This is a genomic window from Dietzia sp. UCD-THP (assembly GCF_000349585.1).
GTDB classification, from domain to species: Bacteria; Actinomycetota; Actinomycetes; order Mycobacteriales; family Mycobacteriaceae; genus Dietzia; species Dietzia natronolimnaea_A.
The window spans coordinates 69,648-172,314 of sequence record NZ_KB714632.1; the positions used below are offsets into that span (position 1 = coordinate 69,648).

General features: G+C 71.4%; 93 protein-coding genes and 1 tRNA gene. 42 read left to right on the top strand and 52 right to left on the bottom strand.

Annotation, left to right across the window (positions count from 1 at the left end; genetic code table 11):
• A partial coding sequence (locus tag H483_RS39890; protein ID WP_238556273.1) for an enoyl-CoA hydratase-related protein occupies window positions 1-549 on the top strand: 549 nt, incomplete at its 5' end.
• Here H483_RS39890 and H483_RS27890 read toward each other — a convergent pair.
• The 3 genes from H483_RS27890 to H483_RS27900 all read right to left on the bottom strand — a co-directional run bounded on the left by H483_RS27890 (window position 528) and on the right by H483_RS27900 (window position 4,875).
• A tRNA-Met gene (locus H483_RS27890) sits at window positions 528-604 on the bottom strand. The genes H483_RS39890 and H483_RS27890 overlap by 22 nt on opposite strands.
• 113 nt (window positions 605-717) lie before the next feature.
• Window positions 718-3,750, bottom strand: a complete 3,033-nt coding sequence (locus H483_RS27895; protein ID WP_017836591.1) for a UPF0182 family protein — start codon at window positions 3,748-3,750, stop codon at window positions 718-720.
• Between the two features lie 66 nt (window positions 3,751-3,816).
• The gene (locus tag H483_RS27900) at window positions 3,817-4,875 is read right to left on the bottom strand and encodes a PDZ domain-containing protein (RefSeq protein ID WP_017836592.1); all 1,059 of its coding nucleotides are present in this window, start codon (window positions 4,873-4,875) and stop codon (window positions 3,817-3,819) included.
• 79 nt (window positions 4,876-4,954) lie between these two features.
• On the opposite strand from H483_RS27900, the gene H483_RS27905 reads away from it, so the two are divergent.
• Entirely contained in the window at window positions 4,955-6,328 is a 1,374-nt protein-coding gene (locus H483_RS27905) for a zinc-dependent metalloprotease (RefSeq protein WP_017836593.1), read from the top strand.
• 36 nt (window positions 6,329-6,364) lie between these two features.
• On the opposite strand, the gene H483_RS27910 is transcribed toward H483_RS27905, so the two are convergent.
• On the bottom strand, window positions 6,365-7,009 hold the full coding sequence (locus tag H483_RS27910) for a M48 family metallopeptidase (RefSeq protein WP_238556274.1): 645 nt from the start codon (window positions 7,007-7,009) through the stop codon (window positions 6,365-6,367).
• Window positions 7,010-7,319: 310 nt separating this feature from the next.
• Here H483_RS27910 and H483_RS27915 point away from each other — a divergent pair, with 310 nt between their 5' ends.
• Complete coding sequence (locus H483_RS27915) at window positions 7,320-8,183, top strand: hypothetical protein (RefSeq protein WP_152427928.1); 864 nt, start codon at window positions 7,320-7,322, stop codon at window positions 8,181-8,183.
• Window positions 8,184-8,191: 8 nt separating this feature from the next.
• Window positions 8,192-9,508, top strand: a complete 1,317-nt coding sequence (locus H483_RS27920) for an AarF/ABC1/UbiB kinase family protein (RefSeq protein WP_031264814.1) — start codon at window positions 8,192-8,194, stop codon at window positions 9,506-9,508.
• A gap of 21 nt (window positions 9,509-9,529) precedes the next feature.
• Here the strand turns inward: H483_RS27920 and H483_RS27925 are convergent, their stop codons facing one another.
• Entirely contained in the window at window positions 9,530-11,650 is a 2,121-nt protein-coding gene (locus H483_RS27925) for an ATP-dependent DNA helicase UvrD2 (protein WP_017836597.1), read from the bottom strand.
• Window positions 11,651-11,736: 86 nt separating this feature from the next.
• On the opposite strand from H483_RS27925, the gene H483_RS27930 reads away from it, so the two are divergent.
• Window positions 11,737-12,030, top strand: coding sequence for a mycoredoxin (locus H483_RS27930; RefSeq protein WP_017836598.1), 294 nt, complete (start codon window positions 11,737-11,739; stop codon window positions 12,028-12,030).
• 13 nt (window positions 12,031-12,043) lie between these two features.
• Here the strand turns inward: H483_RS27930 and nudC are convergent, their stop codons facing one another.
• The 8 genes from nudC to H483_RS27970 form a co-directional block, all read right to left on the bottom strand.
• Window positions 12,044-12,961 carry an NAD(+) diphosphatase gene (nudC, locus tag H483_RS27935; protein ID WP_017836599.1) on the bottom strand — a complete coding sequence of 306 codons (918 nt, stop codon included), beginning with the start codon at window positions 12,959-12,961 and terminating at the stop codon, window positions 12,044-12,046.
• A gap of 98 nt (window positions 12,962-13,059) precedes the next feature.
• Window positions 13,060-14,139, bottom strand: coding sequence for a TrkA family potassium uptake protein (locus H483_RS27940; RefSeq protein ID WP_017836600.1), 1,080 nt, complete (start codon window positions 14,137-14,139; stop codon window positions 13,060-13,062).
• Between the two features lie 62 nt (window positions 14,140-14,201).
• Window positions 14,202-17,528, bottom strand: coding sequence for an ATP-dependent DNA helicase (locus tag H483_RS27945; protein ID WP_017836601.1), 3,327 nt, complete (start codon window positions 17,526-17,528; stop codon window positions 14,202-14,204).
• Entirely contained in the window at window positions 17,525-20,914 is a 3,390-nt protein-coding gene (locus H483_RS27950) for a PD-(D/E)XK nuclease family protein (RefSeq protein WP_017836602.1), read from the bottom strand. Before H483_RS27950 ends, H483_RS27945 begins: the two co-directional genes overlap by 4 nt.
• Window positions 20,915-20,982: 68 nt before the next feature.
• On the bottom strand, window positions 20,983-22,278 hold the full coding sequence (locus H483_RS27955) for an MFS transporter (RefSeq protein ID WP_017836603.1): 1,296 nt from the start codon (window positions 22,276-22,278) through the stop codon (window positions 20,983-20,985).
• Window positions 22,275-23,168 (bottom strand): TIGR02569 family protein, encoded by an 894-nt coding sequence (locus H483_RS27960; RefSeq protein WP_238556275.1) that lies wholly within the window; start codon window positions 23,166-23,168, stop codon window positions 22,275-22,277. Before H483_RS27960 ends, H483_RS27955 begins: the two co-directional genes overlap by 4 nt.
• A 25-nt stretch (window positions 23,169-23,193) precedes the next feature.
• On the bottom strand, window positions 23,194-24,420 hold the full coding sequence (locus H483_RS27965; RefSeq protein WP_031264816.1) for a ThiF family adenylyltransferase: 1,227 nt from the start codon (window positions 24,418-24,420) through the stop codon (window positions 23,194-23,196).
• Entirely contained in the window at window positions 24,417-25,460 is a 1,044-nt protein-coding gene (locus H483_RS27970) for a DUF3152 domain-containing protein (protein WP_031264817.1), read from the bottom strand. The genes H483_RS27965 and H483_RS27970 overlap by 4 nt, the downstream gene beginning before the upstream one ends.
• A gap of 167 nt (window positions 25,461-25,627) precedes the next feature.
• Between H483_RS27970 and H483_RS27975 the strand changes: the two genes are divergently transcribed.
• A complete protein-coding gene (locus H483_RS27975; RefSeq protein WP_017836607.1) occupies window positions 25,628-26,287 on the top strand; it encodes a TetR/AcrR family transcriptional regulator in 660 nt (219 codons plus the stop codon).
• On the opposite strand, the gene H483_RS27980 is transcribed toward H483_RS27975, so the two are convergent.
• Window positions 26,284-26,511, bottom strand: coding sequence for a DUF3107 domain-containing protein (locus H483_RS27980; RefSeq protein ID WP_017836608.1), 228 nt, complete (start codon window positions 26,509-26,511; stop codon window positions 26,284-26,286). The genes H483_RS27975 and H483_RS27980 overlap by 4 nt on opposite strands.
• Window positions 26,512-26,800: 289 nt before the next feature.
• Here H483_RS27980 and H483_RS27985 point away from each other — a divergent pair, with 289 nt between their 5' ends.
• Together H483_RS27985 and H483_RS27990 are read left to right on the top strand one after the other, a co-directional pair.
• On the top strand, window positions 26,801-28,369 hold the full coding sequence (locus H483_RS27985; protein WP_031264818.1) for a DEAD/DEAH box helicase: 1,569 nt from the start codon (window positions 26,801-26,803) through the stop codon (window positions 28,367-28,369).
• Between the two features lie 26 nt (window positions 28,370-28,395).
• Window positions 28,396-29,718 carry a hypothetical protein gene (locus tag H483_RS27990; protein WP_017836610.1) on the top strand — a complete coding sequence of 441 codons (1,323 nt, stop codon included), beginning with the start codon at window positions 28,396-28,398 and terminating at the stop codon, window positions 29,716-29,718.
• Window positions 29,719-29,755: 37 nt separating this feature from the next.
• Here H483_RS27990 and H483_RS27995 read toward each other — a convergent pair whose 3' ends face one another.
• Complete coding sequence (locus H483_RS27995; RefSeq protein ID WP_238556276.1) at window positions 29,756-30,187, bottom strand: hypothetical protein; 432 nt, start codon at window positions 30,185-30,187, stop codon at window positions 29,756-29,758.
• Window positions 30,188-30,580: 393 nt separating this feature from the next.
• Here H483_RS27995 and H483_RS28000 point away from each other — a divergent pair, with 393 nt between their 5' ends.
• Entirely contained in the window at window positions 30,581-30,829 is a 249-nt protein-coding gene (locus tag H483_RS28000) for a WhiB family transcriptional regulator (RefSeq protein WP_017836612.1), read from the top strand.
• Window positions 30,830-30,923: 94 nt separating this feature from the next.
• Here H483_RS28000 and H483_RS28005 read toward each other — a convergent pair whose 3' ends face one another.
• Window positions 30,924-31,139, bottom strand: a complete 216-nt coding sequence (locus H483_RS28005) for a biotin/lipoyl-binding carrier protein (protein ID WP_017836613.1) — start codon at window positions 31,137-31,139, stop codon at window positions 30,924-30,926.
• Window positions 31,140-31,243: 104 nt separating this feature from the next.
• Here H483_RS28005 and H483_RS40555 point away from each other — a divergent pair, with 104 nt between their 5' ends.
• Window positions 31,244-31,318 (top strand): 50S ribosomal protein bL37, encoded by a 75-nt coding sequence (locus H483_RS40555; protein ID WP_371204257.1) that lies wholly within the window; start codon window positions 31,244-31,246, stop codon window positions 31,316-31,318.
• A 73-nt stretch (window positions 31,319-31,391) separates the two neighbouring features.
• Here the strand turns inward: H483_RS40555 and H483_RS28010 are convergent, their stop codons facing one another.
• Together H483_RS28010 and H483_RS28015 are read right to left on the bottom strand one after the other, a co-directional pair.
• Window positions 31,392-31,736: a zf-HC2 domain-containing protein gene (locus tag H483_RS28010; RefSeq protein ID WP_017836614.1), complete on the bottom strand. Its 345-nt coding sequence runs from the start codon at window positions 31,734-31,736 to the stop codon at window positions 31,392-31,394.
• Window positions 31,736-32,413 carry a sigma-70 family RNA polymerase sigma factor gene (locus H483_RS28015; RefSeq protein WP_017836615.1) on the bottom strand — a complete coding sequence of 226 codons (678 nt, stop codon included), beginning with the start codon at window positions 32,411-32,413 and terminating at the stop codon, window positions 31,736-31,738. The genes H483_RS28010 and H483_RS28015 overlap by 1 nt, the downstream gene beginning before the upstream one ends.
• A 98-nt stretch (window positions 32,414-32,511) precedes the next feature.
• On the opposite strand from H483_RS28015, the gene H483_RS28020 reads away from it, so the two are divergent.
• Window positions 32,512-33,054 carry an aminoacyl-tRNA deacylase gene (locus H483_RS28020; RefSeq protein ID WP_017836616.1) on the top strand — a complete coding sequence of 181 codons (543 nt, stop codon included), beginning with the start codon at window positions 32,512-32,514 and terminating at the stop codon, window positions 33,052-33,054.
• Between the two features lie 32 nt (window positions 33,055-33,086).
• On the opposite strand, the gene H483_RS28025 is transcribed toward H483_RS28020, so the two are convergent.
• Window positions 33,087-33,881, bottom strand: a complete 795-nt coding sequence (locus tag H483_RS28025) for an SOS response-associated peptidase (RefSeq protein WP_017836617.1) — start codon at window positions 33,879-33,881, stop codon at window positions 33,087-33,089.
• Window positions 33,882-33,922: 41 nt separating this feature from the next.
• Here H483_RS28025 and aroA point away from each other — a divergent pair, with 41 nt between their 5' ends.
• Together aroA and rsgA are read left to right on the top strand one after the other, a co-directional pair.
• Window positions 33,923-35,245, top strand: a complete 1,323-nt coding sequence (gene aroA, locus H483_RS28030; RefSeq protein WP_017836618.1) for a 3-phosphoshikimate 1-carboxyvinyltransferase — start codon at window positions 33,923-33,925, stop codon at window positions 35,243-35,245.
• 4 nt (window positions 35,246-35,249) lie between these two features.
• Entirely contained in the window at window positions 35,250-36,299 is a 1,050-nt protein-coding gene (rsgA, locus tag H483_RS28035; RefSeq protein ID WP_017836619.1) for a ribosome small subunit-dependent GTPase A, read from the top strand.
• A 47-nt stretch (window positions 36,300-36,346) separates the two neighbouring features.
• On the opposite strand, the gene H483_RS28040 is transcribed toward rsgA, so the two are convergent.
• The 4 genes from H483_RS28040 to H483_RS28055 all read right to left on the bottom strand — a co-directional run bounded on the left by H483_RS28040 (window position 36,347) and on the right by H483_RS28055 (window position 39,995).
• Window positions 36,347-37,465, bottom strand: a complete 1,119-nt coding sequence (locus tag H483_RS28040; protein ID WP_017836620.1) for a ferredoxin reductase — start codon at window positions 37,463-37,465, stop codon at window positions 36,347-36,349.
• 147 nt (window positions 37,466-37,612) lie between these two features.
• Window positions 37,613-38,134 carry a hypothetical protein gene (locus tag H483_RS28045; RefSeq protein WP_017836621.1) on the bottom strand — a complete coding sequence of 174 codons (522 nt, stop codon included), beginning with the start codon at window positions 38,132-38,134 and terminating at the stop codon, window positions 37,613-37,615.
• Between the two features lie 31 nt (window positions 38,135-38,165).
• Window positions 38,166-39,581 carry a wax ester/triacylglycerol synthase family O-acyltransferase gene (locus H483_RS28050; protein WP_017836622.1) on the bottom strand — a complete coding sequence of 472 codons (1,416 nt, stop codon included), beginning with the start codon at window positions 39,579-39,581 and terminating at the stop codon, window positions 38,166-38,168.
• A gap of 3 nt (window positions 39,582-39,584) precedes the next feature.
• A complete protein-coding gene (locus H483_RS28055; RefSeq protein WP_017836623.1) occupies window positions 39,585-39,995 on the bottom strand; it encodes an HAD family hydrolase in 411 nt (136 codons plus the stop codon).
• 131 nt (window positions 39,996-40,126) lie between these two features.
• On the opposite strand from H483_RS28055, the gene H483_RS28060 reads away from it, so the two are divergent.
• Window positions 40,127-40,705 carry a hypothetical protein gene (locus tag H483_RS28060; RefSeq protein WP_193746861.1) on the top strand — a complete coding sequence of 193 codons (579 nt, stop codon included), beginning with the start codon at window positions 40,127-40,129 and terminating at the stop codon, window positions 40,703-40,705.
• A 6-nt stretch (window positions 40,706-40,711) separates the two neighbouring features.
• Here H483_RS28060 and secA read toward each other — a convergent pair whose 3' ends face one another.
• From secA to H483_RS28120, 12 genes are all read right to left on the bottom strand, one after another.
• Window positions 40,712-43,483 carry a preprotein translocase subunit SecA gene (secA, locus tag H483_RS28065; RefSeq protein WP_042329534.1) on the bottom strand — a complete coding sequence of 924 codons (2,772 nt, stop codon included), beginning with the start codon at window positions 43,481-43,483 and terminating at the stop codon, window positions 40,712-40,714.
• A gap of 170 nt (window positions 43,484-43,653) precedes the next feature.
• Entirely contained in the window at window positions 43,654-44,337 is a 684-nt protein-coding gene (gene hpf / locus H483_RS28070) for a ribosome hibernation-promoting factor, HPF/YfiA family (protein ID WP_017836627.1), read from the bottom strand.
• Between the two features lie 233 nt (window positions 44,338-44,570).
• On the bottom strand, window positions 44,571-45,176 hold the full coding sequence (locus tag H483_RS28075; protein ID WP_017836628.1) for a ComF family protein: 606 nt from the start codon (window positions 45,174-45,176) through the stop codon (window positions 44,571-44,573).
• Between the two features lie 165 nt (window positions 45,177-45,341).
• Window positions 45,342-47,081, bottom strand: coding sequence for an LpqB family beta-propeller domain-containing protein (locus H483_RS28080; protein WP_017836629.1), 1,740 nt, complete (start codon window positions 47,079-47,081; stop codon window positions 45,342-45,344).
• Entirely contained in the window at window positions 47,078-48,805 is a 1,728-nt protein-coding gene (mtrB, locus tag H483_RS28085) for an MtrAB system histidine kinase MtrB (protein WP_017836630.1), read from the bottom strand. The genes H483_RS28080 and mtrB overlap by 4 nt, the downstream gene beginning before the upstream one ends.
• A complete protein-coding gene (gene mtrA, locus H483_RS28090; RefSeq protein ID WP_017836631.1) occupies window positions 48,802-49,482 on the bottom strand; it encodes an MtrAB system response regulator MtrA in 681 nt (226 codons plus the stop codon). Before mtrA ends, mtrB begins: the two co-directional genes overlap by 4 nt.
• Window positions 49,483-49,592: 110 nt before the next feature.
• On the bottom strand, window positions 49,593-50,231 hold the full coding sequence (locus tag H483_RS28095; RefSeq protein WP_017836632.1) for a dTMP kinase: 639 nt from the start codon (window positions 50,229-50,231) through the stop codon (window positions 49,593-49,595).
• An 11-nt stretch (window positions 50,232-50,242) separates the two neighbouring features.
• Entirely contained in the window at window positions 50,243-51,709 is a 1,467-nt protein-coding gene (gene ahcY, locus H483_RS28100) for an adenosylhomocysteinase (protein ID WP_017836633.1), read from the bottom strand.
• 60 nt (window positions 51,710-51,769) lie between these two features.
• Window positions 51,770-53,011, bottom strand: a complete 1,242-nt coding sequence (gene manA / locus H483_RS28105; protein WP_017836634.1) for a mannose-6-phosphate isomerase, class I — start codon at window positions 53,009-53,011, stop codon at window positions 51,770-51,772.
• A gap of 4 nt (window positions 53,012-53,015) precedes the next feature.
• Window positions 53,016-54,110, bottom strand: coding sequence for a hypothetical protein (locus H483_RS28110; RefSeq protein WP_017836635.1), 1,095 nt, complete (start codon window positions 54,108-54,110; stop codon window positions 53,016-53,018).
• Window positions 54,103-55,479, bottom strand: a complete 1,377-nt coding sequence (locus tag H483_RS28115; RefSeq protein WP_031264822.1) for a phosphomannomutase/phosphoglucomutase — start codon at window positions 55,477-55,479, stop codon at window positions 54,103-54,105. Before H483_RS28115 ends, H483_RS28110 begins: the two co-directional genes overlap by 8 nt.
• Before the next feature lie 106 nt (window positions 55,480-55,585).
• Window positions 55,586-56,062 (bottom strand): DUF3499 domain-containing protein, encoded by a 477-nt coding sequence (locus H483_RS28120; protein ID WP_017836637.1) that lies wholly within the window; start codon window positions 56,060-56,062, stop codon window positions 55,586-55,588.
• Window positions 56,063-56,297: 235 nt separating this feature from the next.
• Here H483_RS28120 and H483_RS28125 point away from each other — a divergent pair, with 235 nt between their 5' ends.
• A complete protein-coding gene (locus tag H483_RS28125; RefSeq protein ID WP_031264823.1) occupies window positions 56,298-56,750 on the top strand; it encodes a metallopeptidase family protein in 453 nt (150 codons plus the stop codon).
• A gap of 112 nt (window positions 56,751-56,862) precedes the next feature.
• Here the strand turns inward: H483_RS28125 and H483_RS28130 are convergent, their stop codons facing one another.
• The gene (locus H483_RS28130; RefSeq protein WP_017836639.1) at window positions 56,863-57,174 is read right to left on the bottom strand and encodes a WhiB family transcriptional regulator; all 312 of its coding nucleotides are present in this window, start codon (window positions 57,172-57,174) and stop codon (window positions 56,863-56,865) included.
• Between the two features lie 260 nt (window positions 57,175-57,434).
• Here H483_RS28130 and cofD point away from each other — a divergent pair, with 260 nt between their 5' ends.
• Together cofD and H483_RS28140 are read left to right on the top strand one after the other, a co-directional pair.
• Entirely contained in the window at window positions 57,435-58,499 is a 1,065-nt protein-coding gene (gene cofD / locus H483_RS28135) for a 2-phospho-L-lactate transferase (protein WP_031264825.1), read from the top strand.
• Window positions 58,496-59,926 (top strand): coenzyme F420-0:L-glutamate ligase, encoded by a 1,431-nt coding sequence (locus H483_RS28140; RefSeq protein ID WP_017836641.1) that lies wholly within the window; start codon window positions 58,496-58,498, stop codon window positions 59,924-59,926. Before cofD ends, H483_RS28140 begins: the two co-directional genes overlap by 4 nt.
• A 5-nt stretch (window positions 59,927-59,931) precedes the next feature.
• On the opposite strand, the gene H483_RS28145 is transcribed toward H483_RS28140, so the two are convergent.
• On the bottom strand, window positions 59,932-61,044 hold the full coding sequence (locus tag H483_RS28145) for a sugar phosphate nucleotidyltransferase (protein ID WP_238556277.1): 1,113 nt from the start codon (window positions 61,042-61,044) through the stop codon (window positions 59,932-59,934).
• Between the two features lie 79 nt (window positions 61,045-61,123).
• The gene (locus H483_RS28150) at window positions 61,124-62,002 is read right to left on the bottom strand and encodes a glycosyltransferase family 2 protein (protein WP_017836643.1); all 879 of its coding nucleotides are present in this window, start codon (window positions 62,000-62,002) and stop codon (window positions 61,124-61,126) included.
• Between the two features lie 114 nt (window positions 62,003-62,116).
• Between H483_RS28150 and H483_RS28155 the strand changes: the two genes are divergently transcribed.
• Both H483_RS28155 and H483_RS28160 read left to right on the top strand, forming a co-directional pair.
• Window positions 62,117-63,676, top strand: coding sequence for an LCP family protein (locus H483_RS28155; RefSeq protein WP_031264828.1), 1,560 nt, complete (start codon window positions 62,117-62,119; stop codon window positions 63,674-63,676).
• 101 nt (window positions 63,677-63,777) lie between these two features.
• Window positions 63,778-64,464: a TIGR03089 family protein gene (locus tag H483_RS28160; RefSeq protein ID WP_017836645.1), complete on the top strand. Its 687-nt coding sequence runs from the start codon at window positions 63,778-63,780 to the stop codon at window positions 64,462-64,464.
• A 138-nt stretch (window positions 64,465-64,602) separates the two neighbouring features.
• On the opposite strand, the gene H483_RS28165 is transcribed toward H483_RS28160, so the two are convergent.
• From H483_RS28165 to H483_RS28185, 5 genes are all read right to left on the bottom strand, one after another.
• Window positions 64,603-65,772 (bottom strand): acyl-CoA dehydrogenase family protein, encoded by a 1,170-nt coding sequence (locus H483_RS28165; RefSeq protein WP_017836646.1) that lies wholly within the window; start codon window positions 65,770-65,772, stop codon window positions 64,603-64,605.
• 201 nt (window positions 65,773-65,973) lie between these two features.
• Window positions 65,974-66,486 (bottom strand): 5-(carboxyamino)imidazole ribonucleotide mutase, encoded by a 513-nt coding sequence (gene purE / locus H483_RS28170; protein ID WP_017836647.1) that lies wholly within the window; start codon window positions 66,484-66,486, stop codon window positions 65,974-65,976.
• 44 nt (window positions 66,487-66,530) lie between these two features.
• Window positions 66,531-67,817 carry a 5-(carboxyamino)imidazole ribonucleotide synthase gene (locus tag H483_RS28175; RefSeq protein WP_017836648.1) on the bottom strand — a complete coding sequence of 429 codons (1,287 nt, stop codon included), beginning with the start codon at window positions 67,815-67,817 and terminating at the stop codon, window positions 66,531-66,533.
• Window positions 67,818-67,839: 22 nt separating this feature from the next.
• Entirely contained in the window at window positions 67,840-68,403 is a 564-nt protein-coding gene (locus H483_RS28180; RefSeq protein ID WP_017836649.1) for a PH domain-containing protein, read from the bottom strand.
• 3 nt (window positions 68,404-68,406) lie between these two features.
• Window positions 68,407-69,285 carry a biotin--[acetyl-CoA-carboxylase] ligase gene (locus tag H483_RS28185; protein WP_017836650.1) on the bottom strand — a complete coding sequence of 293 codons (879 nt, stop codon included), beginning with the start codon at window positions 69,283-69,285 and terminating at the stop codon, window positions 68,407-68,409.
• 105 nt (window positions 69,286-69,390) lie between these two features.
• On the opposite strand from H483_RS28185, the gene H483_RS28190 reads away from it, so the two are divergent.
• From H483_RS28190 to H483_RS28210, 5 genes are all read left to right on the top strand, one after another.
• The gene (locus H483_RS28190; protein ID WP_031264830.1) at window positions 69,391-71,040 is read left to right on the top strand and encodes an acyl-CoA carboxylase subunit beta; all 1,650 of its coding nucleotides are present in this window, start codon (window positions 69,391-69,393) and stop codon (window positions 71,038-71,040) included.
• Window positions 71,037-71,303 carry an acyl-CoA carboxylase subunit epsilon gene (locus H483_RS28195; protein WP_017836652.1) on the top strand — a complete coding sequence of 89 codons (267 nt, stop codon included), beginning with the start codon at window positions 71,037-71,039 and terminating at the stop codon, window positions 71,301-71,303. Before H483_RS28190 ends, H483_RS28195 begins: the two co-directional genes overlap by 4 nt.
• Before the next feature lie 202 nt (window positions 71,304-71,505).
• Window positions 71,506-71,931, top strand: coding sequence for a cupin domain-containing protein (locus H483_RS28200; protein ID WP_017836653.1), 426 nt, complete (start codon window positions 71,506-71,508; stop codon window positions 71,929-71,931).
• Between the two features lie 21 nt (window positions 71,932-71,952).
• The gene (locus H483_RS28205) at window positions 71,953-72,633 is read left to right on the top strand and encodes a nucleoside triphosphate pyrophosphatase (RefSeq protein ID WP_017836654.1); all 681 of its coding nucleotides are present in this window, start codon (window positions 71,953-71,955) and stop codon (window positions 72,631-72,633) included.
• A 164-nt stretch (window positions 72,634-72,797) separates the two neighbouring features.
• On the top strand, window positions 72,798-74,585 hold the full coding sequence (locus H483_RS28210; RefSeq protein ID WP_017836655.1) for an acetyl/propionyl/methylcrotonyl-CoA carboxylase subunit alpha: 1,788 nt from the start codon (window positions 72,798-72,800) through the stop codon (window positions 74,583-74,585).
• A gap of 127 nt (window positions 74,586-74,712) precedes the next feature.
• On the opposite strand, the gene H483_RS28215 is transcribed toward H483_RS28210, so the two are convergent.
• On the bottom strand, window positions 74,713-76,488 hold the full coding sequence (locus H483_RS28215) for a glycerol-3-phosphate dehydrogenase/oxidase (protein ID WP_017836656.1): 1,776 nt from the start codon (window positions 76,486-76,488) through the stop codon (window positions 74,713-74,715).
• A 79-nt stretch (window positions 76,489-76,567) separates the two neighbouring features.
• Here H483_RS28215 and glpK point away from each other — a divergent pair, with 79 nt between their 5' ends.
• Window positions 76,568-78,127, top strand: a complete 1,560-nt coding sequence (glpK, locus tag H483_RS28220) for a glycerol kinase GlpK (protein WP_017836657.1) — start codon at window positions 76,568-76,570, stop codon at window positions 78,125-78,127.
• 16 nt (window positions 78,128-78,143) lie between these two features.
• Here the strand turns inward: glpK and H483_RS28225 are convergent, their stop codons facing one another.
• The 4 genes from H483_RS28225 to H483_RS28240 all read right to left on the bottom strand — a co-directional run bounded on the left by H483_RS28225 (window position 78,144) and on the right by H483_RS28240 (window position 83,403).
• Window positions 78,144-79,217, bottom strand: coding sequence for an ABC transporter ATP-binding protein (locus H483_RS28225; protein WP_031264831.1), 1,074 nt, complete (start codon window positions 79,215-79,217; stop codon window positions 78,144-78,146).
• Entirely contained in the window at window positions 79,214-80,803 is a 1,590-nt protein-coding gene (locus H483_RS28230) for an iron ABC transporter permease (RefSeq protein WP_238556278.1), read from the bottom strand. The genes H483_RS28225 and H483_RS28230 overlap by 4 nt, the downstream gene beginning before the upstream one ends.
• 55 nt (window positions 80,804-80,858) lie before the next feature.
• Window positions 80,859-81,896 carry an iron ABC transporter substrate-binding protein gene (locus H483_RS28235; protein WP_017836660.1) on the bottom strand — a complete coding sequence of 346 codons (1,038 nt, stop codon included), beginning with the start codon at window positions 81,894-81,896 and terminating at the stop codon, window positions 80,859-80,861.
• A gap of 100 nt (window positions 81,897-81,996) precedes the next feature.
• Window positions 81,997-83,403 (bottom strand): NAD(P)H-quinone dehydrogenase, encoded by a 1,407-nt coding sequence (locus tag H483_RS28240; protein ID WP_017836661.1) that lies wholly within the window; start codon window positions 83,401-83,403, stop codon window positions 81,997-81,999.
• A gap of 152 nt (window positions 83,404-83,555) precedes the next feature.
• Between H483_RS28240 and H483_RS28245 the strand changes: the two genes are divergently transcribed.
• The 3 genes from H483_RS28245 to H483_RS28255 are packed head-to-tail and all read left to right on the top strand — an operon-like array spanning window position 83,556 to window position 86,463.
• Window positions 83,556-84,092 carry a gamma-glutamylcyclotransferase family protein gene (locus H483_RS28245; RefSeq protein WP_017836662.1) on the top strand — a complete coding sequence of 179 codons (537 nt, stop codon included), beginning with the start codon at window positions 83,556-83,558 and terminating at the stop codon, window positions 84,090-84,092.
• Window positions 84,040-84,948, top strand: coding sequence for a purine-nucleoside phosphorylase (locus H483_RS28250; RefSeq protein ID WP_081615165.1), 909 nt, complete (start codon window positions 84,040-84,042; stop codon window positions 84,946-84,948). The genes H483_RS28245 and H483_RS28250 overlap by 53 nt, the downstream gene beginning before the upstream one ends.
• A gap of 24 nt (window positions 84,949-84,972) precedes the next feature.
• The gene (locus H483_RS28255) at window positions 84,973-86,463 is read left to right on the top strand and encodes a phospho-sugar mutase (RefSeq protein ID WP_017836664.1); all 1,491 of its coding nucleotides are present in this window, start codon (window positions 84,973-84,975) and stop codon (window positions 86,461-86,463) included.
• Window positions 86,464-86,511: 48 nt separating this feature from the next.
• On the opposite strand, the gene upp is transcribed toward H483_RS28255, so the two are convergent.
• The gene (gene upp / locus H483_RS28260) at window positions 86,512-87,135 is read right to left on the bottom strand and encodes a uracil phosphoribosyltransferase (RefSeq protein ID WP_017836665.1); all 624 of its coding nucleotides are present in this window, start codon (window positions 87,133-87,135) and stop codon (window positions 86,512-86,514) included.
• 93 nt (window positions 87,136-87,228) lie between these two features.
• On the opposite strand from upp, the gene H483_RS28265 reads away from it, so the two are divergent.
• Genes H483_RS28265 through H483_RS28285 form a run of 5 tightly spaced genes read left to right on the top strand, consistent with a single transcriptional unit; the run spans window position 87,229 to window position 90,654 of the window.
• A complete protein-coding gene (locus H483_RS28265) occupies window positions 87,229-87,591 on the top strand; it encodes a type VII secretion target (protein WP_238556279.1) in 363 nt (120 codons plus the stop codon).
• The gene (locus tag H483_RS28270) at window positions 87,588-88,745 is read left to right on the top strand and encodes a C40 family peptidase (protein ID WP_017836667.1); all 1,158 of its coding nucleotides are present in this window, start codon (window positions 87,588-87,590) and stop codon (window positions 88,743-88,745) included. The genes H483_RS28265 and H483_RS28270 overlap by 4 nt, the downstream gene beginning before the upstream one ends.
• Window positions 88,745-89,020 carry a hypothetical protein gene (locus H483_RS28275; protein ID WP_017836668.1) on the top strand — a complete coding sequence of 92 codons (276 nt, stop codon included), beginning with the start codon at window positions 88,745-88,747 and terminating at the stop codon, window positions 89,018-89,020. The genes H483_RS28270 and H483_RS28275 overlap by 1 nt, the downstream gene beginning before the upstream one ends.
• Entirely contained in the window at window positions 89,017-89,409 is a 393-nt protein-coding gene (locus H483_RS28280) for a hypothetical protein (RefSeq protein ID WP_017836669.1), read from the top strand. The genes H483_RS28275 and H483_RS28280 overlap by 4 nt, the downstream gene beginning before the upstream one ends.
• 24 nt (window positions 89,410-89,433) lie before the next feature.
• On the top strand, window positions 89,434-90,654 hold the full coding sequence (locus tag H483_RS28285) for a hypothetical protein (RefSeq protein WP_031264832.1): 1,221 nt from the start codon (window positions 89,434-89,436) through the stop codon (window positions 90,652-90,654).
• Window positions 90,655-90,811: 157 nt separating this feature from the next.
• Here the strand turns inward: H483_RS28285 and H483_RS28290 are convergent, their stop codons facing one another.
• Window positions 90,812-92,116, bottom strand: coding sequence for a thymidine phosphorylase (locus tag H483_RS28290; protein ID WP_017836671.1), 1,305 nt, complete (start codon window positions 92,114-92,116; stop codon window positions 90,812-90,814).
• Window positions 92,113-92,541, bottom strand: a complete 429-nt coding sequence (locus H483_RS28295) for a cytidine deaminase (RefSeq protein WP_152427930.1) — start codon at window positions 92,539-92,541, stop codon at window positions 92,113-92,115. The genes H483_RS28290 and H483_RS28295 overlap by 4 nt, the downstream gene beginning before the upstream one ends.
• Before the next feature lie 191 nt (window positions 92,542-92,732).
• Between H483_RS28295 and sdhC the strand changes: the two genes are divergently transcribed.
• The 5 genes from sdhC to H483_RS28320 all read left to right on the top strand — a co-directional run bounded on the left by sdhC (window position 92,733) and on the right by H483_RS28320 (window position 97,706).
• Entirely contained in the window at window positions 92,733-93,140 is a 408-nt protein-coding gene (sdhC, locus tag H483_RS28300) for a succinate dehydrogenase, cytochrome b556 subunit (protein ID WP_017836673.1), read from the top strand.
• 14 nt (window positions 93,141-93,154) lie between these two features.
• Window positions 93,155-93,586, top strand: coding sequence for a succinate dehydrogenase hydrophobic membrane anchor subunit (locus H483_RS28305; RefSeq protein WP_017836674.1), 432 nt, complete (start codon window positions 93,155-93,157; stop codon window positions 93,584-93,586).
• Between the two features lie 48 nt (window positions 93,587-93,634).
• Complete coding sequence (gene sdhA / locus H483_RS28310) at window positions 93,635-95,401, top strand: succinate dehydrogenase flavoprotein subunit (protein ID WP_017836675.1); 1,767 nt, start codon at window positions 93,635-93,637, stop codon at window positions 95,399-95,401.
• A complete protein-coding gene (locus H483_RS28315) occupies window positions 95,401-96,192 on the top strand; it encodes a succinate dehydrogenase iron-sulfur subunit (protein WP_017836676.1) in 792 nt (263 codons plus the stop codon). The genes sdhA and H483_RS28315 overlap by 1 nt, the downstream gene beginning before the upstream one ends.
• 110 nt (window positions 96,193-96,302) lie before the next feature.
• Entirely contained in the window at window positions 96,303-97,706 is a 1,404-nt protein-coding gene (locus H483_RS28320; protein WP_017836677.1) for a D-alanyl-D-alanine carboxypeptidase family protein, read from the top strand.
• 63 nt (window positions 97,707-97,769) lie between these two features.
• Here the strand turns inward: H483_RS28320 and H483_RS38170 are convergent, their stop codons facing one another.
• Complete coding sequence (locus H483_RS38170; RefSeq protein ID WP_017836678.1) at window positions 97,770-98,369, bottom strand: TetR family transcriptional regulator; 600 nt, start codon at window positions 98,367-98,369, stop codon at window positions 97,770-97,772.
• A gap of 209 nt (window positions 98,370-98,578) precedes the next feature.
• Here H483_RS38170 and H483_RS28330 point away from each other — a divergent pair, with 209 nt between their 5' ends.
• The 4 genes from H483_RS28330 (at window position 98,579) to H483_RS28345 (ending at window position 102,410) form a co-directional block, all read left to right on the top strand.
• On the top strand, window positions 98,579-99,769 hold the full coding sequence (locus H483_RS28330; RefSeq protein ID WP_017836679.1) for a flavin reductase family protein: 1,191 nt from the start codon (window positions 98,579-98,581) through the stop codon (window positions 99,767-99,769).
• A gap of 61 nt (window positions 99,770-99,830) precedes the next feature.
• On the top strand, window positions 99,831-101,015 hold the full coding sequence (locus H483_RS28335) for an acyl-CoA desaturase (RefSeq protein WP_017836680.1): 1,185 nt from the start codon (window positions 99,831-99,833) through the stop codon (window positions 101,013-101,015).
• Between the two features lie 45 nt (window positions 101,016-101,060).
• On the top strand, window positions 101,061-101,303 hold the full coding sequence (locus H483_RS28340) for a hypothetical protein (protein ID WP_017836681.1): 243 nt from the start codon (window positions 101,061-101,063) through the stop codon (window positions 101,301-101,303).
• Between the two features lie 69 nt (window positions 101,304-101,372).
• Window positions 101,373-102,410, top strand: a complete 1,038-nt coding sequence (locus H483_RS28345; RefSeq protein WP_017836682.1) for an RNase H family protein — start codon at window positions 101,373-101,375, stop codon at window positions 102,408-102,410.
• Window positions 102,411-102,667 lie beyond the last annotated feature (257 nt).

Below are 102,667 nucleotides of genomic sequence, written 5' to 3' on the forward strand. Positions count from 1 at the left end.
CGGTCGGCCACCCGCCTGCCGCGGCCGGTGGCCCTGGAACTCGCCCTGCTCGGCGACGCCCTCCCCGCCACGAGGTTGGCCGAACTGGGAATGGTGAACACCGTGGTTCCCGAGGGCAGGGCCCTGGAGACGGCGATGGAGACGGCCCGGCGCATCGCCGCCAACGCCCCCCTGTCGGTGAGGGTCGGCAAGAAGATCGTCGACGAGGCACCCACCTGGAGCCCCGAGGAGGCGTTCGGACGTCAGAGCGAGATGGCCAGCCCCGTGGTCCTGTCCGACGACGCCCGCGAGGGCGTGGCCGCGTTCGCCGAGAAGCGCGAACCCCGCTGGACNNATGCGAACAGACACCTGTCCACCATACGAGGACCGAACCGCTGCGTGGGCCGGAACACGAGGACAGGCGCGACGAGCGCTCCGGAGGCAGCTACGTTGTCCGCACTCCCGACCACGGCGTCGGCAAACTCGAACGAGACAACTCCAGAAATGACCTCAGGCCCGGCTCCCTCTCGGGAACCGGGCCTGGTGCGTGGTAGCGGGGACAGGATTTGAACCTGCGACCTCTGGGTTATGAGCCCAGCGAGCTACCGAGCTGCTCCACCCCGCGTCGTTTGCGTCTATGACACTACGTGCCACTCACCGCGGAAGGCAAATCGGTGAACGCAGAACGACCGGAACATGACTCAACTCACACTGCGCCTCCCATTCATGCAGGTCAACTCAGTTCCCGAGTGCCTGGTAGGCGTCGACGGCCTCCTGCAGATCCTCCAGGGCCCGACCCAGTGAGGACAGGTCCCCGCCCTGGGCCGAGCGGACCGCGTTCAGCGCCTGGTTGATGTTCCGCACGGCTGCAGCCCTCGCGGCGTCGTCCGTCCCCCCGGTGGCCGGGGCCGCCGGGCGCGGAGCGGTGGCAGCGGTGGGAGACGCGGCGTCCTCCGCCTCGGCTTCCGCCTCGCCGCTCTCGTCGATCCGCACGACATCCGGGTCTGCCTCGATGCCCACCTGGCGCAGCGCTTCGTACAGCGTCGGCGCATAGCCCACCGCACGGTCGTAGCTGACCATCACGCGGAGCAACCTGGGGAACGCCGAATCCTGGTCCTTGCGCTGCGTGTAGATGGGCTCCACGTACAGGACGGAGTCGTCCGCCAGCGGCAACGCGAGCAGGTTGCCCTCGGTGATCTCGGCCGTCTCGCCCCACAGTCGGCGGTCCTCGGCGATCGCCGGCGAGGCAATCATGATGTCCTGCGCCTGGTTGGGTCCCTGCGCCAGGGGTTCGGTGGGCCGCTGCACCCGGACCGTGATTTCGCCGTAGGTGTCCGGGTCCGAGCTCGCCGACATGTGCGCCGCGAGGAACTCGCGCTCGTACCCGCGGAACGCGGAGATGAGCTGGAAGGAGGGTTCGTCCGACTCGGGGTCTGTCGGATCGGAGACCACCACGTAGTACGGCGGCTGACTCGGCCCCTCCACCGGACCGGCGTTCGCCGCCTGGGCACCCGCTGGTCCACCGGCCGGTCCGCCCGGGGGCGGGGTCGGGTTCTGGATCGACGAGGTCACCGTGGGATCGGACGGCACCGACCAGAAGGCGTCGTTGGTGAAGAACTGCCCCGGGTCGTCGACCTGGTACCGGGCCAGCAGCTCACGCTGGACCTTGAACAGGTCCTCCGGGTACCGGAGATGCTGTTCGAGCTCCTCCGAGATGGCGTCCCTGGGCTGCACGATCCCGGGCAGGGCCTTCATCCAGGTCTGCAACACCGGGTCCGACTCGTCGAACGCGTAGAGGTCCACCGTGCCGTCGTACGCGTCGACCGTGGCCTTGACGGAGTTGCGGATGTACGAGACCTTCTCGTCCGGCAGGACCCGGCCGCCCGCCTCGTTGGTCGAGTCGGCCGTCATGGCCTCCAGGGAACTCAGTTCGGCGTACGGGTACGTCTTGAGAGTGGTGTAGCCGTCGACGATCCACTTGATCCGGCCGTCGATCACGGCCGGGTACGTGTTGGTATCGGTCGTCAGCCACGGCGCGACCTTCTGGACACGGTCCCGGGGATCGCGGTCGTAGATGATCTTGGAGTCCGAGCCGATCAGGCTGGACAGCAGGATGTTGCGCTCGGCGAACCTCAGGGCGTACGCCGTGCGGTTGAGCCAGTTGCCGATCGGGACGCCGCCCTCACCGGTGTAGGTGTACTGCTCGGTGTCCGTGTCGTACTCGCGGGGACCCTCACCGTTGTCGCCGACGATCGCGTAGTCGGGGTCGGCCTGGGCGATGAGCGGACCGAAGTAGGTCCGCGGCTGGGTCACCGGGATCACCATCTCCTGGCCGCTGTTGATGGCCTCGAGGTCCGAGATCTGGAAGTTCGGCAGGCCGCCGCGGTCCGAGCCCGCGTCATCGGCGATCTCGTTGACCCGGTTGGCGGGCGCGGAGACGAACCCGTTGCCGTGCGTGTAGACGGTGTGCCGGTTGATCCAGTCTCGCTGATTGGCCTGCAGGGACTCCGGGTTGAGCTCGCGCGCGGCCACGAGGTAGTCCCGCATCTCACCGTCGATGGTGTAGCGGTCGATACTCAGCGTCTCGGGGAAACCGTAGAAGTTGCGCAGCTGGTGAAGCTGGGTGAAGGTCGGCGAGAGCACGTTCGGGTCGAGCACACGGACGTTGGACAACGTCGTGACGTCCGACCCCGCCTCCCGTGGGTTCGGATCCGCCGAGCCCCAGCCCTCGATGTAGGTCACCCGGTCGTCACCGATGTCGTACGCGGCTCGCGTGGCCTCGATGTTGCGGGCGATGTACTCCCGTTCCTTCTCGGCGCGGTTGGGGTTGACCGAGAACTGCTCGACCGCCAGCGGCCAGACCGACCCCACCACGAGCGCGGAGAACAGCAGGAGCACCGTGGCGAGCGCCGGGATGCGCAGATCCCTGATCACGATCGCGGAGAAGAAGGCGATCGCACAGACGATGGCCACGGAGAACATGAAGATCTTGGCCGGGATCAGGGCGTTGACGTCGGTGTGTCCGGCACCGGTGAACGTCGCGTTCTCGCGGAAGAGCAGCTCGTACCGGTCGAGCCAGTACGCCGCCGCCTTGAGCAGGATGAACAGTCCCGCGAGACTGACCAGCTGGATCCGCGCGGCGCGGGTCAACGCCCCTTCGCGCGCACCGGGCCGGAGCCCACCGAACAGATACTGCGTGACGAGATTGGCGAGGAACGCCAGGACCACGGCGACCATGAGCCAGGTGACGAGCGACCGCCACAGGGGCAGCTCGAAGGCGTAAAAGGAGATGTCGATCCCGAACTGGGCATCGGTCTGCCCGAACGGGGTGGAATTGAAGAACGCGAGCACCTGCTGCCAGCCCGTCTGTGCCACGGAGCCGGCGAGCAGGCCGAGCGCGACGGGGACCCAGAGGACCGTCTTGCCCGGTGAGTCGCCGAGCGCGGCCCGGTATCTCGCCAGCGCGTCCGGCATCCCCGGTTGCGCCAGGAAGACCGGCCGGTACCGGTAGGCCAGCAGGATGCCCGCGACGACCGCGAGTCCCACGAGCAGGGCGACCACCACGAAGAGACCGATCCGCGTGAGCAGCTCCGTCCTCATGACGGTGGTGGCGTCGACCGAGGAGAACCACAGCCAGTTGGTGTACGTGGAGTTGATCCTCGGTAGCACCTGGATCAGGACGATGAGGATGACGATTGAGATGGCGACGGCTCGGCCGCGACGTGAGATCGCGATCGGCCGACCGGGATTACCGGGCGGGCGGACGGACACCGGGGAAGCTCCTGGACTGCTGGGGCGGACATGCTCGTGGAATCCACCTTACGGAAAAGCCCCGACTCACTCGCAGGTCGGTGGCTGCCCCCCGGAAACGGCCTCCTCCAGCGCCTCCATCGCGCCCCGGAGCGTGTCCACCTCGATCAGGCGGATCCCTCCCGGTGGGTCCTGCACGGCCTCCGCACAGTTTGCGGACGGGACGAGGAACTCCGTGGCCCCCGCCTCCCGGGCGGCCCGGATCTTGTGGGTGATCCCGCCGATCGGGCCGACGGTGCCGTCGGGCCGGATGGTGCCCGATCCCGCGACCTGCGCGCCGCCCGTCAGTTCTCCCGGTGACAGCTTGTCCACGATCGCGACCGCCAACACCAGCCCCGCCGAGGGCCCGCCCACGTTCGGGTCGATGTTGATGTCGACCTCGGTCCCGTCCGCCGGGGTGTCACCGACGAGGATGCCCAGGCGGCCCTGGTCAGGATCGCCGTCCGGACCGGCGGGCTGCAACGTCGTCGTCGTCGTCTCCTCACGCCCGTCCCTGGTGAACCCGATCGAGACCTCCTCGCCCGGCCGCCGGGCGCTGACCTGCTCGACCACCGCGGTGGCGTCGGAGACCCGCTCGCCGTCGATCGAGGTCAGGACGTCCCCCTCACGGAGGCGGTCGGCGGCCGCGCCCTCGGGGTCGACGGCCTCGACCCTGGGCTGCATCGGGATCCCCAGGTACCTGTAGGCGGCGGCCTCCGCCGAGTTCTCCGACCCCACCATCTCGGCGGCGTTGGTCTCCCTCACCTCGTCCCGGGACCGTTCCGGGGGGAAGACCTGGTCACGGGGGACCACCACCTGTACCGGGTCCAGCCAGAACCGCGTGGCCTCGAGGAGGGTGAGATTGTCCCGAACCGCGACCGTGGTCATCCGCAGCGCACCGGAGGTCTCGTCCGCCTCCCGGCCGCTGACCTCGATGATGGGGACCGTCTCCACCCCGTCCTCGCCCTCGACCCGGACCTCGCCGAACGTGTCATAGGTGGGCCCGGGGCCCATGGCCACGAGCGGAACCGTCGCGGAGGTGGCCAGGACGAGCAGCAGCACCGCCGGGACCAGAGCGGCGAGGAGGGTCAGCAGTCGGCGACTCACGGAGGCAAGGGTAGTCCGCGGGCCGATACCGTGACGTCGGGCCCGGACCTGCGCACCCGAGGGGCTGTACCGTTGTGGCATGAACCAGCCCTTCGGTTTCTCCGCTTCCGATGACGACGGTCGCGACGACGACCGGAGCCGCGACCCGGGCGGCCCCGGCGGTTTCGACCCCTCCCAGTTCGGCCAGTTCGGCCAGATGCTCTCCCAGTTCGGCCAGATGCTCGGCTCGATGGGATCGGCGATGAGCGGACCCGGCACCTCGGGTCCGGTCAACTACCAGCTCGCCCGCACCGTGGCCCTGCAGGCCCTCGGGCGCACCCCGGTCGTGACCGAGGCCTCCCGGACCGCCGCGCAGGAGTCGATCCGCCTCGCGGAGCTGTGGCTGGACGAGACCACCGTGTTCCCCTCCGGCGTCCACCGGACCGAGGTCTGGACGCCCCAGCAGTGGGTCGAACAGTCCCTCCCCACCTGGGAGAAGATCTGCACCCCGGTCGCCGAACAGATGAACTCGGCCACCAAGGGGGCGATGCCGGAGGAGGCGCGCCAGCTCGCCGGACCGCTGCTGGGAATGCTCGACCAGATGGGTGGCATGGGCTTCGGGATGCAGCTCGGTCAGGGACTGGGCAAGCTCGCCCCGGCCGTGCTCTTCTCCTCCGAGGTGGGTCTGCCCTTCGCGGACGACGGGGTGAGCGCCCTGTGTCCGACCGCGATCGACGCGTTCGCCGAGGAACTCGACCTCCCCCGCCAGGAGGTGCTGGTGTTCCTGGCCGCGCGGGAGGCCGCCCACATCCGGTTGTTCGCGGGTGCGCCCTGGCTCCGGGCGAGGGTCCTGGCCACCGTCGAGGAGTACGCCCGCGGGATCCGGGTCGACACCTCGGGCCTCGACGACCTCGCCTCCGGTCTCGACCCGTCCATCCTCCAGGACCCCGCCAAGCTCCAGGAGCTGCTGTCCGGCGGGGCCGGTGCCATCGGACCCAAGGTCACCAATGTCAACGAGGCGGCACTCGGCCGCCTCGAGACGCTGCTCGCCCTGGTCGAGGGCTGGGTCGACGCGGTCGTCACCACCGCGGTCGGCGATCGCCTGCCCAGCGCCGACAAGCTGCGCGAGATGTGGCTGCGCCGCCGCGCAACCGGTGGGGCGGCGGAGCAGGCCTTCGCCGGTCTCGTCGGTCTGGAACTGCGCCCGCGCAAGGCGCGCGAGGCCTCGGAGCTGTGGCGCCGGGTCTCCGAGGCGGTCGGCACGGACCGTCGGGACGGCCTGTGGAGCCATCCGGACCTGCTCCCCGTGGGCGAGGACCTCGAGAACCCGGCCGCGGTGATCGACCGGCTCCTCGACGAGACCACCGGGGATCAGTCCGGGGTCGACGAGATCGAGAAGTTCCTCCGCGAGTCCGGGGGCGAGGCCGGCGGCGGATCCGGCGGCGAGGCGGACGGACCCGCGCGGGACTCCTGACCCGCGGGGTCGCCTGAGGTCAGGGACCGTCTGAGGTCAGGGGCCGTCGTCCTGCACGAGGTCCCCCACTCCCTCGCCGCCATCGGCGGCTCCGCCGGGTCCCCGCCCGAGGGTCCTGGAGTGGGCCTCCAGGAAGCCCATGGCGCGCTCGGTCCGCGGATAGTGTCGCACCACCTCCCAGAAATCCTTGGTGTGGCCGCCGGGCACCACGAGGTGGGCGAGTTCATGGACGACGACGTAGTCCAGCACGTACGCGGGGACCTCCCGCAACGCCTCGCTGACCCTGATCTCCCCCGACGCGGGGGAGCACGAGGCCCACCGGGTGGTCATCGCGGGCACCCACCGGATCGACGCCGGTCGCGCGCGTCCCTCCATCCACCTGTCCGACAACGAGATCGCACGTCGCATCAGGTCCTCATCGGACGCCTTGACCCCCGACCGCCCGGCGGAACGACGCAGTCGCGACAGCATGTCGGCGACGAGCCGGCGTTCCTCGGCCCGGGGCAGCCCGGCCGGCATGAGCACGACCACGGCCCCGCCCTCCACTCGTGCGGAGACCGTCCTTGTGCGGCGACGCGACCGCCGCACCTCGATCCTGGGGTCATCGGGGCTGGTGGGTAGCCCGTCGGCGGGTACCGAACCCTGATCGACGTCGGCTTCCGGGTGGGGCGTGGGTGACACGCCGACCACGGTAGACGACCGGTGACCGTTCGGTTCTCCACAGGTCGCACCGGGTGCGCGGGGCCTGTGGACAACTCGCCGACGAGCGTCCCCGCGACGACCGCGCACGTGCCACGATGAGCCCGTGTCATCAGCGACCCGCTCCGGTGTGCGTCCACCCCACGCCGATGTTCTCCCATCCCCTTCCGGTGCGCCCACGTCCCCAGACACACCCACGTCCCCAGACACACCCGCGTCCCCACACGCGGCGATCGGACCCACCCAGCGGGATCCCGTCCGGGCCGTCCTACGGGCCGGGACCGTCGTGGTGGTGCGCGACCACGACTCGGTTCAGGTGGGCCTCGCGCCGGACCGCGCGGTCGTGGTGGCCGCCCCCGGGTCGTGCGGACCGCGGGGTCTGGCGGCACTGCTCCTCGAGCTCGAAGGCGAGTCCGACCTCGACGACGCCGCCGCCCGGGCCGGGGTCGACGCCACTGATCTCCCCGCCGTCGCGGGGATCCTCGTGCGCCTGGCCGAGCTCGGCCACGTCCGGCTCCTCGGCCCGCACGCGCCCACCCCCGACTCCGTGCCGGCCCCGCGGCCGCCCGCCATCCGGCAGGTCCACATCCTCGGCAGGGGGCAGGTGTCGGAGGTACTGCGCGGACCGCTGTCGGTCAACGGATGCCGGGTCACGACCAGCTCCGACCCCGGTCTGGCCTTCGACCCCGACCGGCCGCCCTGGCACCGGCGCGGTCCGGTACCGGACCTGGTGATCCTGACCGGTTCCGTCGCGGCGGATCCCGTGGTGGTCTCCGCACTCACCCGGTCCGGCCAGCCCCATCTCCACGTGCACACCCGCGACGGACGAGTGGTGGTGGGCCCCACCGTCATCCCCGGGCTCACCCCGTGCCTCCGCTGCGTCGACCTGTTCCGTGCCGCGCGTGACCCGCGGTGGCCGTACGTGGCGGCCCAGCTGGTGGGCCGGTGCCCCGCTGCCGGCGTGCCCGCGCTCACCGCGGCCGCGGCACTCGTCCTGGCCGAGGTCGCCGCCACTCGTGAGTCGGACCACCCCCTCCAGACCGTCGGCGCATCCATCGAGATCAACCCTGCCGAGGGGCTGTGGAGGAGACTCGAATGGCCCGCCTCCGGGCGCTGCACCTGCGGCGCGGCGACACAGGGCCATCCTCTGTCATGATTGGAAGCGTGTCCGAACTCCCCCGTACCTCATCCCGCCGAGCAGCTCGCCTCGCAGGCCTGCCCCTGGGAATCGCCGGACGAGCCGCGGGGTCCCTGGGCCGTCGTGCCCTGGGCAGAAGCGACGGTGTGTTGACCGAGGAGCTCGCCGACCAGGCGGCCGAACAGGTCTTCGCCGTTCTCGGAGAGCTCAAGGGCGGGGCCATGAAGGTGGGCCAGGCCCTCAGCGTGTTCGAGGCCGGGATGCCCGACAAGTACGCCGGCCCGTTCCGGGAAGCGCTCACCAAACTCCAGGCGGAGGCGCCACCCCTCCCCCCCGCCGAGGTGGAGAGGGTCCTCGACGCCCAGCTCGGACTGCGGTGGCGGGAGCGATTCGCGGAGTTCAACACCTCCGCGGCCGCCGCGGCCTCGATCGGCCAGGTCCACCGCGCGGTCTGGGCGGACGGCCGGGAGGTGGCGGTCAAGGTGCAGTACCCCGGGGCCGACGAGGCGCTGCGATCGGATCTGCGTCAACTCCGACGACTCGCCCCACTCCTGCGGCCGCTCACCCCCGGCACCGACGTAAAGGGGGTCATCGACGAGTTGTACGACAGCGCCGTGGCCGAACTGGACTACCGGGGCGAAGCGGACACCCAGCGGGTGTTCGCTTCGGCGTTCCGCGACGATCCGCAGATCCACGTGCCCGCCGTGCTGGCGTCGGCGCCCAAGGTCCTGGTGACCGAGTGGGCGGAGGGCCGCACGCTCGGCCGGATCGCCGCGGGCGGCACGCAGGACGAGCGGAACCGGGCCGGAGAGCTGTTGACGGAGTTCCAGTTCTGCTCCCCCACCCGCGCCCGGATGATGCACGGCGATCCGCACCCCGGTAACTTCCTGCTCGCCGACGACGGGCGGATGGTGGTGTTGGACTTCGGTGCGGCGCTGCCCCTGCCGGAGGGCATGCCCGCGGCGCTGACCTCGATGATGCGGCTCGCGTTGGCCGGGCAGGCCGAGGAACTGGTCGCCTTACTGGCACGGTCCGGGTACGTGGGCCGGGGCGGCGTGGACCCCGCCGACGCGATGTCCTTCCTCGACCCCTTCATCGAACCGATGCGCACTGACGAGTTCCACTTCGACCGCAAGTGGTTGCAGGGCATCATGGCCGCCTACGGGGACGTCTCCGGACGGGAGTTCCGGACGTCGCGCTCGTTCACACTGCCCCGCGACTACGTCCTGATCCACCGCGTGCTCTCGGCGTCGGTCGGCATGTTGTGCCAACTCGAGGCCACCGCGCCCTACCGGGAGATCGTCCACCGCTGGATGCCGGAGATCTTTCCCGACGAGGAGTGATCCGCACCGGATCGCGCCGGGTCAGCCCTCGCGCACCAGCCGCAGGACCTCGTCGCCGTACTCGCCGAGTTTGTGTGCCCCGATCCCGCCGATGCGCCCCAACGCTCTTGTGTCCGCGGGACGCTCGCGAGCGATCTGCACGAGCGTGTCGTTGGTGAACACCGTGTACGCCGGCTTTCCGATTCGTTCCGATGTCTCCCTCCTCCAGTCCCGAAGCCGCTCGAACAACCCGGTGTCGACCTCGACCGAGCAGTCCGGACACGATCCCAGCGCCCGGTGCATCGGCCCGGTGAGCCGCTCGCCGCAGCCACGACAGCGCCCCTTGTCCGCCGAGTCGGTCGTCTGACGGGCGGCGGCGGGCGCCGGGGACGGGCGCACCGGGTCCAGGAACCGGCTGGGGCGGCGGGTGGCGCGGCCACCGGCCCGGCGGCTGCGACTCCACGAGACGGACAGGTGCTCCCGCGCCCGCGTCACACCCACGTACAACAACCGCCTCTCCTCCTCGATGGCGTCCGGTCCGGCCTTGATGGCGTGACTGATGGGCAGGCTGCCCTCGTGCACCCCGAGGAGGAACACCGCATCCCACTCGAGCCCCTTGGCGGCGTGGAACGACGCCAGGGTGACCCCGCGCTCGTCCGGTGCGTGTCGCGCGGCCGCGCGGGCGCGGAGCCCCGCGACCACCGGCAGGAGCCCGGGGCGGTCCCCCGTGGTGGCGATCTCCTCCACCAGTCCCATCAACGCCGTGAGTGACTCCCACTTCTCCCTGGCCTGGGCTCCCGACGGCTCGGCTGCCGTGAGACCCAGCGGTTCCAGGGCCGCCCGGATCACCCGGACGACGTCGGTGGGATCGGTGAGTGTGGAGTGCTCCCCGGCCGCCGCCGCGTCCGAGCCGTCGACCAGTGTGTCGATCGTCGCCATCGCACGCCTGACCACCGTCCTGTCGAAGAAGCCCTCGCCTCCCTTGAGCCGGTAGCCGATCCCCACCTCGTCCAGCGCGGCCTCGATGCGCTCCGACTGCGCGTTGACCCGGTAGAGCACCGCGATCTCGGACGGGTCGAGCCCACCGTGGACCAGGTCGGCGATCGCGCCCGCCACGGCCTCCGCCTCCGCGTCCTCGTCCGCGTACTCGGTGAGCACGGGCTCGGGTCCGGCCGGTCGCATCCCACGGAGGGTGAGCCCGGCCGCCCGGAACCGATCGGCGCCGGACCCGATCACCGCGTTGGCGAGCTCGACGACCTGCGGTGTGGACCGGTAGTCCGACTCCAGGCGCACGACGGTCGCCTCCGGGTAGCGCTCTGCGAACCCGAGCAGGTAGTCCGGGTCGGCGCCCGCGAAGGAGTAGATGGTCTGGTTGACGTCGCCCACCACGGTGAGGTCGTCACGCCGGCCGAGCCAGGCCGACAGCAGGCGCTGCTGGGCGGGGGTGACGTCCTGGAACTCGTCCACCACGAAGCACCGGTAGCGGTCCCGGAACTCCTCGGCGATCGCCGGGACCTCCTCCACGAGGTCCGCCATGTGCCCCAGCAGGTCGTCGAAGTCGAGCATGCGGACCGGGCCCGACACCTTGAGGTCCTCGTAGGCGCGGAACGCCCGCGCCACCTCCGGGGCGGGGGCCGGGAGGTCACGCCCGAGCGCGATCGCACGCTCGGCGTAGGTGTCGGGGGTGAGCAGACTGGACTTGGCCCAGCCGATCTCGGTGAGGACGTCGCGGATCGTCTCCGTCGAGGGATCCAACCCCACCCGGCGGACGGCCTGGGCGACCGCCCGGAACTGCCCGTCGAGCAGCTGCCAGGGCTCCTCACCGTAGACCCGGGGCCAGAAGTAGGAGAGGTTGCGCAGGGCCGCCGAGTGGAAGGTCCGCGCCTGGACCGGGCCCGTCCCGGCCTCCGCGACCCCCAGTCCGGCGAGCCGCATGCGCAGTTCGCCCGCCGCCCGGGCGGTGAACGTGACGGCGAGGACCTGGTCCCCCCGGACGTGGCCGGTGGTCACCAGGTGGGCGATGCGCCGGGTGATCGTGCGCGTCTTTCCGGTGCCCGCGCCGGCGAGGATGCAGACGGGGCCACGCGGGGCCAGGACGGCCCGCCGCTGCTGGGGGTCCAGTCCGTCGAGGGCCGACTCCCGGACACGTCGCACGTCTTCCACGCCCCCATGGTGGCATCCTGCCCCGACACGGGTGCCCCGGGCCCGCCCCGGGAAGATTCCGCCATCGTGGGACGTTGGACCCGGGCATGAGCGAACTGAGGAACGACAGCGATCTCTCGACCGACGGCGTGGAGGCCCTGACCCTCTACACCACCTCCTGGTGCCCCTTCTGCACCCGGCTCAAGAAGCTGCTGGACGAGAAGGCGATCGGGTACGTCGAGATCGACGTCGACGCCGACGCCGAGGCCGCGGCGTTCGTGGAGAGCGTCAACGGGGGCAACCGCGTCGTCCCGACCGCCCTGTACTCGGACGGCACCACCGCCACCAATCCCCCGGCCTCGCAGGTCAGGGCCAAGCTCGCCGAGCTCGCGGACGCCTGACCCGCTGGACGTCTCACCCGCCGTCCACCGCCGCCACCCACGACCGGAGCATCACGTGGGCGATCGACACCGGCGGCGCCACCCGCAGCGCGCCCCGGCCGTCGAGCGCGGCGCGGACCTCGTCGACGTCGAACCAGGCGGCTTCACTGATCTCCTCGTCCTCGAGGACGATCGGCGCGTCCGGGTCGCCGATGGCGTGGAAACCCACCATCAGCGAGCGCGGGAACGGCCAGGGCTGACTGCCGAGGTAGCGGACGCGGTCCACGGCCACGCCGACCTCCTCCTGCACCTCGCGGACCACGCACCCCTCCAGCGACTCCCCCGCCTCCACGAATCCCGCGACGTGGGAGTACATCCCCGTCGGCCAGACCGGCTGGCGGGCGAGGAGTACCCGACGGCCCCCGTCGTGGACCAGGCAGATCACGGCCGGGTCCGTGCGGGGGTATTCGGGTCCGCCGTGGAAGGGGTCCTCGATCGCCCAGCCCGCGTCCACCCGGCGCGGATGGTGCTGCGGCTGCCGGCCCCGCACGGTGTCCCGGTGCCACCCGAGGAGCGCGAGGGCCTGCGATGCCAGCGCCCCGTCCCCGTCCACGAGGTCCGCTCCGGTCGACCGGAGGGTCGCCACCGACGGATCGTCGGGGAGCTCCTCCACCGGCATCGCCCAGAGGTGACGGCCCTCGTCCGTGAGCCCGAGGAACACCGCGGTCTCGGGCATCTGATCCGCGTGGTCCGTTGCGGACTCCACACGGAGGCGTCGACGGCCGCCCGCCACGGGATCGGTGGCGAATCGGTTGCGGCGGTCGATCCGCACCACCCGCGCGGTGGCCCACCCCCGCGCCAGGCCGTCGGCGTCCTGGCGCAGAGGCGCGGCCCGGTCGGGGGCGGCGACGGACAGGACGGGGTCGGAATCGAGGCTGAAGTCCATCGGCATTGTCGGGGTCCTTCTCGCGGATCGTGGGAGGCGGTCAGCGTATCCGGAGATCGCCCTGCCGACCCGGGCCGGCCGGGCCGACCGTCCCGGCGCAGGTATCAGCCCGCGACCATCCTGATGTAGAGCAGGCGGTCACCGGTCTCCAGGGCATCGGCCTGCGGTTCGTTGACCTTGATCAACTGGCCCTTGCGGACGACGCCCAGAACGAGCTCGGCGAGGTGCCGCGGCGACCCGCCGACCTCGGACTCCTCGACTCGTCGTTCGGCGATGGAGAAGCCCTCGTCGGGCGTCAGCAGGTCCTCCATCATCCCCACAACGGTCGGTGTGATGGTCGCCAGTCCGAGCAGCCGGCCCGCCGTCTCGGCGGAGACCACCACGGAGTCGGCACCGGACTGTTTCAGCAGATGCTTGTTGTCGGACTCGCGGACGGTGGCGACGATCTTCGCGTTGGGCGCGAGCTCCCGGGCGGTGAGCGTGACCAGCACCGCCGTGTCGTCGGAATTGGTCGCCACCACCACGGACGCGGCGCGCGTCACGCCCGCGAGCTTGAGGACGTCCGACCGGGTGGCCGAACCCTGGACGGTGACCAGGCCGCGCGCGGCCGCCGACTTGAGCGCCTGGGGGTCGGTGTCGACGACGACGATGTCGTCGGGAGCGGTGTCGTCGGCGAGCATCGCCGCGACGGCGGACCTGCCCTTGGTTCCGTAGCCTACGACGACGGTGTGGTTACGCACGAGGTTCCTCCAGCGCTGGATCCTGAGGGCTTGACGCGACTGCTCGGTGAGCACTGACAGGGTCGTACCGACGAGCAGGATCAGGAAGACCACCCGCAGCGGCGTGATGATGACCGCGTTGAGCAGCCGCGCCTGTTGCGTGATCGGGGCGATGTCCCCGTAGCCCGTGGTCGAGAGTGAGACCGTCGCGTAATAGATGGCGTCGACGGCGGTGATTCTGCCGTCGGGCCCGCCACCGCCCTCGTATCCCTCCTGGTCGAGGTACACCACGAGGGCCGCCAGTCCCAGCGCGAGGGCAGCCATCAGTACGCGCTTGCCGATCAGTCGCCACGGGCTCTCGGCGTTGGCGGGGATGCTCACCACGCCCACGAGGATGTGGTCGGGGCTCTCGTCCAGGGGGTCGCTGCTGCGGGAACGGGACGCGAGTGCGCGCTTCCTCACCATCGGCAGCTCCGTTCCGGGACGAGACCTCCGTCATTCGTCGGGGTCACCCGGACCATCGTGGCCTATCGGCCGGTGTCGGACAACAACCGCCCTCTCCCCGGGCCGGTGGAGAGCAGTCGCCGCAGATCCTCCGCGTCTGGCAGAGGGTCCGGTTCGACGGTCCTCCCGGCGCGGACGTAGTGGAAGGCGGCCCGGACCCTGTCGAGCCCGACCGGCCGACCGAGTCGGGCCGAGACGACCCTGGACCAGGCGTAGCGGTAGACCGCCAACTGGAGCGAGACGGCCGGCATCTCCCCCGGGCCCGGCACCCGCCCGGTTTTCCAGTCCACGACGATCCAGTCGTCCCCGTCGGTGAAGACCGCATCCATCCGGCCGCGCAACAGGTGCTCCCCCAGGCCCACCTCGAAGGGCACCTCCACCGCCTCGGGTGTCAGCCGCGCCCACCTCGACGCCTCGAACGCCTGCTTCAGCGCCGCGAGGTCCGCCTCCGACACGCCGTCGTCGGCCCCGTGGTCCCCTGCTCCGGGCAGGTCGTCGATGTCGAGCAGGTGGGTGGCCCCGAATCGGTGTTCCAGCCACTGGTGGAACCGCGTCCCACGTCGGGCGAAACGGTCGGGCCGGAACGGCACCGGTCTGCGCAGCCGGTCGGCGTACGCCTCCGGATCGGTGGCCATGGCCACGACCTCCCCCGCGGTCAACCGGCGCGGCAGGACCACGGCCTCGCGCTCGTCGGCGGCCCGGCGTGCCTCCGCGAGCAGCGGCGCCGCCGTGAGGTGCCAGAACCGGGCGGGCCCGTGGTCGGGAGCCGGATCGATCTCGGGATCCACGGGCGAGGCCTGCGACACCGCGTCCGCCGCCGCCCTGCGATCGTCCACCGAGGCACGCGGCCAGGTGGCCTCGACCACCGTCGCGGTGGCCGGGTTGGTGGCCGACGGTGTGACGACGAGGTGGTCGATTACCCCGAGGGGTTCGGGTCCCCGGCACGACTCGAGGACCTCGTCGAGGAACTCCGACGGGCCGCGGGGTGTGGAGCCACTTCCGTGCCAATGGGACGCCGAGAGCAGAAGGGAGTGTTCCGCCCGGGTGACGGCCACGTAGAACAGGCGTCGGTCCTCGTCGAGTGACCGAATCTTGACGCGGTCGATGTGGGCCTTGAGCGTGGCCTCCAGTCGTTTGCGGTCCGCGACCCCGTCGAGCCGGGGCACCGGCACGCCTCCGGGGTTGTCCTCGTCCTCGCGGTCCCCGCGGAGGTACTCGGGCAGGTGGGTGGCCGCCCGGACCGAGGTCTGGGGCGTGCGGTCGGAGGGGAAGATCCCGGCCGACAGGTGGGGCACGGCGACGATCTCCCATTCCAGCCCCTTGGCCGAGTGCACGGTGAGGATCTGCACCCGGCCCGGAACGGAGGCGACCTCACCTCGTGCGAGCCCGCCGTCCACAGTGCGCGCCAGATCGAGGTGTGCCAGGAAGGCGTCCAGGCCCGGACCCCGCTCGGCGCCGAATCCCGCGGCCACGTCCTGCAGCTCGTCGAGCTGCTCGCGTGCCTCTCCCCCGCCGGCCCGCTCCCGGAGGCGCACCTCGGCGTCCAGGCCCAGTGCCTGTTCCGCGGCGGCGACGAGTCTGGCAGGGGGCGCGGACGACCGCGCTCGGAGCCCGGCGATGATGCGCGAGAGCCCGGTGATGCGGGCGAGGCCGTCGGGGCTGTAGTCGCCCTCGGGGCCCGGGTCGGACAGCGCGTCCGCGAGTCCCGCGGCGTCGGTCTCCTCGCCGCGGGCGATGGCGTCCAGTGCGTCTTCGAGTTCCCGGACGGAGTACAGTGCTCCCCCGGCCTCGGCCGGGCGCCGGAGTGAGAGCGCGGACGCCCGCCTGGCCAGCGCGGCCAGGTCGGCGGCCCCGAGGGCGAACCGGGATCCGGTGAGCAGCCGCATCAGCGGCGCACCGGCGCCGGGACGGGCGACCACCGTGAGCAGACACACCACGTCCGCGACCTCGGGGACGTCCAGTAGTCCCCCCACCCCGACGACCTCCACCGGCAGCCCACGGGCCTCCAGGGCCTCGGCGATCGGCCCGGAGTCGCTGTTGCGTCGGACCAGCACGGCGGCGGTGGGGACACGACCGGCCGCCTCCGCCGCGCGGTACCGGTGGGACACCTCGTCGGCCAACCACTCCCGCTCGGCGTCCGCCGTGTCCAGCACCGCCACCCTGAGGTCGGCGGGTTCGGCGCCGGGGCGCGCTCGCAGCTGCGGGACCGGCACGGTTCCCGGGCCGTCCCGCAGCGGCTGGGTGACCCGGTTGGCCAGGGAGAGCACTTCCGGGGGGTTCCGCCACGAGGTGGTGAGCTCGAGCAGGTGGGACCGCTGACCTGCGGCCCGGGGGAAGTCGTCGCGGAACCGGTCGAGGTTGGAGGCCGACGCCCCTCTCCACCCGTAGATGGACTGCATCGGGTCCCCCACCGCCGTGACCGCGGGCACCGGACCGGCGCCGCCGCCGAACAGCGAGCGCAACAGGACCCGCTGGGAGTGGCCGGTGTCCTGGTACTCGTCGAGGAGCACCACGCGACACGCCCGACGCTCGGCCTCACCGACCTGCGGGTGGTCGCGGGCCACCGTGGCGGCGAGCGCCATCTGCGAGGCGTGGTCCATGGCGGACTCCGCCCGCATCCGCGCGGCGACCGCGTCGACGAGATCCGCCAACTCCTCCCGGTGACCCTGGACCGTGGCGGCCTCGTCGAGCCACTTGGTGGGGGTCTCGCGCTGGCCGGGCCCGCCGGGCAGCGTGGCGACGAGGGTCGTGATCAGATCGGGGTGGGTCCGGAGGTCGTCGGTCGTGACGAGGTGCTCGGACAGTTGACCCGCCAGTGTCAGCACGTCGCGGGTGACCTGCGCGGCGGAGGACCGCGTCGACAGCGGGGACTCCCAGCGCGAGACCACGTCGTGGGCGAGGTGGAACGCCGCGGTCGGTGTGAGCAGGTGCGAATCCGGTTCGACCGGCACGAGCAGGCCGTAGGACCCGAGGAGGGTCCCCGCGAACGCGTGATAGGTCGAGATCTGGGGATCCTCGGTGCGGATCGACTCCGCAATCCGGGGGTCCGCCCCCGGGCCCGTGCACAGCGGGCTCCCCGCCAGTGCCTCGAGCCGTCGCCGGATCCTCCTGGACAACTGCTGGGCTGCCTTGCGGGTGAAGGTGAGCCCCAGGATCTCCGACGGGCGCGCATGACCGTTGGCGACCAGCCACACCACGCGCGCGGCCATGGTCTCGGTCTTGCCCGCACCGGCGCCCGCCAGCACGAGGGTGGGTTCGGCGGGGCCGGCGATCACGGCCGCCTGCTCCGGGGTGGGCCGGTGGGCGCCGAGCGCGTCGGCGATGTCGTGGGGTCCCGTCGACGAGGTCACTGGATCACCTGCCGGCCCTCGGGCTGTGCGGGGCAACTGGACCGGACGCCACAGTGGTCACACCAGGGACCCACGCGGGCGGTGTAGGACGGCCCCACCGTCGCACGACCGGCGTCGACCACGCGGTCGGTCAACGCCTCTGCGGCCTCGCCGCCGAGCGGGTCCTGGACCCGTTCCGTGGGCATGCGGCCCTCCCGGCCCCCGAGGTACAGAAGGAGCCCTCCGCCCGGCTCGCGACCGGCGGCGGAGGCGACGGCGCCGCCGGCCACCGCCAGCTGGTACAGCGCGAGCTGGGGGTGCGCCGCCGCCGCGGCCTTGGAGACGGCTCCCGGTGAGGTCTTGATGTCCACGGCGACCACCTCACCGGCGCGAGTGCTTTCGAGCCTGTCGATACGCCCCCGTATCCGGACCCCGCCCCGGACGTCGAGGTCGAACGCCTCCTCCACCGCCGCGGTGGTGAACTCGTCACGGGTTCCCAGTCGCCACTGCCGGAACGACTCCGCCATCCCGACCATCGACTCCGCGCCCCGCTCGGCGAACCACCCGCGGGCTCGCGTGAGCGACCCGGCCCGCCCGGACACGGCCGCCCGGAGCGCGTCCTCGCCGATCCCCCCCTCGACCGCCTGGGTGAGCGCGTGCACCACCGACCCCCGGATCATGGCGGCCTCGGACCCCGGATCGGCGGACTCACCTCTGACCTTCTGCAGGAACCAGCGCAGTGGACACTCCTCGAGAGCACCGAATCCAGACGGGGAGAGCACGGCCAGCGGCTCCCCCTGTCCCGCCGGGAAAGCCGGGGCGGCGGTGGACGTGCCGTTCGAGCCGTACCAGGTCCCGGGGTCCGCCTCGGCGACCCCCGCGTCGCGCATCCCGGCCAGGAGCCCCGCGGCGTGGGCGGCGTCCGCCGGGTCCGTGGACGGATCGAGGAGTGCGGCCCGGAGGTCGACGGCGAGGTGCTGGACGGTGAACACCGTCGGGGCGTGGCTGCTCGCGGCCGCCGCAGCGCCACCCGGGCGTGGAGCCACGGCCCCACTCGGATCCGCCGGGGTCGTTACGAGGTCCGAGATCTCGTCGACGAAGCGTGACGGGGCGGCGTCACCCTGCTCGGGGGATTCGACCGCGGTGACGAGCAGGTGGCTCCGCGCACGCGAGCAGGCCACGTAGAACAGGCGTCTCTCCTCGGCCGACCGTGCCGACGCCGACGACGCGGCCCGTTCGGCCTCGGACGGCAGGGGCCCGTCGCCCGCCACCTCCGTGAGGTCGACGAGTTCGTCGACCCCGAGCAGTCCCGACCGACGACGGGGCGCGGGCCACACCCCGTCCTGGACCCCACACACCGCCACCGATCTCCACTGCCTCCCCACCGCGGCGTGGGCGGACAACAGGGTCACGGCCCCGCCACGAGCGCGGGTGTCCGCCCGCCGGGGGGCGGGGAGGTCCTCCCTCGACACCACATCGCAGAAGAGGGCGACGGAGCCCCCGGGGACGCGGTCGACGTAGTCCGCCGCGTGATCGAACAGCGAGACCACCGCGTCCAGGGACCGGTCCGCGGAGCGGGACCACGGATCGGCGGCGACGGCCTGCCGGACGAGCCGCCTCTCCATCCGCGAGGCGGACCACGCCTCCCAGAGCACCTCCTCGACCGTGCCCCCCGCCCGTAGCGACCCCACCACCGCGGTCCGGGCGTGCCGGATGCGGGCGACCGGCGCGAGTTCGACCGCGGTGAGCCCGGACGGCACCGGGTCACCCTCGGCCAGGACCAGGGCGCGGAGAGTCTCCGCGCTCGGTGCGGACCCACCGATCCCGGAGCGACGGATGCCGCGCCGCAGCCTGCGCATCGCCACGGCGTCCGCGCGCCCGATGGGTCCGGACAGCAGCGCGAGCGTCTGCTCGGCATCCGTCCCGTCAGCCCCCTGCAGCGCCGACCTCACCAGCAAGAGGAGTGCCGCCACCACGGGATCGTGGGCCGGGGGCAGCTCGGCGCCCGCGTCGACCACGGGGACACCGGCCGCGTCGAGTGCCGGGAGCAGGGTGTCGACGACCCGGGGAAGCGATCGGCTGACGACCGCCATCTCCCCGTAGTCGACGCCGTCCAGCACGTGCCGCCTGCGCAGGAAGTCCGCGACGACGGCGGCCTCCGCGGCGGCCGACCGGGCGACGGTGACCGTCACCGATCCCTCCAGAGCCGGTGCCGGTGACGGTGCCGCAGGATCGACCCCACCCGGCGCACCTACCGCACCCGGGCCTGCTCCGACCGGCCTCTCACGGGGTCGGTGTCGCGCGGCGCCGGGCAGGCGGGAACCGATCCGCGCCGCCACCGCCGCGACCGCGGGATCCATCCGGTGCCCCACTCGCAGATCGACCTCCCGGCCGCCCTGGTCCACGACAGCGCGGGCGAGACCGCCGTCCGCCCCGCGGAAACGGAACACCGACTGGTCCCCGTCCTCCACGACCACCATGACGTCCGCGCCCCCGCCGACCGCGGCCACGAACTCGGCGGCGAGCGGGTCGAGGTGGTGCGCGTCGTCCACCACCACCAGCCGACGAGACCGGAAGATCTCCCTGAGCTGCGGGTCCGCGGTCAGCGCGTCCAGCGCCGCCCCCACGAGTTCGGCGGCGTTGAGCGCCTCGGGCACGTCCGACTCCCCACCCCGCAGCCCCGAACGCAGGGCCATCTGCTCCTCGTGCCTGCGGAAGAACCCGGCGGCGGCCACCCACGCGGGCCTGTCCGCCGACCTACCTAGGCGGTCGAGTTCCCGGGGACCGATCCCCCGCTCGAGAGCGCGCAGCAGCAGGTCACGGATCTCCCGCGCGAACCCGACGGCCGACAGCGCGGGACGGAACTGCTCGGGCCAGTGCGGGGCACCATCGGCCACCTCTCCGAGCAACGTCTCCCGGACCAGCGCGTCGTGCTCCGCGCCCGTCCGGAGCCGCGGGGGCGGGGCGTCGAGCCGAGCGGCCGCCAGCCGGACCACGGCATGGGCGAGGGAGTGGACGGTACGGACGGGGGCGTCCGTACCCACGACGGACTCCGACGGGAGTCCGCGGGTGATCTCCTCCAGCACGGCGGCCCCGGCGGTGGCGGAACCCGTGAGGACCAGGACGCCGTCCATACCGACCCCGCCCGTCACCGCGGCGCGCACCACGTCCACCACGAGCGAGGTCTTCCCGCTCCCGGGCCCGCCACGCACGACCCAGCGGTCCTGACCGTCCGCCGGGCCGGCACCCCAGTCCCGTCCGATCAGCCCGCCGAGGGCGGTCGGCCACTCCCTGGTCGGCGGGGCCTGCCCCGCGTGGGCCGGATGCGATCCCGCGGCGGTCGGGGCGGCGGTGGTCGGTGCTGAGTCGATCGGGGCGGCGACGGTTGGTGCGGCGGGCTCTGTCACGGCTCGATGAGACCACACTCCTCCGACAGCCCCGCGGCCACCGGATCGGTGGCGTCGGACCGTCGGCGTCAGCGCAGCGTGTCCTCCAGCATCCGGGGTCGACACGCGATCCGGCCGACCACGCACATCACCGCGAGCACCACCGTGAGGAACGCCAGTCCCCCGCCGAGACCCGGACCGGACAGGAGGAGGCCAAAGACGACGGGGCCGAGGCTCGCCGCCGTGTACCCGACCCCCTGCGAGAACCCGGAGAGGGCGGCGGAACCGGCCTGCGTCCGCGTGCGGAGGTTGATGAGCGTCAGGCAGAGCGGGAACGTGCTGGGCCCCACCCCGAGCAGGCAGATCCACAACCACGGGGCGGCGCCGGGCGCCCAGAGCAGTCCGGCGAAGCCGGCCAGGTAGCACACCACGGAGACCACGACGACCGGGTACGGGTCCTCGAAGCGACCCGCCGCCCAGGGCACGACCAGAGCGGCGATCAGGCCGATGGCCGAGTAGACCGCCAGCGCGAGTCCTCCCTCGGCCCGGGTCATCCCGATCGACTCGGCCACGGCCGGGAGCCACGTGAAGAAGGCGTAGGTGCACAGCGAGTTGGTCCCGAAGAACAACGCGAGCGCGACCCCCACGGGCGAGCGCCAGACCCGGACGCGGTGTGCCGGGCCCGACCCGCCGACGACCGTGGTGGCCCGTGAGGATCCGGCCGGCGCGGATCCGGCTGAGGTGGATCCGGCTGAGGTGGATCCGGCGGTGGTGGACCCGCCGGGATCCGACCCACCCCGCAGGATCTCGATGACCCAGGGCACCGCCGCGACGATCGCGAGAACCGCCCACCAGCCTATGGACACCCGCCACCCGGCGACCTCGTCGACGGGCACCGCGACCAGGGCGGGCACCACCGTTCCCAGTTGGAGGCCGGTGATGTACGCCATGCTCACGGCCGCCACGTGCCGGGGGAAGTACTTCTTGACCAGCGGAGGAGCCACCACGTTGCCGATGCCCATCCCGGCGAGCGCGACGAGGGACCCCGCTCCCATCACCCACGGGTCGTGGGCGAAGGCCCGGAGGATCTGGCCGGCCGCGGCCGCCGTCATCGCCAGTACGGTCAGCACCTCCAGACCCGTCCGACGGAGCACGACGGGAGTGAGGACGCCCCAGAGGGCGAACATGGCCGTGGGCACCATCCCGAGCAGTCCCATACCCCCGGCACCGAGACCGATCTCGGCGTCGATGACCCCCAGCAGCGGACTCAGGGACGTGACGGCGGTACGGAGGTTGAGCGAGACAAGGACGACCCCGAGCAGGGCCACGACGGGAAAGGCGAGCGTGCCGGAGGGGCTGACTGCTCGCGAGGAGCGACGGCTCATGCGTCCGGGTCGCCGATGTACTCCTCGACGGTCCGGGCCATGGCCTGCAGTCCGTCCATCGCCGCGGGGCGGGATCCTGGGTGGAGCGCGTGCACCGCCAGCCTGAAGACCGCCGCCCGCAGCACCATCTGCGGCCAGTCGTCGAGGTGGCGCCACCGCGGGAGCACCCCGGCGTCGACGGTCCCCCAGGAGAGGTGGTCGATCGCGACGACCGCCGCCGACCACGAGGCCGGGCGGGCGTACGGAACGACGTCCGTCAGCGCGGGCTCGTCCGACGCGTCGAACAGCAGTCCCCGTGCGAGGTCACCGTGCACCACACCGGAGCCGGACGCCGCGTCTACCGGCCGGCGGAGTCGGATCAGCCCGGTCGCGCCGAGCAGGGCGGCCGCGCGGTGGGTCGCGAAGGGGGTTCCCCTGTCCTCCATGCCAGGGCCGAGATCGCGTTCCGGGTCGCCGTCCCACGCCGCCGCCTCGGCGATGGCGAACAGGTCCGACTCCGTCCACGGCCGGGTGGCCGGACGAGGAGACGGCCGTGGCCGATCGACTCCGAGGAGCGCCGCGTTGATCCGCGCCGACCAGGCGATGGTCTCATCTGCTCTGGCCTCGGGGCGTCCTGTGACCGCCCGGTCGGCCCGCCAGCCGCTCACCACGTGCCTGCCGTCCGTCGACCGCACCGGCGGCGCCACCCGCAGGCCGGTGACGTCGAGTTCCTCCCGAACGCGCGCCGACCAGTTGGCCAGCGCCGTGTCGGCGACCGGTCGCAGGACCACGGGAAGTCCCCCCGCGGTGACGAGCCACCCCGTCCCGGACCCGGCCACCACGGGGACGGCAGGGCCGGCCACCACGCCGAAGGCGCCGCGGACGTGGTCGGGGACGGTCACGTCGTTCACGTCGTTCACCGTACTCACCCCCGCTTCAGTACCCGGGCAGGGACGGGTCGACGTCGCGGGTCCAGGCCTCGATCCCGCCCTCCAGCGACCGCACGCCCGCGAAACCCGCGCCGGTCAACGTCGCCGCCGCGCGAGCGGAGCGCACACCCGACTTGCAGTACACGACGAGCGGCCCCCGGGCCGCGGCACGACCGAGGACCCCGGTCGGGTCCGAGGCCACCTCGGCGACCGTGTCCAGCGGGACCCACACCGAGGGGTCGATCGCCGCGATGGACCGCTCCCCGGCACCACGGACGTCGACCAGGACGGGCGCGACAGCCCCGGACGACCCCGCGACCGCCAGTTCGGCGGCGAGGTCGGCCGCCGACACGGTGGGCACGTCCTGCGCGTCCGGTGACCGGACCTCGCAGCTCTCGTCTCCCCCCTCCGGCAGGGACGTCACCGGGGTGCGGGACGGGTCCGGTCGGATCGTCACGGTCCGGTGCGTGGTCTCGAGCAGGTCCATCAACACGAGCCGGCCGAGCAGCGGCCTGCCGGACCCGGCGATCAGTTTGACCGCCTCCATCGCCATCATCGATCCCACGGTGCCGCACAGTGCACCGACCACCCCGGCCTCGGCGCAGCTCGGGACGGAGCCGGGCGGCGGCGGGGCCGGGTAGAGGTCCCGGAGGGTGACGGGATCCGCGGGCGCGGGCGGACGGGACCAGAACACGGCGAGTTGGGCCCGGAAGCGGTCGATCGTCCCCCAGACGACCGGGATCCCGGCGATCTCGCAGGCGTCGGAGACGAGGTAGCGCGTCGAGAAGTTGTCGCTGCCGTCCACCACCAGATGGTGGCCCTCGAGAAGGGCGCCGATGTTCAGCGCGTCGAGCCGGGCGTGGATGGCCTCCACCCTCACACCCGGCGCCAACTCGGCCAGTCTCTCCCGGGCGGACTCGACCTTGGGTCGGCCGATCGCCGGCACGGAGTGGATCACCTGCCGGTGCAGGTTGCCCGAGTCGACCTCGTCGTCGTCGATCACGGTGATGCGCCCGACGCCCGCCGCGGCGAGATACATCAGGACCGGCGCGCCGAGTCCCCCCGCCCCCACCACGAACACCGACGCGGCACGCAGACGACGCTGCCCCTCGTCGCCGACGGCGTCCAACAGCAGATGCCGGGAATAGCGAGCGCGCTCCTCCGCCGTGAGCGAGGGGGCCGGCGCCACGAGCGGCGGGAGCGCTCCGGAACCGTCACCGCCCACGGGGCTCACCGGGCCACCGGCGGGCCGTCGGGGTAGGGCCACGGGTTGTAGAGGCAGGTGTCGTCGTTGTCCGGGACCACGCCCTCGTTGTCGAGGACGAAGATCTCGTGGTTGGCGACCCCGAGGGTCTGTTGCATCATGATCGGCGCGAGCGCCCCGTCCGCGGGGCACGGTTCGTGGTCCGGGTAGCCGATGGCGTGGCCGACCTCGTGATTGACGAGGTACTGCCGGTAGGAACCGATGTCACCCTGGAAGGACCGCGCGCCGCGGATCCACCGGGCGAGGTTGAGGTAGACCCTGTCGGTGGACGGGTTGTAACAGCTGGTCTCGAGCTCGATGTCGTAACCGCAGTTCTCGCGGACGGTGAGGGGACTGGCCAGGCTGACCCGGAACGCGGGCTCGTCACCGGAGGTGCGCTGGAACGCCACCGCACCGTCCGCGGTCCAGCTCTTGGGGTTGGCCAACGTCGCGTCCACCATCCTGGCCACCGAGTCGTCACCGCCGAAATCCGTCGTGTCGATCCCCTCCTCGACCTCGACGGTGTAGGTGAACTGCTCGGCCTCGGGGCGCCCCACGCGGTCCGCGCCCCCGGGCACCACCCGGAACACACCCTCGCCGGCCTCCTCGAACGGCCCCCCGTCCGGCAACTCCCCGCTCGGGGGCACCTGTCCCCGCGGCGGCTCCCCCATCAGCGCGGGGGTCTGGGCCGCGTCCCCCACGGTGTCGCCGTCGCCAGGACCGGCGCCCGTCACCGAGTCGGCGATCACGAGCGCGGTGAGCACCACCAGGACCGGAATCGCGTAGGCGCGCCACCCCCACGTGGTGAAGAACCGGCCGACAGGACTCTGTTTGCGCAGATGGTCTCTGGCGCCGGGGACCGAACGGCGACGGCCGGGGGTCCTCTCCTCCTCCGGATCCCAGGGAGCGCGCAGCGGCTCACCGTGCGGAGGGTAGTACGGAGTGCGGTCCCCGCGCTGGCCCGGAACGCCGCCCCGAGGGGTGGACCCGGCGTCGACATCGTCCGACATCCGGCGACGGCCGTCGCTCATCCGCACCTCCACGTCCGCTCCGGTCAGGCCCGGGCCAGGCCCGGGTGATGGTCTCCACGATCCCACATCCCGAGGTGTCGCCTTCTCCGGCACTCCAAGGGTACGGGTATTGTGCGTCAGGCCCGGTCGACCGTCGACCCGACATCCGGGAGGACAGGAGCCAGACGATGACAAGCCCGGGCGGACCGTTTCCGACGGCTCCGGGGCGCGCCAGGGCCACCCGGCTGCCCCGCGGAGCCCGACGCAGGCAGCTCCTCGACGCCGCGGGGGCCGTATTCGTCGACCAGGGTTTCCACTCCTCCGGGATGGACGACATCGCCGTCCTCGCCGGCGTCTCCAAGCCGGTGCTCTACCAGCACTTCGACTCCAAGCGCGATCTCTACATCGAGGTCCTGCGTCACCACGTGGACGAACTGCTCGGCCGCATCCGCGCGGCGCTCGACTCGACCTCCGACAACCGGCGTCGTGTCGAGGCCGCCGTGGACACGTTCTTCGCGTACGCCGATTACGACACCAAGGGCTTCCGCCTGGTGTTCGCCTCCGAGTCCGGCGACGAGGACGTCCGGCGCGAACTCGACCGCGCCACCGACGGCTGCATCGACGCCGTACACGACCTGGTGCGGGGCGATTCCGGGCTCGACGCGCACCGGTCGCGACTGCTCGCGGTGGGGCTGGTGGGGGCGAGTCGGGTGAGCGCCGGGCACTGGCTCGACGCGGGCCGACCGATCTCCCGCGCCGACGCCGTCTCCACGACGGTCACCCTGTGCTGGGGAGGACTGTCGAAGATCCCCCGCCAGAGCGGGGACCGACCCGCTGCGGACTCCTAGGAGAGGAACCCCACCGGGCGGCGCGCCGACTCGCCGATCTCGACGTAGGCGACCCTGTCGGTCGACACGAGATAGCGGCGGCCCTTCTCGTCGTCCAGCTCCAGGACCGCCTTGCTCTCCGCGGTGAGAGCGGCCTCCACGCGGGCGTGCACGTCCTCCGGGTTCATCCCGGTCTTGAACACGAGCTCGCGATTGCTGTCGGCGATGCCGATCTTGACCTCCACGGTGCCTGCCCTTCTCATCGTCGGCGCATGCCACGCCGTCGTCGCTGATACGTGGGACCCAGGCTAACCCGGACCCGGTGTCCCGCGGCGTCACGGGATAGGGTGGACCCACGTGGATCACACCCGCGCCCGGTCGATAGTCCGGGCCCCGCACCAAAGGATCCCCGTGGAAATGTGCGCGCGCCCCGCTCGCCGAGGCCGTCCATCGGAAGGCCCGTCCTCCCGCGCGCGAGACGAGAAAGGCACCGCCCTGTCCACCACAGATGTGACCACCAGCGAAGTCGACGGCATGGCCACGACGACCGCGGTCGTCGACGCCCCGTCCTCCGACGCCTCCCCCAGCTTCGCCGAACTCGGGGTCCGTCCCGAGATCGTCACCGCGCTCGGTGAGCGAGGCATCACCCACACCTTCGCCATCCAGGAACTGACCCTGCCGCTGGCCCTCGCCGGTTCGGACCTGATCGGTCAGGCGCGCACGGGGATGGGCAAGACCTACGGGTTCGGGGTGCCGCTCCTACACCGCATCTCCACGGGCGAGGTGACCCGGGAACTCGACGGCACGCCCCGAGCCCTGATCATCGTGCCCACCCGCGAGCTGTGCGTCCAGGTCACCCAGGACCTCAAGATCGCCGCCACCGGGCTCACCGCCCCGGGCCGATCGGGGACCCGCCCCCTCAAAGTGCTGTCCATCTACGGCGGCACCCCCTACGAGCAGCAGACCGACGCTCTCGAGAAGGGCGTCGACGTGGTGGTGGGGACCCCCGGGCGACTGCTCGACCTGGCCAACCAGTCGAAGCTGGTGCTCGGCAAGGTCGAGGTGCTGGTCCTCGACGAAGCCGACGAGATGCTTGACCTGGGCTTCCTGCCGGACATCGAGAAACTGCTCCGGATGGTGCCGGACCAGCGTCAGACCATGCTCTTCTCGGCCACTATGCCCGGACCGATCATCACCCTGGCCCGAACGTTCCTCACCAAGCCCACGCACATCCGGGCGGAGGCCGCCGACTCCGGCGCCACACACGAGAACACCACCCAGTTCGTCTACCGCGCGCACTCCATGGACAAGCCCGAGGTGGTCTCGCGGATCCTCCAGGCCGAGGGACGTGGCGCCACGATGATCTTCTGTCGCACCAAGCGCACGGCGCAGAAGTTGGCCGACGACCTGGCCGAGCGGGGATTCCGGGTGGGGGCGATCCACGGTGACCTGGGCCAGGGCGCGCGCGAGAAGTCACTGAAGGCCTTCAGGTCCGGGGACGTCGACGTCCTCGTGGCGACCGACGTGGCGGCGCGCGGCATCGACGTCGACGACGTCACCCACGTCATCAACTACCAGTGCCCCGAGGACGAGAAGACCTACGTCCACCGGATCGGCCGTACCGGACGAGCCGGACGCAAGGGCGTCGCTGTCACCCTCGTCGACTGGGACGACCTGCCCCGCTGGGGCCTCATCGACAAGGCTCTCGGCCTGGGCCACGGCGAGCCCGCCGAGACCTACTCGACGTCCCCCCACCTCCGCACCGACCTCGGCATCCCGGAGGGCGCGGGGGGCCGGGTCGGGGCCGCGACCGGGACCGGCTCCGGCCGGCGACCGGCCGATCGCGACGCCCGGGGATCCGGGCGCGGATCCGGCACCCCTCGTCGGCGCACGCGATCCGGGCAGTCAGGGCAGTCGGGGCAGCCCGGGTCCGGCGATGCGGGCACAGCCTCCAACACCAACACCGCCTCCGACTCCAGCCCCGCCTCCGACTCCGGCCCGGCCGGTGGCGACGCCGCGGGCGGCGGTGACGGCACCCCGAGGCGTCGTCGGCGTCGTCGGCAGAATCCCTCGTCGTCCTCCGAGTCCACCGGCCGGGACTAGAACCGACCTCCACCCCTGGAAGGCACGTGCGCACACTCAGGAGAGGGCCCGGCCGCCGGCTGCCGTTCGCCGGAGTCGCCCCCGAACGCCGGACGCGACGAGACCTCGTCACCGCCGGGGTGATCGCCGTCGTCATGGTGGTGACGGCGGCCGCGGTGCTGCTGTCCGGCAGCGCGGCCGGGTCACAGCTGCGTGCGGCGGGGTCAGAACAGCCCGAGTACGGTCCGGCCACCGAGCCCCCGACGTCGCTCCAACCGCTCTGGTCGCACGAGTCCGCCGACCCCGGTCCCCCGCTCACCACCAAGGGCACTCTCGTCACCGTCTCCCCGGACGGGGTACTCGTCGGTCGGGACGCGGGATCCGGCGAGGAGCGCTGGTCCTACACGCATGCGGGGCGGTTCTGTGCCGGGGCGTTCTACGCCGATCGACTCGTGGCCGCGTTCGACGGCGCCTCCGGGTGCAGTGACGTGACGTCCCTCGACCCGACCAGGCAGGAATACGCGAGCACCAGGCAGAGCGCGTTCGCGGACTCCATGGAACTCACCGCGTCCTGGAGACACGTCCTCGCGTTCAGTCCGGACCGACTCGAGATCTGGCGCGACGACCTGGTCCGGACCGTCGAGTACGGGGCGGTGAGCGCACCACAGGAGGCCGGGATGCAGCCCCGGGCGGGGTGCACGCTCGTGACGGCCGACCTCACCGACGAGCGCTTCGCGGTGTCCGAGCGCTGCCCCGGCGAGGAGTCCGTCAGGCTGACCATCTCCGAGACCGTCCCCGAGGACAACCGTGCCCCCGAGGAGATCGCCTCGGAGCCGACCGGTGCCGATGGCCTGTGGATCATCGAGGTGACCGAGCAGGGGGTCCTGGCGCTCCGGAACCAGGGCCCCGACTGGACCGTCGAGTGGTTCACCTCCCCCACTGAACACTCGACCGTCCTCGTCCTGGAGGGTGAGCCGGGTGTGCTGCCCTCACCCCTGTCCGTCTCGGGCGACAGTGCTCAGGTCCGGTGGTTCGACGGGCGCTCCACGCACGCCTTCGACGGGCCGTCCGGGAGGCACTCCTGGACGCTCGGGGCGTCGACCGGCCCCGGATTGACCGGTGGGTGGTCCCCGGACCCGGAGGCCCATGCGAACGACGAGTGGGTACTCGTCCCCGTCGACGACGCCTTCGCGCTCCTCGACCACGACACCGGGCGCGAGGTCCGCCGTCTCCCCGGGGCCCCCGCGACAGGGGGCGAGGTGACAGGGGGCGATGTGACTGCGGACGGGGTGACGGGACTCGCCCAGATCGGCGACATCCTCTACGAGAGCCGGGCGGGCCTGGTCCACGCGTACAAGTTCCTCGACTGATCCTGCCGCCGGGTCCCCGGGTTTCCGGTCGATCAGGTCACGCGGCGTACCACTCGATCGCGTCCCTGCGGAACAACGAGACCAACGCGACCGCGCAGATCACGGCCAGGAGCAGGCCTGCGAGGTACTGGTCCGAGCCCACGCCGACGTACCAGGCCACGAACAGCAACAACAGTTCGGCGATCACCACCAGACCCCGGCCCCACCGGCGCCCCCGCAACAGTCCGACGCCGGCCGCGAGAAGACCTCCACCGAGGATCGCGAACCAGACCGCGGTCCCGTAGCCACTGATGACGACGGTCTCCTCGCGATGGCCACCGGCCGCACGGATGGCGAGCGCCACAGCCACCCCCACACCGATGAGCCCCTGCACCGAGGAGATCCACCCGGCCACCCGGACGGGCGTGGGGATGGCCGCTCGGGGATCACGCCCATCCAGCGGCGGACGGTGGTCGTCAGGTCGGGTCACGTTCACCTCCACAGACTATGTCGCGGCTGCGACCGAACCCGCACCACCCTTGCGGACTGGACTCCGTTTAGCCCATTACAGCGCCTGGCGTGGGCTTTCAGCCCGATTTGACAACCGGGGTGACCTTTGCCACATCGCATCACGAGAGGGTTGACTTGTCATGGAATCGTGGCACGATCGTTCGTAACAGCGCAGACGCACAAAGTTTGCATTGCCTTAACCGAGAGCTCTTCCGTCAGGAGCGAGCCCGAGGAGAGGGTACACCCCCCACCACATCGCCGGACGTGAAAGAACGTGTACGTCCGCGCGCCGATCTTCGCACATCGGCGCGTCGACGTCGTCTTCTCGTGTCCGGTTGACCCGATAACGGTCTCGTAACCATAAGGAGTTCCCATGGACTGGCGCCACAAGGCCATCTGCCGCGACGAGGATCCCGAGCTGTTCTTCCCCGTCGGCAATTCCGGACCCGCCCTCGCCCAGATCGCCGAGGCGAAGATCGTCTGCAACCGTTGCCCCGTCACCGCCGAGTGCCTGGCCTGGGCCCTCGAGTCCGGCCAGGACGCGGGCGTCTGGGGCGGCATGAGCGAGGACGAGCGTCGCGCTCTGAAGCGTCGTCGCGCCCGCACCCGCACCTCGGTCTGATCAGAACCGTCTGATCAGCACCGCCTGATCGACACGAAGGCCGGTTCCTCTCCCCCGTGGGAGCGGAACCGGCCTTCGTCGTTCCGGGCGGACGTCAGCCGATCACGGCGATGAGATCACCGGCCTGGATGACATCCCCGGGGGCCACGGCCACCTCGGTGACGGTGCCGGCCGTCTCGCACAACACCGGGATCTCCATCTTCATGGACTCGAGGAGCACGATGGTGTCGCCCTCGGCGACCTCGGTGCCGACGGCTGCGACGACCTCCATGACGTTCGCGACCATTTCGGCACGGACCTGTTCAGTCATTCGGATGTTCCTCTGCTTTCCTCACGCGGCGGCCCCCGGACTCCCTAATGCAACCACACAGGGGTTCTCGTGGGAGACTTGTACACCGACGAAAGGAGGCGACCATGGGCAAGCGTGGCCGCAAGAGGCGGGATCGCCGCAAGAACAAGGCCAACCACGGCAAGCGTCCGAACAGCTGAGTCCGGACCACCAGAACCGAGTGGAGGGGCGGGCACCGACACGGTGCCCGCCCCTCCACTCGTCCACCGGGGGTCACTCGGTTCGGTGATGTCCCTCCGCATTGCGCCGGTGGACGGTCGTGGTCCGGTGCACCACCGTCGTGCCGTCGGCGTCGGTGGTGGTGACCGTGGTGCGCCGGATCTCCACCATGAGCCGTTCCCGCAGCCCGGACGGCGCCTTCTCGCAACACGAGCTGGACAGCTTCGCCTTGAGCCGACGCTCGGACAGGAAGAGCTCCCGGCAGTGGGGGCACCCGGCGAGGTGGTGCTCGAGCCTCGAGCGGCACGCGTCGTCGCATTCGAGGTCCACGAGCAGGGACAGGTCGCGCCGGGCGGCCTCGCAATCGATCCGATCCAACCGCGGGTCGTGCTCCCTCATCACGACGCACCCCCCGCCCTGTCGCGACCGAAGCCACGCTCGGTCGCCACGTCGCGGAGCAACTCACGGAGCTGCTTCCGGCCCCTGTGCAGGCGCGACATCACGGTTCCCAACGGGGTGTCCATGATCTCGGCGATCTCCTTGTAGGGAAGATCCTGGACATCCGCGTAGTAGACCGCCATCCGGAACTCCTCCGGCAACTGCGCCAACGCGGCCCGGATCTCGTCGTCCGGCAGCAGCTCCATCGCCTCGACCTCCGCCGAGCGCAGTCCGGTGGAGGTGTGTTCCGCGGCGGCCGCCAGCTGCCAGTCCGTGATCTCCTCGGTCGGATACTGGGCGGGTTGGCGCTGCCGCTTGCGGTAGTGGTTGATGTACGCGTTGGTCAGGATGCGGTGCATCCAGGCGCGGAAGTTCGTCCCGGGCTTGAACGAGTGGAAGCCCGCGTACGCCTTCGCGTACGCCTCCTGCACGAGGTCCTCCGCGTCTGCCGGGTTGCGGGTCATCCGCAGAGCGGCACCGTACAACTGGTCGAGAAGCGGCATGGCCAACTCCTCGAACTGCTCGGCACGTTGGTCGGACTCGTCGGGCTGCAACTCTGTCGGCAACCGGTACTCCTCACCTGTCGGTGACCCGGAGTCTATCCGCACGCCGGGGGCGTCGAGGACCGCGGTCCGCATCGCACCCTCCTTCCCTCGCCCCGGAACCGTCCCGGGTACCTGCTCTCACCAACACCCGCCTCTCGCGCGCTATTCCACCGCGCCCCGTCACTACGCTGGTGTGGGTGACACGGAAACGCGCGGGACAGCGCACACCCGCCACCGCGGCGACCCCTGCCGTCGCCGCCCTGCTCTCCGCGGGCGTCGACCACGTGGTGCACACCTACAGCGCAGGCGCCGGTGCCTTCGGCGAGGAGGCCGCACGCGTCATGGGCGAACGCCTGGGGATCGACGGCGACAGGGTGTTCAAGACGCTCGTGCTGGCGACGGCCCGCCCACCGGCGGGGACCCGGACCCCGCTGGCGGTCGCGGTCCTACCGGTCACGGCCATGCTCGACCTCAAGGCGGCCACCGCCGCACTGTCCTGCGGAAAGGCGTCACTCGCGCCCGTGGAGGTGGCGGAGAAGACCACCGGGTACGTGGTCGGCGGGGTCTCGCCCCTCGGGCAGAAGAGGGCCCTGGCGACGGTCGTGGACCGGTCCGCGTCGGACCACCCCACCATCCTGTGCAGCGCCGGCCGGCGGGGATGGGAGATCGAGCTCGCACCCGCGGATCTCGTCGCCCTCACCGGTGCCACGACGGCGGCGATCACCGCACGGTGACGCCCCGGGGTGGTCCGGTCGGATCTGTCCGGTCAGAACAGCATCCCGGCGGTCGGATCCACCGGGCGCACCAGGTCCGGCCCCTCGTTCCGGACGTTGGAAACCGCGCGCGAGACCGGCCGGATCTCCACCCGGTCGGCCCACCGACCCAGGTCACCGCCCGCCCCGTCGACCAGCGCCCGGGGGTCGCCGATCACGGACGGGTCGAGCCAGTCGGAGACCACGGACGGGTCCACCACGAGCGGCATCCGGTCGTGGACTCGGCGCAGCGGACCGAGCGCCTCGGTGGTGAGGATGGCGCACGAGAGCTGGGTGACGCTCTGGTCGGTGGGATCACGCCGGGCTTCCCACAGCCCCGCCATGAGCAAGCCCTCGGTCCCGGGCAGACTCATGTGGAACGGCTGCTTGGGCCCCGCCCGGCCCCCTGACGTCGCCGGCTGGCCGGGGACCCACTCGTACCACCCGTCCATCGGCACCACACAGTGGCGCCGGGCGACGGCGGTGCGGAACGACGGCTTCTCGAAGGCGGTCTCGACCCGGGCGTTGAACAGGGTCGGCAACCTCACCGGGTCCCTGGCCCAGGACGGCACCAGGCCCCAGCGCATCGAGCGCAGGACCCGCCGGGGGGTCCCGCTCGGGTCGAGACGCTCGCGCGGGGCGTCCAGGACGAGCGCAGGGATGGTCGTGGTGGGTGCGATGTTGAACCGCGGCGAGACCGGACCCCGGTCGGGCCACAGCCCCGGCGGGGGCGACGAGGCCTCGTCCACGGCGTCGAGTTCCACCGCGAGCCGCGCCGGATCCGAGGAGAGCGAGAACCGTCCACACATGCGGCCCATCCTCCCACCCGGGCCGGGCGGGATCGGAGAGGATGCGCGACAATGACCAGGTGAGTCATTGGAACGCACCCGTCGCCGACACGCCCGTGCACGCCGTGGTCCCGGTGCCCGGGTCCAAGTCGCTGACCAACCGCGCCCTCGTGCTGGCCGCACTGGCCGACTCCCCCGCGCGGGTGAGCGGGACGTTGCGCAGCCGGGACACGGACCTGATGATCGGGGCGCTCCGTGCGCTCGGAACCCGCATCGAGGGTCCCGCGGGACCGCTCGGCCCGGACGACACCGACCTGCTCGTCACACCCGGGCCGTTGCACGGGGCGGACATCGAGTGCGGCCTGGCGGGGACGGTCATGCGATTCGTGCCACCTCTGGCCGCGCTCGCCACCGGCACGTCGACGTTCGACGGTGACGCCGCCGCGCGGGTGCGTCCCCAGGCCACGGTCCTCGACGCGCTCCGCTCTCTCGGGGCCGACGTCACCGGGGACAGGCTCCCGTTCTCGGTGTCCGGGACCGGTTCCCTCAGGGGCGGACGGGTGGAGATGGACGCCTCGGCCTCCTCGCAGTTCGTCTCCGGACTGCTGCTCTCCGCCGCCCGTTTCGACGACGGGGTGGACCTGGTCCACGTGGGTGCCTCCGCCGTCCCGTCCGGTCCGCACATCGAGATGACGTTGGCGATGCTCAGGGACGCCGGGGTGGTCGTCGAGCAGCCCACCGCGTCGTCCTGGCGCGTGGCGCCGGGGCCGATCTCCGCCGTCGACCGGGTGGTGGAGCCCGACCTGTCCAACGCCACCCCGTTCCTCGCCGCGGCCGCCGTCACCGGCGGGTCCGTGCGCGTGCCCCGCTGGCCGGTCTCCACCACGCAACCGGGGGACGCCATCCGCGGGATCCTCGAGGAGATGGGCGCGTCGGTGACACTCGAGACCGCGGACGGGGCGGATCACGGGACCCTCGTCGTCGTCGGACCCGACCACCTGTCACCCCTGGTCGCGGATCTGTCCGCCATCGGTGAGCTCACCCCGACGATCGCCGCGCTGTGTGCGCTCGCCGACGGACCGTCCACGCTCACCGGGATCGCGCACCTTCGTGGGCACGAGACCGATCGGCTCGCCGCTCTCGCCGCCGAACTCTGCGCGGTGGGGTGCGAGGTCACGGAGCGAGCCGACGGCCTCGAGATCGTCCCGGGGCCCCTGCACGGCGCCCCGTGGCGGGCCTACGCCGATCACCGGATGGCCACCGCCGGTGCCATCATCGGCCTCGGTGTACCCGGAATCGAGGTGGACGACATCGACTCCACCGCCAAGACCATGCCGGGGTTCACCTCGATGTGGACCGCCATGCTCGCCGGCGGGACGACGTAGCGTCGTGGCCACCAGGCGGGGCGGGAGCGGCGCGCGCGGCTGGGACGAGTCCGACATCCGGATCCGGCCGGGCAAGGGATCGAGGCCCCGCACCAAACGCAGGCCCAGCCACGCCGACGCGGCGTCCGCGATGGTCGTGAGCGTCGATCGGGGACGCTGGGGATGCGTGCTGCTGGACGACGGACCCGACCACGTCGCCGGCACCCGGATCGTCACCATGCGGGCCCGCGAGCTGGGCCGCACGCCCATCGTCGTGGGCGACCACGTCGGCGTTGTCGGTGACCTCACCGGCACCCGGGACACCCTGTCGAGGATCGTCAGGGTCGCCGAACGAAGCACGGTACTGCGCCGGACCGCCGACGACTCCGACCCGTACGAGCGGGTGGTGGTCGCCAACGCCGAACTACTCCTCATCGTCGTCGCGGTCGCGGACCCCCCGCCTCGCGCCGGCTTCGTCGCCCGCGCGCTCGTGGCGGCCTACACGGGCGGGCTGGACCCCGTCCTGTGCCTGACCAAGGGCGACCTGGACGACCCGTCGGTGTTCGCCGCCGAGTTCGAGGCACTCGACGTCCCCGTCCTGCGGACCGGGATCGACGACGACCTCGGGGCCCTGCACGATCGGATCGACGGCCGGATCTCCGCCATGATCGGCCACTCCGGGGTCGGCAAGTCCACCCTCGTCAACCGTCTGATCCCCGACGCCCGCCGGGCGACCGGCGTGGTCTCGGGCGTGGGTAAGGGCCGGCACACCTCGACCCAGTCGGTCGCCCTCGAACTGGGGTCCGGGGGCTGGGTGGTGGACACCCCGGGGATCCGGAGCTTCGGACTGGCGCACGTCTCACCCGACGACGTGGTGGCGGCGTTCTCCGATCTGGACGAGATCGCTCAGGACTGCCCGCGGGGCTGCACCCACCAGGGCCCGCCCGCCGATCCGGAGTGCAGGTTCGACACCGTCACCGACCCCGCAGTCCACCGACGTGCGCTGGCCGTCCGAGAACTCCTCGGCGCCCTGCAGTCCAACGACGCGTGGGCACTCGGTTCGGATCAGGACTGAGCACGGATCGGGGGCGAGCAGGGGCCGGGGGCGGCGCGCCGACGCGGTCAGAGCTTGAGTTCGACGTCCCCCAACGCCACCGAGACGCAGGTCTGGATCCGCTCACCGGGCCCGTGGTCGGTGCCATTGCGCAGGTCGCGGACGTGCCCCTCGTCGAGTCCCACGACACACGTCTGGCAGATGCCCATCCGGCAGCCGAAGGGCATCTGCACGCCCACCTTCTCCCCGCCCTCGAGGATGGTGGTGGCACCGTCGAGCTCGACGGTCTTGCCGGTCGACCCGAACGTCACGGTGCCGCCCGAGGCTCCGGCGTCCCGGTTGACGGTGAAGCGCTCCACGTGGAGGTCGTCCCGGTCGGTGGCGTCGAAGTGCTCGTCGAGCTCGTCGAGCATCGCGTTGGGGCCGCACGCCCAGGTCGGTCGCTCCGACCAGTCGGGGACGAGGGCGGACATCTGGCGCGAGTCGATGCGGCCCTCCTCGCTGGTCACCCGGAGATGCAGGACGTAACCGGGCTGGGTCTTCTCGAGGGCGCGCAGCTCGTCGTAGAAGAGCGCGTCGTCCCTCTCACGCACCGAGTGCACGTGGACGACGTCCGGGAACGGCTCGGTGACCGAACGGCGGTCCAGGGACCGGAGCATCCCCATGACCGGGGTGATCCCGGAACCGGCGGTCACGAACATCAGCTTGGGAGGGGTCGGCGTCGGCAGGTGGAAGTCGCCCGCCGGCGCCGCGAGGCGGACGATGGTCCCGGGTTCGACGGTGCCGACGATGTGGTTGCTGAGAAGTCCCTCCGGCAGCGCCTTGACGGTCACCGAGTACTCGCCGCGGCCGGTGGTGGGGGCCGAGGTCAGGGAGTAGGAGCGCCAGGTCCAGCGGCCGTCGAGGAGCACGCCGATTCCCAGGTACTGGCCGGGCTGGTAGTGCGGTGTCGCGCCCCAGCCGGGCTTGATCACCAGCGTGACGGTGTCCTCCGCCTCGCGGCGCACCGTGACCACCTCGCCTCGCAGTTCGCGGGAGGACCACAGCGGATAGATGAGCGACGAGTAGTCGTCCATCCGGAGCGGGTGCGTGAGGCGGTTGAGGAATCGGTGCGCGGCCCGTGGTTCCGGAACCCTCGCAGCCGCTGCGCGCAGTACACGGTTGAGCCCGCTGGTCGACTCGGTCACTGGTGCCTCCTTGAGACCGGGGACCGCACGACCCGAGGACCGGGCCGACGGTGCCGGAGATGAGAACCTACGGTAGCGAAGGGTAGCGCCTGGCGGGCACCCCACGGGCATGATCCCGCCCAACGGGCGCAGACTCTCCGACCCTCTTCAGAGCAGACTCAACAGGAACGGCAGTTCACCCGCGTCGTACCAGGCGAGGTCGATGTCGAGTGCGTCGCCCACGGTGAGCTCCGCGTCCTCGTCGCCCAGATCAGCACGGTCCACGGCCTCGACCGCGGCCTCGACGGCATCGGCGGCGCCGGCCAGGTCCACGTGGACGGCGGCGATCTCCTCCATCGCCACGGTCCCCCTGGACAAGCGCACCACGGCGGTGTCCAGATCCGGTCGCGGCTGGGCGTCGGCGTCGGGGACGTCCACACTCACCACCACCCGGCGGTAGGGGTGCGTGTCGTGCACCGCACCGGAGTCGATCTCTCCACCCAGCAACCGCAGCGAGGCACGGGCCGCCTCGAGGTACGCCACGTGCTCGATCTCCTCCGTGTCCCCCTCGGCGTAGGACTCCACGAGCGCGGGGGTCGCCGCGAAAGCGGTCCCGCTGCGGACGGGCATCTCCCCGCTGTCGAGCAGTGTCTCCAGCATCGCGAGCGTGGCGGGGACGAACAGACGCATGATGGTGCCTTCCTCGGGTGGGCGGTGCGGGTCAGCGGGAGGTGCCGGTGAGCTCGTCCAGCGCCGAGGAGATGAGCTCCCCGATCTCCTCCACGTCCGGCACCGCCTGACGGTCCGCGGTGAACCCGCAGTAGACGACCCCCGAATAGCTGCTCATCGACACGGCCAGCGCCTGACCGTCGAGCAGCGCCGGGACGGGATAGACCTCCGCGAGCTCACCGTCACCCCAGAACATCTTGTGCTGCGGGCCGGGCGCGTTGGTGACGACCAGGTCGTAGCTGTCCGACGGCAACATGATCGCGGCGCGGGAGCCCAGCGCGTGCAGGGTGGGCGGGGCGAAACCCGAGAGTCGGGCCAACGACTTGGCGCCCACCGCCTGTCTGGGATGCCGCTGGGTGGCCGTCTCCCTGGAGATCTGCGCGAGCCGCATCCTGGGGTTGGGCTCCCCCACCGGCATCCCGATGAGCGCGGAGGCGATCTCCGCGGAAGTCGCCTCCGCGGAGGCCTCGGGACCATCGGAACCCTCGGCCGGGCCCGACTCCGAGGACACGGCCATCGGGACGATCGCGCGGAGCGTGTCAGCGGTGGAGAGGGGGTGACCGCAGGACAGGATCCACGACCGCAGTGCCCCGCAGAGGACTGCCAGGACCACGTCGTTGACCTTGCAGTCGTGCTCCCGGGCGATCTCGCGTGCACGGTCCAGGGGGAACGACGCCAGCCCGACACGGCTGCCTCGGGGTCGGGAGGTCCGGAACATCTCCGCGAGTCCCCCGGCCGGGCGCAGAACGGTCAGGCTCGCGGCGCCGACCAGACCCCGGCTCGCCCTCTCCACCGCGTTCACCAGACGGGCGGAGCGCCGGACCAGCTCCAGGGGGTCCGTGGCGATGGTGATCAAGGCGTCCAGCACGAGGACCCCGTCGCCCGGAGACGGGACGGGGGTCCAGGTGGCCACCTCGTGTACGTCCGCCGACGCCTTCTCGTCGGTCATGAGGACCTGCGCGAGGTCCACGGCGTTGGGGCCGCCGAGCAGGACGTGATGGGTCTTGGTGAGCACCGCCAGCCGCCCGTCGGCGAGGCCCTCGATGAGGTAGAGCTCCCACAGTGGCCGGCCGGGCTCGAGCGGACGGTCGACCAACCGGGCCACAAGATCGGCGAGCTGCCGTATCCCGCCGGGAGCCGGCAGGGCGGACCGCCGGACGTGGAAACTCAGGTCGAAGTCCGGATCGTCGACCCAGACCGCCCGCGCCAGACCGAAGGGGACGTACCGGATGCGCTGCCGGAACCGGGGCGCGTCGGCGAGCCGGGCGTCGACGAACTCCATCACCCGGTCGATGTCCCAGGGATCGTCCCGGGAGACGAGCGCCAGGGAGCAGGAGTGCCGACTCCGTGATCGGGTGGCGTCCCCGAGGAGCAGATCCGCGTCCGCCGTCGCCAGCCTGGCCGCCACCGGTCAGACCGCCTCGTCCAGTCCGAGCAGCCCGCGGATCTCCACGGCCGCGCGGTCGAACACCTGATAGAACACTCCGATCATCCCCGTCTGGACCGCGCCCAGGACGTTCTCGATCGCGTCGTCGACCATCACGCACTCGCGCGGCTCCAGCTCCAGGCGGCTGGCCGCCTCGAGGAACGCCTCGGGATCGGGTTTCTCCACCCCGGTCCGGCCGCTGAGCACCACGTGATCGATCCCGTAGGCGCGGGCGTCCTCACGCACCCGGTCGGCACCCGGCCCCTCGGGCTCGTTGCTGAGGACCGCCAGGCGTACGTCGTTGGCACGTGCGCCGATGAAGATCTCCCGCCAGCTCTCGCGGTCCTCTTCCGTGCCGTCCAGCACCCCGAAGTAGTCGACAATCAGTCCTCGCATGGCACCAGCCTAGGCAACGCCCGTCGACGGTGCAGAGGTGGAGCCGGAACCGTCCTCTTTGCCCCGCGCGTCACACCATATAGAGGGATGCGAGACCGGCCCGGTTCTCGTCGTAGGGAGCAGGAGTGCACATGACCCCGACACCAGTGACATCGACCCCCGTGTCGTCACCGTCGACAGGCCGGTACGCGACCTCCCGGGAGTGTGGGTCGGACGAATGCATGGTCAGGCCGCTGCTCTCGACGGAGCCCGGCTCCGACTCCCGTCGGCACGACCGCGCGAACGGCCCGGTCACCGACTCCGTCCCGGTGGCGGTCCCGGTGCCGGATCCCGAGCACGCGGTGCCGGTGCCGGCGCGGCGGGCAGCGCACGCGCTGGTGATCATGGCACTCGAGGTGGTCGACCGAAAGCGGACACCACGCAACACCCGGGGAGCGTTCCCGCCCCACCTCATCGAGATGCTCGGGACGGTGGCCCGCGGCGGCGTCCCCGGCCGCGCCCTCGGTGTGGCGCGGATCCACCGCCTCCACATCCACCCCGCCGATCCGGGAGGCGCGGACTCCTCGGGCGCCCCCGGGTCCCCGGGTGGCGGTGGCCGGGACTACGAGGTCTGCGCCACATACGCCCGCGGGCCGCGACTGTTCGCCGTCGCGGCCCGCATCCGGGTCACCGATACCGGGGCGACCTGCACGGCCCTCCGGTTGGTCTAGGGACCGTCAGACCTTGCGCCCTCGGGACGCGGCCTTGGCCGCACGCTCACGGCGGTCGAGCCGGTCCTGCCGTTCCTGGGAACGGCGCTCGGCACGGTTCGCCGGGGCGCTCTCGTCGACGAGCTGCGCCTCACCCGTCTCCGACGGGCCCGAGAACTGCATCTGGTCGTCGCTCACGTCGCGGCCCGTGCCCGCGGCCTGCAGGATCGGATTGGCACCCGCGAGAGACGCGGCCTGCGCCGCCGAGGGCGCCGCCACCGACTTCTGCTGCTGACCGGCCTCGACCTTGACGTTGAACAGGAACGCGACGGTCTCCTCGCGCACACCGTCCATCATCGCCGAGAACATGTCGTAGCCCTCGCGCTGGTATTCGACCAGGGGGTCGCGCTGGGCCATGGCGCGCAGCCCGATGCCCTCCTTGAGATAGTCCATCTCGTAGAGATGCTCGCGCCACTTCCGGTCCAGGACCTGGAGCATGATCGACCGCTCGAGCTGGCGCATCGCGCCCTCGCCGCCGATGCCCTCGATCTCGGCTTCGCGCTCGTCGTACCGGGCGAAGACGTCGTCGAGGATCGCGTCCTTGAGGTTCTTGGCCGACAGGTCGCCCGACGCCCCGTACTCGTCGCCGTCGATGATCGACTGCGCGGTGATCGAGACAGGGTAGAGCTGCCCGAGGGCGTCCCACAGCTTGTCCAGATCCCAGTCCTCGACGTACCCCTCGGCGGCGGCGCCGTCGACGTACGCACTGATCACCTGGTAGATCATCGACTCGACCTGGTCGGTGATGTCCTCGCCCTCGAGGATCCGCTTGCGCTCGCCGTAGATGACGGTGCGCTGCTGGTTCATCACCTCGTCGTACTTGAGCACGTCCTTGCGGATCTCGAAGTTCTGCGACTCGACCTGCGTCTGGGCGTTCTTCACCGCCCGCGAGACCATGCCCGCCTCGATCGGCACGTCGTCGGGCAGGCTCAGCCGGTTCATGATCGCCTCGACGGCCGCGCCGTTGAACCGGCGCATGAGCTCGTCACCCAGGGACAGGTAGAACCGGGACTCACCCGGGTCGCCCTGGCGACCCGAGCGGCCGCGCAGCTGGTTGTCGATCCGCCGGGAGTCGTGTCGCTCGGTGCCCAGGACGTAGAGACCGCCGGCCTCGCGGACCCGCTCGGCCTCCTCCTTGCTGAGCTTGCGCATGCGCTCGATCTCGGCGTCCCACGCCTCCTCGTACTCCTCCGGGGTGTCGACGGGGTTGAGTCCGCGCTCACGGAGGTTGAGGTCGGCGATGATGTCCGGGTTGCCACCGAGCACGATGTCGGTACCACGACCGGCCATATTGGTCGCCACGGTGACCGCACCCGGGCGACCGGCCTGGGCGATGATCTGGGCCTCGGACGCATGGAACTTCGCGTTGAGGACGTGGTGCTTGATGCCCTTGCGGTTGAGCTGCCTCGACAGGTGCTCACTGCGCTCGACGGACGCGGTGCCCACGAGGACCGGCTGCTTCTTCTCGACGCGCTCGGCGATGTCCTCCACCACGGCGGCGAACTTCGACTCCTCGGTCTTGTAGATGAGGTCGGCCAGATCCTCGCGCGCCATCGGCCGGTTGGTCGGGATCGGCATGACCTCGAGCTTGTAGATGGAGTAGAGCTCGGCGGCCTCGGTCTCGGCCGTACCGGTCATCCCGGCCAACTTCTCGTAGAGACGGAAGTAGTTCTGCAGGGTGATGGTGGCCAGGGTCTGGTTCTCGGCCTTGATCTCCACCCGTTCCTTGGCCTCGATGGCCTGGTGCATGCCCTCGTTGTAGCGGCGCCCGTCGAGGACCCGCCCCGTGAACTCGTCCACGATGATCACGTCGCCGTCGCGGACGATGTAGTCCTTGTCCTTGGTGAACAGCTCCTTGGCCTTGATGGAGTTGTTCAGGTAGCTCACGAGCGGCGAGTTCGCCGCCTCGTAGAGGTTGTCGATGCCGAGCTGGTCCTCGACGAACTCGACGCCCTGCTCGGTCACACCGATCGTGCGCTTCTTCCGGTCGACCTCGTAGTGCGTTCCCTCCTCGAGCAGGGGGGCGATACGGGCGAACTCCCCGTACCACTTGCTCGACCCGTCGGCGGGGCCCGAGATGATCAGCGGGGTCCGCGCCTCGTCGATGAGGATCGAGTCGACCTCGTCGACGATCGCGTAGTTGTGGCCACGTTGGACCAGCTCCGCGGTGTCGTGCGCCATGTTGTCGCGGAGGTAGTCGAAGCCGAGCTCGTTGTTGGTGCCGTAGGTGATGTCGGCCGAGTAGGACTCCCGCCGCTGCGCGGGGGTCATGCCGCCGAGGATGGCTCCGACAGACAGTCCGAGGAACCGGTGGACGCGACCCATCCACTCGGCGTCGCGCTTGGCCAGGTAGTCGTTGACCGTGACCACGTGGACGCCCTGGCCGGACAGGGCGTTGAGGTAGGCGGGGAGCACACAGGTCAGGGTCTTGCCCTCACCGGTCTTCATCTCCGCCACGGCGCCGGTGTGCAGGACGATGGCGCCGATGATCTGCACCTTGTACGGCCGCTGCCCGAGCACCCGGTAGGCGGCCTCGCGGGCCACCGCGAACGCCTCGGGGAGCAGGTCGTCGAGCGTCTCACCCTTCGCCAACCGAGCCCTGAACTCGTCGGTCTTGTCGCGGAGCTCGTCGTCGGTCAGCTTCTCCGTCGCCTCGGACAGGGTGTCCACGTAATCGGCGAGAGCGCTGTACCGCTTGAGCTTTCGACCTTCGCCGGCTCGGAGCAGCTTGGAAAGGATGGACACAGTCTCGAACGTCCTCGTGGTCGGGTTGATCGGAATTCTGGCTACCTGCGCGGGGTCCACGCGGGCCCTCGGTTCATCCTAGGTGCTGTGGGCCTCGGATACACGCCGCGGGCGGCCCGGTCCATTCGGACCGGACCGCCCGCGGGGCGTGCGAGCCGTGACCGTCAGGCCTCGTCGCTCAGCGTGATGAGCCCGTAATCGAACGCGTGCCGCCGGTAGACGACGGTGGCGCGCCCGGACTCGGCATCGCGGAAGAGGTAGAAGTCGTGTCCCACGAGCTCCATCTTCTCGAGCGCGTCGTCGACCGACATCGGGGTCCCGTCGTGCTCCTTGCGGCGCACGATCTGGCCTGGCAGCTGATCGTCGTGCCCGTCGGCGTACTCGTCCATCACGTCCGCCGGCGCGGCCTCGGACGCGAGTTCCGCGGTGGCCTCGGCGACGGACTGCGGTCGACGGTGACCGGAGTGGCTGATCTTCCGCCGGGTGCGGGCCTTGCGCATCTGCCGCTCGAGCTTGGCCACCGCCGACTCCAGGGCGGCGTAGAAGGTGTCCTCGGCGGCCTCCGCGCGGGCGACGCCCGGCTTGCCCTTGAGGGTGATCTCGATCCGCTGGCTGGCCTTGGCCAGTCGTGGGTTCTTCTCGTGCAACAGGACCACGTCGAACCGGGTGATCGCCGGCGAGATCTTCTCGATCTTCGCGAGCTTGGTGTGGATCCGGGTCGCGAAGTGGTCGGGGACCTCGACGTTCCGGCCCTTGATTGTCACCTGCGCTTCAGGGGCACCGGGGTCGTCGGTCGACGGACCGTCGAAGGTGGCGGGGTCGAGCAGGACTGCGGGGGTCTTCGCCATCGAAGCTCCTCCTCATCGGGCCTGCGGCGGGCCCCGGAGACCGGCCCGGTTACCGCCCGGGACACCGGTCGAGGGACCAACCCACATGGCTGAGTGGACACTCTCCGGACGCGGAACACCATCGGCAAAATTCTCGTGAACGCGCTGGTGAACCCCGTCCGACGCCCACATTACCCGGTCGCCAGCGCACCGGACCGCAGTGGGCGCAAGTCGTCCAGAAGTCACCCTCGCCCTCAGGCGGCGGTGACCCCGAGGACGCCGTCGACGCGCAGACCGCCCTCGCCCAGCACACCGACGCACGCGGCGGCCGTGGCCCCCGTGGTGACCACGTCGTCCACCAGCAGGACGGTCGCCGGCGTCTCCAGCACCTCGGTGACCGTCGACGGCGCCCCGGGCGTGGCCCGGATCAGTGTGTCCGGTGATCGCCTCCTGATCCGGCCGGAGAGATTGCCGGACCTCGCCCGCGCGTCCAATCCGGCGGCGTCGCGGACCCTGCCCCGGATCTCGAGCAGCGGGGCCACGGCCACGGGTCCACCCGGGACCGACCCCGCCAGTTCGGCCGCGAGGACGTCCACGAGCCCCCGGACGTGGTCGAACCCGCGTCGACGGCGCGCCCGCCCGGACGCCGGGGCGGGCACGAGGACAGTCGGACGTTCCGACGCCTCCGCGATCTCGCCCTCCGCCCTGAGCGCGTCGATCCCTGCCGCGAGCGCGACACCGAGGGGGGCGGCGAGGTCGGGGCGGCCCCGGTCCTTGTACGCCGACACGGCCCGGGCGGCGGGCCCGACGTGCCGGGCGAGCGCCCACACGGGCACCGGGAGGTCCGCGCGTGTCCGCACGTGCAGCGGACTCCCACCGAGGCTCAGGGCGCACTGCGGACACCATCGCTCCCGCGCGCGCCCGCACCCGGCACACTCGAGCGGGACCAGCAGATCCGCCAGCGCCGCGGACCACCCGGGACCCGGTGGGCGCCCGCGTCTCCCGTCGGCCCCCGTCGGCACTCGTCAGCCCGCGACGACCGGCTCCGCCCGGATGGCGGCCAGTCCGTTGATCTCCCGCCAGTAGCGATCCCCGGTCTCGGCCACCGTGTCGAGCCTCAACAGGGACCTCTGGTCCACCACGTACACCTCGCGGCCCGCCGCGGCGACCGCCGTGACGGGTCCGGCGATGTTGCGCTGGGACAGCGGCGTGGTCATCGCGCCGTCGACGGTGATCGTGGTGACGGGAACCTCCGTGGTGTTCTGACCGATCACGACCGTCGAGCGGTCCCGCCACGCGACGACGGCGGCCGTCTCCCCCAACGCCCTGCCGATCTGCCGGAACGTTCCGGCGAGCGGCTGCCCGGTCTCCGCGGACAGGGCGCCGATGAACACCTTGCCGTCGACCACCACCGCCAGCTGCGCCCCGGACGGGTCGATCCTCAGACCGGTGAACCGGGAGCCCAGGGCGCGGAGCGGGGCCCCGTCCATCTCCTGGACGGACGGGGACTGCACCCCGATGCCCACCCGCACCAACCTCGTGTCGTCGACCATCACCCAGGCGCGCCGGTCCACGGGGTGGAAGGTCGGTCCGGTGAGGGTCTGACCGACGAGGGCTTCCTCGGGCTCGCCGTCGACCGCGCCGATCAGCAGCCGCTGGGGCGCCGCGCGGTCCTCGCCGGCGATGACCGCCAGCGCGTCCCCGTCGTGCGACAGGGTCGCACTCCGACCCCCGCGGACCTGCGACCACGGGCCTCCCGCCGGTCTGGCGCCGGAGGCGTCCAACCTCACCAGGCCGTCGGCGGCGGTGAGCGCGTTGCGCATCGGCTCGACCGGCGGATAGGGGTCGAACGTCCGGACGTCCTCCGTCGTCCACCCGTCGACGAAGCGTTCGTCGAGCGGCGCGCCGTCCCGTTCGAGCCGGTACGGCCCGGGAACGTCCGCACGGGCCAGGGTCCACACGACCTGCGCGGCGAACTGCGTGGTGGCCTGGCTGCTCAGCACCGGCAGGCCCGTGAAGTCGATGGCGGTCCCGGCTCCCTGTTGCCCGTCGGCGGAATCGTCGGGGCGAACCGAGACCGACGCCGGGATCCGGGACAGCACGGCGGACTCGAGGCCCGGTCGGGGCCCGGTGGCGAGCAGGTTGACCAGCGAGAACTCCAGATCGGTCCGGTCCGCGGCCGTCCAGCGCGTGTCCGGTACCAGCGAGTCGCCGGATCCGGAGAGGAAGAACAGGTCGCGCTGGGCGTAGGTCGAGACGAACTCGGTCCGCTCGATCACGACACCCGGAGGAAGCCGGTCGATCCGCCACTGGCCGTCCTGCCGGGCCAGGCCGATCGTCACCTCGAGTTGCCCGACGTCCTCCCTGAAGATGCCACCGGGGTCGAGCGACCCGACCTTCTCGGCGCGCAGGGTGTACTCCGCCCGGTCGGCGCCGCGGCCGCCCTCGGCGCTGAGATCTGCCCGCAGGACGATGGTGGTCTCCGCCGAATCGTCCCAGGTGTCCGCCGCCTCCGGGGTGAGGAACTGCCGGGCCGCGGCGTGGCGCTGGTCCGCGATCGCCGCGGCCTTGAGGAAGTCGCGGACCAGGAGGTCCGGTTCCTGGTCGGGGACCGGGGTGGGCACGGCCAGTCCGGCGCCGGACGGAGAGAACGTGTCGATGACCTGGGGGGACGACGACGAGGGCAGGGTCGCGCACCCGGACGCGGCCAGCACGGTGGCGCAGATCGTCGCGATCGCGACGAGGAATGCCCGGCTGCGGCTCACGGACGGACCTCCTCGGAACCGGGGACACGCGCCAGGGGGGTCGGGGACCCGGTCCGCACCAGCCGCGCCTCGTCCTCCGGCGTCAGCGGCAGCGGGCTCGAGGTGAGGGTTCCGCCGTGCCGGCGGGGGATGGTCAGGCGGAAGCACGACCCCTCACCCGGGCTCCCCCAGCAGTCCAGACGACCGCCGTGGAGCTTGGCGTCCTCGAGCGCGATCGCCAGACCGAGCCCGGTCCCGCCCGACCGACGAACCCGTGAGGGGTCGGCGCGCCAGAAGCGGTTGAACACCAGCGACTCCTCGCCGGGCTTGAGCCCCACCCCGTGGTCGCGGACCGAGACCGCGAGGGCTGCCTCAGACCCCCGGAGGGTCACCCGCACGGGCTTGGACTCCGAGTGGTCGAGGGCGTTGGCGATGAGGTTGCGCAGGATCCGCTCGACCCGACGGGAGTCCACCTCGGCCATCACCGGTTCGGACGGCATGTCCAGCTCCACCTGCACCCCCGCGGACTCCGCGATGTGCGACACGGTGGACACCGCGTCCTCGACCGCCCCGCGCACGTCCAACGAGGCCATCGACAGTTCCGCCATACCGGCGTCGTGGCGGGAGACCTCGAGGAGGTCGGTGAGCAGGCTCTCGAACCGGTCGAGCTCGGACTCCAGCAGCTCCACCGCACGCTTGGTCGGGGGATCGAGGTCCCCGGCCGAGTCGGAGATGATGTCGGCCGCCATCCGGACCGTCGTCAGCGGGGTACGCAGCTCGTGGGAGACGTCGGAGGTGAACCGCTTCTGCAGGTCCCCGAACTCCTCCAGCTGGGTGATCTGATCGGACAGGCTCTGCGCCATGTCGTTGAACGCCATCGCCAGTCGGGCGACGTCATCCTCTCCCCGGATCACCATCCGTTCCTTGAGGTGGCCGTTGGCGAACCGCTGAGCGATCGACGCCGCCTGGCGGACCGGGAGCACCACCTGTCGTGCGACCATCCACGCGATCGCCGCGCTGAGCACGATGATCGCCAGACCCGCGGTCGCGACGATCCCGCGCATGATCCCCAGGGTCTGTTCCTCGGCGATGAGCGGGTAGACCAGGTAGAGCTCGAGACCGGGGATCGAGGAGTCCGTGGGGGTGCCGATGATGAGCGCCGAGGTCTCCTCGTCGCGGAACACGACCGGTTCGATCTTCTGAGCCACGAGGCCCCGCTGCACCAGCGCCTGCAGATCCGCGGGCACCCGCGCGTCGGCCGGGCTGACGACCTGGCCCCGGCCGGTCTGGTCGGGGACCACCAGGATCGGCTCGAAGGTCCCCGCGTGGACCGATTCGCCCTCCGCGGCGATACCCCGCTCCCCCAGGGCACTTCGCGCCTGGTCGAGACGGGACTGTTCACTCGTGCCCTCGTCGGTCGCGGCGATCTGCGCCTCGACGGTGACCCGCAGCCTGCCCGTCTGCTCGACCGCGGCGTCGAGCTTGGTCGAGAGCAACTGTGTGGCCATCTGGCTCTGCAACATGAACGCGATCGTGAGGATCACCCCCATCGACAGCGCCAGGGTGGAGGTGACCACGCGGAGCTGGAGGGAACGTCGCCACATCCTGGCGATCCGCATCCCCATGACGGTGAGATCCAGGTCTTGGAGCCGCTCCCTGAGCGTCGGCGACGAGTCGGCCACGTCCCTGGTGTCGCGCTCGTCGCCGGAGGACGCCGACGCGTCGTCCGTGCGACGGTCGGTCACGAGACCGGACCGGCCTTGTACCCGACGCCGCGCACGGTGAGGACGACCTCGGGGTTCTCCGGGTCCTTCTCGATCTTCGCCCGCAGGCGCTGGACGTGGACGTTGACCAGCCGGGTGTCGGCCGAGTGACGGTAGCCCCAGACGTGCTCGAGGAGCACCTCGCGGGTGAAGACCTGGCGGGGCTTTCGCGCGAGTTCCACGAGCAGGTCGAACTCCAGCGGGGTGAGCGGAATCGGGGTCCCCTCCCGCGTCACCGTGTGGGCGGGCACGTCGATGCTCACATCCCCGATGTGCAGGAGTTCGCTCGGCTCGTCCTCACCACGCCGCAGCCGCGCCCGGATCCGGGCCACCAGCTCCTTGGGCTTGAACGGCTTCATGATGTAGTCGTCGGCCCCGGACTCGAGTCCCAGCACCACGTCCACGGTGTCGGTCTTGGCGGTGAGCATGACGATCGGCACCCGCGACTCCCCGCGGATGTCCCGACACACGTCGATCCCGCTCCGGCCCGGGAGCATGAGGTCCAGCAGGACCAGATCGGGTTGGACCGCGCGGAAGGTCTCGATGGCCTGGACACCGTCGCCCACGACCTCGGTCTCGAACCCCTCGCCCCGCAGGACGATGGTGAGCATCTCTGCCAGGGCGGCGTCGTCGTCGACGACGAGGATCTTCGGGGTCATTGTCACCACTTGTGTCGGCGTGTGTGTCGGCATGTGTTCATGAAGACCTTACCCGTCCCGCACGCGCGGGACGGGGCCGCGCCTCGGCTCGGTGTCCGGTCTCCGACCGCTCAGTGTCCGGCCACGAGGTCGGCCAACCGTCGCACGTCGGGGTCGACGCCCAGCACCTGCCAGGGCGAGCGCCACCCGGTGGCGGCGAGTCGGCGGTAGATCTCCCCGGTCGCGGCCTGGAGGGCGGCGTCCCTCTCGTAGAGGTCCCGGGTCCGACCCGGGTCCGCCGTCTCGCGGGATCCCGCCCTCTCGGCCGCCAGCGCGACAGGGGTGTCGAGCAGGATCTGCAGGTCCGGGGTCGGCAACCCGAGGCGGTCGAACTCGAGCTCACCGATCCAGCGGAGAACCTCGTCCTGGCGGCCCGGGCCGAGCCGGGCCGCCGTGTACGCGGCGTTGGACGCTACGTAACGGTCGAGCAGGACCACGTCGTGGGAGCTGATCAGGTCGCCCAGCTCGCCCAGCGCCGCGTGCCGGTCCAGAGCGAACAGCAACGCCATCGCGTGCGGCGAGTCGGCGGCGCCGGCCTGACCGCCGTGCAGGGCGTCCGCGGCGAGGTCGGCGTGCAGGGTCCCGTACCGGGGAAAGGCGAGCCGACCGACCGACACGCCCCGGTCGGTGAGCTCACCGACCAGGGCGGTCGTCAGGGTGTTCTTGCCCGCGCCGTCGAGCCCCTCGACGACGACAAGTCGCGCGACCACCGGAAAACGGGTCAGTACCGGTAGTGGTCGGGCTTGTACGGGCCCTCGACGTCCACCCCGATGTACTCGGCCTGGTCCTTGGCGAGCGTGGTGAGGGAACCGCCCAGCGCCTCGACGTGCAGGCGCGCGACCTTCTCGTCCAGGATCTTGGGCAGCAGATGGACCCCGACGGGGTACTGGTCGGCGTTGCTGAACAGCTCGATCTGGGCGATCACCTGGTCGGAGAAGCTGTTGGACATCACGAACGAGGGGTGGCCGGTGGCGTTACCGAGGTTGAGCAGACGCCCCTCGGACAGCACGATGATCGAGCGGCCGTCGTCGTCGAAGACGAACTCGTCGACCTGGGGCTTGATGGTGATGCGGGAGACGCCCTCGGCGGACTCGAGGCCCGCCATGTCGATCTCGTTGTCGAAGTGACCGATGTTGCCCAGGATCGCCTTGTTCTTCATCCGCGTCATGTGGTCGAAGGTGATGATGTCCTTGTTGCCGGTGGCCGTGATGATGATGTCGGCCGACTCGATGGCCTCGTCGACCGTCACCACGTCGAAGCCGTCCATGAGGGCCTGCAGCGCGTTGATCGGGTCGATCTCGGTGACCTGGACACGCGCGCCCTGACCGGCCAGGGCCTCGGCGCAGCCCTTGCCCACGTCGCCGTACCCGCAGACCAGGGCCTTCTTGCCGCCGATGAGGGCGTCGGTGCCGCGGTTGATCCCGTCCAGCAGCGAGTGGCGGGTGCCGTACTTGTTGTCGAACTTGCTCTTGGTGACCGCGTCGTTGACGTTGATCGCGGGGAACGGCAACACGCCCTCGGAGTGGAAGTGGTACAGGCGGTGCACGCCGGTGGTGGTCTCCTCGGTGACGCCCTGGACCGACTCGGCGATGGCCGTGTACTTGCCCGGGTGGGCCGGCACGGACTCGCGCAGCAGCGCGTGGAAGACCTTCTCCTCGGCGGACCAGGCGGGGTCGTCCGACGGCACGGCTCCGGCCTGCTCGAACTCCTTGCCCTTGATCACGAGCATGGTGGCGTCGCCACCGTCGTCGAGGATCATGTTGGGATCGGCGCCCGGCCAGGTCATGATCTGCTCGGTGCACCACCAGTACTCGGTGAGCGTCTCGCCCTTCCACGCGAACACCGGCACACCCGACGGGGCCTCGGGGGTGCCCTCCGGGCCCACGACGACGGCGGCGGCCGCCTCGTCCTGGGTGGAGAAGATGTTGCACGAGGCCCACCGGACCTCCGCGCCGAGCGCCGTCAGGGTCTCGATCAGCACCGCCGTCTGCACCGTCATGTGGATCGACCCGGCGATCCGTGCGCCGGCCAGCGGCTGCTGCTCCCCGTACTCCTCCCGCAGCGCCATCAGACCGGGCATCTCGTGTTCGGCCAGACGGATCTGCTTGCGGCCCGCCTCCGCCAGCGACAGATCCGCCACCTTGAACTCGACACCGTTGACGGACTGCACGTGCAGATCAGCGGACATGTGTGCGACCAGCTCCTCGTGATTCGTGGAAAGACTCCCGCACCACAGTAGCGGGGTGTTCTACCGGTGCGGCGTCCCCGTCGCCGGACCGCCGACACGGGTGCGGAAGACGGTCGCCCCGTCCACGGCCTCCAGCTCGACCTCCGGAGTCGAGGCGGGCACCCACACCGCGTGGCCGGGCCCCAGTGTCTCCGTGGTCCCGTTCTCCGTCACGCGCACCAACCCGGAGGTACACAGCAGGACCTCCGGGCCGTCCGTGGGATAGCCGACGGGACCGGAGGCGGCGGGGAGCTCGATGCGCGAGAGCGCGAAGTCCGGCTCCGGCGTGGGGTAGTCCATCTCCCCCGGTATCCCACGGTCGGCCCGGACCGGCCGGACCGTGGGGTCCAGCAGGGGGTCGAACGCGAGTACGCGCATCAGCTCCGGGACGTCGACGTGCTTGGGCGTCAGTCCCCCGCGCAGGACGTTGTCCGAGTTGGCCATCACCTCCACCCCCACGCCGCGGAGATAGGCGTGGAGCTGACCCGGTCCCAGGTACACGGCCTCCCCCGGGAGGAGCACCACCCTGTTCAGCAACAGGGCGCCGAGGACCCCCGGGTCCGTGGGGTAGCGCTCGGCCAACTCCACCACAGTCGTGGCCTCGTGCGACCACCGCCCGGCGACGCCTTCCACCGTGAGGTAGTCGACGGCCCCGGCGACGAGGTCCGCCACCACCGTCGCCAGCGCGGTGTGCGGCATTGTCACGAAGGTGGTGAACACGGCACGCAGGCCCTCGGCGTCCGGTTGCCCGTCCAGCATCTCGCGGTAGGGACGAAGCGCGGGGACGTCCAACGCGTCCAACAACTCCACGGTCCGGGCAACGGGCCGGAACCCCACCAGCGCGTGGAACTCCGTCAGCGCCACCAGGATCTCGGGCTTGTGGTTGGTGTCGCGGTAGTTACGATCCGGTGCGTGCAGGGCGATCCCCCGCGCGTCCTCCGCGGCGAACCCCTCTCTCGCCCGCTCCGGGGACGGGTGGGCCTGCAGGGAGAGCGCCTGCTCGGCGGACAGGAGCTTGACGAGGAACGGCAACCCTCCGCCGTGCTGCGCGGCCACCCGGGCACCGAGTTCCCCCTCGGGGTCGGCGGCGATCCGTGCGTCCAACCCCCGCCCGTCCGCGCAGAGCGACGAGCCGGAGTCGTGGGCACCGAACCAGTGCTCGGCGACCGGGTGCGGTGCCGGGGAGTGCGTCCCGCACAACTCGGGGAGCGCGGTCCGGGAGCCCCAGGCGTACGCCTGGACGACCGGGCTGAGTGCCACCACGGGTCTAGAGCCCCCCCACCAGGTAATACGCCGCGGAGAGCTCGGTCCGTGCCATGAGCGCGGCCACCCTTCCGCTCAACGGGTCCGGTGCGGCGCCGAGAGTGTCCCGACCGCGATCGGAGATCCACTCGACGTCCACGAGCGGACCCGCGGTCAGGCGGACGAACTCCTCGTCCGCGCTCAACACCATACCGAGGTGCCGGATCGTCCTGTGTTCGCGCTCACCGTCCAACTCGTCATCGTGGAACAGACTCGCGAGTGGGTCTACGGCGGGCAGGCCTCGCGCGCGCTCGGCCTGGGACCGGACCGCGTCCGAGACGGAGGAGGCCGCCGTGACCCTGCCGGCGTCGCAGAACGCCGCGACCGCGCGGTCGCAGTACGCGGCCGAGACCGGATCGGCGTGGATCCACACGAGCGGGTCCGTGCCGGAGACGGCGGTGGCCAGGAGCTTGGCCGGGTTGACAGGGGTCGCGAGATCGGGTCCCAGACCCTCGAGTTCGACGTCGACGACGTCCGCGGCCACGCCGACGTCCAGTCCCGGCACGCCGAGGGCGGTGAGGACCGCCATCCCCGCGGCCAGGTGGTGCAGGACCCCCCGGTGCGGCGGGAGGTACGGGAGCGGGGAGAGCCAGACGGCACGGCCCCCTCCCGACTCGCCCACGGGTCCTTCCTTCGGCACGTCCACCACGACGACGGCGCCCCTGTGGGCGGCGGAGTCGACGGCCGATGCGAGGTCACGGTCCCCGGCGTCGTCGCCCGATACCAGGACGACGTCCAGGGCCCCGACCCACGTGGGAAGGGTGTGGGCGTGGACGAGCGGCGGGACCGCGGCCCCGCCGACGGTCTCGCAGAGAGCGGCGACCACCCGGGCGGCCTGGCGGGCCCGGTCCGACCGCCCGGTGACCCAGACGAGTGACCGCGGCCGGAACCCCACCAGGCCGTCCAGGGTCCCGGCGTCCACGGCGGTCGCGACCGACCGGAGCTGGGCACCCGCCATCGACGCGTGGAGCAGTGCGCCGGTGGCGTCGGACGATCGGAGGGCCTCGGCGTCGTCCAGATCGACCCGGCCGGCCCCCGTGTCGCTGGTGAGGTCAGGCACGGACGATCGCGAGGACCTCGTCGACGACCGCGGCGACGCCCTCCCCGGTGGGCGCCTCCGCGTTGAGACGCAGCAGCGGTTCGGTGTTCGAGGCCCGCAGGTTGAACCACGCGCCGTCCCCGAGGTCCACCGTGACGCCGTCGAGCCGGTCGACGGACACGGCGCGGCCGGCGAACGCGTCGATGACCTCCTCCATCCGGGCCACCTGCGCCTCCGCGGAGTCGAGGGTCGAGTTGATCTCCCCCGACGCGGCGTACCGGGTGTACTCCGCCATCACCTCCGAGAGCGGGGCGTCCTGCTCCCCGAGGGCGGCGAGGGTGTGCATGGCCGCGAGCATCCCCGAGTCGGCGCCCCAGAAGTCGCGGAAGTAGTAGTGCGCCGAGTGTTCGCCGCCGAAGACCGCACCGGTGTCCGCCATCTGCGCCTTGATGAAGCTGTGCCCGACCCGGGTCCGGACCGCGACGCCGCCCTTCTCCTCGACCAGTTCGGGGACGGCCCGGGAGGTGATGAGGTTGTAGATGATGGACGCGCCGGGCTCCTTGTCGAGTTCGCGGCCGGCCACCAGCGCGGTGATGGCCGACGGCGCGACGGGCTCACCCCGCTCGTCCACCACGAAGCAGCGGTCGGCGTCGCCGTCGAACGCGAGCCCGATGTCCGCTCCGCTCTCACGGACCAACGACTGGAGGTCGACCAGGTTGGCCGGTTCGAGGGGGTTGGCCTCGTGATTGGGGAAGTTACCGTCGAGCTCGAAGTACAGGGGCACGATCTCCAGCGGCAGGCCGCTGAGGACCGCGGGCACCGTGTGACCACCCATCCCGTTCCCGGCGTCGACCGCCACCTTGAGCGGGCGGATTGCCGAGAGATCGACCAGTTCACGGAGGTAGGAGCCGTAACCGTCGAGGACGTCACGCTCGGAGACCGTGCCGGCCTCACCGTCGTAGGCGGGCACACCTTCGACGAGCTCGTCGGCGATCGTGCGGAGGCCGGACTCCTGACCGACCGGCTTGGCGCCCGCACGGCAGAGTTTGATCCCGTTGTACCGGGCCGGGTTGTGGCTGGCGGTGAACATGGCGCCCGGGCAGTCGATCATCCCGGAGGCGTAGTAGAGCTGGTCGGTCGAGGCGAGGCCGATCGTCACCACGTCGAGCCCCTGGGAGGTGACGCCGTCGCCGAACGCCCTGGACAGCGCCGGAGAGGAGTCACGCATGTCATGACCCACCACGACGGTGTCCGAACCCTCGGAACGCATCAGCCGGGCGAACGACGCGCCGACCTCGCGAACGAAATCCTCGTCGATCTGCTCCCCCACGACGCCGCGGACGTCGTAGGCCTTGATGACTGCTCGGATGGACTCGGCGGTGCGTGGCACGTGCTGCTCCAGGGATGAGAGGCGGTCGGACGGTGTCATCAGACGACCCTACCCGCCGGGTTCCCACCCGGCCCGCGCCTCGCGGTCGGGGGCGGCCGGCGGCCGGTCAACCGAGCTCCGGACCCGGCTCCCGGTCCCCGTCGGCGGGCTCCGCGGACGACGTGTCGACACGGTCGGTCGCGTTCGGGACGACCCGCAGGTGGGGGCGGGAGCCGGAGGGCTCGACCGACTCCTCTGCGAGCACCGGGGCGGGGTCCGAGACCCCCAGTCGCCGCAGGCGGTCGGCGTCCACGAGCGCGGCCCCCGCCCGCCGACCGCCGACGGGGCCTCCGGCGACGGCGTCCAGCAGCGCCGTGAGGTCGGAATCCTCCGCCGAGACGTCGATGTCGGGATGGCGGACCAGATCCCAGCCCCGGGGGGCGGTGATGCGCAGGGCGTGCGCCGCGCACAGGTCCCACGAGTGGGGCTCCGAGATCGCCGGGAGCGGTCCGACGACGGCCGTCGAGTCGGCGTAGACATAGGTGAGCGTGGCGACCGCGCGGTTGGGACATCCCGGGCGGCAGCAACGACGGTTCTCACTCACGAGACCCCAGCGTAGTCCCGTCGGGCCGCCTCGTGCGCCGCGACCCGCCGCCACGGTGCCGCGGGCTGTCGGGGGCGGCGGCTACCCTCGCCTCATGACCCCACACGGACCGACCCCCGGTCGGCCGCCCACAGGGAACGCGATCCCGGGCGCCGGACAGAACGACGTGTGCTCGGGCAGCCGGATCTCCGTACGGGACTTCCCGGGAGACCCCGGCCGTCGTGGCCCGCGGGTGGTGACCTCCCGACGTGCCGCGCGACGCGGGCACGGCCCGCGCGGCCCGATCCTGCCGCCGGAGGTCCCCCGGTGGCGGAGCCGCGCCGCCGAGTTCGACGCCGCCGCGCTCGAGGCGTTCGCGGAGATCGACCAGCACTGGCATTCCCGCCTGGTGCACCTGGATCTCGCCGTGGACATGGTGCCGCGGATGCGGTTGAAGCCGGGCGAGACGTGGCCCGAAGAGGTGGTGGCGGACGGCCTGGTGCCGCTCGCCCGCCTGGTCCCGGCGGGCGTCGACCGGGCCGGCCAGCCCACGCGGGCCCGGTTGGTCCTGTTCCGCAGGCCGCTCACCCGCCGCGCGCCGGGCGGGGACGACCTGCGCGACCTCATCTACTCCGTGCTGGTGGAACTGGTCTCACAGCACCTGGAGATCTCCCCCGACGACGTCGAGGCCGGCCCCGGCGAGGACTGACTCGGCGAGGACTGACTCGGCGAGGACTGACTCGGCGAGAGCTGATCGGGCGAGACTGATCCGCACGAGCGGACTCGAGTCAGTGGGTGACGCTCACATCAGTGGGGCACGCTCACATCACGGCGTCACGCTTGATCCGTCGCCGTTCGCGCTCTGACAGTCCACCCCAGATGCCGAATCGCTCGTCGTTGGCCAAGGCGTACTCCAGGCACTCCGCCTTGACCTCACATCCCGTGCAGATCTTCTTGGCCTCGCGGGTGGAGCCGCCCTTCTCCGGGAAGAAGGCCTCAGGATCGGTCTGCGAACACAGTGCCCGCTCCTGCCAGCTCTCCTCCTCGTCCTCCACGAAGAGCGCGCCGGTGCCGAGGTCGACCAGGGCCAGTTCGGGTCCCGCTGCGGTGCGTGACTGTCGATCCACGGTCATCCCCTCGTGTTACGTTGCTCGTCGCTCGTGCGTCTGCCCGGCCCCGCGTGCCGCTCAGATACGAATGACACACCTGTGATTACACACATGCGAGTCGTTCAGGTCAAGCGAAATCGGGGATATCTAGCATTTCCGTCCACCGTCGGCCGCAATGACACGCCGGATCCAGTGTGGCGTGGAACACCCTCGCATCGGAGAGGGCGGCCGGAACGCCCGGCCGCCCTGTCCGCGCCGCGACCCCGTCACTACTCTTGGTCGACGTGAGGATCTGTGTAGTGGCCGGTGGCGTCGGTGGCGCCCGTTTCCTGCTCGGCGCACGTCGCCTTCTCGGACTGGACCCTGCTCCCGCGGGTGGGGGAACCCCGCTGCCCGGAGTAGATCCCACACACCGCCTCGACGCGGTGGTCAACGTCGGCGACGACGCGTGGATGCACGGTGTCCGGATCTGCCCCGACCTCGACACCTGCATGTACACCCTCGGCGGGGGCATCGATCCCGACCGCGGGTGGGGTCACGCGGGCGAGACGTGGAACTGCCGCGACGAACTCGCCGCCTACGGCGTCCAGCCCGACTGGTTCGGTCTCGGGGACAAGGACCTGGCCACGCACCTGGTCCGTACGCAGATGCTGGGTGCCGGATACCGGTTGACCGACATCACCGAGGCGCTGTGCACCCGGTGGTCGCCCGGCGTCCGGCTGCTGCCGGTGACCGACGACCGCTGTGAGACGCACGTCGTGGTCCCCGACGGTCCCGACGACGAGCAGGGATCCGGCGAGCGGGCGATCCACTTCCAGGAGTGGTGGGTCCGCCACCGGGCGCAGCTGCCGGCCTCGGCGTTCGTGCAGATCGGCGCCGACGCGGCCCGGCCCACCCCGGAGACCCTCGAGGCCATCGCGGAGGCCGACCTCGTCGTCGTCGCCCCCTCCAACCCCGTGGTCTCCGTCGGCGCGATCCTCGCCGTCCCCGGGATCCGGGCCGCGCTGCGGTCCACCTCGGCGCCGGTCGTGGGGGTCAGCCCCGTGATCGGCGGCGCGGTGCTGCGCGGGATGGCCGACGCGTGCCTCACCGCGATCGGGGTCGAGACCTCCGCCCTTGCCGTGGCCCGCCACTTCGGGGCCCGGTCCGGTACGGGGCTGCTCGACGGGTGGCTGGTGGCCCCCGGCGACGGTCCGGCCGGTGGTGCCGGGGGCGGGGACGGCGAGGTGGACGGTATCGCCGTCCGCGAGGCGCCGCTGCTCATGACCGATCCGGACGCCACCGCTCGGATGGCGGCCGCCGCCATCGACCTGGCCGGACTCGAGGTCCCCGCGCGGGCGGGGCGATGACCGACGACGCCGTCCCCGAGATCCGGCGGTGGGCGGGCGAGCACGCCGCCCCGTCCGACATCCGACTGTGGGCACCGGACGGACTACCGGAGTTCCGACCGGGCGACGACCTCGCCCGGATCCTCGCCGGCGCGCTCACCGACGACCCGAACGGTCTGATTGACGGCGACGTCGTGGTGCTCACCTCCAAGGTGCTGTCCAAGACGGAGGGGCGGATCGTGCCCGCGCCCACCGACCCCGACGAGCGGGACGCCCTGCGCCGCCGACTCGTCGACGAGGAGTCAGTGCGGGTGGTGGCACGGGTCAACCGGACCCTGATCACGGAGAACCGACTGGGCATCGTCCAGGCCGCCGCCGGGGTCGACGGCTCCAACGTGGAGTCCCGCGAGCTCGCCCTGCTCCCTGAGGACCCCGACGGCTCCGCCGCCGCCCTCGCCCGGGACCTGCGCCGACTGACCGGAGTGCGCGTGGGAGTGGTGGTGACCGACACCATGGGCCGCGCCTGGCGCACCGGCCAGACCGACGTGGCGATCGGTGCCGCCGGCCTGCGCGTGTCCGTCGGCTACGACGGAGCCGTGGACCGGCAGGGTAACGAGCTGTTCGTCACCGACGTCGCCGTGGCCGACGAGATCGCCGCGGCGGCCGACCTGGTCAAGGGGAAGCTGGGCGCCCGTCCCGTCGCGGTGGTGCGAGGGGTGGGGCACCTGCTGGTGGATGACGACGACGACCGGACCGATACCCCGAGTCGGGCCCGCGACCTCATCCGGGACAGCGGATCGGACCTGTTCAGGCTGGGCACCGCGGAGGCGCTGGCGCAGGGTCGGGAACAGGGCCGTCGCGAGGCCGTGCCCGGCCGTCGCTCGGTCCGGCGGTTCTCCGACGAGCCCGTCCCCGCGGAGGTGCTCGCCGACGCGGTGGCCGACGCGCTCACCGCGCCCGCCCCACACCACAGCACGCCCGTGAGGTTCGTCCGCGTCTCCGGCGCCGCGCGTCACCGGCTGCTCGACGCACTCCGCGCGGACTGGGAGGCGGACCTGCGGGCGGACGGCCACTCGGGCGACATCCTGGCCCGCCGCCTCGCCCGCGGCGATCTCCTCCGCACCTGCCCCGAGCTCATCGCGCCGTTCGTCGACGACTCGGCCGGCGCCCACGACTACCCGGACCCACGGCGCAACGCCTGCGAGGAGACCATGTTCACCGTGGCCGGTGGCGCTGCCGTCCAGTCGCTACTGATCTCCCTCGCCGCACGCGGACTGGGATCCTGCTGGGTGGGATCGACCATCTTCGCCGCCGACACCACCCGCCGCGAGCTCGCCCTGCCCGCGTCCTGGCGACCCCTCGGGGCGGTGGCCGTGGGAGTCCCGGCCGATCCGGTCGCACCCCGGGCCCCGCGCCCGGCCGGGGACGGTTACCTGTCCGTCGAGTAGCGGAGCTACATGTCCGTGGAGTAGCGGATCCCGCCGTCGGGGATCACGACCCCGGGCCACACCCGGGCCCCGCGCAGCAGCTCGCAACGCGCACCGATGTCCGCGCCGTCGCCGATCACCCCGTCGCGAATCAGCGCCCGGTGCCCGATGCGCGCGCCGAAGCCGATGATCGACCGTTCGACCGTCGCCCCGGCCTCGATACGGGCGCCGTCGAAGACCACGGCGCCGTCCAGCCGGGCTCCGGCCCCGATCTCGGCGCCGCGACCGACCACGGTCCCCCCGATGAGGACCGCCCCGGCGCCGACCCCCGCACCCTCATGGACGAGCGCCTCGCCGTGATGACTCTCGAGTGCAGGCGACGGCGCGATGCCGCGGACGAGGTCCGAGGACCCGCGGACGAAGTCCTCAGGCGTGCCCATGTCCCGCCAGTACGCCGAGTCCACGAAACCGTAGACCCGCTTGCCCTCGGCGAGCAGCTGCGGGAAGGTCTCGCGCTCCACCGAGACGGGGACGCCCTCGGGGATCTGCGCGATCAACTCGCGCCGGAAGACGTAACAGCCGGCGTTGATCTGATCGGTCGGCGGGTCCTGCGTCTTCTCCAGGAACTCCAGGACCCGGCCGTCGTCACCGGTCGGCACACAGCCGAAGGCCCGGGGATCGGAGACCCGGACCAAATGCATCGTCAGGTCGGCGTTCCTGGCGTGGTGCAGGTCGAGGATCCGGGTGAGATCGGTACCGCCCAGCACGTCCCCGTTGAACACCATGATCGTCGAGGCGGTGAGCTCGTCCAGAACGTTGCGGATGCCGCCGCCCGTCCCCAGCGGCTCGGTCTCCACCACGTACGTCAGTTCCAGGTCGAGATCGGACCCGTCACCGAAATGCTCCTCGAACACCTCGGCTTTGAACGACGTACCCAACACCACCCGCCGGATGCCCGCCGCCCGGATCCTCGAGAGCAGATGGGTGAGGAAGGGCACACCGGCCGTGGGCAGCATGGGCTTGGGCGCCGAGATCGTCAGCGGGCGCAGGCGGGTCCCCTTCCCGCCCACCAGGACCACCGCCTCGGTGTCTGTGATCGGATCGCGCGGCGCGGCGCCGGTGGGGGTCGTCGAGGTCACTGTCCTGCTCCCGGTGTCGTGGCCCCCGGGCCGCGCGCTGGCGCGGCCCGGGGGCCGGTGGTTGGTCTCGTCGTCCGCGTCAGCGAAGGCCACGCCGGGCGGATCGGATCGCGAGTCGGCACCGTAGCGCCAGACCCGCGCGGAGGGCCCAGCGTAACGGGGCCTGCCAGGCATGCGGATGCCTGTCCGCCTGGAACAGGTACGCGCTGCGGTGATGCGCCCGGAGGGTGAACTCCGGCACGGTCCTGGCCGCGTGGCCCTGGTCGTGGTGGATCACCGATGACGGCACGTAGACGTTGTGCCAGCCGGCGCGGCCCAGCCGGTCCCCCAGGTCCACGTCCTCCAGGTACATGAAGTAGCGCTCGTCGAACCCTCCCACCGCGTCGAACGCCTCACGCCGCAGCAGCAGGCACGACCCGGACAACCACCCTGCGGTCCGCTCGGAATCCATGTCGGCGTCATCGAGATAGCGGGCGGTCCACGGGTTGCCGGGCCACACCGGGCCCAGCAGCGCGTGACCGATCCCGGCGCCGAGGCTCGGCACGGCGCGGGCCGAGGGATACACGGACCCGTCCGTCTCGGCGATCATGGGGCCGAACGCCGCCGCCCGGGGCCACCGCTCGGCGGCGTCCAGCAACGCGTCCACCGATCCCGGCTCGAACCACACGTCCGGATTGACGACCACCACGAACTCCTGGTCGAAATCGGCCGGTCGCCGGGAGATCTCGGTCACGGCGCGGTTGATCGCGGTCCCGTACCCCAGGTTCCCTCCCGTCGGGAGGAACTCGGCGAAGTCGTGCGCGGCCGCCGCGGCCTCGGGCGCGCCGTCGGTGGAGCCGTTGTCCGCCATCACCAGCGCCACCGGCCGCGTCGTGGACCCGGGCAGGGTCTCGACGAATCGGCTCAGATGGTCGCCGGGCGAATAGGTCACCGTCACGACGGGCAGTCGGGTCGTCACCCGCAACACCCTACGACGCCGCACGCCGATTCCGACGCCCGGCGCGCGGCGCGGTACCGTGGGGGAATCTTCGGCGGCCTCGCGCGGCCCCCGATTCGACGACAAGGACGGTGGATGAGCGCCGAGGTACCAGCGACGCCCCGGCGCGCACCCGCCCCGGGGCGGGGCCGGCGCCACGCGACCCCCTCGCGTCCGGTGGGATCGCGGATCGCCCGCGCCCTCGCCGCCCTCGTCTCCGTCTTCTGCCTCCTGGTCACCGGTGTGGGCTGGTCGCTGTTCAACGGTCTGAGCTCCGACCTGTCCTCGGCGGGCGGCCTCGAGATGGGGGACGGCGGGCTCGACGGCGCCGTCGACATCCTCCTGGTCGGCACGGACAACCGGACCGACGCCCAGGGCAACGCGCTGAGCCAGGAGGAGCTCGCGACCATCCGGACCGGCGAGGACGAGGGTGAGAACACCGACACCATCCTGCTCATCCGGATCCCGGAGGACGGGAGCTCGGCGACCGCCATCTCCATTCCGCGGGATGCCTACGTGGAGACCCGGGAGATCGGGGGCAGCAAGATCAACGGGGTCTACGCCGGGTACAAGCAGACCTACCTGGACCGCGCCGCGGCCGAGGCCCCCGACGGCGCGCCCACCGAGCAGGACCAGCGGGACGCCGTCCAGGCCGGCCGCAACGGGCTGATCAACACCATCCGGGATCTCACCGGCGTGCAGGCCGACCACTACGCGGAGATAGGCCTGCTGGGATTCGTGCTGCTCACCGATGCCGTCGGCGGCGTCCCGGTGTGCCTGAACGAGGACGTCGACGAACCGCTCTCCGGGGCGAACTTCCGGGCCGGGGTCCAGACGGTGTCCGGCTCCGACGCCCTGAGCTTCGTGCGGCAGCGGCACGACCTGCCCGCAGGCGACCTCGACCGGATCGTCCGCCAGCAGGCGTTCATGTCCCAGCTGGTCAAGAAGACCCTGTCCGCGGGCACCCTCGCCGACCCGACGAAGCTCGGAGCGCTCGTCGACGCGGCCCGACGCTCGTTCGTCATCGACGAGAACTGGGACTTCGTCGACTTCGCGATGAAACTGCAGGACATCAGCGGCGGTAACGTCCGGTTCGAGACCATTCCGGTGACCAGTATCGACTCCTTCACCGAGTGGGGCGAGTCCATCGTCACCGTCGACCCCGACCAGGTCGCGGAGTTCGTCGGCGGATTCGCCAGTGCCGATGACGCGGAAGAGGACCAGGACCAGACCCCGACCGGCACGCCCGGCGTCGACCCCGCGGCCCTCACGGTGTCGGTGGTCAACACGACGGCGATCGACGGGCTCGCCGCCCGGGTCTCCGGTTCACTGTCCGAACTCGGGTACGGCGTCGGGGACCTGCTCACCGATCCCGCCGCCGCCTACACCTCGCACGTCGCGGCGGGATCGGCTGACGACCCCGCCGCGTTCGCGGTCTCCGATGCACTCGGCGGACTGCCGGTCCAGGTGGATCCCGCGGTGCCGCCCGGAGCGGTCCGCGTGGTGCTGGCCGAGGACTACAGCGGTCCCACGGGGGATGCCACCGCGACCGAGTCCTACTCCCCCGAGACCACCGACTACGCACCTCTGCCACCCTCGATCGCACAGCGTCCGACCTTCGACGCCGGCGGCTCGGACGTTCCCTGTGTGAATTAACCGCCGTGTGAATTAGCCGCCGTGTGAATTAGCCGCCGTGTGAATTAGCCGCTGTGTGAGCTGACCGAACCTCGCCCGAACGACCAGCCGGAGGACGCCCCGTGACCACCGCCGCAGACACCGTGCTCCAGCCACTACTCGCGGCGGACCCTGGTGCGCCCCTGGTCACCCACTACGACCTCGCGGCACCGTCGCGGATCGAGCTGTCCGTGGTCTCCACGGCCAACTGGGCCGCCAAGATCGCCGGTCTGCTGCGGGACGAGGTCGCCGTGGCGCCCGGGGACGCGGTGGTGTGCGACCTGCCTGCCCACTGGCTCACCGCCGGGGTCCTCCTCGGCGCCTGGTGGGCCGGGGCCGAGGTGCGGACCGGGCCGGCGGAGGACGCCGTGGCGGTGATCACGACCGCCGACCGCCTGGACCGCCAGCCCGCCGACGTCGAGACACTGCTCATGACCACCGACCCGATGGGCCGACCGTTGGGCGCGGCGGGCGTGGCCGTCCCCCCGGGGGTCATCGACCTGGCCGAGTCGTGCCGGATACACCCGGACGCGTTCGTCCCCTCCGGGCGTGGGCAGTTCGCGCTCGACGGCCGGACGGTGGAGGACCTGGCGGACCCGACGCTGGCCGGCCGGGCGCTCGTCGCCGGCCGCGAGCGAGACGACGCCCTCACCGTGCTCGCCCGGGTCTTCGCCTCCGGCGGCTCCGCCGTCCTCGTCACAGGTTCAGACGCGGATGCGCCGGGCGTCGCCGACGTGGCCACGACGGAGCGGACCACTCTCACCCTCTGACCGGGTCGCCCCCGGACGAGAAGATCCGCCACCCACGCGCCGGATCCGCTCCCCGCGAGGGGGTGGCGGACCCGACCTCGCGAGCGGCGGATCGGCGGGGTTCGGTGCTCAGGCCAGCCCGGCTCAGGCCAGCCCAGCTCAGGCCAGCAGCTGCCGCGCCATGACCATGCGGTTGATCTGGTTGGTGCCCTCGTAGATCTGGGGGATCTTGGCATCGCGCATCATGCGCTCGACCGGGAAGTCACGGGTGTACCCGGCGCCACCGAAGAGCTGCACCGCGTTGGTGGTGACCTCCATCGCGACATCCGAGGCGAACGTCTTGGACGCCGCGGCCATGAAGCCCAGTTTCTGTCCGCCCGGTGCACTGCCGCGCTCGGCGTTGGCGGCGGCGGTGTACACCATCAGGCGCGAGGCCTGGACCTTCATCGCCATGTCGGCCAGCATGAACTGCGTGTTCTGGAAGTCCGAGATCGCCTTGCCGAACTGCTTGCGCTCCTTGGTGTAGGCGATCGCCGCATCGAGGGCGCCCTGCGCCAGACCCACGGCCTGGGCACCGATGGTGGGGCGGGTGTGATCCAGCGTCTGCAACGCGGTCTTGAATCCCGTGCCCGGCTCGCCGATGATCCGGTCACCGGGGATCCGGACGTTCTCGAAGTACAGCTCCGCGGTGGGTGAGCCCTTGATCCCGAGCTTCTTCTCGGTCTTGGACACACCGAAGCCCTCGTCGTCCGCGTGCACCATGAACGCGGAGATCCCGCCGGCGCCCTTCTCCGGGTCCGTGACGGCCATGACGGTGTACCAGGTGGACTTGCCACCGTTGGTGATCCACGCCTTGCCGCCGTTGAGGATCCAGTCGTCACCGTCCTGGCGGGCGCGCGTGCGCATGGCGGCGGCGTCGGACCCCGCCTCGCGCTCGGACAGCGCGTAGGAGGCCATGGCGCCCTCGGCGATCCCGGGCAGGACCTTCTGCTTGAGATCCTCGCTCCCGGCGAGGATCAGGCCCATGGTGCCGAGCTTGTTGACGGCGGGGATCAGCGACGAGGAACCGCACACGCGCGCGACCTCTTCGATGACGATGCAGGCGGCGACGGAGTCCGCGCCCTGTCCGCCGTACTCCTCCGGCACGTGGACGGCGTTGAACCCCGAGGCGTTGAGGGCGTCGAGCGCCTCCTGCGGGAACCGCTCGTTCTCGTCGACGTCCGCGGCGTGCGGCTCGATCTCCTTCTCCGAGAGCGCGCGGATCGCGGCGCGGAGCTCCTCGTGCTCCTCCGCGGGCTGATACAGGTCGAAGTCGGGGTTACCGGACATCTGCGGTCCTCCAAGAGGGAATCGTCGGTATTGATCGCGCGGCGGACACCGTCCGGGGGCCCTCCCGGCGATCCCGACGGCGCGCCTTCTCCGTCGTTCTCGCCGCGGGGTCTGACGTGCCGCGCCCGACCACCCAAGTTACCAGCCGGACACCGCCCCCTTGCCCGGGCGGCGGGGGCTAAGCCGAGCAGGCTCCCGGACTCAGCCGAGCAGCCTCTGGCGGAGCGCGGCGTCCTTGCGCTCGACCATCGCCTCCAGATCGGCCTGGAAGTGCTCCATCCGCGACCGGAGCTCCGCGTCGGAGGCGGCGAGGATCCGGACCGCCAGGAGCCCGGCGTTGCGCGCACCGCCTATCGACACGGTGGCCACGGGCACCCCGGCCGGCATCTGCACTATGGACAGCAGCGAGTCCATCCCGTCGAGGTGCTTCAGGGGCACCGGCACACCGATGACCGGCAGCGGAGTGGCGGAGGCGACCATTCCGGGCAGGTGCGCCGCACCCCCGGCGCCCGCGATCACCACCCGGATGCCCCGCCCCGCCGCCGAGCGGGCGTAGTCCAGCATCTTCTGCGGGGTCCGGTGCGCCGAGACCACCCCCACCTCGAAGGGGATCCCGAACTCGGCCAACGCTTCCGCGGCGGCCTCCATCGTGGGCCAGTCCGAGTCGCTGCCCATGATCAGACCGACCTGCGGTCCACCGGAGGGTGTGGTCATTGCGATGCCTTTTCGTCGAGTAGAGATGCCGAGGAGAGATGGGGTCAGCGGTCGAAGTCCCCGACCGGCGGCCCCGTGTGGGGGTCCCAGCCGTCAGCCCATTCCCCGTGGGAGAGCCAGTGGGCGGCGTGTTCGGCCACCGCGCGCACCGTGGCCACCTGGTCGGGGTCATCCGGGTCGACACCGGGGTCGGCGAGCACGTTGACGTGTCCGATCTTGCGTCCCGGCCGCTCGGACTTGCCGTAGAGGTGGACCTTGGCGTGGGGGAACCTGGCCCCGAGGTGGTGGACCCGCTCATCCATGCTCATCGCGGGCGTCTCCGCCGCGCCGAGGACGTTGGCCATCACGGTCACGGGGGCGGTCGGGACGGTGGATCCGAGCGGATAGTCGAGAACGGCCCGCAGATGCTGCTCGAACTGACTGGTGGTGGCTCCGTCCATGGTCCAGTGCCCGGAGTTGTGCGGGCGCATGGCCAGTTCGTTCACCAGCACTCCCGGGCGACCGTCGGCGCCGATGACCTCGAAGAGCTCGACCGCCATCACCCCGGTCACGTCGAGGTGCTCCGCCAGGCGTAGAGCGGTGGCCTGGACCGCGGACCGGAGATCGTCGGGCAATCCCGTGGCGGGTGCCACCACGACAGCGCAGATGCCGTCCCTCTGCACCGTCTCCACGACGGGCCACACCGCCCCCTGGCCGAACGGCGAGCGGGCGACGAGCGCGGAGAGCTCCCGGGTCCACGGCACCCGCGCCTCGGCCATCATCGGCACTCCGGCGTCGAGCTGCTCCTGCGCGATCCGCTCGGCCTGCTCGACCGACTCCGGCATCCACACACCACGGCCGTCGTAGCCGCCGCGCGCGGACTTGAGGACGATCCGCCCCTGCTGCTCGTCATGGAAGCGCCGCACGTCCTCGACCGAGTCCACGGCCGTGAACGGCGGGACGGGTGCGCCGATCTCGGCGAGCGCCCGTCGCATGACCAGCTTGTCCTGGGCGTGGATGAGCGCCGAGGCCCGGGGCCGGACCGCGACCCCGGCGGACTCGAGCTCCACCAGGATCTCCGGGGGGACGTGTTCGTGGTCGAAGGTCATCACGTCGGCGCCGGCCGCGACACCGCGGACCGCGTCGGGGTCGTCGTGGGCGCCGATGACGACGTCGGGCGTGACCTGTGCCGCCGGGTCCTGCGGGTCGGCGGCGAGCACGCGGAGGGTCTGGCCGAGCGCCACCGCCGACTGGTGTGTCATGCGGGCGAGCTGTCCACCCCCGATCATCGCCACGACGGGCGAACCGAGTGGATTGCGGCGGATGCGCGAGTCGTCGTTCACGGGGTCCATGTTCTCACGTGCGGGCGCCGGGTCACCGACGCCCCGGCAGGCCCCAGCGGAAGCGCGGCGGGGCGACGGACGGCCCGGGCGGGGGGACGGGAGGCAGCCGGAGCAGTTCGTCGTAGACCGCGGCGTGGACGCCCGCCACACCGGGGACGTGGTCGATCTCCACCGGCGGCAGGTGCCCGCACTCGAGGATGAGGCACCCCGTGCCCAGCGCCCGGTCGGTGAGCGTGTGCCGGAACCGCACCGCACTGATCCGACGCAGTGGCACGTCGACACACCGTCGGGTCGACCCCGCCGGCCGGTAGAGCACCCGCTCGTCGGTCACCACCAGATCGGTGCGCGCCCACCGCAGCGCGGGCCACAGGCCGAAACGCAGGACCACGAGGAGGTAGACCCCGGCGACCATCGCCCAGGTGGCGGCGCGGTCGCCGGCGTGGACGACCTGCGTCTCGATGAAGCCCCCGGCGATCCCGGCGAGACCGGCGCCGATCACCGTCACCAACCCGGGACGCACGAGCGCCCGCCAGTGCGGGTGACTGTGGACGATCAGCGTCTCCCCCGGCGCGAGAACCGAACGGACGAACCCCACGGGTCAGCCGCCCCACCGGTCGTCGGCGGGGCGGACGTGGGTGACGTCCCCGGCGGCCACGGCCACCTCTCCCTCCGGGGTGACGACGACGAGGCGGCCTTCCCTGTCGACACGATCGGCCCGACCGGTCCGGACGACGTCCCCCGGAAGCAGGACGCGGACCTCTGCTCCGAGCGTCGAGCAGGCGCCCGAGTACTCGACCAGGAGCGCGTCCGAGATGGACGATCCGCTCCCCCTCTCGCATCCGCGCCACTGGTCGTGCCGGCGTGCCAGGGCCTCGAGGACCGCCCGCGCGACGGCGTCGCGGTCGGTGGTGCCACCCGCGAGGGCGAGCGAGGTGGCGTGCGGGATGGGCAGCTGTTCCCGGGTGAGCGTCACGTTGATCCCCAGACCGACCACCAGCGCCGGGAGCCGCAGGCTGAAGTCGCCCTCCGCGGGCACGGTCGTCATCTCCGAGAGGATCCCCGCGATCTTGCACCCGTCGACGAGGACGTCGTTCGGCCATTTCAGGGTGGCGTCCACCCCGCCCGCGGCCACCAGACCATCGCGGACCGCCAACCCCGTGACCAGTGGAAGCCAGCCGAACAGGGCGGGGGAGACCGCGCCGGGACGCAGCAGGACGCTGAGCGCCACCTGCGTCCGCGGCGGCGCCGTCCACGTCCGTCCGAGTCGCCCCCGACCAGCGGCCTGGTACTCGGCCAGGAGCACACTGCGGTCCGGGGCACCCTGGACCGCCCGCTCGATCGACTCGGCGTTGGTGGACCCGGTCTCCTCGAGCACCTCGAGCGAGGTGTAGGGCGCGTCCGGCGTCCCGACCAGCGCACGCCGCAGGGCGTCGACGTCGAGTGGGCGCGGGGATCCGGGTCGGGTGTCTGCGTGCACGAGGACCAGAGTAGGTCCGAACCCCGCCCGACGGCGGCGCCGGTGCGGGGCAGTATGCCGGGTCACGTCGTCACGCATCCGGCCGAGTCGTTAGAGTCTTACAACATGACGACTGCCTCAGAACCGGACGTGAGTGACGACGTCCCGACCGACGCTGCGACGCCCGACATCCACACGACCGCCGGGAAACTGTCCGAACTGCGTCGGCGCCTCGACGAAGCCCGCGCCCCGATGGGACAGGCCGCGATCGAAAAGATGCACGACAAGGGCCTGATGACGGCCCGCGAGAGGATCGAGAACCTTCTCGACCCGGGTTCGTTCGTCGAGATCGACGCCCTCGCCCGCCACCGCGCCACGACCTTCGGCCTGGCCGAGCGTCGGCCGCTGGGGGACGGTGTCATCACCGGTTACGGCACCATCGACGGCCGCAGCGTCTGCGTGTTCTCGCAGGACGCCACCGTCTTCGGCGGCTCGCTCGGAGAGGTCTACGGCGAGAAGATCGTCAAGGTCATGGACCTGGCGCTCAAGACCGGACGCCCGATGATCGGCATCAACCACGGCGCCGGTGCCCGCATCCAGGAGGGTGTGGTCTCCCTCGGTCTCTACGGCGAGATCTTCCACCGCAACGTCCAGGCGTCCGGGGTGATCCCCCAGGTGTCCCTGATCATGGGCCCCTCCGCCGGCGGGCATGTCTACTCCCCCGCCCTCACCGACTTCACCGTGATGGTCGACAAGACCTCGCAGATGTTCGTCACCGGCCCGGACGTCATCAAGACGGTCACCGGGGAAGAGGTCACCCAGGAGGAACTGGGGGGTGCCACCACCCACATGACCAAGTCCGGTGTCTCCCATTACACCGCGAGCGACGAGCAGGACGCCCTCGACTACGTCAAGGACCTGCTGTCCTACCTCCCCAGCAACAATCGTGCCGAGGCCCCCCGGTTCCCGGTCCCGCCGACCGAGGGAGCGATCGAGGACAACCTCACCCTGGAGGACCACGAGCTGGACACGATCATCCCGGACTCCTCCAACAGCCCGTACGACATGCACGAGGTCATCTCGCACATCGTCGACGACGGCGAGTTCCTCGAGACCCAGGCGCAGTTCGCCATGAACGTGATCGTGGGCTTCGGCCGGGTCGAGGGCCGCAGCGTCGGCGTGGTGGCCAACCAGCCCACCCAGTTCGCCGGCTGCCTGGACATCAAGGCGTCCGAGAAGGCCGCACGCTTCGTCCGCACGTGCGACGCCTTCAACATCCCCATCCTCACCCTCGTCGACGTCCCCGGCTTCCTCCCGGGAACCGGGCAGGAGTTCGACGGGATCATCCGCCGCGGGGCCAAGCTGCTGTACGCCTACGGTGAGGCCACCGTCGGCAAGGTCACGGTGATCACCCGCAAGGCCTACGGCGGGGCCTACGACGTCATGGGCTCCAAGCACATGGGCGCGGACATCAACCTGGCGTGGCCGACGGCCGAGATCGCCGTGATGGGCGCGTCGGGGGCCGTGGGGTTCGTCTACCGTGACCAGCTCAAGCAGGCCGCGGCCAACGGCGAGGACGTCGACGCGCTGCGCCTGAAGCTCCAGGCCGAGTACGAGGACACCCTCGTCAACCCGTACGTCGCCGCCGAACGCGGGTATGTCGACGCCGTGATCCCGCCGTCGCACACGCGGCTGCAGGTGGCCCAGGCACTCCGCCTCCTCGACCGCAAGGTCGTCGAGGTGCCCGCCAAGAAGCACGGGAACATCCCGCTGTGACCGCCGCCGAGCAGCAGCAGGACGCGGAGAAGTCGGCCACGGACGACAAGGCCGCGGCGCCGTTCTTCCAGGTCGTGCGCGGCAACCCCACCGCGGTCGAGGTGGGCATCCTGTCCGCCGTACTGGCGACCGCGCAGGGTAACGCCGTCCACGAGGGCGAGTTCCCCACGGGCATCAAGGACGACTGGGGGTCCTACGAGGACCGACTGCGGCCTCCGTTCGGCTACAACCCCACGTCGTTCCTCAACCGCCGCCAGTACTGACCCGGCCCACACACGGCAGCACCACACAGCCGCCCCCGACCCTGCCCGCCTGCGCGCACCAAAGCGCAGGCGGGCGTCCAGGGCCGGGGGCGGCTACGGTCTGTCCGTACAGGCGCGCGGGCGGATGCGGACCGGCTGCGCGGCAACCACACCGGGCGCCCGGCCCGTAGGTTGGGGTACACCAACTGCCAGGAGGCGCCGAATGTCCGACGAGCCCACCACCCCCGAGCCCGCCACCCCCGCCCCCACCTCAGTCGACTCCACGCGGGACGACCGTGACCACGGCAGCCGCGCCGGGACCACCGAGGGCACCGCCACCCACCTGACCGACATCATCGGTCGCGAGGAGCCGTTCGAGAACCGGCCGCGGGCCTCCGTTGTGCACGAGGACGAGTCCGCCAAGATCGTGGCGTTCGAATTCGGGGAGGGTCATGAGCTCGGCGACCACGCGGCCCACCACCCGGTCCTCGTCCAGGTGCTCCGGGGCCGGGTGGAGTTCGGCCTGCCCGACCGCACGGTCATCCTGGTGCCCGGTGAGGTACTCCACCTCACACCGAGGCTGCGGCACTCGGTGCGCGCGCTCGAGCCCACCACGCTCACCGTCACCATGCTGCTGTCGCGGGCCTGAGGCCCTGACTACGCTGGGTCCATGATCACGTTCGTCCTCGCTTCGGCCTCCCCGTCCCGACTGCGGATCCTTCAGCAGGCCGGCGTGGACCCGCTCATCCGACACCCGCAGGTCGACGAGGACGCCCTCCAGGCCGCGCTCCCCGCGGGCACCCCGCATGTGCGCGTGGTGGAGGAACTGGCCCGCGCCAAGGCGCAGGACGTCCTCGATCGTGAGGGCGGGGCACTCGCGACCGAGGCCCGTGCCGCGGGTGCCGACACGCTCATCGTGGTGGGCTGCGATTCGATGCTCCTGGTCGACGGCCGACTCGAGGGCAAGCCACACACCTACGAACGGGCGATGGCGCGGTGGCAGAAGATGCGCGGGCGTCACGGGGTCCTCATCACCGGACACGCCGTCGTGCTCGCCGACCTCACCGGGGACGGACCCCTCGTCGTCACCGGGCGAGAGACCGACACCTCCGACACCACCGTCCACTTCGGCGCCCCGTCGGACGCCGACCTCGACGTGTACCTCCGCACGGGCGAGCCCCTCGAGTGCGCGGGCGCCTTCACCATCGAATCGCTCGGCGGGTGGTTCATCGACCGGATCGACGGCGACCCGTCGAGTGTCATCGGACTCAGTCTTCCGCTGTTGCGCCGCCTCCTCGAAGACGGCGGGATCCACGCGCACCAGGTGTGGCGGCCTGAGCTTCGCACCTGAACAGCAGGTCAGAGAGGCCGAGTCCCGAAGCACCCGGCCCCACGGGGCAGCTCACGGACCCCCAATCCCACACATGAGGGGGGCCTCTCATTAGACTGCTGAAGAATATCGGTCCCCCACCGGGCGCACCGGTCTAAGAGACGTCCATCACCAGGAGGCCCTGAGTGCCCAGTCATGCCAGCTCTCACATCACCAAGGTCCTCGTCGCCAACCGCGGCGAGATCGCCGTCCGTGTGATCCGCGCGGCGAAGGACGCCGGCCTGGCCAGCGTGGCCGTGTACGCCGAGCCCGACGCCGACGCCCTCTTCGTCAAGCTGGCGGACGAGGCCTTCGCCCTGGGAGGCACCACCTCCGCGGAGTCCTACCTGGTCTTCGACAAGATCCTCGACGCCGCCGCCAAGTCCGGCGCCGACGCCATCCACCCCGGGTACGGCTTCCTCTCCGAGAACGCCGACTTCGCGCAGGCCGTCATCGACGCCGGCCTGATCTGGATCGGCCCCCCGCCGAGCGCCATCCGCGACCTCGGCGACAAGGTCACCGCGCGGCACATCGCCGAGCGGGCCAATGCGCCGATGGCGGCCGGAACCAAGGACCCCGTCGCCAATGCCGACGAGGTCGTGAAGTTCGCGGAGCAGTACGGCCTGCCCATCGCCATCAAGGCCGCCTTCGGCGGTGGCGGGCGCGGGATGAAGGTCGCCCACGAGATGTCGGAGGTCGCCGAGCTCTTCGACTCGGCCACTCGTGAGGCCACCGCCGCCTTCGGCCGCGGCGAGTGCTTTGTCGAGCAGTACCTCGACAAGGCCCGCCACGTCGAGGCGCAGGTGCTCGCCGACCAGCACGGCAACGTCGTCGTGGCCGGTACCCGCGACTGCTCCCTCCAGCGCCGCTTCCAGAAGCTCGTCGAGGAGGCCCCCGCCCCGTTCCTCACCGACGAGCAGCGCAAGCGGATCCACGACTCCGCCAAGGCCATCTGCAAGGAGGCCGGCTACTACGGCGCCGGCACCGTGGAATACATGGTCCAGGGCGACACCATCTCCTTCCTCGAGGTCAACACCCGGCTCCAGGTGGAGCACCCGGTGACCGAGGAGACGGCGGGCATCGACCTGGTCCTGCAGCAGTTCAAGATCGCCGAGGGCGAGGTCCTCGAGTTCACCGAGGACCCGACCCCGCGCGGCCACGCGTTCGAGTTCCGCATCAACGGTGAGGACGCCGGCCGTGGTTTCCTGCCCGCCCCCGGCACCATCACGGCCTACCACGAGCCCAGTGGGCCGGGCGTCCGCGTCGACTCTGGCGTCGAGCAGGGCGACACCATCGGCGGACAGTTCGACTCGATGCTCGCCAAGCTCATCGTCTGGGGCGAGGATCGCGACCAGGCGCTGGCACGGTCGGCCCGCGCGCTCGCCGAGTACACGGTCGAGGGCATGGCCACCGTCATCCCGTTCCACTCCCACGTCGTCGCCAACCCCGCTTTCGTGGGTGACGGAAAGGGCTTCGACGTCTACACCAAGTGGATCGAGGAGGAGTGGGACAACCCGATCGAGCCGTGGAGCGCCACCGGCGCCCCCGCCGACGATGACGAGCCGGTCGAGCGGAAGAAGGTCGTCGTCGAGGTGGACGGCCGCCGCGTCGAGGTCTCGCTACCCGGCGACCTCGCCTTCGGCGGATCCCACAACGGGGGCACCGTCCGCCGCAAGGCCAAGGCACGGACCCGTGGTGGCGCCGCCGGTGCCGCCGCCTCCGGGGACGCCGTCTCCGCACCGATGCAGGGCACCGTGGTCAAGGTGGCCGTCGAGGAGGGCCAGGAGGTCAAGACCGGCGAGCTCATCGCCGTCCTCGAGGCCATGAAGATGGAGAACCCGGTCACCGCGCACAAGGACGGCGTCGTCACCGACCTGTCCGTGGACGCCGGTGCCGCGGTCACCCAGGGCACGGTGCTCTGCGAGATCAAGTGATCCGCTGACCCCACACAACTGAGACGACGGCGCCGCCCATCCGGGCGGCGCCGTCGTCTCATGTTGGGGGGCGCCGTCACGGCCCGCCCCTCCTCCCCGCCCCTCCCCCGTAGGGTTCGTGCCCCGGTCAGCCCGGGTGGTCGACCACCGGTTCGGCGACGGCGGGATCGACGGCCGCCTCCACGAGGAACTCGCGGATCTCGGGGACGCCGCGAAGGAAGTGATCCGCCTCGTCGTCGGACTCCGTCACCTGGCTGGCCCGCTCGGCCTCGACCCGCTGCTCGAACATCCGTACCTCCCGCTCGACGCGGTCGGCATCCCAGTCCAGCACTCCCGCCATGAGCTGAGCGACCTCGCGGGCGCACGCCACGCCTCCGTGCTGGTACTCCATCGAGATCCGGGTCCGGCGGACCAGGACGTCCTCCAGGTGCAGCGCGGCCTCCGCGAGCGCGGCGTAGACCACCTCCACCCGCAGGTAGCGCTCGGCGCCGCCGAGGGTCTCAAACAGGTCCGGGCGGTCCGCGGCCAGGTCGAGCACGTCCTCGAGGCGCGAACCGTACCGGCCGAGCAGGTGCTGGACCTGTTCCTCCCTGATCTCGTAGTGGTCCGCTATCCGGTCCGCGCGGTTGACCATCGCCGGGTAGCCGTCGGCACCGAGGAGCGGGATGTGATCGGTGGTCGAGGCCGGAACGGTCTCCGCGCGCTCGGGCCCCAACTCGGCCACCGCGGCGTCGACCGCGTCCGCCGCCATGACCCGGTAGGTGGTGTACTTGCCGCCCGCCACCACCACGGCCCCGGGCGCGGCGCGCATCACCGCGTGTTCCCGCGAGAGCTTGGCGGTGGAGTCGGCCCCGCCCGAGAGCAGCGGGCGCAGTCCCGCGTAGACACCGCGGACGTCGTCCCGCCCGATCGGGGTCGTGAGCACGGCGTTGACGTGCCCGAGGATGTAGTCGATGTCCGCACCCGTCGCCGCGGGGTGTGCCAGATCGAGCTGCCAGTCGGTGTCGGTGGTGCCGATGATCCAGTATTCGCCCCAGGGGATGACGAAGAGCACCGACTTCTCGGTGCGCAGGATGAGGGCGGCCTCCGAGTCGACCTTGTCACGGTCCACCACGATGTGGACCCCCTTCGAGGCACGGACCGTGAAGCCGCCCACCTCCCCCAGCATCTTCTGCAGATGGTCCGTCCACACCCCGGCCGCGTTGAGCACGACCTCGGCGCGGACATCGGTCTCCGCTCCGGTCTCGGCGTCTCGGACCCGGACCCCGGTCACCCGGTCGCCGTCCCGCAGGTACCCGATCACCTGCGTGGAGTTGGCGACCACCGCTCCGTGGAGCGCCGCGGTCCGGGCGAGGGTGAGGGTGTGACGGGCGTCGTCGACCAGGGTGTCCCAGTACCGGATGCCACCCACCACGATGTCCTCGCGCAGACCGGGGGCCACCCGGTGCGCACCCGCACGGCTGTAGTGCTTCTGCGGCGGGACGCTCTTGGCGCCGCCCATGAGGTCATAGAGGACGAATCCCGCGGCCATGTAGGGCCGTTCCCAGAACCGGCGGGTGAGCGGGAAGAGGAACTTCAGGGGCTTGACCAGGTGCGGGGCGAGCCGGGTCATGCTCAGCTCGCGTTCGTGGAGGGCCTCCGCGACGAGCCCGAAGTCGAGTTGCTCCAGGTACCGGAGCCCCCCGTGGAACATCTTGGAGCTGCGCGAGGAGGTACCGGCGGCGAAGTCGCGCGCCTCCACCACCGCCACGCTCAGGCCGCGGGTCGCAGCGTCGACGGCGCTGCCGGTGCCCACCACGCCACCGCCCACGATCACGAGGTCGAAGGACTCCTCCGAGAGCTTCCGCCACGCCTCGGTCCGGTGTTCCGGGCCGATTACGGACCGAGATCTATTCGTGGGCATCGTGCTCCCTCCGGGGCCGGGTATCGGATTCCGGCCGGTCGCGCCCGACTCTACGCCCGGCCGGACGTAGTCTGGCGACGTGACGCGTAACACCTTCATCCTCGCGATCGACCAGGGGACCACGTCCTCGCGGGCCATTCTCTTCGACCAGGACGGTCTCCCGGTGCCCGCGGCGACCGCCCAGGTCGAGCACCGGCAGATCCTGCCCCGGGCCGGATGGGTGGAACACGACCCGCTGGAGATCTGGGAGAACGTGCGCACCACCATGGCCCAGGTGGCCGGCCACGCCGATCTCGAGCCGGCGCTGGTGAGCGCGATCGGGATCACCAACCAGCGGGAGACCGTGGTGGTGTGGGAGCGGGAGACCGGCGAACCGGTCTACAACGCGATCGTCTGGCAGGACACCCGTACCTCCGGGATCTGTTCCCGGCTGGCCGCGGCACACCCGGACGGGGACGACCGGTTCCGGGCCGCCACCGGCCTGCCCCTGTCCACGTACTTCGCGGGTCCGAAGATCCGGTGGATCCTCGATCACCTCGATTCCGAGGGCCGGCGGGGCACGGAGCGGGCCGAGGCCGGAGAGCTGCTGGCCGGGACCATCGACTCGTGGCTGGTGTGGAACCTGACCGGCGGCCGCCGCGGCGGCACCAACGGCGAACCGGCTCTGCACGTCACCGACGTCACCAACGCCTCGCGGACCCTGCTCATGGACCTGCGGACCCTGGAGTGGTGTGACGAGCTCTGCCGCGAGATCGGGGTGCCGCGGGCGATGCTGCCCGACATCGTGCCGTCCTCGGGGGTGATCGGTCAGGTGACCGAGCGGCGCATGTTCGGCGGCACCCCCATTGCGGGGATCCTCGGTGATCAGCAGGCCGCCATGTTCGGCCAGACCTGCTTCGACCCCGGTGATGCCAAGAACACCTACGGGACCGGCGCTTTCCTGCTCCTCAACACCGGCACCACCCCGCAGTTCAGCGACAACGGGCTGCTCACCACCGTCTGCTACCAACTCGGGGACGCCGACCCCGTGTACGCCCTGGAGGGCTCCGTGGCGGTGGCGGGCTCGCTGGTGCAGTGGCTACGGGACAACCTCGGGGTGATCTCGAGTGCCGAGGAGACCGAGGATCTCGCCAGATCCCTCGACGACAACGGCGACTGCTACCTCGTGCCGGCGTTCTCCGGGCTCCTCGCCCCGCGGTGGCGTCCGGACGCACGCGGGACGCTGGTGGGACTGACCCGGTTCCACACGCGGGCGCACCTGGCGCGGGCCGCGCTCGAGGCCACGGCGTTCCAGTCCCGCGAGATGACCGATGCGATGGCCGCCGATGCCGGTGAGACCGCCGACGCGCTGCGCGTCGACGGCGGGATGGTGGTCAACGACTACCTGATGCAGTTCCAGGCCGACATCCTGGGCATCGACGTGATCCGGCCCGAGGTCACCGAGACCACCGCGCTGGGCGCCGCGTTCGCCGCGGGTCTCGCGGTGGGTCAGTGGGACTCCTCCGACCGGCTCCGCGAGTTGTGGCGGGAGGACCGGCGATGGGAACCGCGGATGGCCGAGGACGAGCGCGCGCGCCTGTGGGGCCGGTGGAACGACGCCGTCGAACGGACCCTGGGATGGGCGGCCACGGAGAGCTGATCACACACAGAGCTGATCAGCCGGGGGTCGGCGGCCCGGCGTGGAAGACGGCGGGCCGCGCGGGCGTCACCTCCACCCGGTCACCCACCTCGACGATCCCGCCACCCGAGACCGGGACCGCGAAGCTCTGCCCGGTCCCGTCGAAGCGCATCCGGACGAGGGTCGACGCGCCGACGAACTCCACGCCCGTACACACTCCGTGGCCCTCTGATCCGACCCGTCGGACCGATAGGCTCTCGGGGCGCCACAGGACGGTTCCGTCGCCGTTCGCGGGCGAATCGAGCGGGACGGTGCCGATGATGGTCTGCGCGACCTCGCCGCCCGCGGTGGCCGGGAGCAGGACGACCTCGCCCGCCAACTGGGCGACCTCACGGCTCACCGGGTGATGGTAGAGCCGCTCGGGCGTGTCGACCTGCGCGAGGCGACCGTCGATGAGAACCGCGACCCGGTCAGCCGTGGCCAGAGCCTCGGCGCGGTCGTGGGTGACGAGGACGGACGTCGCGCCGGACTCCGCGAGCAGGGCCGAGACCTCCGCACGGACACGCCCCCGCAGAGCGGCGTCGAGAGCGCTGAACGGTTCGTCCAGGAGGATCAGCCCCGAGCCCGGGGCGAGCGCACGTGCCAGTGCGACCCGTTGTTGCTGACCGCCGGACAGCTGGGAGGGACGGGCATCGGCACGGTCCGCCAGTCCGACGAGGTCGAGGACCTCGCGGACCCGGCCGGCGCGCTCGGCGCGGCTACGCCACCGTGCCACCGGATCGACCGGTACGAGTCCGAAACCGACGTTCCGGGCCACCGACAGGTGCGGGAACAGGGCGCCCTGCTGGGGGACGAGACCGATCCCGCGGTGTTGCGCGGGCAGGTGGTCGACCCTGCGACCGTCGACGAGGACGCGTCCCGCCGAGATCGGGTGCAGCCCGGCGATCATGCGCAGGACGGTCGTCTTGCCCGAACCGGACGCGCCGAGAACGGCCAACGCCTCACCCGAGCCCACGATCAGGTCGAGGTCCCGGACGACGGTGGCGCCGCCGTACCCGCCCGCGACCCCCGAGAGCTCGAGCACGCCGCCTGGACGCCTGCTGCCCGTCATGCGGCACTCACCTGTGTCTCCCTCGCTTGTGTCTCCTCCGCCTGTGTCTCCTCAGACCGAGCCGAGAGTGCGGTCCGTACCGGGACGCCCCGCCCGGAACCGCCCGCGCCCCACCCGAAGGACCTGCCGAGCACCACGGCGGGGATCACGGCCACGGCCACCAGCATCGCGGCGTACGGGGCGGCCTGCGAGTAGGCCGCCACCTCGGTGTGAGCCCACATCGCGGAGGCCAGTGTCTCGGTTCCGGTGGGGCGCAGCAGGAGGGTGGCGGGCAGTTCCTTGGCCACGCTGAGGAACACCAGGCTCGCCCCGGCGAGAACGCCCGGCATCGACAGCGGTGCGACCACGCGGAGGAAGGTCCGGAACCGACCGGACCCCAGCGCCCCCGAGGCGTCCTCGAGAGCGGTCGGTATCGCGCCGATCGCGGACCGGACCACACCCACGGCGAGAGGGAGGAACAGCACCACGTACCCGAACACCAGCAGGGGGAGCTGTTGGTACAGGCCGGGAACCAACCGGATCCCCACGAAGACCACCGCCAGTCCGACCGTGATCCCGGGCAGGGCGAAGCCGATCTGGGCGACGGCCTCGGTGGTCCGGGCGAGCGGGCCGTTCGACCGAGCCGCGAGTATGCCGATGGGCAGGGCCAGCACGATCGTCACCAGCGCCGCGATGCCGGACACGCCCGCGGTGGTGGCCGCGGCCGCGAAGACGGGACCCCACGAGACGTCGACCTCGGCGGCGGCCCGCACCCACCGGACCAGGCCGACGAGCGGGGCGAGCACGCCACCGGCCAGGACGACCCCCACCGCCAGGAGCGCCGGCGGCATGAGCCGTCCGAGCCGGACCCGGTCCGGGAGAGAGTCCACCCCGGCGCCGACTCTCGCCACCTCGCCCCGCCGAGCCCGCCGCTCTCCCACCATCACCACGAGCGCCACCAGGATGAGCACACAGGCCAGGACCGCCGCGGGCACCCTGTCGAACGAGGCCCGGTAGCTGTGGTAGATCCCGACGGTGAACGCGTCGTACCGCAGCATCGCCACCGCCCCGAAGTCGGAGAGGGTGTACAGGGCCACCAGCAGCGCCCCGGCCGCGACCGCGGGCCGGATCTGACGCAACGTCACGCCGAGCACGGCCCTGAGCGACCCGCGCCCCAGGGTCCTGGCCACCTCCTCCAGACCCGGATCGACGGTCCGCAGTGCCGCGGCGGCGGGGAGGTAGACGTACGGGTAACACGAGATCGTCAACACGATGACCGATCCGGTCAGCCCCAGGACCTGGGGGAAGTCCGCGACCCACAGGTAGCCGAGGACGTAGGAGGGCATCGCCAACGGCACGCAGAGCAGCGCTCCGACGACCGGGGCCCCGGGGAGGTCCGTCCGCACCGTCAGCCACGCCAGGGTCACGCCCACCACCACGCTCGCCGCGGTGACCAGGACCACCAGCACGACGGTGTTGACCAGCAGTTCGGCGGACCGACCGGACCGGACCACCTCGAAGGCGTAGGCCGGGCCGCGCTCCCCCGCGCGGATGATCAGGTAGACCAACGGGATGAGGGCCGCGGAGCACGCCACAGTGGCGGCCACCCCGAGGAGGGGGCGGCCGCCACGGAGACGGGAACGGACGTCTATGACGAACCTGTCAGATCATGCCCACGCGAGTGAGCATCTGCTGGGTCTGCTCGAGACCGTCCAGGTCACCGAGGTCGATATCGGGTCCGCCGAGGGTCTCGAAGGGAGGCAGTCCGACGGCGTCCGAGGTGATCCCCGGCACGACCGGGTATTCGCTGGACTCCTCGAGGAAGTAGAGCTGGGCCTGCTCGCCGAGGAGTTCCTGCACCACCCGGAGGGCGTCCTCCTGGCGGTCGGACGAGGCGAGCACGCCGACTCCGGCCACGTTGACCAGCGCTCCGGGATCGCCCTGCGTCAGGTAGTGCACCCGGGCGCGCATGTTCTCCTCGCCCTTCTCCTGGGCGGTGTTGTACCAGTAGTAGTGATTGGTCAGTCCCAGCTGGACGTCACCGGTGTCGGCCGCCTCGAGGAGCGCGTTGTTGTTGTCGTAGGTCTTCGGCTCGTTGGCCAGGAAGTCGCGGAGCCACTGCTCGGCCGCCTCGTCACCGCGGTCGACCCGTAGACCGGTGACGAACGACTGGAACGAGGCGTTGGTGGGGGCGTACCCGACCTTGCCCCGCCACTCGGGCTCGGTGAGGGCGTCGATGGTGTCCGGGACCTCTGACTCCTCCAGGGCCTCGGAGTCGTAGACCAGGACGCGTGCCCGCAGGCTCGTCGCGACCCACGTCCCGTCGGCGGCCCGGTACTCGGCGGGGACGACGTCGATGGTCGTGTCGTCGAGTTCCGCGAGCAGACCCTCCTTGGACAGCGCGCCGAGCGCGCCGGCGTCCTGGGAGAAGAAGATGTCGGCGGGGCTGGCCTGGCCCTCCTCCGCGATCTGGGCGGCCATCTCGGGGGTGCTCGCGTACCGCACCTCGAGGTCGATACCGGTCCTCTCCCCGATCTGCGCCAACAGCGGGCCGACGAGGTTCTCGCTGCGGCCCGAGTAGACCACCAGCGATTCGGAGTCGTTCCCGGTGTCGTTCCCGGTGTCGTCCGTGGTGCAGGCCGCCAGACCCACCACGAGCGAACCGGCTGCGGCGAGCGCGGCGAGACGGCGTCGCATCATCACGGTTTCTCCTCACGGTTCCGGTACCCCGAGGCGGGCACCGGAGATGAGCTTAGCCTAATCTAATTCTCGCCTTAACCCCGGGCACCGGGTCGCCGAATCAGTCGAGGTCGTCGTGCCGCATGAGCTGGCGCGCGGCCTCCGTGATCGACCCGGTCATCGAGGGGTAGACGGAGAACGATCCGGCGAGGTCGCCCACGGTGAGCTGGTTCCGCACGGCCACGGAGACGGGCAGGATGAGCTCGGACGCAGTGGGGGCCACGATTACCCCTCCGATCACCACCCCGGAGGCGGGGCGACAGAAGAGCTTCACGAAGCCGCGGCGGAGGCTGCGCATCTTCGCGCGGGGGTTGCCCGCCAGCGGGAACACCTCGACGCGGGCGGGGACCTCCCCGCTCTCGATCTGCGCGTGGGAGATGCCGACGGTGGCGATCTCGGGTCGGGTGAAGACCGCCGATGCGACGGTGCGGAGTTTGATGGGGCTGACCCCCTCGCCCAGGGCGTGGTACATCGCGATGCGTCCCTGCATGGCCGCCACCGAGGCCAGGGGGAACAGGTCGGTGCAGTCCCCGGCGGCGTAGATCCCGGCGGCGGTGGTGCGGGAGACGCGGTCGACCTTGATGTGCCCGCTGCGCTGGACCTCGATGCCGGCGCTCTCCAACCCCAGGTCACCGGTGTTGGGTACCGAACCCACGCACATCAGGGCATGCGACCCCTTGACGGTCCGGCCGTCGCCCAGTCGGACGATGATCCCGTCCTCGTGGTGCTCGACCGCGTCCGCGCGGGCGTGCTTGACCAGCGCGACGCCGCGCTCGCTGAGCGCCTCCTCGAGTACCAGCGCGGCGTCGGCGTCCTCGTGTGGCAGGACGCGGTCACGGCTGGAGACCATGGTGACCTTGACGCCCATCTCCGTGAACGCGGAGACGAACTCGGCACCGGTCACACCGGACCCCACGACCACCAGATGCGAGGGGAGCTCGGTGAGGTCGTAGAGCTGCCGCCAGGTCAGGATCCGCTCCCCGTCGGGCTCCGCGCCGGAGAGGATGCGCGGATTGGAGCCGGTGGCGAGCAGGACCACGTCCGCGTCGAGGATCTTCTCCTGGCCGTTGTCCAGGGACACCAGGACGCGGTGCGAGGCCATTCCCGGCCGAGAATCGTGCAGCCGCGCGGTCCCCGACAGCAGCCGCACGCCCTCGCGCTGGAGTTGGGACCTGATGTCGGCGGACTGGGCGCGGGCCAGCGACTTGACCCGGCCGTTGACCTGGCCGAGCCGGTAGGCGGTGGGGTCGAAGTGCATCTCGACGCCCATCTCCTCGGCGCGGCGCATGTCCGTGCGCACGCCCGTGGTCGCGATGAACGTCTTGGAGGGCACGCAGTCGGTGAGCACGCAGTTCCCGCCGATCCCCTCGGCGTCCACGATCGTGACGTCCGCACCGTACTGGGCGGCCACCAGGGCGGCCTCGTAACCGGCGGGACCGCCGCCGATGATGATGATGCGCTGCGTCACAGGTGGTCCTCCACGGGTCACGGGGTCGGGGCCGGGCGCCGCGGGCCACTGTGGTGGACCGCGTCGCGTCCGCGGTACACGGTAGTCGAACCGGCGGCACGGGGCCGGAGGACGCCGGGGCCACACCCGGCCGAGGGACTACTCTGGTCGCCGTGCCTCTCTACGCCGCGTACGGGACCAACATGCATCCCGAACAGATGAACGCCCGCGCGCCGCACTCACCGTTCGCCGGAACCGCGTGGCTGCACGGCTGGCGTCTGACCTTCGCGGGCGAGGACCCGACGTGGGAGGGCGCCGTCGCCACGGTGGTCGAGGACCCGGATTCGAGGGTGTTCGTGGTGCTCTACGACGTCCCCGACGACGACGCCCGCGCCCTCGACCGATGGGAGGGCACGGACTCGATACCGGCACGGAAGATCCGGGTCCGCGTCGAACGCCGTCCCGCCGTCCCCCCGGGGCCCCCGGTCGGCGCCCAGGAGTCCGAGTTCGCGGTCGCCTCGCCCTCCCCCGGCCCGGCGGAGGGCACGGAACTGGTCTGGCTGTACGTCATGGACGCCTTCGAAGGGGGCCTGCCGTCGGCGCGGTACCTGGGTCTCCTGGCGGATGCCGCGGAGTGCGCCGGCGCGCCCGACCCCTATGTGCGCGAACTGCGCACCCGGGAATCCCGCAACGTCGGCCCCGGCGCGTAGGGCGCCGGGTACACCCGTGTCCACGCCGCCCCTGCTCTCCCCCACCGCCGACGCCCGCGCGGCCGCGGACGCCGTTGCGCGCGCGAGCGGGCGGCCCGCCCACCGGGTGACCCTCGTCCTCGGTTCCGGCTGGTCCGATGTGGTCGTGGGACTGGCCGACCCCGGAACCGCGGTGGCCATCCCGATGGCCGGGCTGCCCGGGTTCGCGCCACCGTCGGTCGCCGGTCACCGCGGGACGGTGACGAGCTGCCTCGTCGACGGGGTGCCGGTGTTGGCGGTGGCCGGGCGCACCCACCTCTACGAGGGCGTGGGCACCGAGCCCGTGGTCCACCCCGCACACGTCGCGGCCGCGGTCGGCTCCGACGTCCTCGTGCTCACCAACGCCGCCGGCGGTGTCCGGGACGATCTCACGGTGGGTGAGCTCGTGCTGATCCGCGACCACCTCAACCTGACGGGCCGGTCCCCCCTGTCCGGCCCCGCCTTCGTCGACCTCGTGGACGCCTACTCGCCGCGTCTGCGCCACATCGCGGCGGAGGCGCTCCGGGCGGCCACCGGGGCCCGACCGGCCGAGGGCGTCTACGCCGCGATGCCCGGGCCCCAGTACGAGACCCCGGCCGAGATCAGGATGCTGCGCACCCTCGGCGCCGACCTCGTGGGGATGTCGACCGTCCCGGAGACCGTTGCTGCCAGGGGGCTCGGACTGCGGGTGGTAGGGGTGTCACTGGTGACCAATCTCGCCGCCGGGGTCACCGGGCAGCCCCTCGACCACGCCGAGGTCCTGGCCGCGGGGACCGCCGGATCCGGGCGGCTCTCGCGTGCCCTCCGCGCGCTCGTGCCCGCCGCCGCACGGAGCTGAGCAGGACATGCCCGGGAGCGCGCCGTGCCCCTGACCTTCGGCACCGCGGGAGTTCGCGCCCCGATGGGTCCGGGGCCGGAGCGGATGAACGCCGGCACGGTCGCCCTCGTCGCCACCGCCGTCGCCCGCCACGTGCGGACGCAGGAACCCGCCGGGTCGACCGTCATCGTGGGGGGTGACGCCCGGCACGGCTCCGCGGGGTTCGTGGACGTGGTGGCCGCCGTCCTGACCGCGCACGGTCTCGTCGTCGTCGTCCCGGGCTCGCCCGTCCCCACCCCCGTCATCGCGGCGGCCGTGCGGTCCAGGGGCGCGGTCGCCGGACTGATGGTGACGGCCTCACACAACCCCGCCACCGACAACGGGATCAAGGTCTACGGCCCGGAGGGAGCGCAGATCGTCCCCCCCACGGACTCCCACATCGAACAGCACCTCAGGACGGCGGAGCGTGAGGGGGTCGGCGTCCCGGAGACCGGCGCGACCGGTGCGCGGGTGGACCCCACGCTCATCGACGACTACGTGGACTCCGTCGTGGCCGGTCTGCCCGCCCCCGCCCGGCCCCCGCGCGTGGCCCTGACCCCCGTGCACGGGGTGGGCGGCGAGATCTGCCGACGCGTCCTGGCCGGGATCGGGGTCGACGACGTGACCCTGGTGCCCGGACAGGAGCGCCCGGATCCGGACTTCCCCACCGTCGAGTCACCCAATCCGGAGCGGCCGGCCACCACCCTGCGCCTCCGGGGGGTCGCGGAGGAGATCGGGGCCGACGTCGCGCTGGCGCTCGATCCGGACGCGGACCGGTGCGCGGTGGGATACCGGGCCCCGGACGGGCGATGGCGGATGCTCGACGGCGACGACACCGGCGGGCTGCTCGCCGACCACCTGCTGACCACCCCGCTCCCCGGATCGGTCCGGGCGTCGGGCTCGAGGTCAGGCGTCCCGGTCGTGGCCTCCACCATCGTGTCGTCGAGACTGCCCTCGCTCCTCGTCCCGGCCCGCGGGGGCCGGCACGTGGAGACGCTCACCGGGTTCAAATGGCTGGTCCGCGCAGCCGATCCCCTGCTCTACGCCTACGAGGAGGCGATCGGCCACTGTGTGCTCCCCCGGGTGGTGGCGGACAAGGACGGCATCTCCGCGGCCGGCGCGTGGTGCGCGATGGTCGGGTCGGCCGGACGGTCGGTCGGGGCGGGGCTCGACGCGCTCGCCGAGGAGTTCGGTGCGCACCTGCGGCACAACGTCGCCCATCCACTCGTCCCCGGCGCCGACCCCGACGCCGCGCTCCGTCGCGCGGCCGAACGGCTGGGCTCGACCGGCACGGTGACCCCGTTGGACGGCACGGACGGTGTCCGCGTGTCGGTCCCGGGCGCCCGGGCGGTGATCCGCCCATCGGGCACCGAGCCCCTGCTCAAGTCCTACGTCGAGTCGTGGACGACACCACGACCGTCGAGGTCCGACCGGGAGGACGCCGGACGACGGCTGACCGCTCTGGCAGATCGCGTCGCCGCCGCCATCACCTCCTGAGGGGCGGGGGCACGGTCAGCGGTAGTCGCAGCTCAGCGGAAGTCCAGCTCAGCGGGGGCCGAACAGGCGGTCGCCCGCGTCGCCGAGCCCGGGGACGATGAAGGCGTCGTCGTCGAGCCGCTCGTCGATGGTCGCGGTGACGAGTCGCGCCGCCAGTCCCGACGACCGCACGGTCTCGATCCCCTCCGGAGCGCACAGGACGCACACCACGGTGACCCCGGTGGCGCCTCGTTCGGCCAGGGTCTCCAAGGTCGAGACCAGCGACCCCCCGGTGGCGAGCATCGGGTCCAGCACGACGACGTGCCGTCCGGCGAGGTCGTCCGGCAGGGAGCACAGATAGGACACCGGGGTGTGGGTCTCCTCGTCGCGCGCCAGGCCCACGAACCCGACCTGCGCGCCCGGGAGCAACCGGGTGGCCGGGTCCAGCAGACCCAGCCCCGCACGCAGGACAGGCACCACGAGCGGGACGCCGTCGACCGCGACCCCCGTCGTCTCGGCCACCGGTGTGGTCACGGGGACCTCGGTGGTCGGGATGGAGCGGAAGGCCTCGTAGCAGAGCATGGTGCCGAGTGCGTCCATCGCCGCCCGGAAGCCGGCGGTGTCGGTGGCGGAGTCGCGCAGCGTGCGGAGCCGGTCTCCGACCAACGGGTGATCCACGACGATGATGTCCATGCCCGACAGGATTCCACAGCAGGGGAATCCCCGACCGGGCGGAACCGGTGCGGGCCCGCGAGGCGTCGAACCCTGTGACGGGACGAGAAGGCGATGAGGGGCGAGGTAATGGCGGACGGAGCGATCGACGTCCACGTGGACGGACTGCGGGAGCTGGGTACGGGGTTGACCACGTTGGCGGACGCCCTGGGGGGCGTGCTCGGGGCCGTGGACTCGCTGCCCGTGGACGAGGTGGCACCGGTCCTCGGGCCGGTCGGGGCCGACTTCATGTCCGCCCTGCTCGCCGCCACCGCGCGGCATCGCGAGGTGCTCGCCGGGGTGGCGCGGGTGAGCGATGCCGCCGGGCACCTGGTCCTCGAGACCGGCCGGGTGTACGCCGAGTCCGACGTGGCGGGCGCCGAGGCCATCGGGGCGGCCGGGGCCCAGGTGTCCGGGATCGAGGGTCCGGCCCGGTGATCGCCGACGCGCTGGCCTACGCGGGGCCCATCCGGCAGATCCTCGACCTGCTCTCGGCGGAGGAGTTCGTCCCCGAACCGGCTCGGGACGTCATGCGACCGGTGAGCGACGGGCTGGAGGTGGCCCAACGGCTCGGGCCACCGCTCGAACGACTGCTCTCCGAGACGTGGGACTCGCTGGCCTCCCTCGGCGCCGCCCACTCGGTGGCCGAGATCGGTCGCACGGTCGGGGCGCTCGGCGAGTCCGCCGCCGAGATCGCCAGGGTCACCGCCGTGGCGGCGGACATCGTCGTCCGCGGCACCGTCGAGGTGATCGGCATCGTGCAGCAGTTCCTCACCCGGGCGGCCGCGCTGGGGCCCGCTCTGATGACCCCGCCCGGCCAGGTGGCGCTGCTCGGACTGGCCACCGAGCACCTGGCCCGCGGCATCCAAGTGGCGGAGCGGGTCCAACTCGAACTCAAGGGACCGACCCTCGAGATGCGCGCCATCGCTGCAGGCATCCCCGAGGCCCCGCGCACGCCCGGTGTGATCGCCGACTCGAGCACGGGTGGCGTGATCAACGCCTCGACCGCCGCCCACACGGGTTCCGGGCCGGGCTCACTCGCCGCCACGGGGACCGCGTCGATCGGCGGCGCCGTGTCGGCGGGAGGTGTAGTGTCGGCGGACGGCGCCGTGCCGGCGGGCGGGTCCGTGTCGGCGGGTGGGTCCGACGGTTCCACGGGCGTCGCCGGGGGGTCCGCAGGGGCAGGCGTCGTCGGAGGCGGCGTCGACGTGCTCCTGCCCGACGGATCGGTGGCCACCGCCCCCAACGAGCAAGCTGCCGGAGCCGTCCGCAACGCCCTCAGCCAGCAAGGTGTGCCTTACGTGTGGGGCGGGACGACTCCGGGCCAGGGCCTGGACTGCAGCGGCCTGACCCAGTGGGCGTACCGGGACGCGGGGGTGGAGATCCCGCGTTTGGCGCAGGAGCAGGGGGTGGGTGCGCAGGTAGCCGCGTCCGACCTCATGCCGGGCGATCTGGCCGTGTGGGACGGCCACGTCGCGATGTACATCGGCAACGGCCAACTCGTCGAGGCCGGGGACCCCGTGTCGGTGTCGGGGCTGCGCACCGACAACATCGGTATGTCCTTCCACGGGTTCTACCGTCCGACCGGCTGATGGCGCCCGAGACCTGCCGCCACACCGACCCGATGACCGGCGTCGTCGCCGAGGTCGGTACCGACGGCGTGCCGGTGGGTCTGGCCCTGCCCGCCGGGCTGCTCGACCGCCCACCCGCGGATGTCGCGAGGGCGGTGCTGCGCGCCCTCACCGTCGCGGCGGGTGAGGCCCGTGATCTCCTCGACCGGTTGGCAGAAGAGGAGTGGGACGGTCAGGAGTGGGACCGGGCGCAGTGGCTGGAGGCGGACGACGAGCCGGACGGGGGGTCGAGGTGAGCGCCGGAGGGCTGGACGTCGACGCCTTCCTCGGCCGCCTCCGCGGGATCGCGGCCGAGTGGGAGTCCGCGCACGACCAACTGGAGTCCCTCCGGGTGGTGGCCTCGAGTCGGGACCGGATCGCGACCGCCACCGCCGATTCCGGTGGCACGGTGATCGACCTGGTACTTGCGACCGGACTCCGCGGGCACGGATGCGATGCGGTGGCGTCCGCCATCCTCGAGGCCACGTCCAGCGCGGTCGTCCAGGCCAACGCCCGGCGGGCCGAACTGGTCTCGGGGTCGGTCGAGCTCGCGGTGACCGCCCGCAGACAGACCGACGGGACCCCGGCCGGCGACCAGTCCCCCATCCCGGCAGGCGACCCGTCGGCGGGCCGTGGCACCGGGTGACTGGCCGTGGATATGCTGACCCGCATGGCCAAGGACATCGTCCCGATCGAGCTCGGTCTCCCTGAAGGAGACGTCACGACCCTCTGGGCACCCAGTTGGCGAGAGGACAACGACGACTGGGAGGCGTTCCTCGGACTCGACGAGGACCTCTACGCCTTCGACTCGACCGCCGAACTCCTCGCCCTGGTCCGGAGCGGCGCGCCACACGACCTCCAGGACCACCCCTCCTGGGCCGAGTTCGCGGCGTCGGACGTCCTGGCGTTCCGTGCGGCCGAGGAGAACTGCTACGACCTCGTCGGAGTACTCGAACTCCTCGGTGAGAACCCCACGGAGTCGTCGGTCGACGAGATCGACCAGGCCTTCGCGATCGCCCGATCGATCGGGGAGGTGTGCGAGCTGGACACGGTCACCAAGTTCTTCAACGGCAACCCGATCCTGGCCGCCGTCACCCGCGGAATGGACGAGTTCTACGGGCGGGACGGGTTGAAACTGTGGAAATCGATCCGCAAGACCGTCGCCAAGGGCTGGGACGACGTACTCGACGCCATCCAGGACGTCATGACCACGCCCGAGGTGCGGCCGAACGAGGTCGACCGCGCACGCGCGGACCTGGACGCCGCCGAGGCCGCGCTCCCCGAACCCGCGCCCGAACCCGAGGCCGCCCCCACCGGCTACCCGGAGGGCTCCCTCTGGGAGACGGTCGGGATCGACCCCGTGAAGATCATCTTCGCCGACCAGGAGTACCTCAGTCTGCGGTGTTACCTCGGCGATCGGCCGGTGTTCCTCGGCGACGGTGACCAGGCGTACGTGTTCACCAGCCCCAGGGGCCTGGCCCGGTACCTGGCGGACAACGACGACGAGACCCTCAGCCACGTGGCGACCTACGAGCGTGTCAAGATCGCGGCGACCGACGGCAGTCTGGACATCCACGTGACCGAGGACAACACCTACGTTCTCGCCGGTCTCGACCGCGATATCGAGGTCGGCCCCGGGATGGTCGACGCCGATCAGCTCGGACTCGCAGTCGAGCTGATCACCGACCTCGCGACCTACGTGGGAGACTCCGGCCTCGAGGCCGCCGTGACCGGCCGGGGGACCGCGTTGCGCCGATTCCTCCACTACGTCCTCAACCCGGACGACACCAGGCTGCTCGAGCCCAGTGCCCCGTTCGACGACGAGGCCGGCGAGTGGCGCGACCTGGTCGACGACGTCGAACGCCTGATGACCACACCCGACATCGCCTGACCCCTCCCGGGCCGGACCGGACTGGACCGGGCCGGCCCGGACTCGTCGAGAAGAGCGTTTCGCACACTTCCACTCGGCCGATGCGGTCGAAACTCTCTTCTCGATGGGCTGGTCGACGGGCTGGTCGGCGGTCTGGTCGAGTCGGCGGGCCGGCGCCTCACCACCCGCGCAGCCGGCCCACCACCACGCCGGCCGGTCCACGAGCCGCGCCGGGTCCACCGATCTCCAGGGCCGACGCGAGCTCGGCGCACGCCGCGGGCAGCCGCCCCGGGTCCCCGGCGTGAACCGTGGCCACCACGTCCCCGAGCCGCACCGGATCCCCCTCGACCCGGTGCAGCACCACACCGGCCGCCGGGTCGACGGCCTCGCCCGGTCGGGTCCGCCCGGCACCGGCCAACCACGAGGCCCGGCCCACCCCCAGCGCGTCCCACCGCACCACCCCCGAGCCGGGTGCCCGCACCTCCTGCGTCTCCGCGGCCACCGGGAGCGCCGCGTGGGGGTCGCCGCCCTGGGCGGTGATCATGGCGCGGAACGAATCCATCGCCCGCCCGTCCGCGAGCCGTTCACGGGGGTCACCGTCGATCCCCACCGTGGCCAGGGCCTCCCGCGCCAGCGCGCAGGTCAGGTCGACCATGTCCGGCGGGCCACCGCCGGCCAGGATCTCGACACACTCGGCCACCTCGAGGGCGTTGCCCACCGCGCGACCCAGCGGCGTGTGGTTGGCGGTCACCAGGGCGCTGGTCCGGACTCCGGCAGCCGTGCCGATCCCGACCATCACCCGGGCCAGTTCCTCCGCGTCCGCGCGCTCAGGCCGGAAGGCACCCGATCCGAACTTGACGTCGAGCACCAGGGCGCCGGTGCCCTCGGCGATTTTCTTGCTCATGATCGAGGCCGCCACCATGGGGATCGACGGCACGGTCCCGGTGACGTCCCGCAGGGCGTAGAGGGCCCGGTCCGCGGGGGCGAGATCGGCCCCGGCAGCACAGATCACGGCCCCGGTCTCCTCGAGGATCCGGCGCCGGGTGTCGGCGTCCAGATCGGCGCGCCAGCCGGGGATCGACTCGAGCTTGTCCAGTGTTCCGCCCGTGTGACCGAGCCCGCGTCCCGAGAGCTGGGGCACCGCCAGCTCCCAGGTCGCCAGCAACGGGGTCAGGACGAGCGTCACCGAGTCGCCGACCCCGCCGGTCGAGTGTTTGTCCACCGTGGGCACGCGCCGACCCGCCCGGGTCAGACGGGACAGGTCCAGCCGGGTGCCGGACTCCACCATGGCGGAGGTCCACCGGGCGATCTCGCGGTCCGTCATGCCCCGGAAGTACACCGCCATCGCCAGCGCCGACATCTGCTCGGGCGGGACGCGTCCCCGGGTGTAGCCGTCGACGATCCAGTCGATCTCATCGTCGTCGAGCTCCTTCCCGTCGCGCTTGGCCTCGATGATCCGCACGGCATCGATGCGACGGCTCACGTCAGGTCCTCCGGCCCGAAGGCATCCGGCAGGAGTTCGGCGAGGTGGACCGGCCCACGGGACGTGTGGACCACCAGCTCCGGACCACCGTGTTCGTGGAGGAGCTGGCGACACCTGCCACACGGCGCCAACGGGTCACCGCCGACCGTGACGATGACGATCTCGAGCAGCCGCCCGCCGCCCGTGCGGTGGAGATCGGAGACGAGCGAGCATTCAGCGCAGAGGGTGAGCCCATACGACGCGTTCTCGACGTTGCAGCCGGTCACGATCCTGCGCCCGTCGCCGCCGTGTCCGGACGCCAGCGCGGCGGCCCCCACCCCCAATCCCGAGTACGGCCGGTAGGCGTTCCGGGCGGCCGTCGTCGCGGCCTCGCGCAGACCGGTGTCGGCCACGTTCCCTTGTGCTGCGGTTTCGTCGAACGACACCCGTTTCTACCCTTCGGTAACTTCATTTAGGGTCCCCTAACAGGCATTACCCGTCCGGACCACGCTACCCACCCTGCTTCTCGTCCGCGGCCTGACAGGTCTAAAGTCCTAGTAGGCGCCCGCTGTGCTCTCGGGCAGGAACCGCGCGCCGATGGCACCACGCCCAGACGATTCGGAGGCACGACAAGCCCATGAGTACTGCGCAGGCGCCGGCGCGTCCGGCCCCCAACAAGAAGATCAGCATCTACAAGGGTGACCCGGGGATGTGGTCGTGGGTCGCGCACCGTGTCTCTGGCGTGGCGATCTTCTTCTTCCTCTTCGTGCACGTGCTGGACACCTCGCTCGTCACGGTGAGCCCGGAGACCTACAACGCAGTCATCGACTCGTACAAGACCCCGATCGTCGGGATGCTCGAGATCGGCCTGGTCGCACTGGTCCTCTTCCACGCGCTGAACGGTCTGCGGATCGTCGCCATCGACTTCTGGTCCAAGGGCGCGAAGTACCAGCGCCAGATGCTCTGGGCCGTCCTGGCGATCTGGGTCGTGGTCTTCGCCGCGGCGACCGCCCGCCTCCTCTTCCTTCTCTTCCAGCACATCTAAGGAGAACGATCATCATGGCAGACGCACCTGTTCTCCAGACGTCATACGATCGCCCCGCCTCGCTCGCCCAGCCCCGCTCGCCGCGCCTGCGCTCGCGCGGCAACTTCGAGCGGACCGCATGGATCTTCATGCGCGCCTCGGGCGTCGCACTGGTCATCCTCACGCTCGGGCACCTCACCGTCGGCCTCATGATCGACGAGGGAGTCCAACGGATCGACTGGGCGTACGTCGCGGATCGCTGGCAGAGCCCGTTCTGGGCCACGTGGGACCTCCTCATGCTCTGGCTCGCCCAGCTCCACGGTGCGAACGGTGTCCGGACGGTCATCGCGGACTATTCGCGCAAGGACTCGACGCGGTTCTGGCTCAACGCGATCCTCATCGCCGCGACCGTCCTCGTCCTGGCCCTGGGCACCTACGCCCTCTTCGGCCTCGCCTACGACGTCTGATCGACGCCTGCGGACCGTTCCACTTCGAAAGCGAGCACTGAGAATCCCATGACCGATCGTCAGGTCCACCAGCACCAGTACGACGTGGTAATCGTCGGCGCCGGCGGCGCAGGCATGCGCGCGGCCATCGAGGCGGGCCCGCGGACCCGCACCGCCGTCCTCACCAAGCTCTACCCCACCCGCTCCCACACCGGCGCCGCCCAGGGCGGCATGTGCGCCGCCCTCGCGAACGTGGAGGAGGACAACTGGGAGTGGCACACGTTCGACACGGTCAAGGGCGGCGACTACCTCGTCGACCAGGACGCCGCGGAGATCATGGCCAAGGAGGCCATCACCGCCGTCATCGACCTGGAGAACATGGGTCTTCCGTTCAACCGCACGCCCGAGGGCAAGATCGACCAGCGCCGCTTCGGTGGCCACACCCGTGACCACGGGAAGGCACCCGTGCGCCGGGCCTGTTACGCGGCCGACCGCACCGGGCACATGATCCTGCAGACGCTGTACCAGAACTGCGTCAAGCACGATGTGGAGTTCTTCAACGAGTTCTACGTCCTCGACCTGTGCCTCACGGAGACCCCCGACGGGCCGGTCGCCACCGGGTGCGTGGCCTACGAGCTGGCCTCCGGCGACCTGCACGTCTTCCACTCCAAGGCCACCGTCTTCGCGACCGGCGGGTCGGGGCGGATGTACAAGACCACCTCCAACGCCCACACCCTCACCGGTGACGGCATGGCCGTGGTCTTCCGCAAGGGCCTGCCCCTGGAGGACATGGAGTTCCACCAGTTCCACCCGACGGGCCTCGCCGGCCTGGGCATCCTCATCTCCGAGGCGGTCCGCGGCGAGGGCGGCATCCTGCGCAACGCGGATGGCGAGCGCTTCATGGAGCGCTACGCCCCCACCATCAAGGACCTCGCGCCGCGCGACATCGTCGCCCGCTCGATGGTCCTCGAGGTGCGCGAGGGCCGCGGCGCCGGGCCCGACAAGGACTACGTCTACATCGACGTGACCCACCTCGGGGCGGACGTGCTCGAGGAGAAGCTGCCCGACATCACCGAGTTCTCCCGGACCTACCTGGGCGTCGACCCGGTCACCGAGCTGGTCCCGGTGTTCCCGACGTGTCACTACGTCATGGGCGGCATCCCGACCAACATCAAGGGCGAGGTCCTGCGCACCAACGACGACGTGGTGCCCGGCCTCTACGCGGCGGGCGAGTGCGCCTGCGTGTCGGTGCACGGCTCCAACCGGCTGGGCACCAACTCGCTGCTGGACATCAACGTGTTCGGCCGCCGGGCGGGGATCGCCGCGGCGGAGTACGCCGCCGGACACGACTTCGTCGAGCTCCCCGAGGAGCCCGAGAAGATGGTCCGCGAGTGGATGGAGAGCATGCTCGCGGAGCACGGTACGGAGAACGCCAACGACATCCGTACCGAGATGCAGGCCATGATGGACGACAAGGCGTCGGTGTACCGCACCGAACAGTCGCTCACCGAGGCCCGGGACGAGATCCGCGCCCTCAAGAAGCGCTACGCCGACGTGACCGTCAGCGACAAGGGCAAGCGGTTCAACACCGAGCTCCTGGAAGCCGTCGAGCTGGGCTTCCTCCTGGAGATGGCGGAGGTGACGGTGGTGAGCGCGCTCAACCGCAAGGAGTCCCGCGGCGGGCACGCCCGGGAGGACTACCCCGACCGCAACGACGACGAGTTCATGAAGCACACGATGGCGTTCAAGGACGGCCTCGGCCTCCTCTCGGAGGTCCGGCTGGACTGGAAGCCGGTCGTGCAGACCCGCTACGAGCCGATGGAGCGTAAGTACTGATGACCACCGCAGTCGACACCACCAAGGCCACCGACGGCAAGGACCCGGGCTCGAACCGTCCGGTGCCGCCCGGCTCCACCATGGTCACGCTCAAGATCGCCCGGTTCAACCCGGAGGATCCGGACGCGGCGGGTTGGAAGGAGTACGAGGTCCCGGCGCTTCCGTCGGACCGTCTGCTCAACCTGTTGATGTACGTGAAGAACTACATCGACGGCAGCCTGGCGTTCCGACGCTCGTGCGCGCACGGCATCTGCGGCTCGGACGCCATGCTGATCAACGGGGTCAACCGCCTCGCGTGCAAGGTCCTCATGAAGGACATGCTCCCCAAGGACGGCAAGTCCATCACCATCACCATCGCCCCGATCCGTGGCTTGCCGGTGGAGAAGGACCTGTACGTCGACATGGAGCCGTTCTTCAAGTCGTTCCGTGACGTCATGCCCTACCTCATCACGTCCGGGAACCAGCCGACGGCCGAGCGGATCCAGTCCCAGACGGACCGGGCCCGCTTCGACGACACCACCAAGTGCATCCTCTGCGCCTGCTGCACGACCTCGTGCCCGGTGTTCTGGGCTGACGGTTCGTACTTCGGCCCGGCGTCGATCGTCAACGCCCACCGGTTCATCTTCGACTCCCGTGACGAGGGCGCCGCCGAGCGTCTGGAGATCCTCAACGACGCCGAGGGTGTGTGGCGGTGCCGCACGACCTTCAACTGCACCGATGCGTGCCCCCGCGGCATCCAGGTGACCAAGGCGATCCAGGAGGTCAAGCGCGCCCTGCTGTTCGCGCGCTGACCCCCGGTCTCCCCTGCGGGGCCGCACCCTCCCGAGCGGAGGGTGCGGCCCCGCTGCCGTTCGGTGGGTCCGGCCCGATTCCGACCCGTCCGGACGTAGACTCGCTCTCCGTGACCCGCCCACGACGACCCCGGCTGCTCCGACTCGCGGCCCTCGTCACGGCCGCCCTCGTGGGATCTGCGCCGTTCGCTCTCACCGCCCCGGCGACCGCGGCCGAGCCGGCACTCACGACCGCGGTCACCGAGCCCCCGCCGGCCGCGGTGTTGCCGTCGACCACCTCACCCGACTACTTCGACACCCCCCGCGACATCACCGGGTGCCCGTACCGCACCTCCCCGCCCGCCCCCGTGGACGAATCCGAGGTGCCGCTGACCGGCCAGACCTCTCCCACCCCTCCCCCGGTCCCCGAGACCCCGGCGGGCGGCGATGCCCTGGCAGGCTGCGAGATCGTGGCGCCGGACGGGTTCGAGGTGCCACGCGATGTCACCGCCAGCGCGTGGATGATCTCGGACCTGGACACCGGAGAGGTGGTGGCCGCGCGCGATCCCCACGGTCGGTACCGCCCGGCCAGCCTCATCAAGACCCTGCTCGCCACGGTGGCGCTGGACGCCCTGGACGCCGACCGGGTCGTCACGGTGACCGACGAGGATCTCCAGGGCGCCGAGGGCAGCCTGGTGGGTATCGGTCCGGGCGGCCAGTACTCGGTGGACCGCCTGGTGCGGGGACTGCTCATGTCGTCGGGCAACGACGCCGCCCTCGTGCTCGCGCGGCGGATGGGCGGGGTCGAGGCGACGCTGGAGGCGATGAACGCACACGCAGCCGGATTGGGTGCCGTCAGTACCCACGCCGCCACCGTGAACGGCCTGGACGGGCCGGGCATGATGTCGACGGCGTACGACCTGTCGTTGATCTTCCGCGACGCCATGACCCGCCCCGCGTTCGCCCGCATCGTGGGCACGCAGATGTCCGGGTTCCCCGGGTACCCGGCGGGCGAGGGCGCGGGCGCACCCGATCCGGCCGCCGCGCCACCGGTGTCCGGCCCGAGCCTCCGCGGGGACGGCACCCCGGTCAACCCCGGGTTCGTGCTGGCGAACGACAATCAGCTGCTCTACAACTACCCGGGGGCGATCGGCGGCAAGACCGGCTTCACCGATGACGCCCGGCACACGTTCATCGGTGCGGCCGAGCGGGACGGTCGACGCCTGGCGGTGGTCCTCCTCGACGGCACCCGCGTGCCCGCGTCGCCGTGGGAACAGGCGGCGCTCCTGCTCGACGCCGGCTTCGACACCGACGCCTCCGTGGGGCACCTGGTGACGGGCCCCCCGATCGAGCCGGAAGCGGGGACCGAGCACCTGGCCTCCGGGCCGCTCGGGGCTGTGGGTCCTGGCGATCAACGCAGCTCGAGCACCGCCCCCGGCTCCGTGCTCTCACGGAACGCTCCGTGGCTCGCCGTGGTGGCGGCCGCGGTCGTCGTGACGGCGGGAGCGGCTGTGGCGAGGCGGTCGCGCCGCTGATCAGACTCCGCGCGGCGGGGACACCGTGTGGTCAGGAGACCGTGTGGTCAGGAGACCGTGTGGTCAGGACACCGTGCCGGCCCCGGCGAGGATGATCCGCAGGCGGCCGGTGCACTCGCCGGCGGCCGCGCGGGGGTCGCGTCCCACCGCCACCTCCACGACGAGTCGCAGTAGAACGACGACGACGAGGTCGGCCGCGACGTCGACCGCACTCCCATCCGCACCCGACAGCGTCTCGAGCCGACCCAGGGCGATCCCCAGCCGCCGGCGCGCGGCGTCGACGGCCGCCGAGAGAACCCGGTGGTCAGCGTGGGTGGTGTCGACGAGCCCGCGGGCGAGCACCGACCAGGTCTGCGGATCGCGGACCGCCAGGGCCGAGGCCCGCCCGGGCCAGTCCACCGCGGGATCCGATGCCGGCTCGGTCACCAGGTCGTCGACCAGGCCGCCGAGCGCCTCGGCGGCCTCGGCAGCGATCTCGGTGGCCAGGGCGTCGACCGATTCGAAATGGCGGTAGAACGCGGTGGGGACGATGCCTGCCTCTCGGGCGATCTCGCGGACGCCGAGGCCGGAGAACCCCCGCGTGGCCACGGCGTTGCGACCGGCGGCGACGATCAGTGCACGCGTGTGCCGCTTCTGTTCCGCGCGTGTCCCGGGTGTCGCCACGTCCGTGATCGTATCGGCTGAGGACCGAACAGGCACGTTGGGGACCCCCGGCGCACTGTGATCCAGAAGACACAAGGAGCCCTCTTCTCATTTCAGAGAACGTCTGTACACTCAAACTCGTCCGGTGGTCGAACCGGATGGATACGCCCCCGTGGTGCGACCACGGCTTCGAGGTCGGGGCCGCACCGGACGGCAGTAGGCCGCGTCCGATGGCGCACGACCACACCGACCGCTACTTCCCGGAGGTCCCCATGACCGCCCCGACCATCAGCAGACTCTTCTCCCGCGGGATCACCCGCACCCTGCTCACTCCGCACCCTGTGGAGCACTACGTCCGCTCCCTCGGAGTGAACTGGTCCGACGACCCGACCGGGGCGACGGTCGTCGCCGTGGACCGCCCCGTCGCCGACGTCACCGTCATCACACTGCGTCTCCCGGCGGGGGTCGACCGGCCCGCCCCCGGAGCCGCTCTCGAGATCGGCGTGGTGGTCGACGGCGTCGTCCAGCGCCGCCACTACTCCCCGGTCGATCCCGCCACCCGATCCGACGGCCTCGCGACGATCGCCGTCCGACGCCATCCGGGAGGCGTGGTCTCGGAGTATCTGTGGTCCGAGGCCGCACCCGGGATGCGTCTTCTCCTCGGCAATCCCGTCGGGGAGGTCACCCTGCCGGAGTCGCGCCCGACCGACGTGCTGCTCGTCAGCGGCGGCAGCGGTATCACCCCGATGCTCTCCATCGCCTCGACGCTCGTCGGGGAGGGCCACTGCGGCGACGGCGCCACCGGTCGGGTGGCCTGGCTGCACTACGCGCGCCGGGTCGAGGACGTCCCGTTCCGCGACCGGATTCGTAAACTCTCGCGCGCCGGGGTCGAGGTCCGGGTGGTCCCCACCGTGGCACCGGACCCGTCAGACACCTCGGGCCACCCGGACCCGTCAGTCACCTCCGACCCGTCGTCACGGGACCTGGTCGGCCACCTGACAGAGGGCCACCTCGACGAGGTGGCACCGTGGCACTCCGACGCCACCGTCTTCCTCTGTGGACCCGACGGCCTGGCCGACGGCCTGTCGGACGTCCTCGGAGCGGAGCGCTACGGGGACGTCCTCCGCGAGCGCTTCACCGCCTCCAACGGACCCGTGCCCGAGGGCGACGGCGGGACCGTCACCCACGTCAGGAGCGGTGTCGCCGCCCACAACTCCGGCACCACGCTGCTGGAGGGCGCGGAGGCCGCGGGGCTGTCCCCGAAGCACGGCTGCCGGATGGGCATCTGCCACACCTGCACCGCCGTCCGGGTCTCCGGCGCGACCCGCGACCTCAGGACGGGCGAGGTCGACACCGAGCCCGGTTGCCTGGTCCAGATCTGTGTCTCCGCGCCCGTGGGCGACGTCGAGATCGAGCTCTAGACCCCCCGACACCGTCACAACCCGACCCGTACCCACCGGAACGACCGGAAGGACTCCCGTCATGACCCTCCTGCAGCTCCCCACCATCCGCTCCACGAAGCCCAAGACCTCCAAGCCGAAAGCCACCGCCCCCGAGCCCGTGGTCCTGTCCGCCGAGTCGGTGGAGATCATCGGCCGTGAACTCGACGCCATCCGCGACCGCGTGGTGGCCGACCTGGGCACCGCCGACCGCGACTACATCCTCCGGGTGGTCCGCATGCAGCGTCGACTCGAGCTGACCGGGCGCGCCCTGATGTTCCTCGGCTTCCTGCCGCCCGCGTGGCTCGCAGGGGTGGCCGCGCTGAGCGCCTCCAAGATCCTCGACAACATGGAGATCGGCCACAACGTCATGCACGGCCAGTACGACTGGATGCGCGACGACATGCTCCATTCGTCCAGCTTCGAGTGGGACAACGTGTGCCCGTCCGACCAGTGGCGGCACTCGCACAACTACATGCACCACACGCACACCAACATCCTCGATCTCGACCGCGACATCGGATACGGCATCCTGCGCATGGAGTACGAGCAGAAGTGGACCCCGCTGCGCCTGGGTAACCCGCTGTACGCGTTCGGACTCATGATGGCGTTCGAGTGGGGCGTCATGCTCCACGACCTGGAGTACGACAACGTGCTCAAGGGCAAGCGCAAGTGGTCGGACGTCAAGGGCCTGCTCGCCGGCTGGTGGGGCAAGATGCGAGGTCAGGTCGCCAAGGACTACATCGTCCACCCGGCACTCACCGGGCCGCTGTTCCCGCTCACCTTCGCCGGGAACCTCACCGCCAACCTCGTCCGCAACGTCTGGGCGTTCTCGGTGATCTTCTGCGGGCACTTCCCCTCCGGCGCCCAGGTCTTCACCCAGGAGGAGACGGCCGAGGAGACCCGTGGCGAGTGGTATGTGCGCCAGATGCTCGGCTCGGCCAACATCTCGGGCAGCCCGTTCATGCACCTGGCCACCGGCAACCTCTCGCACCAGATCGAGCACCACCTCTTCCCCGACCTGCCCGCGCACCGCTATCCGGAGATCGCCGAGGAGGTGCGCGCGATCTGCGAGGAGCACGGACTCCCGTACACGACCGGCCCGCTGTGGAAGCAGGTGGCGAACGTGTGGGTCAAGATGTTCCGCCTGGCCCTGCCGCTACCGCCCACCCCGGCGGATACCCCGGCCGTGCTCATCGAGCGCAGGAAGGTGACACCGACCGCCTGAGCCGGGGTACCTTCGTGGACACCACTGACGAAGGGAGCGGCTCCAATGGGCGACTTCGAGCGCAACAAGGACCAGGTCCAGGCAGGTGTCCAGGCGGGGGCGTCACTCGTCGGCCGGATCGCCGTCATCATCACCGACGCGGTGGGATCCATCGCCAAGGAGATCGGCGACTTCGTCACCGACGGGATCGAGATGCGGGAAGCCGCCCGGGCCGCACGACTCGATGAGCGCAGGCGGTCGCCGATGATCGACCTGGACGGCATCGAGGACGGCGAACTGCAGGGATGAGTTCCCAGGTGACCCGATGACCGTGGCCGGTGGGATCCCCCACCGGCCACGGTGGCAGGATCGCGTGACGTGACGATCATCGCCGCCGCGGACGGCTCCGCTCTCGGAAACCCCGGCCCTGCCGGATGGGCCTGGTACATCGACGAGTCTCGTTGGCGCTGCGGCGGGTGGGCCAGGGGCACGAACAACCAGGGCGAACTCACCGCCGTCCTGGACCTTCTCCGCCAGACAGCGCACTACCCCGAGCCGCTCCACATCCTGTGCGACTCGCAATACGTCATCAACTCGGTGACCAAGTGGATGGCCGGGTGGAAGCGGAAGGGCTGGAAGAAGGCCGACGGCAAGCCGGTCCTCAACGTCGAGGTCATGAAGGCGCTCGACGAGGCCATGGCGGGCCGCGAGGTCACCTTCGAATGGGTTAAGGGACACGCCGGACACGCGCTCAACGAGAAGGCGGACATCCTCGCCAACGGCGCCGCCAAGGCGCATGCGGCGCGTCGTGAGCCCGAGGCCGGCCCCGGTTTCCCCGGGGCGCGGTCGGTCGGCGCGGGTGATGACCCGGCCGTACCCCCCGCGGTCGACGGGGGCACTCGGACCGGGACTCCAGCGGCCGCGCGCGCCGCCGCTGCCCCGCCGAGCGGAACGATGGGGACCGCGGACATCGAGCCGGACCTGTTCAGCCTCACCGATCACGAGGCCGCCGCCTCACCGCCCGGGTCGGGTGCGCAGCCGTCCACGCCCACGCTCTCCGCACCCGACCAATCGGCCGTCGATCTCGTGGCGGCGCTCGAACGGTCGCTGCTCGACGATGCCGTCCGAGCCGACCGACGCCGGCTCGAGGAACTCCTGGACCCCTCGTGGAGCCACGTGTGCGCCCGTGGAGAAGTGTGGTCACGCGCCGACAGGCTCGCCGCCTGCGGATCACCCGATCAGGCCTCGGGAGAACGGACGATGGAGATCCTCGAGGCGCGGCAACTGACCTCGGACACGGTCCTGCTCGTGTGGCGGGAGCGTTCCCGTGGCGGGCAGATCCTGCGCAGCTCGGTGTGGGTACGCTCTCGGGACTCCTGGCGGCAGACCTTCCAGCAGGGGACCGCCGAGGCCTGAGCGGACCTGCATACGAAACGGCGCCCCTCTCCACGTCTGGAGAGGGGCGCCGTCAGTCGAGCGTGGGCTCGCGGCCTACAGGCCACCCAGCAGCAGGTGGAGCAGATCCCCCACGATTCCGATCAAACCGGCGACTAGACCCATGTTTCGACTCCCTACAGGTGATGTGTTACCCGACGGGATCCTCTCCCCGTCGAGCTGACAATGACTCTAGAGTTGTAAAGTAACCCCGGTGTTTTACCGGCTCTTCGCATCTG

Excerpts from the sequence above, each read along its gene's own strand:
- H483_RS28175 (WP_017836648.1), bottom strand. The coding sequence starts at position 67,817 with ATGGACCCCGTGAACGACGACTCGCGCATCCGCCGCAATCCACTCGGT.
- H483_RS28010 (WP_017836614.1), bottom strand. The coding sequence starts at position 31,736 with ATGAGGGAGCACGACCCGCGGTTGGATCGGATCGATTGCGAGGCCGCC.
- H483_RS27975 (WP_017836607.1), top strand. The coding sequence starts at position 25,628 with ATGACAAGCCCGGGCGGACCGTTTCCGACGGCTCCGGGGCGCGCCAGG.
- H483_RS28025 (WP_017836617.1), bottom strand. The coding sequence starts at position 33,881 with ATGTGTGGACGGTTCTCGCTCTCCTCGGATCCGGCGCGGCTCGCGGTG.
- H483_RS27985 (WP_031264818.1), top strand. The coding sequence starts at position 26,801 with ATGGCCACGACGACCGCGGTCGTCGACGCCCCGTCCTCCGACGCCTCC.
- H483_RS28190 (WP_031264830.1), top strand. The coding sequence starts at position 69,391 with ATGACGACTGCCTCAGAACCGGACGTGAGTGACGACGTCCCGACCGAC.
- H483_RS28155 (WP_031264828.1), top strand. The coding sequence starts at position 62,117 with ATGAGCGCCGAGGTACCAGCGACGCCCCGGCGCGCACCCGCCCCGGGG.
- H483_RS28000 (WP_017836612.1), top strand. The coding sequence starts at position 30,581 with ATGGACTGGCGCCACAAGGCCATCTGCCGCGACGAGGATCCCGAGCTG.
- H483_RS27970 (WP_031264817.1), bottom strand. The coding sequence starts at position 25,460 with ATGAGCGACGGCCGTCGCCGGATGTCGGACGATGTCGACGCCGGGTCC.
- H483_RS27905 (WP_017836593.1), top strand. The coding sequence starts at position 4,955 with ATGAACCAGCCCTTCGGTTTCTCCGCTTCCGATGACGACGGTCGCGAC.
- H483_RS28225 (WP_031264831.1), bottom strand. The coding sequence starts at position 79,217 with ATGACGGGCAGCAGGCGTCCAGGCGGCGTGCTCGAGCTCTCGGGGGTC.
- H483_RS28330 (WP_017836679.1), top strand. The coding sequence starts at position 98,579 with ATGGCGCACGACCACACCGACCGCTACTTCCCGGAGGTCCCCATGACC.
- sdhA (WP_017836675.1), top strand. The coding sequence starts at position 93,635 with ATGACCGATCGTCAGGTCCACCAGCACCAGTACGACGTGGTAATCGTC.
- H483_RS27940 (WP_017836600.1), bottom strand. The coding sequence starts at position 14,139 with ATGGTGAGGAAGCGCGCACTCGCGTCCCGTTCCCGCAGCAGCGACCCC.
- H483_RS28140 (WP_017836641.1), top strand. The coding sequence starts at position 58,496 with ATGACCGACGACGCCGTCCCCGAGATCCGGCGGTGGGCGGGCGAGCAC.
- H483_RS27930 (WP_017836598.1), top strand. The coding sequence starts at position 11,737 with ATGAGCGAACTGAGGAACGACAGCGATCTCTCGACCGACGGCGTGGAG.
- H483_RS28335 (WP_017836680.1), top strand. The coding sequence starts at position 99,831 with ATGACCCTCCTGCAGCTCCCCACCATCCGCTCCACGAAGCCCAAGACC.
- H483_RS28315 (WP_017836676.1), top strand. The coding sequence starts at position 95,401 with ATGACCACCGCAGTCGACACCACCAAGGCCACCGACGGCAAGGACCCG.
- aroA (WP_017836618.1), top strand. The coding sequence starts at position 33,923 with ATGCGCGACAATGACCAGGTGAGTCATTGGAACGCACCCGTCGCCGAC.
- H483_RS28015 (WP_017836615.1), bottom strand. The coding sequence starts at position 32,413 with ATGCGGACCGCGGTCCTCGACGCCCCCGGCGTGCGGATAGACTCCGGG.
- H483_RS28235 (WP_017836660.1), bottom strand. The coding sequence starts at position 81,896 with ATGATGCGACGCCGTCTCGCCGCGCTCGCCGCAGCCGGTTCGCTCGTG.
- nudC (WP_017836599.1), bottom strand. The coding sequence starts at position 12,961 with ATGCCGATGGACTTCAGCCTCGATTCCGACCCCGTCCTGTCCGTCGCC.
- H483_RS28305 (WP_017836674.1), top strand. The coding sequence starts at position 93,155 with ATGGCAGACGCACCTGTTCTCCAGACGTCATACGATCGCCCCGCCTCG.
- H483_RS28285 (WP_031264832.1), top strand. The coding sequence starts at position 89,434 with ATGGCCAAGGACATCGTCCCGATCGAGCTCGGTCTCCCTGAAGGAGAC.
- H483_RS28200 (WP_017836653.1), top strand. The coding sequence starts at position 71,506 with ATGTCCGACGAGCCCACCACCCCCGAGCCCGCCACCCCCGCCCCCACC.
- H483_RS28265 (WP_238556279.1), top strand. The coding sequence starts at position 87,229 with ATGAGGGGCGAGGTAATGGCGGACGGAGCGATCGACGTCCACGTGGAC.
- purE (WP_017836647.1), bottom strand. The coding sequence starts at position 66,486 with ATGACCACACCCTCCGGTGGACCGCAGGTCGGTCTGATCATGGGCAGC.
- H483_RS28215 (WP_017836656.1), bottom strand. The coding sequence starts at position 76,488 with ATGCCCACGAATAGATCTCGGTCCGTAATCGGCCCGGAACACCGGACC.
- H483_RS28055 (WP_017836623.1), bottom strand. The coding sequence starts at position 39,995 with ATGCGAGGACTGATTGTCGACTACTTCGGGGTGCTGGACGGCACGGAA.
- H483_RS28340 (WP_017836681.1), top strand. The coding sequence starts at position 101,061 with ATGGGCGACTTCGAGCGCAACAAGGACCAGGTCCAGGCAGGTGTCCAG.
- H483_RS28045 (WP_017836621.1), bottom strand. The coding sequence starts at position 38,134 with ATGCGTCTGTTCGTCCCCGCCACGCTCGCGATGCTGGAGACACTGCTC.
- H483_RS28165 (WP_017836646.1), bottom strand. The coding sequence starts at position 65,772 with ATGTCCGGTAACCCCGACTTCGACCTGTATCAGCCCGCGGAGGAGCAC.
- upp (WP_017836665.1), bottom strand. The coding sequence starts at position 87,135 with ATGGACATCATCGTCGTGGATCACCCGTTGGTCGGAGACCGGCTCCGC.
- ahcY (WP_017836633.1), bottom strand. The coding sequence starts at position 51,709 with ATGTCCGCTGATCTGCACGTGCAGTCCGTCAACGGTGTCGAGTTCAAG.
- H483_RS28275 (WP_017836668.1), top strand. The coding sequence starts at position 88,745 with ATGGCGCCCGAGACCTGCCGCCACACCGACCCGATGACCGGCGTCGTC.
- H483_RS27955 (WP_017836603.1), bottom strand. The coding sequence starts at position 22,278 with ATGAGCCGTCGCTCCTCGCGAGCAGTCAGCCCCTCCGGCACGCTCGCC.
- mtrA (WP_017836631.1), bottom strand. The coding sequence starts at position 49,482 with ATGACCCCGAAGATCCTCGTCGTCGACGACGACGCCGCCCTGGCAGAG.
- H483_RS28130 (WP_017836639.1), bottom strand. The coding sequence starts at position 57,174 with ATGACCGTGGATCGACAGTCACGCACCGCAGCGGGACCCGAACTGGCC.
- H483_RS28005 (WP_017836613.1), bottom strand. The coding sequence starts at position 31,139 with ATGACTGAACAGGTCCGTGCCGAAATGGTCGCGAACGTCATGGAGGTC.
- H483_RS28060 (WP_193746861.1), top strand. The coding sequence starts at position 40,127 with ATGACCCCGACACCAGTGACATCGACCCCCGTGTCGTCACCGTCGACA.
- H483_RS28205 (WP_017836654.1), top strand. The coding sequence starts at position 71,953 with ATGATCACGTTCGTCCTCGCTTCGGCCTCCCCGTCCCGACTGCGGATC.
- sdhC (WP_017836673.1), top strand. The coding sequence starts at position 92,733 with ATGAGTACTGCGCAGGCGCCGGCGCGTCCGGCCCCCAACAAGAAGATC.
- hpf (WP_017836627.1), bottom strand. The coding sequence starts at position 44,337 with ATGGCGAAGACCCCCGCAGTCCTGCTCGACCCCGCCACCTTCGACGGT.
- H483_RS28250 (WP_081615165.1), top strand. The coding sequence starts at position 84,040 with ATGTGCGCGAACTGCGCACCCGGGAATCCCGCAACGTCGGCCCCGGCG.